This window comes from Rhodoferax sp. P2_H8_2 (assembly GCF_056403235.1).
The window spans coordinates 56,154-164,972 of sequence record NZ_JBFUFW010000004.1; the positions used below are offsets into that span (position 1 = coordinate 56,154).

General features: G+C 59.8%; 118 protein-coding genes and 3 tRNA genes (1 of these 121 cut by a window edge). 81 read left to right on the forward strand and 40 right to left on the reverse strand.

Going from position 1 to position 108,819, the window contains the following annotated elements:
• Positions 1-360: the final stretch of a serine hydrolase gene (locus AC1DV6_RS08650; RefSeq protein ID WP_477977395.1), read on the forward strand. The gene continues 663 nt to the left of window position 1, outside the view; only the last 360 of its 1,023 coding nucleotides appear in the window; its start codon lies beyond the left edge, outside the window; it ends in the stop codon at positions 358-360.
• Positions 361-414: 54 nt separating this feature from the next.
• Here AC1DV6_RS08650 and AC1DV6_RS08655 read toward each other — a convergent pair whose 3' ends face one another.
• The 3 genes from AC1DV6_RS08655 to aat are packed head-to-tail and all read right to left on the reverse strand — an operon-like array spanning position 415 to position 2,728.
• Positions 415-1,203 (reverse strand): IclR family transcriptional regulator, encoded by a 789-nt coding sequence (locus tag AC1DV6_RS08655; RefSeq protein WP_477977048.1) that lies wholly within the window; start codon positions 1,201-1,203, stop codon positions 415-417.
• 19 nt (positions 1,204-1,222) lie between these two features.
• Entirely contained in the window at positions 1,223-1,969 is a 747-nt protein-coding gene (locus AC1DV6_RS08660; protein ID WP_477977049.1) for an arginyltransferase, read from the reverse strand.
• Positions 1,970-1,978: 9 nt separating this feature from the next.
• Positions 1,979-2,728, reverse strand: a complete 750-nt coding sequence (gene aat / locus AC1DV6_RS08665; protein ID WP_477977050.1) for a leucyl/phenylalanyl-tRNA--protein transferase — start codon at positions 2,726-2,728, stop codon at positions 1,979-1,981.
• Between the two features lie 65 nt (positions 2,729-2,793).
• Between aat and AC1DV6_RS08670 the strand changes: the two genes are divergently transcribed.
• From AC1DV6_RS08670 to AC1DV6_RS08695, 6 genes are all read left to right on the forward strand, one after another.
• Positions 2,794-2,870: transfer RNA gene (locus tag AC1DV6_RS08670), tRNA-Pro, on the forward strand.
• Positions 2,871-3,047: 177 nt separating this feature from the next.
• Positions 3,048-3,638: a GbsR/MarR family transcriptional regulator gene (locus AC1DV6_RS08675; RefSeq protein WP_477977051.1), complete on the forward strand. Its 591-nt coding sequence runs from the start codon at positions 3,048-3,050 to the stop codon at positions 3,636-3,638.
• A complete protein-coding gene (locus tag AC1DV6_RS08680) occupies positions 3,625-4,959 on the forward strand; it encodes a cytochrome ubiquinol oxidase subunit I (RefSeq protein ID WP_477977052.1) in 1,335 nt (444 codons plus the stop codon). The genes AC1DV6_RS08675 and AC1DV6_RS08680 overlap by 14 nt, the downstream gene beginning before the upstream one ends.
• A complete protein-coding gene (locus AC1DV6_RS08685) occupies positions 4,952-5,986 on the forward strand; it encodes a cytochrome d ubiquinol oxidase subunit II (protein ID WP_477977053.1) in 1,035 nt (344 codons plus the stop codon). Before AC1DV6_RS08680 ends, AC1DV6_RS08685 begins: the two co-directional genes overlap by 8 nt.
• Positions 5,987-6,023: 37 nt before the next feature.
• Positions 6,024-6,100: transfer RNA gene (locus tag AC1DV6_RS08690), tRNA-Arg, on the forward strand.
• Positions 6,101-6,201: 101 nt separating this feature from the next.
• Entirely contained in the window at positions 6,202-6,870 is a 669-nt protein-coding gene (locus tag AC1DV6_RS08695; RefSeq protein WP_477977054.1) for a DUF6515 family protein, read from the forward strand.
• Here the strand turns inward: AC1DV6_RS08695 and AC1DV6_RS08700 are convergent.
• On the reverse strand, positions 6,867-6,992 hold the full coding sequence (locus AC1DV6_RS08700) for a hypothetical protein (RefSeq protein WP_477977055.1): 126 nt from the start codon (positions 6,990-6,992) through the stop codon (positions 6,867-6,869). The two genes, AC1DV6_RS08695 and AC1DV6_RS08700, sit on opposite strands and share 4 nt — an antisense overlap.
• Positions 6,993-7,127: 135 nt before the next feature.
• Between AC1DV6_RS08700 and AC1DV6_RS08705 the strand changes: the two genes are divergently transcribed.
• Positions 7,128-7,697, forward strand: coding sequence for a bactofilin family protein (locus AC1DV6_RS08705; RefSeq protein ID WP_477977056.1), 570 nt, complete (start codon positions 7,128-7,130; stop codon positions 7,695-7,697).
• 42 nt (positions 7,698-7,739) lie between these two features.
• Here AC1DV6_RS08705 and murI read toward each other — a convergent pair whose 3' ends face one another.
• A complete protein-coding gene (murI, locus tag AC1DV6_RS08710; RefSeq protein ID WP_477977057.1) occupies positions 7,740-8,567 on the reverse strand; it encodes a glutamate racemase in 828 nt (275 codons plus the stop codon).
• A gap of 10 nt (positions 8,568-8,577) precedes the next feature.
• Positions 8,578-10,128, reverse strand: a complete 1,551-nt coding sequence (locus tag AC1DV6_RS08715; protein WP_477977058.1) for a fumarate hydratase — start codon at positions 10,126-10,128, stop codon at positions 8,578-8,580.
• 76 nt (positions 10,129-10,204) lie between these two features.
• On the opposite strand from AC1DV6_RS08715, the gene fumC reads away from it, so the two are divergent.
• Both fumC and acs read left to right on the forward strand, forming a co-directional pair.
• Positions 10,205-11,620: a class II fumarate hydratase gene (gene fumC, locus AC1DV6_RS08720; protein ID WP_477977059.1), complete on the forward strand. Its 1,416-nt coding sequence runs from the start codon at positions 10,205-10,207 to the stop codon at positions 11,618-11,620.
• A 433-nt stretch (positions 11,621-12,053) separates the two neighbouring features.
• Positions 12,054-14,051 carry an acetate--CoA ligase gene (gene acs / locus AC1DV6_RS08725; protein WP_477977060.1) on the forward strand — a complete coding sequence of 666 codons (1,998 nt, stop codon included), beginning with the start codon at positions 12,054-12,056 and terminating at the stop codon, positions 14,049-14,051.
• Positions 14,052-14,112: 61 nt separating this feature from the next.
• On the opposite strand, the gene AC1DV6_RS08730 is transcribed toward acs, so the two are convergent.
• The gene (locus AC1DV6_RS08730) at positions 14,113-14,427 is read right to left on the reverse strand and encodes a c-type cytochrome (RefSeq protein WP_477977061.1); all 315 of its coding nucleotides are present in this window, start codon (positions 14,425-14,427) and stop codon (positions 14,113-14,115) included.
• Positions 14,428-14,529: 102 nt separating this feature from the next.
• Here AC1DV6_RS08730 and AC1DV6_RS08735 point away from each other — a divergent pair, with 102 nt between their 5' ends.
• Positions 14,530-14,781 (forward strand): TIGR04438 family Trp-rich protein, encoded by a 252-nt coding sequence (locus AC1DV6_RS08735; protein ID WP_477977062.1) that lies wholly within the window; start codon positions 14,530-14,532, stop codon positions 14,779-14,781.
• Here AC1DV6_RS08735 and ilvD read toward each other — a convergent pair.
• Entirely contained in the window at positions 14,778-16,475 is a 1,698-nt protein-coding gene (ilvD, locus tag AC1DV6_RS08740) for a dihydroxy-acid dehydratase (RefSeq protein ID WP_477977063.1), read from the reverse strand. The genes AC1DV6_RS08735 and ilvD overlap by 4 nt on opposite strands.
• A gap of 103 nt (positions 16,476-16,578) precedes the next feature.
• Here ilvD and AC1DV6_RS08745 point away from each other — a divergent pair, with 103 nt between their 5' ends.
• The 8 genes from AC1DV6_RS08745 (at position 16,579) to AC1DV6_RS08780 (ending at position 25,078) form a co-directional block, all read left to right on the forward strand.
• Positions 16,579-17,514, forward strand: coding sequence for a LysR family transcriptional regulator (locus tag AC1DV6_RS08745; protein ID WP_477977064.1), 936 nt, complete (start codon positions 16,579-16,581; stop codon positions 17,512-17,514).
• On the forward strand, positions 17,492-18,319 hold the full coding sequence (gene lgt / locus AC1DV6_RS08750) for a prolipoprotein diacylglyceryl transferase (RefSeq protein ID WP_477977065.1): 828 nt from the start codon (positions 17,492-17,494) through the stop codon (positions 18,317-18,319). The genes AC1DV6_RS08745 and lgt overlap by 23 nt, the downstream gene beginning before the upstream one ends.
• 120 nt (positions 18,320-18,439) lie before the next feature.
• Entirely contained in the window at positions 18,440-19,108 is a 669-nt protein-coding gene (locus AC1DV6_RS08755) for a GntR family transcriptional regulator (RefSeq protein WP_477977066.1), read from the forward strand.
• Positions 19,105-20,598 carry a malonyl-CoA decarboxylase domain-containing protein gene (locus AC1DV6_RS08760; RefSeq protein ID WP_477977067.1) on the forward strand — a complete coding sequence of 498 codons (1,494 nt, stop codon included), beginning with the start codon at positions 19,105-19,107 and terminating at the stop codon, positions 20,596-20,598. The genes AC1DV6_RS08755 and AC1DV6_RS08760 overlap by 4 nt, the downstream gene beginning before the upstream one ends.
• Positions 20,599-20,653: 55 nt before the next feature.
• The gene (locus AC1DV6_RS08765; RefSeq protein WP_477977068.1) at positions 20,654-21,676 is read left to right on the forward strand and encodes a Bug family tripartite tricarboxylate transporter substrate binding protein; all 1,023 of its coding nucleotides are present in this window, start codon (positions 20,654-20,656) and stop codon (positions 21,674-21,676) included.
• A gap of 10 nt (positions 21,677-21,686) precedes the next feature.
• On the forward strand, positions 21,687-22,478 hold the full coding sequence (locus AC1DV6_RS08770) for an enoyl-CoA hydratase/isomerase family protein (RefSeq protein WP_477977069.1): 792 nt from the start codon (positions 21,687-21,689) through the stop codon (positions 22,476-22,478).
• A 2-nt stretch (positions 22,479-22,480) separates the two neighbouring features.
• Positions 22,481-24,025 carry a malonate--CoA ligase gene (locus AC1DV6_RS08775; protein WP_477977070.1) on the forward strand — a complete coding sequence of 515 codons (1,545 nt, stop codon included), beginning with the start codon at positions 22,481-22,483 and terminating at the stop codon, positions 24,023-24,025.
• A gap of 3 nt (positions 24,026-24,028) precedes the next feature.
• Positions 24,029-25,078: an HD-GYP domain-containing protein gene (locus AC1DV6_RS08780; RefSeq protein ID WP_477977071.1), complete on the forward strand. Its 1,050-nt coding sequence runs from the start codon at positions 24,029-24,031 to the stop codon at positions 25,076-25,078.
• Between the two features lie 14 nt (positions 25,079-25,092).
• Here the strand turns inward: AC1DV6_RS08780 and AC1DV6_RS08785 are convergent, their stop codons facing one another.
• Positions 25,093-25,536: a universal stress protein gene (locus AC1DV6_RS08785; RefSeq protein ID WP_477977072.1), complete on the reverse strand. Its 444-nt coding sequence runs from the start codon at positions 25,534-25,536 to the stop codon at positions 25,093-25,095.
• A 103-nt stretch (positions 25,537-25,639) separates the two neighbouring features.
• Here AC1DV6_RS08785 and AC1DV6_RS08790 point away from each other — a divergent pair, with 103 nt between their 5' ends.
• The 9 genes from AC1DV6_RS08790 (at position 25,640) to AC1DV6_RS08830 (ending at position 33,416) form a co-directional block, all read left to right on the forward strand.
• Positions 25,640-27,964 carry a heavy metal translocating P-type ATPase gene (locus tag AC1DV6_RS08790; protein WP_477977073.1) on the forward strand — a complete coding sequence of 775 codons (2,325 nt, stop codon included), beginning with the start codon at positions 25,640-25,642 and terminating at the stop codon, positions 27,962-27,964.
• Positions 27,964-28,101 carry a cbb3-type cytochrome oxidase assembly protein CcoS gene (ccoS, locus tag AC1DV6_RS08795; RefSeq protein WP_477977074.1) on the forward strand — a complete coding sequence of 46 codons (138 nt, stop codon included), beginning with the start codon at positions 27,964-27,966 and terminating at the stop codon, positions 28,099-28,101. The genes AC1DV6_RS08790 and ccoS overlap by 1 nt, the downstream gene beginning before the upstream one ends.
• A 100-nt stretch (positions 28,102-28,201) precedes the next feature.
• On the forward strand, positions 28,202-29,638 hold the full coding sequence (gene ccoN, locus AC1DV6_RS08800; protein ID WP_477977075.1) for a cytochrome-c oxidase, cbb3-type subunit I: 1,437 nt from the start codon (positions 28,202-28,204) through the stop codon (positions 29,636-29,638).
• Positions 29,639-29,647: 9 nt separating this feature from the next.
• Positions 29,648-30,268 (forward strand): cytochrome-c oxidase, cbb3-type subunit II, encoded by a 621-nt coding sequence (gene ccoO / locus AC1DV6_RS08805; protein WP_477977076.1) that lies wholly within the window; start codon positions 29,648-29,650, stop codon positions 30,266-30,268.
• Between the two features lie 18 nt (positions 30,269-30,286).
• The gene (locus tag AC1DV6_RS08810) at positions 30,287-30,424 is read left to right on the forward strand and encodes a cbb3-type cytochrome oxidase subunit 3 (RefSeq protein WP_477977077.1); all 138 of its coding nucleotides are present in this window, start codon (positions 30,287-30,289) and stop codon (positions 30,422-30,424) included.
• Between the two features lie 9 nt (positions 30,425-30,433).
• Positions 30,434-31,345: a cytochrome-c oxidase, cbb3-type subunit III gene (gene ccoP / locus AC1DV6_RS08815; RefSeq protein WP_477977078.1), complete on the forward strand. Its 912-nt coding sequence runs from the start codon at positions 30,434-30,436 to the stop codon at positions 31,343-31,345.
• A 14-nt stretch (positions 31,346-31,359) separates the two neighbouring features.
• The gene (gene ccoG / locus AC1DV6_RS08820; RefSeq protein WP_477977079.1) at positions 31,360-32,805 is read left to right on the forward strand and encodes a cytochrome c oxidase accessory protein CcoG; all 1,446 of its coding nucleotides are present in this window, start codon (positions 31,360-31,362) and stop codon (positions 32,803-32,805) included.
• Positions 32,806-32,897: 92 nt separating this feature from the next.
• The gene (locus tag AC1DV6_RS08825; RefSeq protein WP_477977080.1) at positions 32,898-33,170 is read left to right on the forward strand and encodes a FixH family protein; all 273 of its coding nucleotides are present in this window, start codon (positions 32,898-32,900) and stop codon (positions 33,168-33,170) included.
• A gap of 27 nt (positions 33,171-33,197) precedes the next feature.
• A complete protein-coding gene (locus AC1DV6_RS08830; protein ID WP_477977396.1) occupies positions 33,198-33,416 on the forward strand; it encodes a hypothetical protein in 219 nt (72 codons plus the stop codon).
• A gap of 6 nt (positions 33,417-33,422) precedes the next feature.
• On the opposite strand, the gene fnr is transcribed toward AC1DV6_RS08830, so the two are convergent.
• Positions 33,423-34,142 carry a fumarate/nitrate reduction transcriptional regulator Fnr gene (gene fnr, locus AC1DV6_RS08835; protein WP_477977397.1) on the reverse strand — a complete coding sequence of 240 codons (720 nt, stop codon included), beginning with the start codon at positions 34,140-34,142 and terminating at the stop codon, positions 33,423-33,425.
• A gap of 173 nt (positions 34,143-34,315) precedes the next feature.
• Here fnr and hemN point away from each other — a divergent pair, with 173 nt between their 5' ends.
• The 9 genes from hemN to AC1DV6_RS08880 all read left to right on the forward strand — a co-directional run bounded on the left by hemN (position 34,316) and on the right by AC1DV6_RS08880 (position 40,753).
• Entirely contained in the window at positions 34,316-35,734 is a 1,419-nt protein-coding gene (gene hemN, locus AC1DV6_RS08840) for an oxygen-independent coproporphyrinogen III oxidase (RefSeq protein WP_477977081.1), read from the forward strand.
• Between the two features lie 9 nt (positions 35,735-35,743).
• Positions 35,744-36,418 (forward strand): sulfite exporter TauE/SafE family protein, encoded by a 675-nt coding sequence (locus tag AC1DV6_RS08845; protein ID WP_477977082.1) that lies wholly within the window; start codon positions 35,744-35,746, stop codon positions 36,416-36,418.
• 42 nt (positions 36,419-36,460) lie between these two features.
• Positions 36,461-37,444 (forward strand): tRNA dihydrouridine(20/20a) synthase DusA, encoded by a 984-nt coding sequence (gene dusA / locus AC1DV6_RS08850; protein WP_477977083.1) that lies wholly within the window; start codon positions 36,461-36,463, stop codon positions 37,442-37,444.
• A gap of 7 nt (positions 37,445-37,451) precedes the next feature.
• On the forward strand, positions 37,452-37,997 hold the full coding sequence (locus AC1DV6_RS08855; protein WP_477977084.1) for a CcdC protein domain-containing protein: 546 nt from the start codon (positions 37,452-37,454) through the stop codon (positions 37,995-37,997).
• Between the two features lie 83 nt (positions 37,998-38,080).
• Complete coding sequence (locus tag AC1DV6_RS08860) at positions 38,081-38,467, forward strand: DUF488 domain-containing protein (RefSeq protein WP_477977085.1); 387 nt, start codon at positions 38,081-38,083, stop codon at positions 38,465-38,467.
• An 88-nt stretch (positions 38,468-38,555) separates the two neighbouring features.
• Positions 38,556-39,383, forward strand: a complete 828-nt coding sequence (locus tag AC1DV6_RS08865; protein ID WP_477977086.1) for a thioesterase family protein — start codon at positions 38,556-38,558, stop codon at positions 39,381-39,383.
• Positions 39,384-39,559: 176 nt separating this feature from the next.
• Entirely contained in the window at positions 39,560-40,162 is a 603-nt protein-coding gene (locus AC1DV6_RS08870) for a hypothetical protein (RefSeq protein WP_477977087.1), read from the forward strand.
• A gap of 49 nt (positions 40,163-40,211) precedes the next feature.
• Complete coding sequence (locus AC1DV6_RS08875; RefSeq protein ID WP_477977088.1) at positions 40,212-40,451, forward strand: hypothetical protein; 240 nt, start codon at positions 40,212-40,214, stop codon at positions 40,449-40,451.
• A gap of 92 nt (positions 40,452-40,543) precedes the next feature.
• Positions 40,544-40,753 carry a hypothetical protein gene (locus AC1DV6_RS08880; RefSeq protein ID WP_477977089.1) on the forward strand — a complete coding sequence of 70 codons (210 nt, stop codon included), beginning with the start codon at positions 40,544-40,546 and terminating at the stop codon, positions 40,751-40,753.
• 375 nt (positions 40,754-41,128) lie between these two features.
• Here AC1DV6_RS08880 and AC1DV6_RS08885 read toward each other — a convergent pair whose 3' ends face one another.
• Positions 41,129-41,860, reverse strand: a complete 732-nt coding sequence (locus AC1DV6_RS08885) for a Crp/Fnr family transcriptional regulator (protein WP_477977090.1) — start codon at positions 41,858-41,860, stop codon at positions 41,129-41,131.
• 135 nt (positions 41,861-41,995) lie between these two features.
• Here AC1DV6_RS08885 and AC1DV6_RS08890 point away from each other — a divergent pair, with 135 nt between their 5' ends.
• The 4 genes from AC1DV6_RS08890 to AC1DV6_RS08905 all read left to right on the forward strand — a co-directional run bounded on the left by AC1DV6_RS08890 (position 41,996) and on the right by AC1DV6_RS08905 (position 44,029).
• Positions 41,996-42,472 (forward strand): helix-turn-helix transcriptional regulator, encoded by a 477-nt coding sequence (locus tag AC1DV6_RS08890; protein WP_477977091.1) that lies wholly within the window; start codon positions 41,996-41,998, stop codon positions 42,470-42,472.
• Between the two features lie 11 nt (positions 42,473-42,483).
• A complete protein-coding gene (locus AC1DV6_RS08895; RefSeq protein ID WP_477977092.1) occupies positions 42,484-42,894 on the forward strand; it encodes a VOC family protein in 411 nt (136 codons plus the stop codon).
• An 11-nt stretch (positions 42,895-42,905) separates the two neighbouring features.
• Complete coding sequence (locus tag AC1DV6_RS08900; protein ID WP_477977093.1) at positions 42,906-43,121, forward strand: hypothetical protein; 216 nt, start codon at positions 42,906-42,908, stop codon at positions 43,119-43,121.
• 125 nt (positions 43,122-43,246) lie between these two features.
• Positions 43,247-44,029, forward strand: coding sequence for an N-acyl amino acid synthase FeeM domain-containing protein (locus tag AC1DV6_RS08905; protein ID WP_477977094.1), 783 nt, complete (start codon positions 43,247-43,249; stop codon positions 44,027-44,029).
• Positions 44,030-44,063: 34 nt separating this feature from the next.
• Here AC1DV6_RS08905 and AC1DV6_RS08910 read toward each other — a convergent pair whose 3' ends face one another.
• Positions 44,064-47,009, reverse strand: coding sequence for a putative bifunctional diguanylate cyclase/phosphodiesterase (locus AC1DV6_RS08910; RefSeq protein ID WP_477977095.1), 2,946 nt, complete (start codon positions 47,007-47,009; stop codon positions 44,064-44,066).
• Between the two features lie 74 nt (positions 47,010-47,083).
• Here AC1DV6_RS08910 and AC1DV6_RS08915 point away from each other — a divergent pair, with 74 nt between their 5' ends.
• The 5 genes from AC1DV6_RS08915 to AC1DV6_RS08935 are packed head-to-tail and all read left to right on the forward strand — an operon-like array spanning position 47,084 to position 49,877.
• The gene (locus AC1DV6_RS08915) at positions 47,084-47,461 is read left to right on the forward strand and encodes a hypothetical protein (protein WP_477977096.1); all 378 of its coding nucleotides are present in this window, start codon (positions 47,084-47,086) and stop codon (positions 47,459-47,461) included.
• Between the two features lie 11 nt (positions 47,462-47,472).
• The gene (locus AC1DV6_RS08920; RefSeq protein WP_477977097.1) at positions 47,473-48,411 is read left to right on the forward strand and encodes a DMT family transporter; all 939 of its coding nucleotides are present in this window, start codon (positions 47,473-47,475) and stop codon (positions 48,409-48,411) included.
• 52 nt (positions 48,412-48,463) lie between these two features.
• A complete protein-coding gene (locus tag AC1DV6_RS08925; protein WP_477977098.1) occupies positions 48,464-48,802 on the forward strand; it encodes an ArsR/SmtB family transcription factor in 339 nt (112 codons plus the stop codon).
• On the forward strand, positions 48,799-49,239 hold the full coding sequence (locus AC1DV6_RS08930; RefSeq protein WP_477977099.1) for an SRPBCC family protein: 441 nt from the start codon (positions 48,799-48,801) through the stop codon (positions 49,237-49,239). The genes AC1DV6_RS08925 and AC1DV6_RS08930 overlap by 4 nt, the downstream gene beginning before the upstream one ends.
• Positions 49,236-49,877: a glutathione S-transferase family protein gene (locus tag AC1DV6_RS08935; RefSeq protein WP_477977100.1), complete on the forward strand. Its 642-nt coding sequence runs from the start codon at positions 49,236-49,238 to the stop codon at positions 49,875-49,877. Before AC1DV6_RS08930 ends, AC1DV6_RS08935 begins: the two co-directional genes overlap by 4 nt.
• A 25-nt stretch (positions 49,878-49,902) precedes the next feature.
• Here AC1DV6_RS08935 and AC1DV6_RS08940 read toward each other — a convergent pair whose 3' ends face one another.
• From AC1DV6_RS08940 to AC1DV6_RS08960, 5 genes are all read right to left on the reverse strand, one after another.
• Entirely contained in the window at positions 49,903-50,421 is a 519-nt protein-coding gene (locus tag AC1DV6_RS08940) for a hypothetical protein (RefSeq protein WP_477977101.1), read from the reverse strand.
• A gap of 84 nt (positions 50,422-50,505) precedes the next feature.
• Positions 50,506-51,507, reverse strand: a complete 1,002-nt coding sequence (locus tag AC1DV6_RS08945) for an NADP-dependent oxidoreductase (RefSeq protein ID WP_477977102.1) — start codon at positions 51,505-51,507, stop codon at positions 50,506-50,508.
• Positions 51,504-52,361, reverse strand: a complete 858-nt coding sequence (locus AC1DV6_RS08950) for an oxidoreductase (RefSeq protein WP_477977103.1) — start codon at positions 52,359-52,361, stop codon at positions 51,504-51,506. Before AC1DV6_RS08950 ends, AC1DV6_RS08945 begins: the two co-directional genes overlap by 4 nt.
• Positions 52,362-52,456: 95 nt before the next feature.
• Positions 52,457-53,062 carry a TetR/AcrR family transcriptional regulator gene (locus AC1DV6_RS08955; RefSeq protein ID WP_477977104.1) on the reverse strand — a complete coding sequence of 202 codons (606 nt, stop codon included), beginning with the start codon at positions 53,060-53,062 and terminating at the stop codon, positions 52,457-52,459.
• A gap of 22 nt (positions 53,063-53,084) precedes the next feature.
• Positions 53,085-53,879 (reverse strand): sigma-70 family RNA polymerase sigma factor, encoded by a 795-nt coding sequence (locus AC1DV6_RS08960; protein ID WP_477977105.1) that lies wholly within the window; start codon positions 53,877-53,879, stop codon positions 53,085-53,087.
• 92 nt (positions 53,880-53,971) lie between these two features.
• Between AC1DV6_RS08960 and AC1DV6_RS08965 the strand changes: the two genes are divergently transcribed.
• Positions 53,972-54,568 (forward strand): ATP-dependent Clp protease proteolytic subunit, encoded by a 597-nt coding sequence (locus AC1DV6_RS08965; protein WP_477977106.1) that lies wholly within the window; start codon positions 53,972-53,974, stop codon positions 54,566-54,568.
• Between the two features lie 52 nt (positions 54,569-54,620).
• On the opposite strand, the gene AC1DV6_RS08970 is transcribed toward AC1DV6_RS08965, so the two are convergent.
• The 3 genes from AC1DV6_RS08970 to AC1DV6_RS08980 form a co-directional block, all read right to left on the reverse strand.
• Positions 54,621-55,115, reverse strand: a complete 495-nt coding sequence (locus AC1DV6_RS08970; RefSeq protein ID WP_477977107.1) for a hypothetical protein — start codon at positions 55,113-55,115, stop codon at positions 54,621-54,623.
• A 73-nt stretch (positions 55,116-55,188) separates the two neighbouring features.
• On the reverse strand, positions 55,189-55,773 hold the full coding sequence (locus AC1DV6_RS08975; protein ID WP_477977108.1) for a TetR/AcrR family transcriptional regulator: 585 nt from the start codon (positions 55,771-55,773) through the stop codon (positions 55,189-55,191).
• 93 nt (positions 55,774-55,866) lie between these two features.
• Positions 55,867-56,616, reverse strand: coding sequence for an SDR family oxidoreductase (locus AC1DV6_RS08980; protein ID WP_477977109.1), 750 nt, complete (start codon positions 56,614-56,616; stop codon positions 55,867-55,869).
• Between the two features lie 135 nt (positions 56,617-56,751).
• Between AC1DV6_RS08980 and AC1DV6_RS08985 the strand changes: the two genes are divergently transcribed.
• The 5 genes from AC1DV6_RS08985 (at position 56,752) to AC1DV6_RS09005 (ending at position 61,765) form a co-directional block, all read left to right on the forward strand.
• Positions 56,752-57,669: a LysR family transcriptional regulator gene (locus tag AC1DV6_RS08985; RefSeq protein WP_477977110.1), complete on the forward strand. Its 918-nt coding sequence runs from the start codon at positions 56,752-56,754 to the stop codon at positions 57,667-57,669.
• A gap of 15 nt (positions 57,670-57,684) precedes the next feature.
• The gene (locus tag AC1DV6_RS08990; RefSeq protein ID WP_477977111.1) at positions 57,685-59,235 is read left to right on the forward strand and encodes an FAD-dependent monooxygenase; all 1,551 of its coding nucleotides are present in this window, start codon (positions 57,685-57,687) and stop codon (positions 59,233-59,235) included.
• Between the two features lie 110 nt (positions 59,236-59,345).
• Complete coding sequence (locus AC1DV6_RS08995; RefSeq protein WP_477977112.1) at positions 59,346-60,668, forward strand: HD-GYP domain-containing protein; 1,323 nt, start codon at positions 59,346-59,348, stop codon at positions 60,666-60,668.
• A gap of 196 nt (positions 60,669-60,864) precedes the next feature.
• Positions 60,865-61,197: a DMT family transporter gene (locus AC1DV6_RS09000; RefSeq protein ID WP_477977113.1), complete on the forward strand. Its 333-nt coding sequence runs from the start codon at positions 60,865-60,867 to the stop codon at positions 61,195-61,197.
• Between the two features lie 61 nt (positions 61,198-61,258).
• Positions 61,259-61,765, forward strand: coding sequence for a hypothetical protein (locus tag AC1DV6_RS09005; RefSeq protein WP_477977114.1), 507 nt, complete (start codon positions 61,259-61,261; stop codon positions 61,763-61,765).
• A 44-nt stretch (positions 61,766-61,809) separates the two neighbouring features.
• Here the strand turns inward: AC1DV6_RS09005 and AC1DV6_RS09010 are convergent, their stop codons facing one another.
• Positions 61,810-62,391, reverse strand: coding sequence for a TetR/AcrR family transcriptional regulator (locus tag AC1DV6_RS09010; RefSeq protein ID WP_477977115.1), 582 nt, complete (start codon positions 62,389-62,391; stop codon positions 61,810-61,812).
• A gap of 95 nt (positions 62,392-62,486) precedes the next feature.
• Here AC1DV6_RS09010 and AC1DV6_RS09015 point away from each other — a divergent pair, with 95 nt between their 5' ends.
• Positions 62,487-63,497: an alpha/beta fold hydrolase gene (locus AC1DV6_RS09015; RefSeq protein WP_477977116.1), complete on the forward strand. Its 1,011-nt coding sequence runs from the start codon at positions 62,487-62,489 to the stop codon at positions 63,495-63,497.
• Here AC1DV6_RS09015 and AC1DV6_RS09020 read toward each other — a convergent pair.
• From AC1DV6_RS09020 to AC1DV6_RS09030, 3 genes are all read right to left on the reverse strand, one after another.
• A complete protein-coding gene (locus AC1DV6_RS09020; RefSeq protein WP_477977117.1) occupies positions 63,486-63,728 on the reverse strand; it encodes a hypothetical protein in 243 nt (80 codons plus the stop codon). The genes AC1DV6_RS09015 and AC1DV6_RS09020 overlap by 12 nt on opposite strands.
• Positions 63,729-63,879: 151 nt before the next feature.
• Positions 63,880-64,425: a universal stress protein gene (locus AC1DV6_RS09025; RefSeq protein ID WP_477977118.1), complete on the reverse strand. Its 546-nt coding sequence runs from the start codon at positions 64,423-64,425 to the stop codon at positions 63,880-63,882.
• 51 nt (positions 64,426-64,476) lie between these two features.
• On the reverse strand, positions 64,477-65,754 hold the full coding sequence (locus AC1DV6_RS09030; protein ID WP_477977119.1) for a chloride channel protein: 1,278 nt from the start codon (positions 65,752-65,754) through the stop codon (positions 64,477-64,479).
• A gap of 187 nt (positions 65,755-65,941) precedes the next feature.
• Here AC1DV6_RS09030 and AC1DV6_RS09035 point away from each other — a divergent pair, with 187 nt between their 5' ends.
• The gene (locus AC1DV6_RS09035) at positions 65,942-66,472 is read left to right on the forward strand and encodes a MarR family winged helix-turn-helix transcriptional regulator (protein WP_477977120.1); all 531 of its coding nucleotides are present in this window, start codon (positions 65,942-65,944) and stop codon (positions 66,470-66,472) included.
• A gap of 13 nt (positions 66,473-66,485) precedes the next feature.
• Here AC1DV6_RS09035 and AC1DV6_RS09040 read toward each other — a convergent pair whose 3' ends face one another.
• Positions 66,486-67,640: a YbdK family carboxylate-amine ligase gene (locus AC1DV6_RS09040; RefSeq protein ID WP_477977121.1), complete on the reverse strand. Its 1,155-nt coding sequence runs from the start codon at positions 67,638-67,640 to the stop codon at positions 66,486-66,488.
• A 356-nt stretch (positions 67,641-67,996) separates the two neighbouring features.
• On the opposite strand from AC1DV6_RS09040, the gene AC1DV6_RS09045 reads away from it, so the two are divergent.
• Positions 67,997-68,476, forward strand: coding sequence for a hypothetical protein (locus AC1DV6_RS09045; RefSeq protein WP_477977122.1), 480 nt, complete (start codon positions 67,997-67,999; stop codon positions 68,474-68,476).
• A gap of 195 nt (positions 68,477-68,671) precedes the next feature.
• Here AC1DV6_RS09045 and AC1DV6_RS09050 read toward each other — a convergent pair whose 3' ends face one another.
• Together AC1DV6_RS09050 and AC1DV6_RS09055 are read right to left on the reverse strand one after the other, a co-directional pair.
• The gene (locus tag AC1DV6_RS09050) at positions 68,672-69,409 is read right to left on the reverse strand and encodes an ArsR/SmtB family transcription factor (protein ID WP_477977123.1); all 738 of its coding nucleotides are present in this window, start codon (positions 69,407-69,409) and stop codon (positions 68,672-68,674) included.
• The gene (locus AC1DV6_RS09055; RefSeq protein ID WP_477977124.1) at positions 69,406-69,753 is read right to left on the reverse strand and encodes an NIPSNAP family protein; all 348 of its coding nucleotides are present in this window, start codon (positions 69,751-69,753) and stop codon (positions 69,406-69,408) included. Before AC1DV6_RS09055 ends, AC1DV6_RS09050 begins: the two co-directional genes overlap by 4 nt.
• A 366-nt stretch (positions 69,754-70,119) precedes the next feature.
• Here AC1DV6_RS09055 and AC1DV6_RS09060 point away from each other — a divergent pair, with 366 nt between their 5' ends.
• On the forward strand, positions 70,120-71,589 hold the full coding sequence (locus AC1DV6_RS09060; RefSeq protein ID WP_477977125.1) for an ATP-binding protein: 1,470 nt from the start codon (positions 70,120-70,122) through the stop codon (positions 71,587-71,589).
• A 100-nt stretch (positions 71,590-71,689) separates the two neighbouring features.
• On the opposite strand, the gene AC1DV6_RS09065 is transcribed toward AC1DV6_RS09060, so the two are convergent.
• Positions 71,690-72,358 (reverse strand): GntR family transcriptional regulator, encoded by a 669-nt coding sequence (locus AC1DV6_RS09065; protein WP_477977126.1) that lies wholly within the window; start codon positions 72,356-72,358, stop codon positions 71,690-71,692.
• A 110-nt stretch (positions 72,359-72,468) separates the two neighbouring features.
• Here AC1DV6_RS09065 and scpA point away from each other — a divergent pair, with 110 nt between their 5' ends.
• The 10 genes from scpA (at position 72,469) to AC1DV6_RS09115 (ending at position 83,792) form a co-directional block, all read left to right on the forward strand.
• Entirely contained in the window at positions 72,469-74,643 is a 2,175-nt protein-coding gene (gene scpA / locus AC1DV6_RS09070; protein WP_477977127.1) for a methylmalonyl-CoA mutase, read from the forward strand.
• Complete coding sequence (locus AC1DV6_RS09075; RefSeq protein ID WP_477977128.1) at positions 74,643-75,107, forward strand: GNAT family N-acetyltransferase; 465 nt, start codon at positions 74,643-74,645, stop codon at positions 75,105-75,107. The genes scpA and AC1DV6_RS09075 overlap by 1 nt, the downstream gene beginning before the upstream one ends.
• Positions 75,077-76,144 (forward strand): methylmalonyl Co-A mutase-associated GTPase MeaB, encoded by a 1,068-nt coding sequence (gene meaB / locus AC1DV6_RS09080; protein ID WP_477977129.1) that lies wholly within the window; start codon positions 75,077-75,079, stop codon positions 76,142-76,144. Before AC1DV6_RS09075 ends, meaB begins: the two co-directional genes overlap by 31 nt.
• A gap of 45 nt (positions 76,145-76,189) precedes the next feature.
• Positions 76,190-77,722, forward strand: a complete 1,533-nt coding sequence (locus AC1DV6_RS09085; RefSeq protein WP_477977130.1) for an acyl-CoA carboxylase subunit beta — start codon at positions 76,190-76,192, stop codon at positions 77,720-77,722.
• A 26-nt stretch (positions 77,723-77,748) separates the two neighbouring features.
• Entirely contained in the window at positions 77,749-78,219 is a 471-nt protein-coding gene (locus AC1DV6_RS09090; protein ID WP_477977131.1) for a YciI family protein, read from the forward strand.
• The gene (locus tag AC1DV6_RS09095; protein WP_477977132.1) at positions 78,216-78,503 is read left to right on the forward strand and encodes a helix-hairpin-helix domain-containing protein; all 288 of its coding nucleotides are present in this window, start codon (positions 78,216-78,218) and stop codon (positions 78,501-78,503) included. Before AC1DV6_RS09090 ends, AC1DV6_RS09095 begins: the two co-directional genes overlap by 4 nt.
• Positions 78,504-78,513: 10 nt before the next feature.
• The gene (locus AC1DV6_RS09100) at positions 78,514-80,562 is read left to right on the forward strand and encodes an acetyl-CoA carboxylase biotin carboxylase subunit (RefSeq protein ID WP_477977133.1); all 2,049 of its coding nucleotides are present in this window, start codon (positions 78,514-78,516) and stop codon (positions 80,560-80,562) included.
• 128 nt (positions 80,563-80,690) lie between these two features.
• Entirely contained in the window at positions 80,691-81,707 is a 1,017-nt protein-coding gene (gene bioB, locus AC1DV6_RS09105) for a biotin synthase BioB (protein WP_477977134.1), read from the forward strand.
• A complete protein-coding gene (locus AC1DV6_RS09110) occupies positions 81,704-82,174 on the forward strand; it encodes a VOC family protein (protein ID WP_477977135.1) in 471 nt (156 codons plus the stop codon). Before bioB ends, AC1DV6_RS09110 begins: the two co-directional genes overlap by 4 nt.
• A 136-nt stretch (positions 82,175-82,310) precedes the next feature.
• The gene (locus AC1DV6_RS09115) at positions 82,311-83,792 is read left to right on the forward strand and encodes a methyl-accepting chemotaxis protein (RefSeq protein WP_477977136.1); all 1,482 of its coding nucleotides are present in this window, start codon (positions 82,311-82,313) and stop codon (positions 83,790-83,792) included.
• Positions 83,793-83,808: 16 nt separating this feature from the next.
• On the opposite strand, the gene AC1DV6_RS09120 is transcribed toward AC1DV6_RS09115, so the two are convergent.
• The 5 genes from AC1DV6_RS09120 to AC1DV6_RS09140 all read right to left on the reverse strand — a co-directional run bounded on the left by AC1DV6_RS09120 (position 83,809) and on the right by AC1DV6_RS09140 (position 90,232).
• Positions 83,809-85,392, reverse strand: coding sequence for a glycoside hydrolase family 13 protein (locus AC1DV6_RS09120; RefSeq protein ID WP_477977137.1), 1,584 nt, complete (start codon positions 85,390-85,392; stop codon positions 83,809-83,811).
• Between the two features lie 70 nt (positions 85,393-85,462).
• Positions 85,463-86,146, reverse strand: a complete 684-nt coding sequence (gene rsxB / locus AC1DV6_RS09125; protein WP_477977138.1) for an electron transport complex subunit RsxB — start codon at positions 86,144-86,146, stop codon at positions 85,463-85,465.
• A complete protein-coding gene (locus AC1DV6_RS09130; RefSeq protein WP_477977139.1) occupies positions 86,143-87,549 on the reverse strand; it encodes a polyhydroxyalkanoate depolymerase in 1,407 nt (468 codons plus the stop codon). The genes rsxB and AC1DV6_RS09130 overlap by 4 nt, the downstream gene beginning before the upstream one ends.
• A gap of 53 nt (positions 87,550-87,602) precedes the next feature.
• Positions 87,603-88,949: a hypothetical protein gene (locus AC1DV6_RS09135; RefSeq protein ID WP_477977140.1), complete on the reverse strand. Its 1,347-nt coding sequence runs from the start codon at positions 88,947-88,949 to the stop codon at positions 87,603-87,605.
• Between the two features lie 86 nt (positions 88,950-89,035).
• The gene (locus tag AC1DV6_RS09140) at positions 89,036-90,232 is read right to left on the reverse strand and encodes an amino acid aminotransferase (RefSeq protein ID WP_477977141.1); all 1,197 of its coding nucleotides are present in this window, start codon (positions 90,230-90,232) and stop codon (positions 89,036-89,038) included.
• A 126-nt stretch (positions 90,233-90,358) separates the two neighbouring features.
• Here AC1DV6_RS09140 and AC1DV6_RS09145 point away from each other — a divergent pair, with 126 nt between their 5' ends.
• The 11 genes from AC1DV6_RS09145 (at position 90,359) to AC1DV6_RS09195 (ending at position 99,401) form a co-directional block, all read left to right on the forward strand.
• A complete protein-coding gene (locus tag AC1DV6_RS09145; protein WP_477977142.1) occupies positions 90,359-91,024 on the forward strand; it encodes an ion channel in 666 nt (221 codons plus the stop codon).
• A 65-nt stretch (positions 91,025-91,089) separates the two neighbouring features.
• Entirely contained in the window at positions 91,090-93,198 is a 2,109-nt protein-coding gene (gene uvrB / locus AC1DV6_RS09150) for an excinuclease ABC subunit UvrB (protein WP_477977143.1), read from the forward strand.
• A 102-nt stretch (positions 93,199-93,300) separates the two neighbouring features.
• The gene (iscR, locus tag AC1DV6_RS09155) at positions 93,301-93,837 is read left to right on the forward strand and encodes a Fe-S cluster assembly transcriptional regulator IscR (protein WP_477977144.1); all 537 of its coding nucleotides are present in this window, start codon (positions 93,301-93,303) and stop codon (positions 93,835-93,837) included.
• 42 nt (positions 93,838-93,879) lie between these two features.
• Entirely contained in the window at positions 93,880-95,100 is a 1,221-nt protein-coding gene (locus tag AC1DV6_RS09160; RefSeq protein WP_477977145.1) for an IscS subfamily cysteine desulfurase, read from the forward strand.
• A 10-nt stretch (positions 95,101-95,110) separates the two neighbouring features.
• Positions 95,111-95,497, forward strand: a complete 387-nt coding sequence (iscU, locus tag AC1DV6_RS09165; RefSeq protein WP_209396107.1) for a Fe-S cluster assembly scaffold IscU — start codon at positions 95,111-95,113, stop codon at positions 95,495-95,497.
• Between the two features lie 9 nt (positions 95,498-95,506).
• Positions 95,507-95,830 (forward strand): iron-sulfur cluster assembly protein IscA, encoded by a 324-nt coding sequence (iscA, locus tag AC1DV6_RS09170; RefSeq protein WP_477977146.1) that lies wholly within the window; start codon positions 95,507-95,509, stop codon positions 95,828-95,830.
• Entirely contained in the window at positions 95,827-96,342 is a 516-nt protein-coding gene (gene hscB, locus AC1DV6_RS09175; RefSeq protein WP_477977147.1) for a Fe-S protein assembly co-chaperone HscB, read from the forward strand. Before iscA ends, hscB begins: the two co-directional genes overlap by 4 nt.
• Before the next feature lie 5 nt (positions 96,343-96,347).
• Positions 96,348-98,204: a Fe-S protein assembly chaperone HscA gene (gene hscA / locus AC1DV6_RS09180; RefSeq protein WP_477977148.1), complete on the forward strand. Its 1,857-nt coding sequence runs from the start codon at positions 96,348-96,350 to the stop codon at positions 98,202-98,204.
• Positions 98,205-98,229: 25 nt separating this feature from the next.
• Complete coding sequence (fdx, locus tag AC1DV6_RS09185; RefSeq protein ID WP_477977149.1) at positions 98,230-98,568, forward strand: ISC system 2Fe-2S type ferredoxin; 339 nt, start codon at positions 98,230-98,232, stop codon at positions 98,566-98,568.
• A gap of 5 nt (positions 98,569-98,573) precedes the next feature.
• Positions 98,574-99,287 carry a DNA polymerase III subunit epsilon gene (gene dnaQ, locus AC1DV6_RS09190; protein WP_477977150.1) on the forward strand — a complete coding sequence of 238 codons (714 nt, stop codon included), beginning with the start codon at positions 98,574-98,576 and terminating at the stop codon, positions 99,285-99,287.
• 39 nt (positions 99,288-99,326) lie between these two features.
• Positions 99,327-99,401 (forward strand) — tRNA-Val (locus AC1DV6_RS09195).
• A 70-nt stretch (positions 99,402-99,471) separates the two neighbouring features.
• Here AC1DV6_RS09195 and AC1DV6_RS09200 read toward each other — a convergent pair.
• Positions 99,472-100,149, reverse strand: a complete 678-nt coding sequence (locus AC1DV6_RS09200) for a PilZ domain-containing protein (RefSeq protein WP_477977151.1) — start codon at positions 100,147-100,149, stop codon at positions 99,472-99,474.
• Between the two features lie 94 nt (positions 100,150-100,243).
• Between AC1DV6_RS09200 and AC1DV6_RS09205 the strand changes: the two genes are divergently transcribed.
• Positions 100,244-100,711: a hypothetical protein gene (locus AC1DV6_RS09205; protein WP_477977152.1), complete on the forward strand. Its 468-nt coding sequence runs from the start codon at positions 100,244-100,246 to the stop codon at positions 100,709-100,711.
• A 10-nt stretch (positions 100,712-100,721) separates the two neighbouring features.
• Positions 100,722-101,837: an NAD(P)/FAD-dependent oxidoreductase gene (locus AC1DV6_RS09210; protein ID WP_477977153.1), complete on the forward strand. Its 1,116-nt coding sequence runs from the start codon at positions 100,722-100,724 to the stop codon at positions 101,835-101,837.
• Here AC1DV6_RS09210 and AC1DV6_RS09215 read toward each other — a convergent pair.
• Positions 101,834-102,913, reverse strand: a complete 1,080-nt coding sequence (locus tag AC1DV6_RS09215) for a quinone-dependent dihydroorotate dehydrogenase (protein WP_477977154.1) — start codon at positions 102,911-102,913, stop codon at positions 101,834-101,836. The genes AC1DV6_RS09210 and AC1DV6_RS09215 overlap by 4 nt on opposite strands.
• A gap of 45 nt (positions 102,914-102,958) precedes the next feature.
• Between AC1DV6_RS09215 and rpiA the strand changes: the two genes are divergently transcribed.
• Both rpiA and AC1DV6_RS09225 read left to right on the forward strand, forming a co-directional pair.
• The gene (rpiA, locus tag AC1DV6_RS09220) at positions 102,959-103,657 is read left to right on the forward strand and encodes a ribose-5-phosphate isomerase RpiA (RefSeq protein ID WP_477977155.1); all 699 of its coding nucleotides are present in this window, start codon (positions 102,959-102,961) and stop codon (positions 103,655-103,657) included.
• A gap of 24 nt (positions 103,658-103,681) precedes the next feature.
• Positions 103,682-104,347, forward strand: coding sequence for a trimeric intracellular cation channel family protein (locus AC1DV6_RS09225; protein WP_477977156.1), 666 nt, complete (start codon positions 103,682-103,684; stop codon positions 104,345-104,347).
• Between the two features lie 347 nt (positions 104,348-104,694).
• Here AC1DV6_RS09225 and AC1DV6_RS09230 read toward each other — a convergent pair whose 3' ends face one another.
• The 5 genes from AC1DV6_RS09230 to AC1DV6_RS09250 all read right to left on the reverse strand — a co-directional run bounded on the left by AC1DV6_RS09230 (position 104,695) and on the right by AC1DV6_RS09250 (position 108,787).
• On the reverse strand, positions 104,695-104,943 hold the full coding sequence (locus AC1DV6_RS09230; protein ID WP_477977157.1) for a hypothetical protein: 249 nt from the start codon (positions 104,941-104,943) through the stop codon (positions 104,695-104,697).
• Between the two features lie 48 nt (positions 104,944-104,991).
• Positions 104,992-105,123, reverse strand: coding sequence for a hypothetical protein (locus AC1DV6_RS09235; RefSeq protein ID WP_477977158.1), 132 nt, complete (start codon positions 105,121-105,123; stop codon positions 104,992-104,994).
• A 357-nt stretch (positions 105,124-105,480) separates the two neighbouring features.
• The gene (locus AC1DV6_RS09240; protein WP_477977159.1) at positions 105,481-106,044 is read right to left on the reverse strand and encodes a hypothetical protein; all 564 of its coding nucleotides are present in this window, start codon (positions 106,042-106,044) and stop codon (positions 105,481-105,483) included.
• Between the two features lie 54 nt (positions 106,045-106,098).
• Positions 106,099-106,731, reverse strand: a complete 633-nt coding sequence (locus AC1DV6_RS09245; RefSeq protein WP_477977160.1) for a DUF4124 domain-containing protein — start codon at positions 106,729-106,731, stop codon at positions 106,099-106,101.
• Positions 106,732-106,747: 16 nt separating this feature from the next.
• On the reverse strand, positions 106,748-108,787 hold the full coding sequence (locus AC1DV6_RS09250) for a M3 family metallopeptidase (protein ID WP_477977161.1): 2,040 nt from the start codon (positions 108,785-108,787) through the stop codon (positions 106,748-106,750).
• Positions 108,788-108,819: the final 32 nt, after the last annotated feature.

Genomic DNA, 108,819 nt, shown 5'->3' on the forward strand with positions numbered 1-108,819 from the left:
CTGGTCAGCTTTGCCTATAACGACCCGACATTGCGTGAGCTGTCTACTTCCACCGGCTATCAGGTCGCCGTGGGCCGTCGTACCCTGCAATACAACAACACGAACCGACTGGTGAAGAACCCGGAGTGGGAAATCGGTCTACAAAAGACTGGCTATATCTCCGAAGCAGGTCAGTGTCTGGTCATGCAAGCCAAGATTGCTGGTCGCAAGTTGATCATGGTGTTTCTGGATTCAGCCGGTAAGCTCAGCCGGATTGGCGATGCAGAGCGCGTTCGCCGCTGGGTGGAGTCCATTCCTCCTGCTGCCAAGGCCACGCCTTTGGCCATCAAAGATCTGGATTTCCGCGTCGTCACAAACTAATATGTTTGCGGGACAGATCTTTAGCTCTGTCCCCAACTGTTTAGGGTTTGGGGGCTAGCGCTGTGCGCTGGGCTTGTGTCCCAGCGTTTCGGAAATCTGGCGCGCAGTCTCTTTCAATTTAGGCAGCCAGGCGTCCTCCAGACGGCCTGAGGGCGCCGAGATCGACAACCCCGCTACCAGCTTGTTCTGATCGTCATACACGCCTGCCGCCATGCAGCGCACACCCAGTTCCAGTTCCTCGTTGTCGCTGGCCTGACCATACTGCCGCACTTTAGACAATTCCCGCTCCAGCGCATCCAGCTCCGTAATGCTGTTCTTGGTGTGGCCTTGCAGGCCTGTGCGTGTTGCGTAGGCGCGGATGCGGGTTGGATCGTCTGCGGCCAAAAATAGTTTGCCCACCGAGGTCAGGTGCAGTGGCGCACGTCCGCCAATGGCGCGCACCACTTGCATGCCCGAGCGTTCGCTGTAGGCCCGCTCCACATAAATGATTTCGTCGCCCTGGCGCATGCTCAGGTTGACGGGTTGTTGCGTCAGCTTGTGCAACTCGCGCATAGGGAGCAGGGCTGCGTCGCGGACGTTCAATCGGCCTTTGACCAGATTACCCAATTCCAGCAGGCGCATGCCGAGTCGGTAGTTGCCCGCTTGCGGCCGGTCGACAAAACGGCCAGTCGCCAAGTCGTTCAGGATGCGGTGTGCAGTGGATGGGTGCAGCCCGGCTTTTTCACTGATTTCTTTCAGACTCATGGCTTCCTCGCGGGAGGCCAGCACGTCCATCAGCGTAAACATGCGTTCAATCACTTGAACAGTTGGGGTTGCAGGCAGGTCGGGGTCGCGTTTGGTCATAGGAATGTTTGACCTGATCTTAGCGTGTGCCGATGACGGTGCGCCACCGACCTTGCGTCAGCAACTGTAACGGCGCAAAGTTGGCCTTGTAGTTCATCTTGGGGCTGTCCTCGATCCAGTAGCCCAGATAGACGTAGTCCAGCCCTAGGGCCTTGGCTTGCTGGATTTGCCACAGCACATTGAAAGTACCAAAGCTCGCCTGTTCTTCGGGCGCATAAAAAGTGTAGACGGCGGAAATTCCGTCATCCAGCACATCCAGGATGGACACCATCTTCAACTCGCCGGGCTCACCATTCGGGCCTGGCTCGCGGAACTCCACCAGACGTGAATTCACGCGGCTTTGCAGCAGAAACTGCGTGTACTGATCCACGCTGTCTTCGTCCATGCCACCACCTTGATGGCGCGCATTTTGGTAGCGCAGGTACAGGTCGTAATGCTCAGCAACAAAGCCCAGATTCAACACGCGGGTTTGCAAATCCTGATGGCGTGCCAGTGCGCGCTTCTGGCTTCTGTTGGGTTTGAAATCCTGCGCCAGTACGCGTAGCGGTGTGCAGGCAGTGCAGCCGTCGCAGTAGGGTCGGTAAGTGAACATACCGCTGCGTCGAAAGCCCTGTGCGACCAGCTCCGAATAGGTGGAGTTGTTGATCAAGTGGCTGGGGGTTGCCACCTGCGAGCGGGCCTGACGCTGCGGAAGGTAGCTGCACTCATACGGCGCCGTGGCGTAAAACTGCAGCGTCTGAAGGGGAAGATCCTTAAGGTCTGTCATGGGGGTGCATCAGGCAGACAAAATGTGTTTCCAAGTATAGGGTTCAAACCGCCATACGGGGGAAGCTTGCGCTCGGTTGTGGGCCACGTGTTCCAGAAATTCTGCGCGAGGCATTTCTCTGGCCCCCAGAGATGCCAGGTGTTTGGTGTTTTGCTGGCAGTCGATCATGGGGATTTGGTTTTCGCGGCACAACGCAACCAGCGCCGACAATGCGATCTTGGAAGCATCGGTTTGCCGCGCGAACATTGATTCCCCGAACACCGCGCCGCCCAAGGCTACGCAATACAAACCACCGACAAGCTTTCCGTCTATCCAGGTTTCTACGCTGTGTGCAAACCCCGCCACTTGCAAGGCTTCATAGGCGAGCACCATCTGCGGCACGATCCAGGTGCCATCCTGGCCACTACGATATGCGCCCGCGCAAGCACGAATGACCTCGGAAAAAGCGCTGTCGATGCGCACTTCGCAATGCGGATTGCCCCGAAACGCCACCAAGGTTCTGCGCAGCGAGCGGTGCAGTTTGAACTCGGCCGTCCGCAGCACCATGCGCGGGTCTGGGCTCCACCACAGGATGGGCTGTCCGCGGCTGAACCAGGGGAATATGCCGTTGGCATAAGAGCGGGTCAGACTGTCCACATCCAGTGCACCACCGACAGCCAGCAATCCCGGTGCATCCGAGTCTTCTCCCCATGCCATGGACGCGTCAGGAAATGGATCGCCAGGATCGATTACGGTGAGTTCGGCACCAGCTAATGACATATGCTGCAAATATATCCGGGTGTGACCCAGAAGAGGCCCGCGTCTCGGGTTAGAATACTGCTCGTCGGGGCGTAGCGCAGCCTGGTAGCGCATCTGCTTTGGGAGCAGAGGGTCGTGAGTTCGAATCCCACCGCCCCGACCATTTTTTTGCCAATGCACCGTCATTGGCATTTCTTTTTGTGCCTTTGGTCGCCAAAGACACGTCTTCCCCATACCCAAGAATCACCAATAACCCTTGCGTTAGCTCAGGGATAGTTCATCGGTATGCGTGAATTCCTGTAATTTCAGAAAATACTGAAAATTCAGGAAAGGCCAAACTATGAACCTCCCACCGCTTACCCAACGCTTTGTGCTGCATTTCGGTGAAATGGGCAGCCGCTGGGGCATTAACCGCACCGTGGGGCAGATTTACGCGCTGCTCTATGTGTCTGCCAAGCCGCTTAACGCGGATGAAATCGGCGAGGCGCTGGCGTTTTCCCGCTCCAACGTGAGCATGGGCCTTAAAGAATTGCAGTCTTGGAACCTCGTGCGGCTGATTCACCAGCCCAACGACCGGCGCGAGTACTTTCAGGCGCCCGAGGATGTGTGGGCCATCTTCCGCACACTTGCCAACGAGCGCCGCAAGCGCGAGATTGACCCAACGCTCTCGATGTTGCGCGATGCGCTGATGGAGCAGCCCAGTGTGGCCGAAGACATCCATGCGCAGGCGCGCATGAAACAAATGCACGCTTTCATCGAACTGATGACCGATTGGCTGGACGATGTGCAAAAGATGGACTCTGAGACTCTGGCCAGCCTGATGCAGATGGGCGCCAAGGTGCAGAAACTGCTGGAGATGAAGGACCGGGTGAAAAACGTATTTACCCCTGCGAAACCCGCTACGGAGGGCGCTGACCATGGACAACTTTGACCCCGTCGTCCTGGCCCGCATCCAGTTTGCGGCCAACATGACGTTCCACATCCTGTTTCCCACCATCAGCATTGCGATGGGCTGGGTGCTGTTGTTCTTCAAAACACGCTTCGTCGCCACCGCGCAGCAACACTGGATGGACGCCTACCAGTTCTGGGTCAAGGTGTTTGCTCTGACCTTTGCGCTGGGTGTGGTCAGCGGCATCACGATGAGCTTTCAGTTTGGTACCAACTGGCCGGGCTTCATGAACACGGTGGGCAATGTGGCTGGGCCGCTGTTGGCGTATGAAGTGCTGACGGCATTTTTCCTGGAAGCCACGATGCTGGGCATCATGCTGTTTGGCCGCGGGCGCGTCAGTGAAAGGGTACACACCACAGCCACTTTTCTGGTCGCGTTTGGTACCACGATGTCGGCCTTCTGGATTCTGGCGCTTAACTCGTGGATGCACACACCTGTGGGTTTTGTGATGATCGATGGCAAAGCGCATGTGACGAGCTGGCTGGAAGTGATCTTCAACCCGTCGTTTCCGTACCGGCTGACGCATATGCTGATCGCCTCAGGTCTGACGGTAGCCTTTCTCCTGGCGGGCCTGAGCGCCTACCGTTGGCTCAAAGGCGATAAGGGCAAAGCGGTGCAGGCATCGCTGCGCACGGGCCTGTATGTGGCCGCGGCGCTGATCCCGCTGCAGATCGTGGTGGGCGACCAGCATGGCCTGAACACCTTGCACCACCAGCCTGCCAAGATTGCGGCCATGGAAGGCATCTGGGAGACGCAGAAGGGTGCACCCGCCGTACTGTTCGCCCTGCCGGACAAAGCCACGCAAACCAACAAATACGAGATTGCGATCCCCAAGCTCGCGTCGCTGTACCTCACCCACGATTGGGATGGCGAGATCAAAGGCATCAAGGAGTTTGGTGACCAGCATCCGCCTGTGGCGCCCGTGTTCTGGGCTTTTCGCGTCATGGTGGGGGTGGGTATGCTGATGCTCGCGGTGAGTTGGTTGGGCGCCTGGCAGGTGCGCAAGGGCGCGGTCAGTACCTGGCTGCTGCGCGTTCTGGTGGGCATGACCTTTGCCGGTTGGGTCGCACTGATTGCCGGCTGGTATGTGACCGAAATTGGCCGCCAGCCGTGGCTGGTACAGGGCGTGCTGACGGCGGCGCAGGCTGCATCCAAAATTCCCGCCAGCAACGTCGCCTTCACGCTGGTGATGTACCTGAGTCTGTATGCTGTTTTGCTCACCTCCTATGTGAGCGTGCTGTTCTATCTGGCCCGGAAAGCCAGCATTCCAGAGCCCGTTTTGCCGGAGGTGGCCCATGCTTGATCTGATTCCCGACCTGACCCAGCCCGCTGGCTGGTTGCCTCTGGTGTTTGCGCTGGTGATGGCGCTTGCCATGCTGGCCTATGTGATTCTGGATGGCTACGACTTGGGCGTGGGCGTGTTGCTGCGCCGCGCCGATGACGTGGAACAAAAGGACACCATGATCGCCAGCATCGGCCCGTTTTGGGATGCCAACGAAACCTGGCTGGTGTTGGGTGTGGGTGTGCTGCTGGTGGCCTTCCCGATGGCGCATGGCGTCATTCTGGGTACGCTGTATTTGCCCGTGGCGTTGATGCTGGTAGCACTCACGCTGCGCGGTGTGGCGTTTGACTTTCGCGTGAAGGCGCGGGACAAGCACAAGCCGCTTTGGGACCGTGCGTTCTACGCGGGCTCTCTGCTGGCCGGTTGGTCGCAAGGTTTCATGCTCGGTGGTTTGGTCACCGGCTTTGCCAACGACTGGGGCAGCCAGTTGTTCAATGCATTGATCGGTCTGTGTCTGGTGGCGGCCTACTGCCTGCTGGGCGCGGGCTGGCTCATCATGAAGACCGAGGGCGCGCTCCAACTCAAGGCTGTGCACTGGGCGCAAGGCAGTTTGTGGCTCACCGCTGCAGGCGTAGCCGCCATCTCGCTGGCGACGCCATGGGTCAGCCAGCGCATCTTTGACAAATGGTTCAGCTTCCCCAACGTCGTATTGCTGCTGCCGATTCCGGCGATGACCGTGGTGCTGTTTGTAGTGATTGCGCGAAGTCTCAAGCGCCTACCCAAGCGTCTTGCGCAAAACAACCACTACGGCGCGGCCGTGCCATTTGCCAGCACCGTGGGCATCTTTCTGCTGGCGTTTTACGGGCTGGCCTACAGCCTGTTTCCGTGGCTGGTGGTGGACAAGCTGACGATCTGGAGCGCTGCGAGTTCACCCGAAGCCTTGATGGTCATCTTCTATGGCACCGTCGTCGTACTGCCGGTCATCATTGGCTACACGGTGTTTGCCTACCGGGTGTTTTGGGGCAAGAGCACGGCATTGAAGTACTAAGTTCCCCAGCTAGGGCGGTATCATTCGGCCTGTGCCACAGCCAGTAGCTCATCCGGATAGAGCAATGTCCTTCTAAGACATGGGTAGGGGGTTCGAGTCCCTCCTGGCTGGCCATTCAAATATCGCGCGGCAACAAAATTTACCCAACAGAAATACGCCGATAACACGGCAGGTTTGCAATAGGCCCCATGCGCAACTTTGCATGGAGATGCCTTATGCGACTTTCCCACTGGAATTCTTTGGGTGGCCATTGCTTGGCCATGCTGCTATTAGCGGCGTTAGCGATCACCGCCCAAGCCGATGAGCGTGACCACCATCTCGGCCCGCCACATCACAGCGCTGGCCCGAACGTGTTGTTGGACGCCCGCTACCACCATGACCACTACTACCCCCGCCCTGGCACGCCGATGGTGGCCTTGCCTGGCGGTGCTGTGCATGTGATTCATGGCGGCGGGCACTACTACTTTCATGGCGGTGTGTGGTTCCGGCCTGTGGGGTCGCGCTTTGTCGTGGTGGCGCCACCCTTTGGAGTCGTCATTCCGCTTTTGCCCAGCGCCTATATCACCTTGAGCATTGGCGGGCGGCCGTACTTTTATGCCAATGGCACCTACTACGTGACCCAACCCGGCCAAGGCTATGTGGTGGTTGAGCCGCCGCCGGGCGCAGAGCAGGCGTTGCCCACTCTCGCCCCCGTGCCAGTCGAATCCGCTCCGGGGCCGATTACCTATCCCCGCAATGGCCAGAGCGCAGCGCAGAACGCGAAAGACATCGACGAATGCAACCAGTGGGCCAATAGCCAGCCTGGGGTGGCGGGCGGTGTTGCGAGTGTGTTCCAGCGCGCGTTTGCAGCGTGCATGGACGGGCGCGGTTATACGGTGCGTTAGACGCTGGGGAACTGCACACCGTTGCCCACCCGTTTGCGCAGTTCGGTCTCGATAAACGGATACTGCGTGCAGCTCAATGGCCTGGGAGCACGCGATGACATCGCGGTCGCCATACGGTGCATGTCCACTATCTGCGCACCGCCGCACCCGTAACATTTGATGGTATTTGAACCAGGGATGTTGCAATTGACCTAGGGTTTCTACTGAGTTGCGGGACTAACATCGATTCTTCATTTTTTGAAATTGAAAGAATCCGGATGACCATTCAACCTCCCTTTTTTGGTAAACGTCTCGCTGACCCCGTTACTGCCCGTCCAACCCAAAGCCAGCCCGCCGCAATGTCAGACTCCAGTGCAGGCAGTAGAGCAAATATCCAGCTTGCCTCGCCACCAGTCTCCGTGACCCCTCCTGCCGCCGCGACGGCGCCACACCCCTCAGGCGCCCCCGTCAAGGAAGGCGGTAGCAAGCTGACCGTAGGCCCCAACATCAAGCTCAAGGGCGTGGAAATCACCGATTGCGACACCTTGGTGGTCGAGGGGACGGTGGAGGCGACGATGGACTCACGCGTCATACACATCACAGAGCACGGTGCATTCAAAGGTTCGGCCGACATCGACTATGCCGAGATCCACGGTGAATTCAATGGGGATTTGACGGTACGCGAGAAGCTGGTGATCTATTCCACCGGGCGGGTGAGCGGCAATGTCCGCTACGGCAAGGTGGTGATCCAGGAGGGCGGCCAGTTGAGGGGTGACATTCAGTTTGGCGCAGCCAACGAAGCCAAGATACAGCAGCCCGTCAAAGCGAGCTCACTCACCGTTGCGTAAAAAAATGGGGTCGAGTGGGAAAAGCCGGGTTTACACCGTGCTCTAAACGCCAGGCAGCTGTAATGCGGTGGCTTCCCAATGCAGCCAGTTTCGCAAGGCAGACTGCAGGCTCTCTAACCCGCCGGTGCAATGGAAGGCTAGTGCCTGGTCCGGAACTGCGCCCAGAGGATTGGCCGGGGCGAGCTGGTCTGCGTCAGCCAACAACCGCCGGGTTTGTCGGGCCACCGGCGCGCCGCCTTCCAGAAAATGCACGTCGGTGCCCACACATTTGCGCAGTTCGGCCTCGATAAACGGATAGTGCGTGCAGCCCAACACCAGTGTGTCCAACTCTCCAGAATTGGAGCCAAAACGGCCCATAGCGCCCTTGTAACGTGCGCAAGCAGCTACTATTTCTATAGCATCGTTGTGCTCGATGGCGTCGGCCAAGCCGTCGCAGGGTTGCAGGATGAAGGTGGCTTTGCCGTGCAGTGTCTCCAGCAGCTTGCGAAATTTCTCGCTTTGTAATGTGCCGCGCGTCGCCATCACGCCGACCACGCCGGTCTTGCTATGCGCTGCAGCAGGTTTGAGCGCAGGCTCAATGCCAACGATGGGCAACGCAGGATAGGCAGCGCGCAGTTCATGGATCGCCGCGGCGGTTGCCGTGTTGCAAGCAACGACCAACGCCTTGATGTCATGTGATGCGATCAGGTAGTCGGTGATGGCGTGGGAGCGCGCGATGACATGCGTGTCGTCGCGCTCGCCATACGGCGCATGTCCGCTGTCAGCAACGTAAACAAAGCGTTCATACGGCAGCTCAGCGCGCAGCGCGCGCAGCACGCTCAAGCCGCCCACGCCGCTGTCGAAGACCCCGATCGGGCTGGATGACGGCATAGCCAAAGGCTTAACGCGAGGTGACGGGGATCTGTTTGAACTCGCCGGTGGCAATCTTTTTCTGCCACTCAGCGGGGCCGGTGATGTGGGCGCTGGTGCCACCCGAGTCCACAGCCACAGTGACTGGCATGTCCACCACATCGAACTCGTAGATCGCTTCCATACCCAGGTCGGCAAAGCCCACCACCTTGGCGGCCTTGATCGCTTTGGACACGAGGTAGGCGGCGCCACCCACAGCCATCAGGTAAGCGCTCTTGTGTTTCTTGATGGCTTCAATCGCCACCGGTCCGCGCTCGGCCTTGCCGACCATCGAGATCAGGCCGGTTTGCGCGAGCATCATTTCGGTAAAGCCGTCCATACGGGTCGCGGTGGTCGGGCCTGCGGGGCCAACCGCTTCGCCCTTGATCGGATCGACCGGGCCGACGTAATAGATCACGCGGTTGGTGAAGTCCACGGGCAGCTTCTCGCCCTTGGCCAGCATGTCCTTGATGCGCTTGTGGGCAGCGTCGCGGCCGGTCAGCATCTTGCCGTTGAGCAGCAGCGTCTGGCCGGGCTTCCAACTGGCTACTTCGGCCGGGGTCAGCGTATTCAGATCCACTTTTTTACTTTGCTGGTAGTCAGGCGTCCAGTTCACGTTGGGCCACAGGTCCAGCGATGGTGGCGTCAGGTAGACCGGGCCGCTGCCATCCATCACAAAGTGGGCGTGGCGGGTTGCCGCACAGTTCGGGATCATCGCAATCGGTTTGCTGGCCGCGTGGGTGGGGTACATCTTGATCTTGACGTCCAGCACCGTCGTCAGACCACCCAGGCCTTGTGCGCCAATGCCCAGGGCATTCACTTTTTCGAACAGCTCCAGGCGCAGTTTCTCGACGTTGTCGAGTTCTGCGCCGGAGGCCTGCTTGGCCTGCAGCTCGTACATGTCCAGGTCGTCCATCAGGCTTTCCTTGGCCATCAGCACGGCTTTTTCTGCGGTGCCGCCAATGCCAATGCCCAGCATGCCGGGCGGACACCAGCCCGCGCCCATGGTGGGGACGGTTTTCAAGACCCAGTCCACCACGCTGTCGCCGGGGTTGAGCATGTACATCTTGCTCTTGTTCTCGGAGCCGCCGCCCTTTGCCGCGACGGTAATGTCAATCGTGTTGCCCGGCACCAGTTCAGTAAAGATCACCGCAGGCGTGTTGTCCTTGGTGTTCTTGCGCAGGAATTCGGGGTCAGCGACGACTGAGGCGCGCAGCGTGTTGTCCGGGTGGTTGTAGCCTTGGCGCACGCCTTCGTTGATCGCGTCGTCCAGGCTGCCGGTGAAGCCTTCCCAGCGCACATCCATACCCACTTTGAGGAACACGTTGACGATGCCGGTGTCCTGGCAGATCGGGCGGTGGCCTGTGGCGCTCATCTTGCTGTTGGTCAGGATCTGCGCGATCGCGTCTTTGGCAGCAGGGCTTTGCTCACGCTCGTAGGCGCGGGCCAGATGTGCGATGTAGTCGGCGGGGTGGTAGTAACTGATGTACTGCAGCGCGGCAGAGACGGATTCGATCAGATCGGCTTGGCGGATGGTCGTCATGGGGATTTTGGGATTAGCGGCTATGCTGAAAAGCTGGAACCGCTATTTTGACAGGTCAACCCCTGCCCACCCCATCATGAGCCTTACACCTGCAACCCGTACCGAGCGCGATACCTTTGGCCCGATTGAGGTGCCTGCCGACAAGCTATGGGGCGCGCAAACTCAGCGCTCGCTGCAGAACTTCGACATTTCCGGCGAGCGCCAACCCATGGAGATCATCCGTGCGCTGGCCCAGACCAAGCGCAGTGCAGCGTGCGTGAACCATGCGCTGGGTCTGCAGGACGAGAAAAAGACCAATGCAATTGTGGCCGCGGCGGATGAAGTTATTGCGGATAAACATCCGGATGAATTCCCGCTGGTGGTCTGGCAAACCGGCTCCGGAACGCAGACCAATATGAATGTCAACGAGGTAATCGCCAACCGTGCCAGCGAACTGCTGGGCGGCGCGCGCGGGGAAGGGCGGCTGGTGCACCCCAATGACGACGTGAACCGCAGCCAGTCCAGCAACGACGTGTACCCGACGGCGATGCATGTGGCAGCGGTGACGGCGATCCGCGAGCGGCTGTTGCCCGCGCTGGTGGTGCTGAAGACGACGCTGGCGCACAAGTCGCGCGATTTTCACGACATCGTCAAGATAGGCCGCACGCATTTGCAGGACGCGACTCCGCTGACGCTCGGCCAGGAGTTCTCGGGCTACGCCGCGCAGCTGGCGCATGGCGAAAAACACGTCGAGGCTGCACTCGCCCACCTGTATGAGTTGGCGCTGGGCGGCACTGCGGTGGGCACTGGCCTGAACGCACCGCCCGGCTACGCGCACGACGTTGCGGCCGAGCTGGCGCGCCTGACGGGCCACCCCTTTGTAACCGCGCCTAGCAAGTTCGAGGCGATGGCGAGTTGCGATGGCCTGGTGCATGCGCACGGCGCGCTGAAGACGCTGGCAGCCAGCCTGAACAAGATCGCCAACGACGTGCGCTGGTTGGCCAGCGGCCCGCGCAGCGGCATTGGGGAGTTGAGCATCCCCGAGAACGAACCCGGCTCCAGCATCATGCCGGGCAAGGTGAACCCGACGCAGAGCGAGGCGATCACCATGCTCTGCGCGCAGGTGATGGGTAACGATGTCGCGATCAACATCGGCGGTGCGTCCGGCAACTTTGAACTCAACGTCTTCCGGCCGATGGTGGCGCACAACTTCCTGCAGAGCGTGCGCCTGCTGGCCGATGGCATGAAGAGCTTCAACGACCACTGCGCCGTGGGCATTGAGCCCAACCGCGAACGCATTGCCGAGCTGGTGGACCGCTCGCTGATGCTGGTGACGGCGCTGAACCCGCATATCGGTTACGACAAGGCGGCCTTCATCGCTAAGAAGGCGCACAAAGAGGGCACCAGTCTGCGCGATGCGGCCATTGCCAGTGGGCACCTCACTGCCGAGCAGTTTGATTTGTGGGTGGTTCCGGGGGATATGGTGGGGCGCGGGGCGCTATCTAATTCATAGCTGCTTACGCACGTTTAATGCGGGCTACAGACCATTTTTTGCTGTATTTTCCTGCCGATGGATGGGTATACCGGGAGGCCTCATGCTGTTCTCTGCGAGAACAGGAAATCGGCTTCCCGGCATACCCATCCCCCGGCGAGTTGAAGCAATCTGAGCAGGAAAGGTCTTGAGTCAGAACTACTGCCCACTCCCGGGTCAGTGCGCCTTGCCCCCGGTAGCCGATTTCCTGTTCGCGAAGAGAACAGCATGAGGCCACCGGGGGCAAGGCGCACTGACCGGCGAACGCAAAGGCCCGAGGTTATGACGTAGGTAACCCCAGGTAACTCTCTGAGCCGTTTTCGAGCAAAATTCGTAAGGCTGCAGCAAGTCAGTGGCTTGTAAGTGCAAACCACGACAGTCCGGGCAGTTTTGATTTGTTCGAGGAGACAACAACATGAGTACATCGTCGTCGGCCATGGAATCCCTGCTGGTGGAAAACCGCGTGTTCCCCCCAAGCGAAGCTATGGTCAAGGCCGCCCGCGTTTCTGGCATGGAGGGCTACTACGCACTCTGCAAAGAAGCGGAAACTGATTTCGAAGGCTTCTGGGCCCGTTTGGCGCGCGAGAACGTGGTCTGGAACAAACCCTTCACCCGCACGCTGGACGAATCCAACGCGCCGTTCTACCAATGGTTTGACGACGGCGAACTCAATGCTTCGGCCAACTGCCTCGACAAACACATCGGCACGCCCACAGAAAACAAGGTGGCGGTGATCTTTGAAGCCGACGACGGCACGGTTACCAAGACCACCTACAAAGAGCTGCTGGCCCGCGTGAGCCAGTTTGCCAACGCGCTGAAGGCCGATGGCGTGAAGAAGGGCGACCGCGTGTTGGTCTACATGCCCATGACGCTGGAAGGCGTGATCGCCATGCAGGCCTGCGCCCGCATTGGCGCAACCCACAGCGTGGTGTTTGGCGGTTTTTCCGCCAAGGCTCTGCAGGAGCGCATCATTGACGCCGGCGCCGTAGCAGTCATCACGGCCAACTACCAGATGCGCGGCGGCAAAGAGCTGCCGCTGAAGGCGATCGTCGACGAGGGCCTTGGCTTGGGTGGCTGTGAGTCCATCAAAAATGTATACGTCTACCAGCGCACGCAAACCGCCTGCAACATGGTGGCGGGCCGCGATAAAACGTTCACCGAAGCGCTCGCTGGCAAGAGCACTGAGTGCGCGCCGGTGCCGGTAGGCGCTGAGCATCCGCTGTTCATCCTCTATACCTCCGGCTCTACAGGGAAGCCGAAGGGCGTGCAGCACTCCACCGGCGGTTACCTGCTGTGGGCCAAGCTGACGATGGACTGGACGTTCGATTTGAAGCCCAGCGACGTGTTCTGGTGTACTGCCGACATTGGCTGGATCACGGGGCACACCTATGTGGCCTATGGTCCGCTGGCTGCCGGTGCGACGCAGATCATCTTTGAAGGCGTGCCGACTTTCCCGAACGCCGGCCGCTTCTGGCAGATGATCGAGCGCCACAAATGCACGATCTTCTACACCGCGCCCACAGCCATTCGCTCGCTGATCAAGGCTGCGGAAGGCGATGCTGCCGTGCACCCGGACCGCTCCGATTTGTCCAGCCTGCGCATCCTCGGCTCGGTGGGCGAGCCCATCAACCCCGAAGCTTGGATGTGGTACTACAAGAACGTGGGCCACGAGAAGTGTCCTATCGTCGATACCTTCTGGCAGACGGAGACAGGCGGCCACATGATGACGCCGCTGCCCGGCGCGACTCCGCTGGTGCCCGGTAGCTGCACGCTGCCGTTGCCCGGCATCATGGCTGCCATCGTGGACGAGGTGGGCAAGGATATTCCCAACGGCACTGGCGGCATTCTGGTCGTCAAACGCCCCTGGCCGTCGATGATCCGCACGATCTGGAACGATCCCGAGCGCTTTAAGAAAGCCTACTTCCCTGAAGAGATGGGTGGCACGCTGTATCTGGCCGGTGACGGCGCGGTGCGCAGTGCCGACCGTGGCTACTTCCGCATTACCGGTCGTATTGACGATGTGCTCAACGTATCCGGCCACCGCATGGGCACGATGGAAATTGAATCGGCGCTGGTGTCCAAAACTGATCTTGTGGCCGAAGCCGCTGTGGTGGGCCGTCCCGATGACTTGACCGGAGAGGCGATCTGCGCATTCGTAGTCTTGAAACGCCCGATGCCCAAGGGCGACGAGGCCAAGGCGATTGCCAAGGAATTGCGTGACTGGGTTGCCAAGGAGATTGGTCCGATTGCCAAACCCAAGGACATCCGCTTTGGCGAGAACCTGCCCAAGACCCGCTCCGGCAAGATCATGCGCCGCCTGCTGCGCTCGCTGGCCAAGGGTGAGGCCGTTACGCAAGACACGTCTACGTTGGAGAATCCGGCGATTCTTGACCAACTAGGCCAAGCCTACTGATTGGTTTGCACCTGCATTGAAAAAGCCCGCAATAGCGGGCTTTTTTTATGAGGGGAGAAGCTTATTTCTGGCTCAGCACCCATGCCACCAGTTTCTTGGCTTCGGCTTCGCTGACTTGGGGGTTGGCGGGCATTGCTACCGCACCCCATACGCCACCGCCGCCCTTGATGACTTTGGCCGCCAGCATATCCGCGGCTTTTTTGTCACCTTTGTACTTGGCCGCCACATCCTTGTACGACGGACCCAGAATCTTCTTGTCGATCGCATGGCAACCCATGCAGTTCTTTGCGGTGGCCAACGCCTGGTCGGCAAACGCCGGCGCAGTGCTCAACACGGCGGTCACGCCAAACGCGATAGTGATCAGGGTACGTTTCATTGTTTGCCTCTTGGGGTTGGGTTACAGTTCAGCAACGCTATTTTAGGCATGGCGGTTGACATTTGTCTTACCGCGCTTGGGTGCCCTTTGCAGGAGACGATCATGTATTTGCTAGGTTTGGGTTTGATTTTTCTGGCCATGAAATATCTGGAGATCGATCCGGTTTCCCAATGGTCCTGGGTCATAGTGCTCGCGCCCTTTGGCTTGGCGATGGCCTGGTGGGCTTGGGCCGACGCTTCGGGTTACACCAAAAAGAAAGCTATGCAACGCATGGAAGAACGAAAACAGGCCCGCATTGACCGGAGCAAGGATGCCATCGGCACCCTGAGCTCCAAGAACAAGAAGAAGCGTTAACGGTAATCGTCCAGCACCGCGCCCTTGCTGGCGGTGGATGCATTGAACGCAAACTTGGCCTGCACACCTCGCGTGTAGCGTGGCTTGGGCGCTGTCCACGCCGCACGGCGTTTCGCAATCTCGGCCTCGGGCACATTCAATTCGAGAATCAACTGGCGTGAATCGATAGTGATGGAATCGCCTTCCTGCACCAGCGCAATCACACCACCGGCTGCGGCTTCGGGTGCCACGTGGCCCACCACCATGCCCCAGGTACCACCAGAGAAGCGGCCATCGGTGATCAGGCCGACGCTTTCCCCCAGGCCCTGACCAATCAATGCCCCTGTTGGCGCCAGCATCTCGGGCATGCCGGGGCCGCCCTTGGGGCCCAGGTAGCGCAGCACCATCACATCGCCTGGAACGATCTTGTTGTCCAGAATCGCCTTCAATGCGGACTGTTCATCTTCAAACACGCGGGCTGGGCCGGTCATCACCGGGTTCTTCAGGCCGGTGATCTTGGCAACCGCGCCTTCGGGGCTCAGGTTGCCCTTGAGGATGGCGAGGTGGCCCTGCTTGTACATCGGGTTGTCGATAGGGCGGATCACATCCTGATCGGCACGCGGTACATCCGGAATGTCCTTGAGCACTTCGGCAACCGTTTGGCCGGTGATGGTGATGCAGTCGCCATGCAGCAGGCCAGCGGCCAAGAGCGTCTTCATCACTTGCGGAATGCCGCCTGCGCGGTGCAGGTCCACGGCCAGGTATTTGCCGGAAGGCTTCAGGTCGCACAAGACAGGCGTCTTCACGCGCACGCGCTCGAAGTCGTCAATGGTCCATTCGACGCCCGCCGCGTGGGCGATAGCCAGGAAGTGCAGCACCGCGTTGGTGGAGCCGCCCGTGGCCATGATCACGGCCACTGCATTCTCGATCGACTTGCGCGTCACGATGTCGCGTGGCTTCAGGTCTTTCTTGATCGCTTCCACCAGCACCTTGGCGGATTCCTTGGCCGAGTTCATCTTCTCGTCGTGCGGGTTGGCCATCGTGCTCGAATAAATCAACGAGATGCCCAAGGCTTCAAAGGCTGACGACATGGTGTTGGCCGTGTACATGCCCCCGCAGGAGCCAGTGCCGGGGATGGCGCGGCGTTCGATTTGCAACAGGTCTTCGTCGCTCATACGGCCCGCGGCGTTTTCACCCACGGCTTCAAACACGCTGACGATGTTCAGGTCTTTACCCTTGTAGGTGCCCGGCAGAATCGTGCCGCCGTAGACGTAGATGGCGGGCACGTTGGCGCGAAGCATGCCCATCAGGCCGCCGGGCATATTCTTGTCGCAACCTCCGACGACGACGACGCCGTCCATCCACTGGCCTTGCACGCAGGTCTCAATACAGTCGGAGATCACTTCGCGGCTGACCAACGAGTACTTCATGCCCTCGGTGCCCATGGCCATGCCGTCAGAAATCGTCGGCGTGCCAAACACTTGCGCGTTGCCACCGGCTTCTTCAATACCGGCAATCGCAGCATCAGCCAGCTTCTGCAGACCGCTGTTGCAGGGGGTGATGGTGCTGTGGCCATTGGCCACGCCGACCATGGGCTTCTTGAAATCGCCTTCTTCATAGCCCATCGCGTAGTACATGGAGCGGTTCGGCGCGCGGCTCTTGCCTTCGGTGATGTTCTTGCTGCGGGGGTTCAGGACGATGGGTTTGGTGGTCATGGTGTCTCTCAAGGTGTGAGGGCTGTCAAATTCTGGCTGGAGTATGACCCTTGTCATTGATTCTTTCCAATCCATTGTTAAACTGTATTAATATCTTTTACATATGAATACGCCGGCAACCAATGCTCCATGGATTGAACTGCGCCTGTGGCGCCAGTTCATCACCGTGGCCGAAGAACTGCACTTCGGAAGGGCTGCACTGCGCCTGAACATGACGCAGCCGCCGCTGACGCAGGCGATTGCCCAACTGGAGCGAAGCCTGGGCGTGATGCTGTTTGCCCGCACCAAACGCAGCGTGCAGCTCACCTCTGAGGGATTGGCCTTGCTACCGCAAGCGCAGGAGTTGCTGCAGCGGGCACAGAACCTGGTGGCGCAGGGCAGAGCGCTGGCGGTGGGGGAGTCGGGGCGCTTGAAGCTGGCCTTTGTGTCTACGGTTGGCTTCTCATTGCTGCCGCAGTGGGTGATGGCGTTTCGCCAAGAGTTCCCGGGCGTGCAGCTCGACCTGGTGGAAGCTACGGGCGACGTGCAGTTGCAGTTACTCAAGTCCGACGAGGTGGATGCAGGTTTTGTGTTGCACGCCAGTGGATTTGCCACAGAAGGCTTGCAACGCTTGGTGGTAGCGCAGGAGCCCTTGGTGCTGGCGATGCCGGAGCAACATGCGCTGGCGAAACGCAGGGTGCTGCGGCTGCAAGACCTCTGGGCGCAGCCGCTAGTGACCTTTCCGCGGCGCATCGTGCCATCGCTGTTCGACGCGATCTTTGGCATGTACCACGACGCAGGCAAGCTACCAGTGATTGCTCAGGAGGCGATCCAGATGCAGACCATTGTGAATCTCGTCTCAGCAGGGCTGGGCGTGGCCTGGGTGCCTGCCAGCGTGCAGCAGTTTCAGCGATCTGGTGTGGTGTACCGCAAAGTGCAGGGGGCAGTGCCGGGTTGCGAGACCAGCCTGGTCTGGCAGCGCAGCAGCCCGACACTGACCCGGTTCATGTCGTTCGCCAACGGGCACAATGCACGCCATGCTGATTCACCCGCAAATTGATCCCGTCGCCCTGCAAATCGGGCCCATCGCCATTCACTGGTATGGCCTCACCTACCTGGTGGCCTTCGCGCTGTTCATGTGGCTGGGCAGTCGTCGCCTGCGGCATGCGCCGTATGCGTCGATGCAAGGGCCATCCGCATGGTCGTTCAAGGATGTGGAAGACATCCTGTTCCTGGGCGTGATGGGCGTGGTACTGGGCGGGCGCATCGGCTACTGCCTGTTTTACAAACCGGCCTATTACGCGAGCCATCCGCTGGAAGTGTTGTATGTGTGGCAGGGCGGCATGAGTTTTCATGGCGGCATGCTGGGCGTGATCGCCTCCATGGTGTGGTTCTCGCTGTCGCGCAGAAAACCGTTCTGGCAAGTGGCGGATTTTGTGGCGCCTTGCGTGCCTACCGGCTTGGCCAGCGGGCGCGTGGGTAACTTCATCAACGGCGAGTTGTGGGGCCGTGTCAGCGATCCGGATCTGCCCTGGGGCATGGTGTTCCGCGGCGCCGGCAATTTGCCGCGCCATCCGTCTCAGGTTTACCAGTTCCTGATGGAAGGTGTGTTGCTGTTCATCCTGCTGTGGTTGTATGCGCGCACCGCCCCCAAGCAGGGGCGCGTGGCGGCGGCCTTCCTGTTTGGCTATGGCGTGTTCCGTTTCATCGCCGAGTTTTTCCGTGAGCCCGATGCCCATCTTGGCTTGCTGAGCCTCGGCATGAGCATGGGCCAGTGGCTATGCGTGCCAATGATTCTGGCGGGTGCCACGCTGTGGTGGTGGATGGGCCGGCCCGCGGCATTCTCCGCGTCGCCTAAGGGTTAGTCCCCGTCTTGGGGACGGGCTGCGGCTCTTTACTACGGCCAAGTAATTACCCATAATTACAGGAAATTATGGTCATTTAGCCGCCCCACATCGCCATCGCCAGTACTCGAGAACACCTCTATGCGCCTGATCCACAACTCGCTGCACGACGAAGTCGCCGACGGTTTGCGCGCGCGGATCTTTGATGGCGTGTTGGCACCGGGCAGTTTCATTGATGAGGCGGCGCTGTGCGCCGATCTGGCCATCTCTCGCACGCCGCTGCGCGAGGCGCTCAAGGTGCTGGCCGCTGAGGGCCTGGTGCGTCACGAGCCGCGCCGTGGCAGCTTTGTGAGCCAGGTGACCGAGCAGGACCTGGACGAGATCTTTCCGGTGATTGCATTGCTGGAAGGGCGCTGCGCGCTGGAGGCTACGCGCAACGCGACGGACGCCGACATTGCTGCGCTGGAGTCTCTGCACACCAGCCTGAAAAAGCACGCCTCGGCCAAGCGCATCACCGACTACTACGCCGTCAACTTCCAGATCCACGAAGCGATCATCACATTGGCCAACAACCGTTGGCTGGCCCAGGTGATTGCCGATCTGCGAAAGATACTGAAGCTTGCACGTCTGCAGCAGTTGCACGCGCCGGGCCGGCTGGAGCAAAGTCTGAGCGAGCATTTGGCCGTGTTCGCCGCGATCAAGGCGCGTGACGGCGAGGCGGCCGATACCGCGATGCGCACCCATCTGCTGCGCCAGCGCGAAGCCCTGCGTGAGCTGGCCCGCACCCAGAAAAGCAGGTTGCTGGCATGAACCAGGATTCCTGGATCAACCGCAACGTGGCACGGCTGATGCCCGGTGGTTCCAAGCCAAAAGAGGCCGTAGCGCCCGCAGAACGTGCGCAAGCAGCTCCTAAAAAAGTAGCGGACACAGAGGCCACGGTGCCAGTCGCCAAAATTCCTCCGGGCCAGCGCAGCACGCGCGCGCGCCTGCAGGCGACGTTGCGCTACGCCGGCGAGGCGCTGTCTCCGCGCATGCTGCGCCGTACGCTGCAAGAGCTGCAGGCCGTGATTGATGACCGTGTCAGCGAAGTGGAAGGCGGCCGCCGCGCCGCTGCGCTGATGCACTGGTATGCGGGCGCCACGCCGGAACGTCGGCAAGACATGTGGCTCTTGATGAGCGAGATGTTCATGGCCGATCCGCACAAGGTGCACGCGGCACAGGCGCAGTACGCAGCAGCCTTGGGCACGCCCGACGAAGCCGCGGCTGAGGTGCACTACCGCCGCGCCACCGTGTCGCCGCGCAGGCGCATCCTGCAGCGGTTCAGCGCCGACGCCACCGGCATCCGTTTTCTGGTGAACCTGCGCGCTGAGATGCAGCCGCTGCTCAAGGGCGACAAGCGCCTGCAGGCGCTGGATGTGGAGATGGAATACATGTTCTCCACCTGGTTTGATGTCGGCTTTCTGGAGCTGCGTCGCATCAGCTGGGACTCACCGGCTTCGCTGGTGGAAAAGCTGATCAAGTACGAGGCGGTGCACGACATCAAGAGCTGGGCCGATGTCAAAAACCGGCTCGACTCCGACCGCCGCTGCTATGGTTTCTTTCACCCGCGCTTGCCCGACGAACCCTTGATCTTCGTCGAGGTCGCGCTCGTCGATGCGCTGGCGGACAGCATTACGCCGCTGCTCGACGAGTCGGCCGATGCGTCGGACCTGAGCGCAGCCACTACTGCCATTTTTTACTCCATCAGCAATACGCAGGAAGGCCTGCGTGGCGTGAGTTTTGGGGATTCGCTGATCAAGCGCGTGGTCGAAACACTGAAGGGCGAATTTCCCAAGCTCAAGACCTTTGCCACGCTGTCGCCGATCCCCGGCTTTCGGTCCTGGCTGGGCAAAAATGCCGCAACTTTGCTGGAGCGGCTGGATGTCAAAACCCGTGAGGAACTGGGCCGTGCCGTCGGATTCGAACCGGTCACGGCGGCGCATTTTCTGACGGCGGCTGAGTCGCTATCAACCATCAAACCCGCTGTACGCCAAATGCTGTTGCGCAGTGCAGCGCAGTACTTGGGACGGGAGACCATGCAGGACCGCCCGCTCGACGCCGTGGCGCGTTTTCACCTGGGCAATGGTGCCCGCGTCGAGCGCCTCAATTGGGCCAGCGATCCGTCGCCCAAAGGGCTCAAGCAGTCGTATGGCCTGATGGTCAATTATCTTTACGACCTCAAACGGCTGGACAAGCACCGCGAGCTTCTGTCTCAGGGCAAAATTCCGGTAGCGCCGGCCATCAGCGAATTGTTTTTTTGAACTGTTTTTTTTTAAGTGTGTTCAGCGTTTTACATATAACAAGCAGGAGACAAACATGACCCGATTCCCCAACCTGGGCGGCACCCGCCGTCGTCGCCTTCTCGCCGCGGGTGCTGCTGCAGCCGCCGTCTGGGTGCTCACGCCCATGGTCGCCATGGCGCAGGCCCCAAACTCGGCGGCGTGGCCCGCCAAGCCGGTCACTGTGATCGTGCCGTTTCCGGCCGGTGGCGGTACCGATGCCTTTGCGCGTCCGCTGTCAGCACAGTTCTCCAAACAGACCGGCAAACAACTGATCATCGACAACCGTGGCGGCGCCGGTGGCACGCTGGGTGCCAGCATTGCCGCCAAGGCCCAGCCCGATGGCTACACGCTGTTCATGGGCGCAGTGCACCACGCGATTGCGCCCAGCATTTACCCCAAGCTGGATTACGACATTGACAAGGACTTCGTTCCGTTGATGCTGGTAGCCAATGTGCCGCAGGTATTGGTGATCAACCCAGCCAAGATGCCCGTGAAGGACTTCAAGGAATTCCTGGAATACCTGCGCAAGAACCCCGGCAAGCTGAACTACGCATCGGCTGGCAATGGCACCTCGCACCATCTGGCGGGCGAGCTGTTCAAACAACAGAGCAAGACTTTCATCACCCACATTCCCTACCGCGGCGCGGGTCCTGCGCTGTCGGCACTGATTTCGGGCGATGTGGAAATGCTGTTTGATGGCTTGGGCTCGTCGGCCAACCACATCAAGGGCGGGCGCATCAAGGCGCTGATGGTATCGGGCAACAAACGCAACCCGGCCTTCCCGGATGTGCCATGCGCGGCCGAGCTGGGCTTCCCCGACTACACCGTGACCACCTGGTACGGCCTGTGGGCCCCCAAGGGCACGCCGACCGATGTGCAGGCGCAGATCATCGATACGGTGAAGAAGACCATGGACTCGGACGAGCTGAAAACCATCTGGGCCAACAACGGCTCCGAGACCAGCAGCCGCACGCAAGCGCAGTTCGCATCCTTTGTACGCAGCGAGATTTTCCGCTGGGCGGCGGTGGTGAAGTCCTCCGGCGCGAAGTTGGATTAAGGAAGACGGCTTGAGCGGTCACATCCAACTGAGGCAAGACGCGGGCATAGCTTGGGTCACGCTGGAACACGCCGGCAAGTTCAACGCCATGTCGCGCGCGATGTGGCTGCAGTTGAAAGCAGTGTTTCAACAGATTCAGTCGGACACCACGTTGCGCTGTGTCGTGGTGCAGGGCGCTGACGGGCACTTTTGCGCAGGCGGCGACATTGCCGAGTACCCATCCTTCCGCTTTGACAGTGAGGCACTGGAGCGTTTTCACGAACAGGAAGTCTGGGGTGGTCTGCAGGCCATGTTGGACTGTGACGTGCCCATCATTGCCGCGATCAGTGGCAACTGCATGGGCGCGGGACTGGAGATTGCCAGTTGCTGTGACATCCGCCTGGCCGCAAGTACGGCGTGCTTTGGTGCGCCGATTGCTCGCTTGGGCTTTCCGATGGCGCCGCGCGAGGCCGAGCTGGTGGCCGGCGCGGTGGGCGCCGTGGTGGCGAACGCCATGCTACTGGCGGCCGAAGTGTTTGATGCGCCAGACATGCATGTGCGTGGTTTTTTGACCCGGCTGTTTGAAGCCGATGCATTGCAGACCCAAGCGACTGCCTGGGCGGATCGCGTTGCCGCGCTGGCACCGCAGGCCGCGCGCATGAACAAACAGACATTTAGGGGTATAAAAGTGGCTGAAAGGCGCATGGAACGTGCGCAAGCAGCTCCTGAAAATATAGCATCCTCGGCGTACGCCTACGCCGATAGCCCCGAACACCGTGAAGGCATTGACGCCTTTTTGAACAAACGCAAACCCGAATTCTGACCATGGCGACACCTATCTCCCCATCGCACAACGCCAACCTGTACGCCGCACTGCGCGCCGGTTTTCCGAAGCAACTCGATGCTTGCGCGGTCGAGACCGACACCGGCCTGCGTTATTCCTGGCGCGATCTGGAAGAGGCCAGCGCGATGGTGGCCAATCTGCTGGCGTTTCTCGAACTGCCCAAGGGCGCACGCGTGGCCGTGCAGGTGGAGAAATCGGTGGAGGCACTGATCCTGTATCTGGCCTGCCTGCGCGCTGGCGTCATTTATCTGCCGCTGAACACCGCCTACCAGAGCGCCGAGATGGCGTACTTCATTGAAGACGCCAAACCGGCGGTGGTAGTGTGCAGCGGCAAGAACTTCGGATGGATCAGCAAGATGGCGTTTCTGGCGGCCACGCGCAATGTGTTCACGCTGAACGACGACCGCACCGGCAGCCTGCTGGACCGCGCTGCGCAGTTTCCACGTACACACACGGTGGCCGTTAGCGCAGAGAGCGACCTGGCTGCGATCATTTACACCAGCGGCACCACAGGGCGCAGCAAGGGCGCGATGCTGAGTCACGGCAACCTGCTGTCCAACGCCCAGGTGCTGCAGAAGTACTGGCGCTGGCAAAGTGGTGATGTACTGATCCACGCGCTGCCGATCTTCCATGTGCACGGCCTGTTTGTCGCCATTCACGGCGCGCTGCTCAATGGCAGCAAGATGATCTGGTGCGCGAAGTTCGATCCCAAGCTGGTGCTGCACAAGATGCGCGAAGCCACGGTGTTCATGGGCGTGCCCACGCTCTATGTCCGCCTGCTGGGCGAGGCGGGCCTGAATGCTGATGCGGTGCGCCATATGCGTCTGTTTATCTCCGGCTCCGCGCCGATGCTGCTGGAAACCCACCAACAATGGCAGGCCTGCACTGGGCACACCATCCTGGAGCGTTACGGCATGTCGGAGACGGTCATGCTGACCTCCAATCCTTGCGATCCGGCCGACGGCGCGCGCGTGTGCGGCACGGTGGGGCTCCCCTTGCCCGGCGTGTCGTTGCGCGTGCAGGGCGACGATGGCAAAGGGCTGCCGCAAGGCGAGATTGGGGGTATCCAGGTCAAAGGCCCGAATGTGTTTGCCGGCTACTGGAACATGCCCGAGAAGACCGCGGAGGAATTCACCTTTGATGGCTATTTCAAGACTGGCGACGTCGGCAAGATCGACGCCAGGGGTTACGTCACCATCGTCGGGCGCAGCAAGGACCTGATCATCAGCGGCGGTTACAACGTCTACCCGGCCGAGATCGAGGGCTATATCAACAACCTGCCCGGCGTGGCCGAGAGTGCGGTCGTTGGCATACCCGATGCAGACTTTGGCGAGGTGGGCGTGGCGGTGGTCATTGCCAAACCGGGTGCGCAACTGATGCCGCAAGACATCCTTGCCACGCTCAAGTCCACACTGGCCAATTTCAAGGTACCGAAGCGCTGCTATGTGGTGGCAGAACTGCCGCGCAACGCGATGGGTAAAGTCCAGAAGAACCTGTTGCGCCAGCAGTACCAGTTACAGTCCTGATCTATGAGTGAAAAGCACCGCGTATTGATTGTTGATGACACAGAGGAAACGCTGGTTGAATTGAGGGATTTGGTGGTTCTGCTGGAGGACTGCGAAGCCAGGGCGTATGTCGATCCCGTCGACGCGTTGGCCTGGGTCAAGGAAAGCACCCAGGCGCTGGATCTGGTGATTGTGGACTACCTGATGCCTGACATGAACGGCATCGAGTTCATTCAGGCGCTGCGAAAGCTCCCGCTGTGCGCCGAAGTGCCGATTTTGATGGTCGCCGCCAACCAGGAAAAGCATGTGCGCTATCGCGCGCTGGACAGCGGTGCCAACGACATTCTGGGCAAGCCGATTGACCGCGTGGAGTTTCTTGCGCGTGCCAAAAATATGTTGACGCTGAGTGCCGCACGCAAACAGTTGGCAGACCGTGCAACCTGGCTCGCTGCGGAAGTGCAGAAGGCGACGACAGAAATCCTCGCGCGCGAACGCGAAACGGTTTTTCGGCTGTGCAAAGCCGCCGAATACCGCGACCCCGAAACCGGCGCACACATCCTGCGCATGGCGCATTACTCGCAGCTGATTGCCAAAGGGCTGGGGATGTCAAAGGCAGACCAGGAACTGTTGCTGGAAGCTGCGCCCATGCACGATTTGGGCAAAGTCGGCATCACCGACAGCATCTTGCTCAAGCCTGCCCGGCTGGACGCTGCCGAGTTTGAAGTCATGAAGCAGCACGCCGAGTTTGGCTACGAGCTGCTCCAGGGCAGTTCTTCACGGGTGTTGCAGGCGGGCGCCGAGATCGCGCGTGGCCACCATGAAAAGTTCGACGGCACGGGCTATCCGCGCGGTGTCAAGGGTGCCGACATACCGATCTTCAGCCGGATTGTTGCGGTGGCCGACGTGTTCGACGCGCTCACCTCCGAGCGTCCGTACAAAAAGGCCTGGGAACTTGAGGAAGCCGTGGATTTCCTGCTGGCAGGCCGAGGAACCCATTTCGACCCGGACTGCGTGCAAGCTTTTCTGACCTCCTGGGAAGAGGTGCTGGACATCCACACCCGCTACCAGGATTAGGCGGGGTAGCGTCTCTAGCGCAACACGAGAACGGGCACCGTTGCGTGCGTCAGCACATGCTGGGTTTCACTTCCCAGCAGCAGGCGTTTGATGCCTTTGCGCCCGTGCGATGCCATCACTACCAGGTCGCAACCGTGCTTGCCCACTGCGGCAATGATGGCGTCAGCAATCAGATCGGATTTGATAGTCACCGCTTTGGCATTCACGCCCTGAAGGCTGGCTTGTTGTTTGACCGCATCCACTGCGGCTTGGGCTTGGTCGGACCAGGCGGATTCGACCCGTTGGATGTCTTCCGGCTGCATCGCCATGCCGCCCTCAAAATAGCCTTGCGGATAACGTGGCACCACGGTCATCGCAACCAGCTCTCCACCGCACAGGGCGGCCAGACCGATGGCGTGCGTGACGGCCTTCTCAGACAGCTCCGAGCCATCCGTTGCGACAAGAATTCGTTTGTACATGCGTGGCTCCTAGGGTATGGGTGGTTTCAGCCTACGCCATTTGCTTATTGTGTACTTGATCCATATCAAGTAAGGTGACTGCCCATAACGGCAAACTCGCTTTATGCACACCTTACCTCTACCACCAACCTCCTTTCTGGATGTTTCGGTGCGTGGGGGGGCAGTGAAGGAGCCGGATCTGCGCGTACTGGATGATCCGCAGGAGTGGGTTGCGTTTAGCCGCCAGGACGCCATGGACCCCCATATCTGGCATTCCAGCGCGGTGGTTGAAGGCATGCACTGCGCGGCCTGTGCGATCACCGTGGAGGATGCGCTGTCCAAGGTACCCGGCGTGCACAGCGTGCGGGTCAGCGCGGCCAGCCACCGGGCGCAAGTCGTTTGGTCCAGTGCGGCTACCCAACCCTCGCACTGGATGCAGGCCCTGCAACGGCAGGGGTACCACATGCTTCCCGCCAACGATGCGTTGGCCACCGACATGCGCCGCGTGGAAACCCGCAAAGCGTTGTGGCGTTGGCTGGTGGCCGGGCTGTGCATGATGCAGGTGATGATGTACGCCTACCCGGCCTATGTGGCCCAGCCGGGCGACTTGAGCAGCGAGATGGAGCAATTGCTGCGCTGGGCATCGTGGGTGCTGACGCTGCCGGTGATGCTTTTTTCCTGCGGCCCCTTTTTTCGCAATGCATTGCGCGACATATCGCAGCGCCGCATCAGTATGGATCTTCCGGTCGCGTTGGGCATGGCGATCACGTTTGCGGTCAGCACCGCGGGCACGTTCGAGCCGCAAGGGCTGTTTGGCCGTGAGGTGTATTTCGACTCGCTGACCATGTTTGTGTTTTTCCTGTTGACCGGCCGCTGGCTGGAATTGCGCTTGCGCGACCGCACGGCCGGAGCGCTGGAGGCGCTAATGAACCGGTTGCCCGACAGCGTGGAGCGCATGGTTCCGGACGGTAGCTATGAACGGGTGGCAGTGCGTCGCCTGGTCGTGGGAGACCGCATGCGCGTGGGCCCTGGCGAAGCGTTTGCAGCGGACGGAACAATAGAGCAGGGGCAGACGCAGGTGGATGAGGCGCTGTTGACCGGCGAGTCGCAACCTTTGTTGCGCGGACAAGGTGAGCCGGTGGTTGCAGGCAGCCACAACCTGAGTGCCACAGTGGTAGTGCGCGTGGAGCGCGTGGGCAAGGACACGCGGTTCTCTCAGATCGTCGCGCTGATGGAGAGTGCATCCGCTTCCCGCCCCCAGGCTGCGCAGTTGGCAGACCGGTTGGCCCGGCCTTTTCTTTTCGCCGTGTTGTTGGCAGCGGGGCTGGCCTGCGTCTGGTGGTGGCCTCAGGACCCGGAGCACGCGCTGATGGTAGCTGTTGCAGTGTTGGTGGTGACATGCCCGTGCGCGTTGTCGCTGGCCACTCCGGCCGCCATGCTGTCTGCGGCTGGTCAGTTGGCTCGCAGCGCAGTATTGGTGCGCCGCCTGGAGGCTCTGGAGGGGTTGGCCAAAGTGGATACGGTGGTGTTCGACAAAACTGGCACGCTGACGAAGGATGCTTTTGTGTTGACGGGCACCACGGTGCGTCTGGATGAAACCCAAGCCTCCGCTTTGGCGATGGCGGCTGCGCTGGCGCGGCACTCGTTGCATCCGGTATCGCGCGCGCTGAGCGCGCAAGACACCGGTGGGCAGTGGGCTTGCGAGGGCGTTACCGAAACACCGGGGCAGGGCATTGGAGCGATGGTGCGCAATCAGCTAACGGGTGCGCAACGCAACTTACAACTCGGATCCGCTACTTTCTGCAAGATTGACGTACCAAGCCGAGAAGGCTTGCAAGTGCACCTCAGCGATGCCAAGGGCTGGCTGGCAAGTTTCCAGTTTCAGGAGGATTTGCGGCCCCTGGCCGCAGAGACTGTCAAGGCGCTGGGCCAGATGGGCATTGCGGTGCATTTGCTGTCGGGTGACAGCGCCACGCCGGTGGCACAAGTTGCCTCCCAAGCGGGCATCACCAGCGCCCGTGCAGCCTGCACGCCCGATGACAAGCTGCAGTTCTTGCGCGCCCTGCAACAGCAAGGTCACACGGTGGCAATGGTGGGTGACGGGCTCAATGACGGTCCGGTGCTGGCCGGTGCGAACGTTTCGTTTGCGTTTGGCAAAGCGGTTCCCTTGGCACAGTCGCGGTCCGATTTCGTGGTGTTGGGTGACAACATTCACCTCGTGGTGGAGACCGTGGCGCTGGCCCGCAAAACCATGCGTGTGGTACGGCAGAACCTGTGGTGGGCCCTGGCCTACAACGCGGCCTGTGTACCGCTGGCTGTGGCGGGTTATCTGCCGGCCTGGCTGGCCGGGCTGGGCATGGCCAGCAGCTCGTTGTTCGTGGTGCTCAACGCACTGCGTCTGGCGCGCCCCAATGGACTACGGGCCACAACCACGTTGGCGGAGGCCTGATGGATATCCTGTATTTGCTCATTCCATTGTCGGTGGTCCTGGTGTTCTTCATCCTGGGCGGGCTGTGGTGGGCGATTGACCGTGGGCAGTTTGAAGACATAGAGGCAGAGGGTGAGCGGATATTGAAGGATTCATGAGCAAAGGGGGCGGTATTTGGCGGGCAGTTGACATGGGTCAACACCGGCATATATCGTGCAGTTGAAACTCGGACGCAAGCTAAACCAAGAAGAGGTATTTATGGCATTTCCCAATCAGCAGGCAGGCGTTTACAACGATACGGTTGTACGCCAGTTCGCCATCATGACGGTGGTATGGGGGGTGGTGGGCATGTTGGTGGGGGTCATCATTGCCGCCCAACTGGCATGGCCGGAACTCAATTTCGGTATTTCCTGGCTCAGTTACGGCCGCTTGCGGCCGCTGCATACCAACGCGGTGATCTTCGCGTTTGGCGGTTGTGGCCTCTTCGCCTCCAGCTACTACATCGTCCAGCGCACCTGCCAGGTCCGGCTGTTTGGTGACAAGCTGGCCGCGTTCACATTCTGGGGCTGGCAACTGGTGATTCTCGCGGCTGCGATTTCGCTGCCACTGGGTTACACACAGGGCAAAGAGTACGCCGAGCTGGAATGGCCCATTGATGTATTGATCACGCTGGTCTGGGTGTCTTACGCGGTCATTTTCTTTGGCACGGTCGGCACCCGCAAGGTGCGCCATATCTATGTGGCCAACTGGTTCTTTGGCGCCTTCATCATTGCGGTGGCAGTGCTGCATCTGGTCAACAGCGCTGCGGTTCCTGCGGGCATGTTCAAGTCCTACTCCGCTTATGCCGGTGTGCAAGATGCGATGGTGCAGTGGTGGTACGGCCACAACGCCGTGGGCTTCTTCCTGACCGCAGGTTTCCTGGGCATGATGTATTACTTCATCCCCAAGCAGGCCGAGCGTCCGGTTTACAGCTACCGCCTGTCCATCGTTCATTTCTGGGCGCTGATCTTCACCTACATGTGGGCCGGCCCCCACCACCTGCACTACACCGCGCTGCCGGACTGGACGCAGTCGGTCGGCATGGTGTTCTCGCTGATTCTTTTGGCGCCCAGCTGGGGCGGCATGATCAACGGCATCATGACGCTGTCGGGCGCGTGGCACAAACTGCGTGACGACCCCATCCTGCGTTTCCTGATCGTGTCGCTGTCTTTCTACGGCATGAGCACGTTCGAAGGTCCGATGATGTCCATCAAGACCGTCAACGCACTCTCCCATTACACCGATTGGACCGTGGGCCACGTGCATTCCGGTGCGCTGGGCTGGGTCGGTTTGGTGACCATGGGCTCGATGTACTACCTGATTCCGCGTCTGTTTGGCCAGAAGCAGATGTACAGCGTGAAGGCGATTGAAGTGCACTTCTGGGTGGCCACCATCGGCATCGTGATCTACATCGCTGCGATGTGGATTGCCGGTGTGATGCAGGGCCTGATGTGGCGCGCAGTCAACGCCGACGGCACGCTGACCTACACCTTCGTCGAGTCCGTCAAGGCCACTTATCCGTTCTATGTGCTGCGTCTGCTCGGAGGTCTGCTGTACCTGGGCGGCATGCTGGTCATGCTGTGGAACACATTGAAGACAGCGACCAATGGCAGCGCACAGAACATTGCGGTGCCCACGACTGTTGCCCACGCTTAAGGAGCCACCATGGACAACCACAACTCACGCCTGTCTCACGAAAAAATTGAGACCAATAACTTCCTGATGATTGTGCTGATCCTGCTGGCGCTGCTGGCAGGCGGCCTGGTGGAAATCGTTCCGCTGTATTTCCAGAAATCCACCACCGAGCCGATCAAGGGCATCCAGCCCTACACCGCGCTACAACTGGCCGGTCGCGATATCTATGTGCGCGAGGGCTGCTATGGCTGCCATTCGCAAATGATCCGTCCGTTCCGTGCCGAGACACTGCGCTACGGCCATTACTCGGTGGCCGGTGAGTCTGTGTATGACCATCCCTTCCAGTGGGGCAGCAAGCGCACCGGGCCGGATCTGGCACGCGTGGGCGGAAAGTACAGCGACGATTGGCACAAGATCCATCTGATCAACCCGCGCGATCTGGTGCCAGAGTCCAACATGCCAGCCTACCCGTGGCTGGAGAAAACTCCGGTAGATGCAGACGCCATGCCTGCCCATCTGCGTGCACTGCGCGCGGTCGGCGTGCCGTACACCGATGCACAGATCGCCAGCGCGGCTGCGGATGTGAAGGGCAAGACCGAACTGGACGCCACCATCGCCTATCTGCAGGTGCTGGGCCTGGCGCTGAAATAGACCCGAGGAGAAACGTACATGGACATCAATACCATCCGCATCGTCACCACCCTCGTCAGCTTTGCGCTTTTCATAGGCATCGTGCGCTGGGCCTGGTCCAAGCGCCGCGCCAAAGACTTCGAAGAAGCCGCCAACCTGCCGTTTGAGCAGGAATAAGGAGTTGATATGAGTGACTTTACAAGCAGCTTCTGGTCGGCGTTCATCGCCATTACCACCGTCGTTTCCATCCTGGCCTGCGGCCTCTTGCTGTGGTTCAGCGGCAAAGCCCGCGCCATGACCGCGGAGGACAACACCACCGGCCACGTCTGGGACGGTGATTTGCGCGAAATGAACAACCCGCTGCCACGCTGGTGGGCGTGGCTGTTCGTGATCACGCTGATCTTCGCTCTGGCGTACCTTTACATGTACCCTGGCTTGGGTAGCAACCCGGGCAAATACGGCTGGACGCAGATCAATGAATACCAGGCCGAGGTGGACAAGGGCAATGCCGAAGTCGCTCCTCTGTATGCGCGCTTCACCGCCATGAAGGTGGAAGACGTTGCCAGAGAACCGCAAGCGATGGCGATTGGCGAGCGCCTGTTCATGAACAACTGCTCCCAATGCCACGGCTCTGATGCACGCGGTTCCAAGGGCTTCCCCAACCTGACCGATGGCGACTGGCTGCACGGCGGCGCGCCCGACAACATCAAGGAAACCATCACCAAGGGTCGTATCGGGCAAATGCCTCCGATGACTGCGGCGGTTGGCTCGTCGGACGATGTCAAGAACGTTGCCAACTACGTGTTGAGCCTGTCGCGCAACCCGCACGACTCGGTGCGCGCCAACCTGGGTAAATCCAAATTCACGGCCTGTGCCGCCTGCCATGGCATGGATGGCAAGGGCAACCCTGCGCTGGGTGCGCCCAACTTGACCGACGACACCTGGCTGCATGGCTACGGCGAAGCGGCGATTATTGCCATGGTCAACAACGGAAAAGTCAACCAGATGCCGGCCCAGGCTGACAAGCTGACAGAGGCCCAGATCCATGTGTTGACGGCTTATGTCTGGGGCATGTCGAACAAGGCGCCCCCCCTGTAAGCGCATATCACTGCATGCGCAAAGTCATTCCCATCGCACCATCTGCAGACAGGAGCCCTATAGCTCCTCCCGCAGGTGCAGATGCGGAAATGATTTCGCTGTACGAAGCGCACAAGAAGATTTATCCGCGCAGCGTCTCGGGTCTGTTCACCCGCTGGCGCTGGGGCCTGGTGTTTTTGACCCAGCTGGTGTTTTATGGACTGCCATGGCTGGAGTGGGGCCAGCGCCAGGCGGTGTTGTTCGATCTGGGCGCACGGCGCTTCTACATCTTCAATCTGGTCCTGTACCCGCAGGACTTCATCTACCTCACTGGCATTCTGGTGATCTCGGCGCTGTCGCTGTTCCTGTTCACGGCAGTGGCAGGGCGCCTGTGGTGTGGTTACGCCTGTCCGCAAACCGTTTACACCGAAATCTTTCTCTGGCTGGAAAAACTGGCTGAAGGCGACCGCTCGGCGCGCATGCGCCGTGATGCAGGCCCGTGGAACTTCGACAAGGTCTGGCGCAAGGCAGCCAAGCAGTTGATGTGGATTGCCGTGGGCCTGTGGACCGGCTTCACTTTTGTCGCCTACTTCACGCCCATCCGCGAGCTAGCCGCGGAGGTGGTGCAACTGAACATGGGTTCCTGGGAAGTGTTCTGGACGCTGTTCTACGGCTTTGCCACCTACGGCAATGCGGGCTATATGCGGGAGCAGGTCTGCCTGCACATGTGCCCCTATGCGCGCTTCCAGAGCGCCATGTTTGACAAGGACACCCTGACCGTGACCTACGATGAGGCGCGCGGTGAGCCCCGCGGTGCCCGTTCGAGAAAGACCGATCCGGCCACCCTGGATCTGGGTGCCTGCGTCAATTGCAGCCTGTGTGTACAGGTATGTCCTACCGGCATTGATATCCGCAATGGGCTGCAATACGAGTGCATTGGTTGCGGCGCCTGCGCCGATGTCTGCGATACGGTGATGGACAAGATGGGCTACGCCCGCGGCCTGATCAAGTACTCCACCCAGAACGCTGTGAGCCAGCGCTGGGGCCGCTCCGAAATATTGCGCCATGTGTTGCGCCCGCGCGTGCTGGTGTACACCGCCATCCTAGGGGCCATCGTGCTGGCGATGGTTGTCAGTCTGGCATTGCGTTCGCCGTTCAAGGTGGATGTGGTGCGCGATCGCGGCACATTGGCGCGCATTGTGTCCGGCGGCAAGATCGAGAATGTGTACCGCTTGCAGGTCATGAATGCGACGGAGTCCACCCAGCGACTGGAGATCACCGCCACCGGCTTGCCCGGTATGTTGACCGAGGTGGATGGCCCCGTGGTGATCGAGCCCACGCAAGCGCGCTGGATTGTGGTGCGCTTGCAGGCCCCGTATGACGTGGCTGCTGCTGGCTCGCACCCCATCCGTTTCGAAATTGCTTCTCAGGATGGCACTGACAAGGTGCTCGAGAAGTCCGTTTTTATCGTTCCACGCTAAGGAGATGCTATGTACCCCCACGTTCACATTCGTTCACTGCCCCCCAAGGGGGTACATGCCACCCTAGAGGCGGCTCGTCGGGAGGCATGATCATGACCCAACCCCACCCCACTGTCTCCCCACCCTGGTGGAAATATGGCCATGTGTGGTTGGTGATCTCCGGGCCTGCGATTGTGGTGGTCGCCAGTTTCGTCACGATGTATCTCGCTGTCACCCGTGCAGACCCCGTGCTGGACGAAGACTATTACCGCAAGGGCATCAACATCAACAAGACCTTGCCGGATCAGCAGCCCGGAATGGTGCCAGCGGTGCAGGGACGCAACCACTTGGCCAGCGATGCGCCGCCCGCCACCAAGGCGCCTTGAGGGAATCTCGCCATGCAACAACGCCTGATGTGGATTGCCTGGCCTTCGTTTCTGATGGCGGGCGTCATCGAAATGCTGGTGTTTGCATTGGTGGACCCGCAGGACCTGAACTGGTTTGGACATCCGCTGGACATGTCGCGCCAGGGCGTTTACACGCTGTCTTTTTTTATCTTCTGGTTTGTAGTCAGCGTAAGCAGCGCGTTGACAGCCATGCTGGCGATGTCATCCGCAGAGACCAACGACTAGGCTGCGCTAACTGCAGACCTTGGGGTTGACGATGTCCTTGAGCGCCTCGGTCTGGAGGATGCGCACATGGCGCTGCTTGACTTCAACGATGCCGTCCTCCACAAACTTGGAAAACGTGCGGCTGACCGTTTCGAGTTTGAGGCCCAGGTAGCTGCCAATCTCTTCGCGCGTCATGCGCAATACCAGTTCTGACTGCGAGAACCCCCGCGCATGCAGGCGCTGCACGAGATTCAGCAAAAAGGCCGCAAGACGCTCTTCGGCGCGCATGCTGCCTAAAAGCAGCATCACGCCGTTCTCGCGCACGATCTCGCGACTCATGATCTTGTGCACATGGCGCTGCAGCGAACTGATCTCGCGCGACAGCTCTTCAATGCGGTCAAACGGCATCACGCACACCTCGGCATCTTCGAGCGCCACCGCGTCGCAGGTGTGGTGGTCGTTGACGATGCCGTCCAGGCCCATCACTTCCCCCGCCATCTGAAAGCCTGTCACCTGGTCGCGCCCATCTTCAGAGGCCACGCAGGTCTTGAAAAAACCGACGCGAATTGCATACAGGCTGGTGAACTTCTCGCCATTGCGAAACAGCAGTTCACCGCGTTTGACCTTGCGCCGGGTGGAGACGACGTCGTCGATCTTTTCCAGTTCCTGTTCGCTCAAGCCCAGCGGCATGCACAACTCGCGCAGATTGCAGTTGGAGCATGCGACCTTGATGGCTTGCGGGTGCATGGACACCACCGGAATGCTTTCAATGGCAGCGTGCGGATGGGGGGCGTGGTGAAGCATGGGGTTTTCCTGATACAGGTCAATTATCGAACCGACCAATCTTCAGAGTCTTGATCCAGGTCAAGTCATCCGTCAACCGCTTGGCGCACATTGCAGTCTGGAAGACTAAAAAGCGTATGCAAACCATTCAAAACACGATCAATGACACACTCGGAGGCTTGCCTCTGGATGCTCTGGTGCGCCGTTTCGATATCTCGGGGCCTCGCTATACCTCGTATCCTACAGCCGACCGCTTTATTGAGGCTTACACGGAGCAGGACTATGTCCAGTCGCTGACACAGCGTCGCAATGGCCCCAGTGCACTGGCCTTGCCACTGTCGCTGTACGTGCATATTCCGTTTTGTGCATCGCTTTGCTATTACTGCGCCTGCAACAAGATCATCACCAAGCACCACAGCAAATCTGCCGAATATCTGCGTTACCTGAATCGCGAAATTGATCTGCACACTGCGCTGGTCGGCACAGGGCAGGTGGTCAGCCAGTTGCATCTGGGTGGCGGTAGCCCTACGTTCATGAACGACGACGAGCTGCGGCAGCTGATGGGCATGCTGCGGCGCAATTTCAGCTTTGCGCCTGGCGGGGAGTATTCGATTGAAGTCGATCCGCGCACTGTAGATGCTGAGCGGCTGGATACGCTGGCCGAACTGGGCTTTAACCGCCTGAGTTTTGGCGTGCAGGACTTTGACCCTGCGGTACAAAAAGCGGTGCATAGAGTGCAACCCGCCGAGCAGGTGTTCGCGCTGGTGGAAGCTGCGCGCGCCAAGGGCTTTGAGTCCATCAATGTCGATTTGATTTACGGCCTGCCACAGCAAACACCGGAATCTTTCGCCCGCACACTGGCCCAGGTGGTCGAATTGCGGCCCGACCGCATTGCTCTGTACGCATATGCCCATTTGCCAGATCGCTTCAAGCCGCAACGCCGCATCCACACGATAGAACTGCCGGCAGGTTCGGCCAAGCTGTCCATGCTGTCGCAGTCGTTGGAGCGCTTTATGGGCGCGGGCTATGTCTACGTGGGCATGGACCACTTTGCGCTTCCGACAGATTCGCTGGCGGTGGCCAAACGGCAAGGCCGTCTGCATCGCAATTTCCAGGGCTACAGCACTCAACCTGATTGCGACCTGATCGCGCTGGGCGTCTCATCCATTGGCCGCATTGGCGCCAGCTACAGCCAGAACGCTAAAACGCTGGACGAGTATTACGACCTGCTGGACCAGGGGCGTTTTCCGGTGGTGCGCGGCCTCGCGCTGAGCCGTGACGATTTGCTGCGTCGCGCGGTGATCATGGCGCTGATGTGCCAGGGGCAATTGCAATTTGAATCCGTTGAACTGGCGTACTTGATCGAGTTCCGGAATTATTTCGCGGCCGAGATGGACGCGCTGCAGAGTTTGCAGGAGCAGGGCCTGGTGGTTGTCGATGACAGCGGCATCCAGGTCACTGCACAAGGCTGGTTCTTTGTGCGTGCCGTGGCCATGGTGTTTGACCGCTATTTGCAGACCGACCGCACGCGCGCCAAGTTCTCTCGCATCATTTAGCATCGGCGGATGCAATCTTCCCTGGCGCTGACCGCCTTACTGATGGGTTTGGTGGGTGGTCCCCACTGCGTTGCCATGTGTGGCGCGGCGTGTGCAGGCATGGCGCGAGCTGCCGGGCCGCGCCAAAACCAGGCGATTGCCGGGTTTCAATTGGGTCGCATCATCGGCTACTCCGCTCTGGGTGCACTGGCCGCGGCCTCCATGCAAGGGCTGGGCTGGCTCACCGTTCAATCCGCCGCGCTGCGCCCGGTGTGGACGCTTTTCCATATCTGTGCTTTGCTGCTCGGCCTGGTTCTTCTGGCCCGCGCACAACAACCTGTTTGGCTGGAAACTTTCGGCCGCTCTTTGTGGGCACGGGCCAAAAAGGTCGGGGCAGGGCGCGCGCCGTTGCTGATAGGCGTGTTGTGGGCATTCCTGCCCTGCGGCTTGTTGTATTCCGCGCTTTTGGTTGCCGCAATGGCGGCGGACCCGCTCAGTGGCGCAATGGTGATGGCCTTGTTCGCGCTGGGCACCAGCATCACGATGACCGCCGGGCCCTGGCTGTGGCTGCGCCTGCGCGGCGCGAGCCCCGATCAAGGCGCGTGGGGCATCCGTTTGGCAGGGCTGGCGCTGGCGGCCAGTTCGGCTTGGGCGCTTTGGATGGGCTTGGTGCACAACACGGCGCCCTGGTGCGTCGTTTCCTGAGTACCAAGGCGGCATAAAGCTCCGGCTGGGATAATCCAGCCCATGTCGAAGATTTCTGCACCTGCCAACCCGTGGCGCATGTCCGTCGCCCCCATGATGGACTGGACTGACCGCCACTGCCGTTACTTTCACCGTTTGCTGAGTAAACACGCGCTCTTGTACACCGAGATGGTGACCACCGGCGCGTTGATCCATGGCGATGTGCCGCGGCATTTGCGTTTCCATGAAGAAGAACACCCGGTGGCTTTGCAGTTGGGCGGGAGCGAGCCGGCTGACTTGGCCCAATGCGCCAAGTTGGGTGAAGAGTGGGGCTATGACGAGATCAACCTGAATTGCGGCTGCCCGTCTGAGCGCGTGCAGCGCGGTGCGTTCGGCGCCTGTTTGATGGCTGAGCCCAAGCTGGTGGCCGATTGTGTCAAGGCGATGGTCGATGTGGTGGATGTGCCCGTGACCGTCAAGCACCGCATTGGTATCGACAAGGACGAGAGCTACGAATTTGTGCGCGACTTTGTTGGCACCGTAGCCGAGGCCGGCTGCAACACCTTTATCGTCCACGCGCGCAATGCCTGGCTCAAAGGCTTGAGCCCGAAAGAAAACCGCGAAGTGCCACCGCTGCGTTATGCGCTGGTGCACCAGCTCAAGAAAGAGTTTCCGCATCTGACCATTGCCATCAATGGTGGCCTGACCACCAGCGCCCAAGTCCACGAAGAGCTGCAGCATGTCGACGGCGCCATGCTGGGCCGCGAGGCGTACCACAACCCCTGGTGGCTGGCCGAATGGGACGAGGGCTTCTACGGCGCAGCGCCGACCGAGCTTTCGCGCGAACTGGTCGAAGAGCAGATGGTGAAGTACATGGAGCGCGAAGCCGCCGAGAACGGCACGCCCTGGTACGCCATCGCGCGCCACATGCTGGGCCTGCGCCACGGGCAGCCCGGTGCGCGCAAGTGGCGCCAAGTCTGGAGCGACCATACGTTAAAAGGCCATGCAGCGCACGCGGTAGCGGCGCAGGCAGCTATCAAAATGTGAGTGAACCATGCAAATGCCGGCAACCTCCACCTTCGTCACCATCGCGCTGGTCCCGCTCTTGGCCTGGCGCATCCATGCGCGCTATCGCAGGCTGGTAGGGCGCCAGCGCCTGTCGCCGGTGCGCCCATGGATCACGCTGGGCATCTACGGCACGATTGCCTTGCTGCTGTGCTGGGCTGCCGTGCGCGCCGAGGTGATGCCATGGGCTTTGCTCGGCGGGCTGGTTGCCGGTGGCGTTTTGTCCATCTATGGGCTGCGGACCACTACCTTTGAGGTCAGCCCGGAGGGCATTTACTACACACCGCACACGGGCTTGGGCATCGCCCTGTCCCTGCTGTTCGTGGGCCGTATTGCCTACCGTGTGTATGAAGTCTATGGGGTGGGCACGCACCCCTCCATCACCGGAACCGACTTCTTCCACAGTCCGCTGACCTTGCTGGTGTTTGGGTTTCTGGCGGGTTACTACATGGCCTATGCCTTAGGCCTGCTGCGCTATCGTTGGGCGCGCCTGAAGGCCCGGGCAGAGCGGGAAGCGTTGAAGAATTCGCCATGAACCTGGCCATTCGGGCCGAGATCGGGTCCATTCAGCCGCTTGATTCGCTTCTAAACTGTGCATCTCAGCACTAGGAGGTCGCCATGGTGGTTCGGGTCGTACGGTTGGGCACACAGCGCGCGAAGGACGAGGGCACGCGCATAGGCACGGTGCGCCGCCCACCGCGGGGCGTTCCCAAGACAGAATTTGCCTCGCAAAACTGGTACGACGTCTGGTACCCCAACCTTGCGCCGACGGCGGACACGATGAAGATGGGGCAAGAGGCTACTACGCCCGCCCAATGGAACGCGTTCGTCAAAAAGTACCGGTCGGAGATGGCAGCGCCCGAGGCCGACCGCACGCTGGATGTGCTGGCCGCGTTGTCACAGCACAGCAACTTCTCCGTCGGCTGCTATTGCGAAGACGAAGGCCATTGCCACCGCGCCACGCTGCGGGCTTTGCTGCAGGAGAAGGGCGCGAAGCTGGGTTAGGACCCCTTCCGCTCTCATTTATGCATGAAATTGGCCGCTAAGGCGCATGGAACGTGCGTAAGCAGCTATTAAAACAGGAGTATCCCGGATGACCGAAGTGTCTGCCAAAGCCAGTGAAGCCATGCCCGAGGCCGCGTTCACCGCACTGGGCGATAACCGCTTTCGTGCAAGTGCGCTGACGCGTGGCCCCTGGCATGCGCAGCAACAACACGCAGGCCCGCCCATCGCGTTGGTGGCCTACGCGCTGGAGGCGGCAGCACAGCCGCATGGCCTGCTGCACATGGCGCGCCTGACGGCCAACCTGCTGCGTCCCGTGCCGATTGCCGATATCGAGGTGCGTGTGCAGCAAGACTATGTGGGCCGCAACGCCGGGCACTTCTCGGCCGTGGCGCTGGCCGATGGCAAGGAGCTGATTCGCGCCACCGCGCTGTTCCAGCGTGAAGACGATGTGGCCATTCCTGCGGGTCTGCCGGGCCATCCGCTGCCGTTGGCGCCAAAGACGCCAGCAGACGCCCCCGCGCAGCGCATGCAGTTCGCCCACGGACAGATTGGCTATCCGGATCTGGTCGAAACCCGTGTCGCAGCCGGGCGCATGTTCGATGGCCCCAGCGCCGTGTGGTTTCGCTTTCGGCACCCGCTGGTAGCTGGGCAAACGCCAAGCCCTTACCAAAGCGTGGCAGTAGCGGCCGATTCCGGCAATGGCATCAGCGCTGTTCTCGATTTGTCGACCCATCTGTTTGTCAACTCTGACCTCACCATCAACCTGTTGCGCCGTCCAGTCGGCGCGTGGATATGCCTGGATGCCCGCACCCATCTCTCCAACCACGGTGGTGGCCTGGCCGAGTCGGCGTTGTATGACGAAGTCGGGCTGATCGGCCGCTCTACGCAGAGCTTGTTTGTGCGCAAACGGGAGTAGGCCAGGGGTGCGTGGGACAGCGCACAGACCATACCCCGCTGCAGCGCGACCATCGCGCCATGACATACCAAGGCGCAAGGGCTCGTCCCCTCGAGGACGAAACAAAACGGTTCTTTTCGGTTTCAAAAATTCGTTTGGATCCAGCAGGTTGGGCAACCCACGTTCTGTGGAGCGAGGTGAACCCCAAAACCAATGCTGATGTTGGCGATCCGGTCATCGTTCCCGTGTCCGACGTTGTGGACGCCATTCGCGATGGGGCCCATGTCGCGGCCACCTATATGCAACCGGATGTGCACCTGCCTGACATCGGGTTCGAAGTCATCGAACGCGCGGATGGCACGGACACCATTGACCTGGTCAAACGATCTGGCGCAGACAAAGCCAGGTCTGTAGATTTGAATATGCTGGCCACGCTGGAAGACGAGTCCTCGCCTGCGCCAGTCCTTGCGGCAACTTCGCCTCCCCGACGCACCCGTACATTCGCGGTGTCACAAGTGGCATTGGATGGCGATGGGCGCGTAACCGACGTGCTGTGGGGCCAGGTGGATACCGTAAAAAATGCTTGGGCCACACCGGAAGTGCTTGCACCGGTTGACGAAGTGGTGAACGTACTGCAACGTGGCGATCAGGTCTTCGCGCTGTTTCCGTCTGTCCATGGCCACTTGCCCGATCGCGAGTTCACGCAGGCAAACTATGACGGCGGTTTACGAACCATCGTGTTGATCGGACGCACGACCCATGAGCGGGAAATCCATGACATGGATCGCATCCCGAACTGACATCTCTTCTCAGGCACCTAGCTGAGATAAAACCCTACAGAGGTGGCATATGGACGATTTTCCGATTTCCTCTAGCGCGATCGATGAACTGCTGGAGAAAGAAGTTGCTCGCGAGGTTTATGAGCGGCTCCGGCGCAAGCTGGTAGCCTTGAAATCGGCGCCCGAGCAGAATATGGTGGCGATCGATACCGTGGTCCGGGATCTGGAGAAAGCGCAACTCGCATTCAAGGCTGCGCACGGCATGATTGGCAACAACCCCATCGAAGATCCGCAGTCTGACGGTGTCTAGGCCATCTTCACTTTGGGTCTGATGTGGGCGAGCGTACAGACCCCCCAGCCAGCAGATATTCAAATGGAGTCACCCTAAACCGGAGCTTCACCATGGATATCCAGTCGCAACCAACGCAACACCAAACCAGCCCTTCGGCACGTGCGGAACAGCCGCGCGATCTTACGTGGCTGGGATTGGCCGATGAGCGGGAGCTCCTGTGCCTCGCCCGGGAAATTGCGGCCAACAATCAATACGTCAATCGGGTTGGAAAGGTCTTTGACGACCATCCCGTTACAGGCACTTCGTACAAGGTTGAATAGCCATGTCCACCAGACCCTCACGCTCCCTTTGGAAAGCCGTACTCGGCCTCGGTCTGATTCGGGCGCTGACCCGGCTGCTGAGACCAAAGCCGGTTCGCAAAGCCTTGCCCCACCGATCGCATGCCACAGGCAAGAGTGCCAGGGTCATGCCCATGCGACGACCTGCAGCCGTCAGAAAGACAATAGCCTCGCCCATGTCAAAAGCCAAAGTGGCAGTTCACAAATAGGCAAAAAAAGACCCGGTGCAAGCACCGGGTCAACCCTTGCGGGGCCCCGTCCAGGGAGGAAGACGGGGGCTTTCGCCAAAATCAATTTGGCGACGGAGCACGGACAAATCTGTAATGGCTTGCAAATGCCATGTTGCTGGCCAGGTGGTTATGCGGCCAGGGCCACCGGCAGCAAGCGGCGGTATTCCCTCTTGGAGAACGCGTAGCACTCGCAGGTCCGTTGTTCCAGGCGTTCTCGGTCCAGAATCACCACATGACCGCGGCGGTAGCGGATCAGGCCAGCTTCCTGCAATTTGTGCGCAGCGACGGTAATACCTTCCCGGCGAACGCCCAACAGACTGGCTGCTGATTCGTGTGTCATATCCATCTCATCCGATTGCAGACGATCCAGGCCAGTGAGCAGGCGGCGGCACAGCTGCTGGTCAATGGAGTGGTAACGGTTGCACACCGCGGTCTGCGCCATTTGACCCAATACAGACTGGGCATAGCGCATGATTACTTTCATCACGCTACGGGAGTTTTCCATTTCGGCTTTGACGAAAGCGGTGCTGATGCGATAAGCGCGGCCCGGGCTCTGCACCACGGCTTCTGCGGGAGATGTCTCTGCGCCCATTAGCCACGAAATCGCCACCACGCCGTCGTTGCCAACCACCGCGATCTCGGCGGTACCGCCATCGCTGGTGGTGGACATCAGCGACACGATGGCCGTGGTGGGAAAGTACACATATTCCGGCACACGCCCGGTCTCGTGAAGAATCTGGTTGCGCGACAGTTCAACTTGCTCCAGCCGTCCTTGCCAACGGTCCATATCCTCCTTGGGGAGGGCAACCAGAAGCTGGTTCTGTTGCGCAACGCAGATGTGGGTAGGGTTAGCGGTCATGGTGTTCACCTTTAGTGAGTTGATGACTGCATCGTCGCCAATTGCGTCCTACTCCGGTATCAGGACGCGCCGCGATCGGGTGTGGGCGCTGTCCTACACGCATAGTGACTAGATCTTCCTTGCGTAAGATAGTGCATGCGTGGAGATACGGAAAACCAAAGCCCCGAACTATTGCGGCGCCTGCTGCGTGCCAAAGACCGTATGGACGCCGCTTCTCATGAAGACTGGCCGGTAGAGCGGCTGGCAGAAGTCAGCCATGTATCCGAGGCCCACTTTGCGCGCTCGTTCAAGGAAGCCTTTGGCGTCCCGCCGCACCGCTACCTGCTGACCCGCCGTATCGAGCGGGCGACTGCGCTGTTGCGCGACAGCGATATGGCCATTACCGACATCGCTTTCCAGACGGGCTGGCGCAGCCTGGGCACGTTCGGCCGCATATTTCGTGACATTACCGGCGACACGCCCAGCGCGGTACGCCTGCGCGCGCGGGCCGCGGCGAGCGGACTGCAGAACGTGCCCGCCTGCATCGTCAGCGCCGCACACCGCCCCGACCTCAAGACCGCAGTTTTGGAGAAGCGCCGCCGTTTGGCCAGCGATATAAACGGGACTTCTTGAAAGGAAGTTCCATGAGTCAGACAGTGCAGGTGGTGGGGGTGTATGTGCGCGATCAGGATGAGGCGCTCGCGTTTTACGTCGACAAGCTGGGGTTTGCCGTGCAGTCGGATGTGCGCAATGGCGACTACCGGTGGCTGACCGTGCAGTGCCCGGGTCAGGCGTTTCAGCTCGGGCTGTTCAAGCCCGGCCCGCCTATGCATGACGCGGCAACCGCGCAGACACTGCAGGCCATGGTCGCCAAAGGCGCGATGCCGCCGCTGGTGCTGGAGGTAGACGACTGCCGCGCTGCCCATGCGCGCATGAGGGGCGCGGGCGTGGAATTTACGCAGGAGCCTATCGATCGCTACGGCACGGTAGATGCCGGCTTCCGCGACCCATCCGGCAACGGCTGGAAGATGATCCAGGCGCGCCGGGCGGGCTGAAGGAGAACCCCATGAGTACTTCAGTAAACCACTGGATTCGACAGTCGCACCGTTGGCTGTCCATCGTCTTCACGTTGACGGTCATTGCCAACTTTGCTGCGCGGGCGCAAGGCGGTGAGCCGCCAGCCTGGATCACCTATTCACCGTTGCCACCGCTCTTCCTGATGTTGCTGACGGGGCTGTACATGTTCGCGCTGCCGTATGTCGGCAAGGGGCGTAATGGTTGAGGCGAAACCTATGGCAAGGTCCGCCAGCATGGCCTGGAAATAACCGTGTAACCACAGCGCTATTTGGCGCTTAGGTCACATGGGGAAAACCCTAGACTGAATTCAAATTCAATCAGGGGTCCGCCATGTTTCCTTCAGACCGCTCCAATCCAGTTGTCCGGATGGATGAGCTTTTGCCATTCCGCGTAGAAATCGTTTCGCGACGCCAGCTTCAGGAAGTGGCCACTCTGCGGGCTGAGACCTACGGCAAGCATTTACCCGATCTGGCCGCTTCTTTGAGCCAGCCCGAGCCTGCCGATTTTTCGCGCGGGTGTGAGGTGTTTGTTGCCCGATCCAAACTCGACAACAGCCTGCTCGGAACGCTCCGTACCCACGCCAACGTTTACAACCCCTTGCCGCTGCAGGCGTCCATTGAGCTGCCAGAGCGCTTTCGCGGCACACGCATGGTGGAAACCACACGGCTGTGTGTCAAAGGTGGGCTGGGCGCGTCGGTGGTACGTAACGCCTTGTTCAAGGCAATGCACCAGTATTGCCTGGACCAGAACGTGGACTGGATGGTGGTAGCGGCGCGTCGGCATGTGGACCGCATTCATGACAGCTTGCTGTTTGAAGACGTCAAGGAGCCTCGCGCGTACTACCCGATGGCGCATGCTGGCGGCGTACCGCACCGCGTATTGAGCTTTTCGCCCAGCGGCGCAAAGCAACTGTGGAGCAGCCATCGGCACCCGCTATACCGCTTCATATTCGAGACGAACCATCCCGACCTGGACTTGTCTATGGCGCAGGATTTGAACTTTGAATGGGACTGCCCCGATAGCGGAGCCAAGGTGTCCTACTTGCCAGAGCGCAGGCTGATGCCGCGGTCCGCAGCACTGAACCAGTCTGGCCCCATGGCGTTGATGGCATAGTGGATGCAGATGGCAGGGCAAGCCCCGCGCGCCCTCAGTTCAGGGACATGTAGGCGGAAGGACCAAACAGCGACAGGTTGTTGTCATCGCCCTCTCGCTGCAAAGTCAGAACGAACGCCATGATCTCGGGGTCTTCAATAAACTCCGCGCCACTCTTTGCGGCCAGGATGCGTTCGGGCATCACGGGTTTGCTGATCCCGTAACCCTGGGCGTAGTCCACACCTGCGGTAGCCAGTACCTTGATCGTGGCCAGGTCTTCTGCAAACTCGCCAATCGATTTCATACCCAGACTGTTCACCAGGCCGGCAATGGCTTCCACAATGGCCATGCCCGACGGGCTGTGCGCGGCATCGCGGACCAATGAACCATCCAGCTTCAATGCATCCACAGAGAGCTGCTTGAGATAGCCAAAGGACGAATAGCCCGCGCCAAAATCGTCCAACGCCACCTTCGCACCGATGCTGCGCACCCGATCAATAAAGCGTTGCATCTTGCGCATGTCGGTCAGCGCAACGGTCTCTGTGATTTCCAGGCAGATCATGGACGCGGCGACCGGATGTTGTTCGAAAAGCGCAAACAGTTCCGCGGTAAACGTCTCGTCATTGAGCGAGCCGCCTGAGAGGTTGACGCCTACAAACCGCGTGTTGTGCAAAGTGGCGGCATGCGTCTCCAGCCAATCAATGGTGGTGTTGACGACCCAGCGGTCAATGATGGCTGTTTTGCCGTGGGCCTCTGCTGCGTTGATGATGATGCCCGCGGGAAGAATTTGTCCGTCTGCCTTGCGCAGCCGCAAGAGCACTTCAAAGTTCAATGATTCGAAGGGGGCGCTCAACGAGATTTCCGGCTGCATCACCAGGAACAGGCCGGCTGGTGTATCACCACGTTCGAGCGCAGCAATGAGGTCCAGCTCCTCTTTGTGCTGCTGGAAGAACTGGTTGCCCGACTCCATGATGACCAGTCGCTCGCCACTGCGCGTCTTGGCAACGCGGCACAAGGTATCCGCCGCAGAGATCACCTCATTCAACGGCGCCTCGGTAAATCGCTCCGTACCCACCAGACCACCAGACACACCCAGCGTAAAGCTCTGGGCATCAATCTCAAAGCTCGCCGACGAGATGTCATTGACGATGGCCCGGCAAATGCGGGTGGCGTCTTCCATGCTGGCATGGGAAAAAGCCACGACAAACTCATCGGCCCCCATGCGGGCCAGCATATCGGTGGGGCCCAGGTGTTTCTGTATGCGTTCGCATACCTGCTTGAGTACGTTGTCGCCGGCCGTATGCCCGTACAAATCGTTGATCAGCTTGAAGCGATCCAGATCCAGGTACACCAGCGCTTCAGGTTGTCGCTCAAACCTCTCAAAGCTGCGGGTGAGGCCGCGCAGGTTCAGGCAACCGGTCAGGGGGTCGTGGTTGACCATGAACTCCAGCCGCTCATTGGCGCGCACCCGCTCCGTAATGTCCTGCAAGGTGCCCTCGACGATGGTTCCATCCACGGTCGAGGCCTTGATGGAAAACCAATGGTCCAGCTGGGTGTTGGTGTTGGTGACCTTGGTCTGCAACTCGAAGGAATCGCGCCTGCCAATAGCCTGCAACTGCGCGACTGCACTGACAATCTGTGGCTCAAAAATTTGAGCCACAGAACTTGGTGCTTCAGGCCCCACACCTTGGAGCATGGACTGGAAAGCGGGATTGGTCTTGAGCAGCAAGCCGCCTGCGCCCACCGTGAACAGCCCGATGGGCGAGTCCTGATAGGCCGCTTGCAGGGTCTTCTGCGCTTCGATCTTCTCCAGCCGGTCTGTACGCATGTGCTCGGCCATCGCCAGCGACGCCAGCAGGGCAGAGGCTATGGCGGCAGTGACATGGTTCATGCCTGCCGCCACGACCAAATGCCCAGTCGCGGCGACGATCACTTCCGTCAAGCCGGCAAACGTCGCGATGGCGATGGAAGCCGCATACCAGCCGGCAACGCGGGAAGGCGTATTTCTCAGAATCCTGAACAGGTACCAGGCAATGATGGCGGTTCCCACGGCCGTGCAAGGCCAGATCGTGCGCAGTGTTTGTTCAAATGTCAGCACGAGCGGCAGCGCGGCAATCACCACGGCGGATGTCTGCAATACCACCAGCACCCAACCCGCCTTGAGCTGTTTCAATTCCTGTTTGAAGAGCTGACTGAACAACGCAACCGTCATCGAGAAATACAGACAGACCGTCCACTGTCGTATCCCGATCACCATGGACGGGTCTGCCGCGATACCAAACAGATCCCAATCAGTCCCGGCAGAGAGGGAGGCCATGCGCATATTGAGCAATAACCAGCCCACGAATGTCCAATACAGGCGGCTGCGATTGACCCAGGCGGTCAGCAGCATGAACAGCGCCAACACCCCAATACCTACCTCCAGCAAGGCCCCCGAGCTTTTGTGGAAAGCCTGTGCGTTTTCCAGCCCATCCACGGTCCACGCACGGGCCGAAATCTTGGCAGGGCCCCGGAATGATGCCTTGCACAAGACCTGGCCTAACGGGCGCTCCGGGGTTGGCGTGAGTGCGAAGCCGCCGCGGCTGGCCGAAAGTTGTCCGCTGGTTTCGTTGCGAGAGGCCACGCCCAGCAGCGCGTCGCTTGCGGCATCCCAGCAGGACATAGTGACAGCGTGGCGAGAGGGGAAATCCAACACCTGCGTCTTGCTATTGAAAGCAGGGCCGACGTTTAGCGCAAACCAGAAATTCTGGGTGGAGAGTTTGGTTTCAAAGGAGGTGGTGGGTTTGCTGATCTGCAGAGCTTTCAGCAGGGCCTTGTGGTCGGGGGCTGGCACCGCAGATTCCTGCATCCATACCCGAATCGGCAGCGCCTCGGTGGATACCGCGTCTACCTGAGTCAGCTTCAAGAGAAGCGCGCCGCCTGCAATCGCAACCAGAAGGGTCGGGATAAGAAGGGATGCGAGCTTCTCGAGTATTTTTTCGATGTACCTTCGAATGTCCACGGGCTTTGTAACAGTGCGCCACAAAACCTCACGGAGTTTCATGGACGGTCGGAAGTCTGAATGAATGAGACCGGATGGTATCCCAATACAAGGGGGTTCGAAGGCTTGTCTATGCAAGTGAAAAGGGTAAATCGCACCAGAAACAATGTTCTGCGGCTGTGGGTATCGCTTCAGTGCGGGGCTTGCACTTCGGCCAGCTTCGCAAAAGCGCAGAGAATGGCGTTTTAGACAATGAGGTCCTTGTGAATCAATCTGTTGCCCATGCCGAACTCATCGCCGCTTTCAAGAGAGCAGAGGCAGATGCCGCGCACAAGTTCGGAATCATCAAAACGGTTGCAAACAAGGGACCCAAAGCCATTGCGGTGGCAGTCGAAGTTGCGGCAAAGGCCGCCAAGCGCAGGGATTCGTTTGCGAAGAAGCTGGCCGACCTGGGGGTTGACCTCAAGGATTGAGCCGGACGGTAATGAACGCTTCCAACACCCCTCACCACGCCTCTTCACTCCAAGCCCTTGCGCTCGCAGCTGCGTGCTCGGCCGGCTTTCTCTGGGGAACCGGCGCATTGGTTGTGAACATACTGATTGCCAAACACGGCTTCACGCCCGAGAACATCTCGTTCTGGCGGTTCAGTGTTGGCGCTTTGGTGTTGCTCGCGGTGTTTGGCCGAAAGATAAGCTGGCAACAGTTGCGCCCGTTGCTGACCACGGTGGTCGCCGCCGGCGCTGCAATGGCGGGCTATGTCTTGCTGTGGTTCCTCGGCATTGAGCGCATCGGCGCGGCCATCCCCACGCTGATCGCCCTGTGTCTGCCGCCTGTTCTGGTCACCATTGTTGCGGTGGTGCGCGGGCAGGAACAACTGGATACCTACCTTGTTGCCGTCCTCACCGCGGCGCTGGTGGGCACCGTCCTGATCGTGTCGCGCCATGGCGGTGGATCGGGAGCCGAATCCGGCGCGGCAGACCAGCACAACCTGCTGATGGGCGTTGCCTACGCGATCGGATCTGCGCTGCTCTATGCGGGCTTTACGTTGATCAGCGGCCGCCTGTCCAAGAGCCTGGGCGCAGGGCAGGCCACTACCTGCCTCACCGTCGTTGCTGCCCTGGTGATGGGCCTCTCCGCCATCTACAGGCCGCTGCATTGGCCCAACGGCGTTCCGCCGCAGGCCTGGTTTCTGTATCTCGGCGTGGTGACCGCAGCGCTCGCGCTGTTGGCATTCAGCTGGGGCGCTGCGCGGCTGAGCCCTACCGCCTTGACGGTTGCCACGCTGGTGGAGCCACTCACCGCTGTGGTGCTGGCGGCGCTCTTTCTGGGGGAACAGTTGAGCGGTCTGCAGTGGCTCGGTGGTGGGCTTCTGTTACTGAGCATTTGGGGCCTTGGCCGCAGGGCAGGGGTTGCGGCTCACTAGCAAATAGACCGCAGGGTTGACTTCGTCAGCCACATGGTTGATACTTCGCTACATGGTGAAGTATAAATCTATAAACATCAATCGCACGTTCGCAGCGCTTGCCGACCCTACGCGGCGCGAAGTCTTGTTGCGGTTGATGGAAAAGCCCGGGCTGTCGGTGAGCGCGCTTGCTCAGCCTTTTTCGCAAAAGCTTCCCGGCATGATGAAACACCTCGATGTGTTGTCGGATGCGGGATTGATTACGCGGGAAAAGGCCGGTCGCACCGTGTCCGTTTACCCCTCCGTCGCGCCGATGCAGGAGGCCATGGAGTGGCTGCACCGGTATGAAAGCCTGTGGACGGCCAGCCTGGACCGGCTGGTTGCGATGCTGGAAGAGGAAGCCAAACCATGATCAACCAACTCCCAAGCCTGACCATGGTGCGCACGATCAAGACCACGCCCGCCAAGGTGTACGCCGCGCTTACCGACCCCAAACTGATGCTGCGTTGGTGGGGGCCGGATGCCGGGCCAACGCTGCGTGCCGAAGCCGACGTGCGCCCGGGCGGCCGGTTCAGCGTCGTATTCCGTTTGCTGGACGGCAATGAGTACAACCCCACCGGTGTCTACCGCGAAGTGGTGCCTGAGAAAAAGCTGGTGTTCACCTGGGAGTGGACAGGCATGCCCGAGCGCGAATCGCTGGTGACGTTTCTGCTCAAGCCGTTTGACGGCGGCACTGAATTGACATTGATCCACGAACAGCTTCCGGACGAAGGCGCGCGCGCTAGCCATCAGCAGGGCTGGAGCGGCTGGTTCGACAAGCTGCAAATTTTCCTGAGGAGCCCCGAATGAACGAACTGATTCTCACCACCTACGACTGGGTTCCCGCCTCTCCGCGGGGCTTTGTGCGTGACATACGCGTGCGCTGGGCGCTGGAAGAAGCGGGCTTGCCATACCGCGTCGAGAGCACGCCATTTAAGGATCGAGGTAATGCACATTTCTCGCACCAGCCATTTGGCCAGGTGCCCTGGTTGACCGACGGCGACATATCGATCTTTGAGAGCGGCGCGATCCTGCTGCATCTGGGCGAGCTCAGCGAGAAGCTGATGCCTACCGACCCGCGCGGTCGCAACGCTGTAATCGAATGGCTGTTCGGGGCGCTCAACTCGGTCGAGATGGCGAGCCTGCCCTGGTCCCTCATGAACTTCACGGGCCAGGCCCATGACAGTTCGGCGTGGAAGCTATTCGACGATTTCCTTATGGTGTCTCGCCTCAAACATCTGGAGCAGGTGTTGGCAGAACGTGAGTGGTTGTCCGGGGAGTTTTCAGTTGCCGACATCCTGATGGCGGATGTGCTGCGCCTTGTCGATCGGTTCGAGGGGTTGGCAAAGTTTCCCGCTTGCCATGCTTATGTGGTTCGCGCCACGGCCCGCCCGGCCTTTGTAAAGGCACACGCAGACCAGATGGCGCATTTTGCGGCGGCAGACTGAGCTGTTCCGCTTCGATTACGCCAGATCAATAGGGGGTGTAAGAAGCCGTGGGTATCGGCAAGTCATCGTCCATATACAGCTCGTACTCGTTCCAGCCATCCTTGCCGAAATGCGCGTCGCATTGGTCTGCAATGTCTTCAAATGAGGTGAACTCCACACAGAACATCATGGTGCAGAAGACCTGGCGGTAGACGCGCCCCTGGTCATCTTCATGCTCACCCGCCGGGTCGTACACATGCTGGCAGCAATGCACCCACACGTACTGCCCATCGAGCTCATCTTCCGTCTCTTGCAGAAACCGCGTTTCCGCTTCGTTCACGATGGCAGCCCAGTCCCTGTGAAGCCTGAAGGTTTGCCCATGGCGTGGATGGGCGGGGTCCAGCTCCAGATCGACGGTTTGCCACTTGCTCGAGATTTGATCGGCCACCTCCCGAAGTTCCGCCTGGGAGATGTCGCCTTCCCAATAGACATCGGTTATGTGGTTGGACTTACCAAACTCGCCATCCCAAAGGCTGGCTTTGTGCTTCATCGCGTCAGGACGCATAGGTGTTCTCCGTGGTTGCCCGCAAAATGTACAACACAACACTACTTACACATCGCGGGCACTCAGAGGCGATTTGCCGGCGACTCACTTGACCTTGATAACGACCTTGCCCTTTGCGCGGCCTGCTTCGACGTAGGCCAGGGCCTCGTTGGTCGACTCGAACGGGAAGACCTTGTCCACCACGGGGCGTATGGCCCCGGCGTCGATCAGTCGGGTGATCTCGCGAAGTTGGCTGCCGCTGGCTTTCATGAACAGGAACGAATATGCAACGCCCAGGCCGCGCGCCTTGCGTCGCACGCCAGAGCTCAGCAGTCGAATGACCAGTTTCACGAACCCGGGCACCGCGATTGCCTTCGCAAATTCGGGATCGGGTGGCCCGGAGATGGAAATCAGCTTTCCACCGCCCTGGAGTACCCCAAGAGACTTTGCCAGGGTCTTGCCGTCCTGGCTGTTCAGCACCACGTCGTAGCCTTGCAAAACGTCTGCGAAGTCCTGTGTCTTGTAGTCAACGACTACGTCTGCGCCCAGGCTCTTCACAAGCGCGACGTTGGTCGTGCCCGTCGTTGTGGCCACAGAAGCGCCCAGGTGCTTGGCCAATTGAATCGCGAAGCTGCCCACGCCGCCGGAGCCCGCCTGAATGAAGACCTTTTGGCCCCTTTTCAGTTGGGCTTTTTCAACCAGCGCCTGCCAGGCCGTCAGTCCCACCAGCGGGATGGACGCGGCTTCTTCCATCGTCAGGCTTTTGGGTTTGAGCGCAAGCGACGCCTCTTTGACCGGAACGAACTTGGCGAACGTGCCGATCCGAAAGTCATCGACGCGTGCATAGACCTCATCGCCAACTTTGAAGTTGCGTACGCGCGATCCCACCTTGACCACGACGCCCGCGGCGTCGTGTCCCAGAATGATTGGCAGTCGATAGGGCAGGATGAGTTTGAACTCACCGGTCTTGATCTTGCTGTCCAGCAGATTCACGCCAGCCGCGTGTACCTCGACCAGGACTTCGTCATCGCGCAGTTCCGGCGTCGGCATCTCTGCCAACCGCAACGTGCCCTGCTTTGCGTAGCGCTCTAAAACAAATGCTTTCATGATGTTTGCCCCACATGTGCCACGTCCAGTCGCAAATCTTTGCGAATCCCGGCATCCACCATGCCAGCAGGTGCGAATCTGCGCAATAGTCGCAGGCGGTTTGCGAGCCCACCTGCGGTGTAGCGGAGTTTGGGGTGAGTGGCATTGGCAGCTTTCAGCACGACATCCGCCACGACGCCCGGAAGATCCGCAGTAGCCATTACTTCCTTCACGCGCTCTCCCACGGCGTCACGAGCTTCGCGATACGCCTCGAGCTTGGCGTCGGGTTCCAAAAAATTCGCGTCGAATGGTGTCTTGGTATACGCAGGCTCGATGACCGAGACCCGGATACCCCAAGTGCGCAGCTCGTGGTCCAGCGATTCGGAATAGCCTTCGATCGCATGTTTGGTCGCGGCATACAGTGCCCCGTACGGCATTGGCAAAAAGCCCAGCACCGAGCCGATGTTGATGATGCGTCCCGAGCCTTGCCCGCGCATGTGCGGCGCAACGGCGCGGGTCATGCGCAAGATGCCAAAGAAATTCGTGTCAAAAATGGCCTTGGCTTGTTCGATGGAGCTCTCTTCTGCACCTGCGGGCGCGACTCCGAAACCGGCGTTGTTGACGAGCAAATCAATGTGCCCCTCGCGTCGTATGAGCTCCTGAACAGCGGCATCGACGGATGCGTCGCTGGTCACGTCGAGGGACAGTATCTCGAACGCGCGCCCGCCCGCGCCACCTCCACGTCGGCTCGTGCCGTAAACCGTATAGCCGGCCTTCGCCAACAGCTCCGCAGTGGCCTGACCGATGCCCGATGAGGCGCCTGTCACGAGGGCAACTTTGCCCCGTTTTCCGTTGCCTTTGTTGTTTGTATTCATCACGTTTCTCCTTCAGTGTTAGGTGGTGTTAAGGTATTTGGTATGACATACGTCATATTAAAAATCGAACGAATGTGATGGGTTAAAAAATAGATTTAGTGAACGGCGGGGTTCAGGTGCTTGCGCGAAGCGTCAAGCAGGCTATCCGCGAGCTCGGGCTCATCGACCGCGCGGGCCAGCAGCAAGGCGCCGACCATGGTGGAGATGGTGACAAGGGCGCGCTGATGGGCGCCGGGCTGGCCCCAGTCCGGCGACTGGCGGGCGATCAGGTCGACCATGGCCTTGATATGCCGCGTCGCCACCCGGCGCACTTCGGGTGCTTGCCGCGGCGTTTCAGAACCCAGCGCTGCCAATGGGCAACCTACCTCTGCATCCTCCAGGTGGGCTTGGGAAAGGTAGGTGGAAAGCATGTATTCCAGCGCCTTGTCAGGCGGCACTTTTGCAACAGCTTCTGTGGCGGCGGTTGCAGACTCCAAGCATGCCCGTCCCGCAGCTTCGGCCAACATGGCTTCGCGCGACGCAAAGTGGGCATAAAAGGCGCCATGCGTGAGGCCCGCCTCTTTCATGATGTCGGCAACACCCGTGCCACCGTAGCCGCTGCGGCGAATCGCGCGCGCGGCCACCGACACGATGCGCTCATGGGAGGCATCTTTGGCTTCGGCTCTGGCGTTGATCTTTTTTATTGGCATGATGTGTATCATACCATATTCATCTGGCCTGTAGTTACGCCAGCGCAGTCTCGCAGTTGCAATCTGGCCGCACACCCAGCGGCACCACGCAGAGCCTGACGCCGTCCAGCGTCAGCACCAGACCCAGCTGACCGCCTACCTGGATGACGCCACAGGTGGCGCCTTGGTGCGCTGGCCTGGCTTCGACAAGCTCAGCCCGAACGGAACAGGCGTTTGTGGAGATCGCAGTAACAGGCGGCTGGCGCAGCATGGCCCACAGTACTTTCGGGATGCGTAGTTGCAGTGACTGCAGGTACAGGCGGAAAACGGTTTCCTCCATTGGCTCCCGTTCGGTCCCTGGCGCGCCGCCCGCTTGCCGCAACCGAAGCAGTGCGCGTCGTAGCTGCTGTCTGCTGCTGGCTTCGGTCTTGCCACTGGCCTCTGCAATCTCGGCATGGCCCGCCTCGAAAACCTCATGCAACAACAGGGCCGCGCCATCTTCTGGCGTCAGGTGGGCTGCGAGCAGGCGCAAGGCGAGGGTGGCTTCTTGCGCCAAAGCGGCATCCATCTCTGCCGAGGGCGAAGTCCGCTCTTCGTCGTCAGCATTCGTTTCTGCCAACCACTGTTGCATCCAGTGGCGTCGACGCAGCCGGTCAATCGCCAGATTGCGCACCACGGTGAGTAGCCAGGCCTGGGTGGAGTTGAGCTGCAGCGCATCGGCTTCCAGCGCGCGGACATAGGCGTCCTGCACGGCGTCTTCGGCGTCCGCCGTGCCCAGCAGGCGGGAGGCCGCGCGCACCAGGTGGCGGCGGTCAGAGTCGATCAGGTTCAGGCTGCGTTCGTCAAGCATCGGCGCAGCATGCCACAAACTTTTTACACGCGCGGTGTCACGAAAGTAGCGTCTCGTTCGTCATGGCAGTTCAACAACCAGGACTTCATACGATGGAAACCCCCAACGCCTCCCCACCATCCAGCGCCACCGAGCCACGCACCTCCTATCTGGAGGAAAAGGCCTTCAAATCCCGCACCCTGCTGGTCTTCGGCACCGTCAACGATGTGATGGCCGCCGACGTAACGCGTCGCCTGATCGCGCTGGACGCTGAAAGTGCCGAGCCGATTGACATTCTGGTCAGCTCGCCAGGCGGCCATCTGGAGTCTGGTGACGCCATCCACGACATCGTGCGCTTCATTGCCGCGCCGGTAAACATGATCGGCACTGGCTGGGTCGGCAGCGCCGCCACACACCTGTATTTGTCCGTGCCCCGCGAGCGGCGCTACTGCACACCCAACACGCGCTTCCTGATCCACCAGCCCAGCGGCGGCGCAGGTGGCATGGCCAGCGACATCGCCATCCAGGCCCGCGAAATGGTCAAGGCCCGCGAACGCATCGCCCGCACCATCGCGCGCGAGACTGGCAAGCCGCTGGACGTGGTGTTGGTCGATATCGAGCGCGACCATTGGCTGTCGGCCGAGGAGGCGGTCGAATACGGCCTGGTGTCACGCATCATTGAGCACAAGACCGAACTCAGAGGGGCTTGAGACTGCTATAAAAACAGAAGCTGCTTACGCAAGTTCTATGCGGACTGCAGGCCTATTTTGCTTGCGACCGCGTGCGAATCGTCCAGGCCTGGAACGCGAATCCCGCGAGGAAGATGACGACCCACGCCAGCAGCGTGCTCTGCACCAGCGGAGATTCCGGCCCGCTGGCCAAAGGCTGTCCGGCGGGCAGGCGGGTCAGCGTCTCATTGATGCCCGGCACCAGCGTCAGGAAGAAGCTGAACGACAGGCCAAAGGTCGCCAGGTAAGGCCGCGCCCGCCCCAAGAACGACAAGCGGGGTATGAGCAAGCTGCCAGAGACTGCGAGCAACGCCAGGATGCCCAGGGCGTGCCCGGGGTTGAAGCCGCCGGTGCTGGACAGCCCGAACGAAGTCAGCACCGCGACCAGCAATCCGCCCAGGTAGACCTTGCCCGCACGCGTGGCCGGTTGGATCGTGCCGTAGTGCGCAAAGCTGTAGAGACCGGCGACCACCGGAACCAGGCTGATGGCGGTGTGGACGATGCCCAGAATTGAAAGAGGGTGTGGCATGGCAAAGCTTCCTATCTATTAGTTGGTAGATTGATGGATGAAAAAAGGGAATGTGGAACCAGCTGTTGAATGCTTACTGCGTAGCCAGCCGGCGCAGGAGCGGCTGAACGATGCGGGAGAACATCGCTGGATCTCCATAGGCGCGCGCCGACAGCATCGCGCCGTGCACGGTGGCCATGAAGGTTTTGGCCTCGTCTTCGGGCGTTGCTTGCAGGAAGAAGGCCTTTTGCGCAGCCCCGCGGGTCAACACGGAGGTAAGCCAGGTACCCAATTCTGAAAAATGACCGCGCACTTCATCCGCCACCTCAACAGGAATGGCGGGCAGCTCCGCAGCCAGCATGGCGCAGACGCAGAAGGGCAAGCTGCCCTCATGAATACAGGCCGACCAATAGTCCGTGTACGCCTGCAATTGCGCCGTCGGGTCGGACACCTGCTGCTCCAGCGCGGCCACACCGGCCCGCGTTTCCTCGCGGTACCGCACCAGCACCACACGCACCAGCTCCGCCTTGCTGGCAAAGTGGTGGTGAATGCTGGGCTTGCTGATGTTCACTGCCGCAGAAACGTCGGCATAGCTGAACCCGTTGTACCCCCCGGCGGCCAGCAGCGAACGCGCGCAAGCGACTATCTCGGCAGCTTTGGGGGAAAGTTCAGTGTCCATGGCGGGTAGTCTACCAACTAGTAGGTTTGTGTGTCAAGTGTTTCTCGAAAATGACGCAACGCCACGGGGTTGGTCTGCACGGCCCATGCATCCTCACATCTGGCTCATGCCGCCATCGGCAATGATCTCGGTGCCGACGATGAAGCCGGATTCCTTGGACACCAGATGCAGCACCGTGGCGGCGATTTCTTCGGGTGTACCGAAGCGGCCTAGTGGGATCTGCGTCTGAATGCCGGCAGCCATCGCCTGCAATTGGTCAGGTGCCAGGCCCAGCTTGCCATACAACGGCGTGGTCACCGGGCCGGGGCTCACGACATTCACGCGCACGCCCTGGGGCAACAGCTCGGCCGACAAAGTCTTGGCCAGCGAAATCAGCGCGGCCTTGCTGGCGGCGTAGACACTGGAATTGGGCATGCCGATGTGGGCGTTGATCGAACCGTTCAGCACGATAGCTCCGCCGCGCGTCATCAGCGCCGCCAGGCGTTGGATCAGGAAGTAGGGGCCTTTGACATTGGTGTCAAAGCTGCTGTCCCACAGCGCTTCGTCGATCTGCGCCAGCGGGCCGAACTTGGCGACGCCAGCGTTGATGAAGACGCCGTCGATCACGCCCATCTGCGATTGCAGCGTTGCGACCAGCGCAGCCTGTGCCGACACATCGCCAGCCTCGCTGACCAGGGCCAGCGCGTCCGGGCCCAGCTCGGCTTTCACGCGGGCCAGGCCTTCGGCGTCACGGCCGGTGATCGCCACGCGCGCGCCTTCGCGGGCAAAGGCGATGGCGGCTGCGGCGCCGATGCCACTGCTGCCACCGGTGACCAAAATATTCTTTCCTTCAAAGCGGTTCATGGTATTTCCTTCAGTTGTTTCGTTGATGTCTTACGGGGTTTTCAACCCCACTGCAGGGCTGATGAAGCAAGTGTCGGGCGATTGACTCGGCTACAGACGCCATGATTTCGATGAACTCGTGCGAAAATATCGAATATGTTGAGTCTGGAAGATTTACAGCTGCTAGAAGCGGTGCGCGCCACCGGCAGTCTGTCGCGTGCGGCGGAGCGCCTGGGCAAGGCCGCGTCCACCGTGTCTTACGCCGCGCGCCAGCTCGAAGAGCGGCTGGATGCGCTGCTGTTCGACCGCGCCGGTTACCGCATCGCGCTCACGCCCGCCGGTCTGCTGCTGGTCGAGCAGGGCGCGCAGTTGCACGCGCAGGCCCGGCGCCTGACCGAGCGCGTCAAGCAGGTGGCGCGCGGCTGGGAGTCCGAGCTGCGCATCGTGACCGACGAGCTGGCGAACATCGAGGCGCTGCTCCCGCTGGTGGCCGATTTCGATGCGCTGAACAGCGGTGTGCGCCTGCGCTTTGCCCACGAAGTGCTGGGCGGCACCTGGGAGGCACTGCTCGACCAGCGCGCCGACTTGGTGGTCGCCGCCACCAACGAGCCACCGGCGATGGCGCATCTGCAATGGTTTGAGTTGACACAACTGGAATGGGTCTTCGCCGTATCGCCGCGGCACCCGCTGGCGCGCGCAGCGAAGAAGGGGCAGCCATTGTCGACGGAGGCGATTGCCGAGCACCGCTCGGTCGTGGTGGCCGACACCTCGCGCTTGGCTATCGCCCGCAGCTACGGCGTGCAGACGCACCAGGAGCGCCTCGCCATGCCCAGCATGCGCGCGAAGATCGCCGCTCAGGTGGCGGGCCTGGGTGTGGGTTGGTTGCCGCTGGAGAAAGTGCGGCAGCATTTGAAGAAGGGCACACTGGTGGCGCTGGAAACGCAAGACCCGCGTGAGCCCAATCTGCTGTTCGTCGGCTGGCATTCGCACCGCGCCGGGCCCGCGTTGCAGTGGTGGGTGGAAAAGCTGCGCGACCCGCGGCTGGTGCCGCCGCTGCTGCACCAGAACCCTTGAAGAGAAGGAGAGCTGATGACAGGCGAATCCACCCCCACCGACGTATTCATTGTCGGAGCAGGCCCCACCGGCCTCGTCCTGGCTCTGTGGCTGACGCACCAAGGTGTTTCGGTGCGCATCGTCGACAAGACCGCCGCCCCCGGAACCACCTCGCGCGCGATGGCGGTCCAGGCGCGCACGCTGGAGTTCTACACACAGGTCGGTCTGGCGGACACGGTGGTCGCAGCTGGAATGCAGAACCCTGCCTTCAACATCTGGGCGGGCGGCAAAAGGAGGGCGCGGATTGCGTTGGCGGCGGCGGGCGCTCAAATCTCGCCCTATCCCTACGTCCTCGTTCATCCGCAAGACCGCCACGAGCAAACCCTCATCGAAGCGCTGCGCAAGCGCGGGGTGGAGGTTGAGCGTGAGACAGAAGTCGTTGGCTTCGAAGAGAAGGGCGACATCGTCGAAGTCCGCGTCAAACGCGCAAATGTCGGCGAAGGCAGCGAGTCCATCTGCCGCGCGCGCTACTTGGCCGGTTGTGATGGCGCGCGCTCTGTCGTGCGGCACGCGCTTGGCGCCACGTTCGAAGGCGGAACCTATCCGCAAGTCTTCTATGTCGCGGACATCAAGACCGCCAGCCCGACGCCCTTGGGCGAGATCCATATCTCCCTCGAAGTCGCCGACTTCGTCCTCTTGATGAGCTACGACGACCAGGGGCGTGCCCGCCTGATCGGGGCGGTGCGCGGCGAGCGTGCAGAGCGCGCCGACGCCGGGGAGCTGACGTTTGATGATGTGGGCAAAGAGGCGATCCAAGGCATGGGCATCCAGATCGAAGAGGTCAACTGGTTCTCCACTTACCGAGTGCACCACCGTGTCACCAACACCTACCGGCGCGGGCGCGCGTTCCTGCTGGGTGACGCCGCGCATGTGCACAGCCCCGCGGGCGGCCAGGGCATGAACACGGGCATTGGTGACTCCGTCAACCTCGCCTGGAAGCTCGCCGCCGTCATCAAAGGAACGGCGCCAGACTCGCTGCTGGATTCCTACGAGTTCGAGCGCAAAGCCTTTGCCGAATTGCTCGTCGCCACCACCGACCGCGTGTTCACCGCCGTGACTTCCGACAGCAAACTGGCCGGTTTGGTCCGCCACCATATCGCTCCGGTCGTCGCGCCCCTTGCGTTCAAGTTCGACGCGGTGCGCGAGGAAATGTTCGAGATCGTCTCGCAAACCCGCGTCAACTACCGCGGCAGCCCCTTGAGCGCAGGGTCCGTTGGCGAGATCCACGCGGGCGACCGCATGCCCTGGGTGCGCGTCGGTAGCTCCGACAACTTCGAGCCACTCAAGGCGATGAGTTGGCAGGTCCATGTCTATGGCGAAGCCCCCGCGGTCGTGTCTGCCTGGTGCCAGAAGAGTGGCGTGCCGCTGCACGCTTTTGAATGGCACGACGAATTCGAAAAGGCTGGTTTTGAGCGCGGAGCTGTCTATCTGGTCCGCCCAGATATGCACGTCGCTATGGCGGATTCGTCTGGCCAAGCGGCTGGCCTGTCCGCCTACTTTGAGGCGCGCGGCATCTCGGTGGCGTGATCCATTGACATATTAATCGCACAGCCACAATATGTGATTCCGAACCAAATTGGTCTTCCTGGGTTCGGTAGCGTTTCAAAGTCCGGTTAGTCGCGAGCACTTAGGTACCCATGGCCGATTCTGAAGATATTTACACCGAGCCCGACCATTTCACCCGGGCCATTACAGAGCTCGGCAACAAGCGTCCGGTGGTAACGACGTCAGCCATCTTCAACGAAAGCGGCGTGAAGATTGCCGAGAAGGGCGTCGCCATTAATTCTGGGATGTACGAAAGACTGATGCAGCACAAGCTGTCTCAGCCTATCGAAAACTCGGTGTCAAGTGTTCCAACGGTCAACGCAGAAATCCTGAAAGAGACCGCAGAAGATCTGATTCGGCATATTCCGTTCTTTGGGCGGTTGGCCCATGAGCCAGGCATGCGGGCCGCGCTACTGGATGCGGTTACGCATATTCCCTTGCCGCCTCCGATTGCCTTTCAGACGACATTGAGCTACGAGCTGCGGCACGAAGGGTTTGTGCACTCGGTACAGGCGGCGCTGATTGCCGCATGGCTGGCCAAGACGCCCACTTCATTGCGCTTTGATGTAGGCATGGCGGCCACTGCGGCCCTGCTGCATGACCTGGGCATGTTGCACCTGGACCCGATACTCATGCAGCCGGAAAAAAGCTTGAGCAGATCCCAGCGTCGCCAGCTCTATACGCACTCACTGATCTCGACCGTATTGCTCAAACGCCACCATGAATACACCAAGGAAGTGATACGGGCGGTGGAAGAGCACCATGAATATCTCAACGGTTCCGGTTACCCGCGCAATTTGGCCGGCGATGCTATCAGTCCGTTGGGCCGCATTCTGGGGCTGGCTGAGGTGGTTTCCGCCATGTTTGGGTCTGATCGGGTCGCCCCGGAAATGCGCCTTTCGGTGCTGTTGCGCATGAACAAACACCGGTATGACGCCAGACTGGTTGATCGGATCATGCAATTGCTCAGGCCCGAGCAAGATGCCGTGCAAGCGATGGAGCTGGTGCTTGATGACCCCGTGAAGCGCTTGTATGACATCGAAGAGGCCATCGCGCAATGGCCAAGAAAACTCATCGAAATGCCAGGGCTGTCCGCCGAAAGGTTGCATGGGCTCAACGAGCTCTCAAGACAGATTTTGCAACTGCAACGGACGCTAGCGACGGTTGGGATCGCCAGGGAGCAATTGCTCCAGATTGGCGATGTCGATATTGACTACACCCTGAAGGTAGAACTCTCCATGCTTGCGTTGGAAGCTGCATGGCAGTTGCGTGCCATGGCAAGGCAAGCCCGCCGACGGTGGCGAGCGGGTCACGATGGCGTCTATCCCAATGAATTGCAGAAATGGCTGGACAAGGTAGATGCAATGGTCACCGAGAGCGACGCACAACTGGACGTAGACGAACTCGGCGCGTAATTGGACCGAGGCATTTCGGTGACCCGATTCATCGCTTGGCGCTTGCTATAAAAACAGAAGCTGCTTACGCACGTTCTATGCGGTTTTCAGGCCAATTTGACTCCTAAACCCCAGTGAAACTTCTTTGAAGCGGCTGTTCTTTTCACAGCCAAACCCGTAGACTGCGCGGCTCGTTCACACCTGCGTGGGAAACAATATGAAGCATTGGTTGTACTTGGGAATCGCAATTGCTGCAGAGGTGGTTGCCACGTCATCGCTCAAGGCCAGTGACGGCTTTACCAAACTGGTTCCTTCCATCATTGTTATGACGGGCTACGCTGTCGCGTTTTACTTCCTGTCGCTGACACTCAAGACCATGCAAGTGGGTGTCGCCTATGCCGTCTGGTCGGGGCTGGGCGTCGTGCTGGTGGCCGCCATCGCCTGGATCCTCTACGGGCAAGAGCTGGACCTGCCCGCCGTTATTGGCATGGCGCTGATCGTGTCGGGTGTCCTTGTTATGAACGTGTTCTCAAAGACAGTTGCGCACTGATATTCGCGGCTGCACCTGAACTACTGACCCACCGGTCAAGTTGACGCGCAGGCTGCGCGGCTTGCAAACGTATCGCCTGTTTAGTGAGCCAGATCGGCTGAATCTACAGTTCATCGGAACGCGCTGGCGCGCCGCCACCCTAAAAAATACATTGCGTTTGCCCGCAGCCACTGAACCCACGCTGGGGTTCAGTACCGCTCGGGACAACTCAATCTTTCAAAGGGATCTTATGAAACCAATCCTCACTCTGATTTCCGTCTCCATTGCATTGGCCGCGGCCACAGCGGCGCAAGCGCAGCAAGTTGCAGGCGTACATCAGCAGGCCAGCCCTTTCAAGATGGCATATGACGAGGTGCGTGAATTTCAAGGGCAATACGCTTTGGAAAATGGAAAGACGTTAACGGTGTCGCGCAGAGGGCAGCGGTTGTTCGCTGACGTTATTGGCGACGCCGATGTGGAACTCGTCGCAATTTCGCAAGGCGTGTTCGTTACCAAAGATGGCAAGACGCAGGTGAAATTCCAGCAGGCGGCCAATGGCAATGTGTTTGGTGTGCAGGTGCGCCTTTGAACATCTAAGCGCGTTGACCGAAGGCAGCAGCCCGCCCCTGCGGGCTAACCACTTCTGGGACCAAGACCTTTGGCACTCACATCCGCCAGCGCCTTGAACACCGCGGGTGTGCGTTCCAGTCTTGCAACCGTTCGTGCACCTTCAAGGGCAGCAGTCAACGCAGTTGCGGTGGAGGCGGCGCGTTTGGGAGTAAATCCACATCCCCGGAAATGCTCCACTGCGATGCTGGTGGACTCAACAAATCCGCGCGCTATCCGTTCGGTTAACTCGGCGTCCAGCCCGGCCAGCTCATTCGCCAGGTTTTGCATCAGACACCCGTACTGGAAGTCCGAAGCGACCATGTCTGCTGCGGCCGCGCTACAAAGCTGTTTGACAAAGGCCAAGGCGTCGCCTTTCGTCTTCTCGGAGATCTGACGAATCGACGTCGCTCTGTTAGCAACATAGCGATCGATCGTTTCCTCAGCAAGCTGCGTTTTGCCGCGCGGGAAGTGAAAGTAGAAAGATCCTTTCGGGGAGCCGCTCTCTTCCAGAATTTGCGTCAATCCGGTCGCAGCGTAGCCCTGCATCCGAAACAATTTCTCGGCAGCGTCAATCGCGCGAACGCGGGAGTCAGTGATGCGTGGCATATGGGTGTCATTTTACGCTACCGCTTGACTTTACTAGGGTGATCGCCATAATATGGTGATCACCCTAGTAAAACCAGTTTCACCGGAGAGCCACTATGACCATCAATCGGCGCAACGCCATATTTTTAGGAGCCGCCATGTTTGTTCGCACTGCTTACGGGGAAACTTCAAGCGAAGCCATTTGGCACAACAAAATCCCCCCCTTGTTGAGTGAACCTGCCGTTGATATCGACAAGGACCCCAACCTTCTGCACAAGTACGCGGACAACGCGGAAACGAAAATCCACTATGTCACGATGGGGTCCAACACGAACCCGCTGATGGTGTTTGTGCACGGCTTCCCCGATTTTTGGTATTCGTGGCGAAATCAGATTCAGACGTTCTCAAAAGACCACCAGGTGGTCGCAGTTGATCTGCGTGGCTACAACCTGAGTGGTCGGCCAGAAGGTGTCGACAACTACAAGTTTGCGGTTCTGCTGGATGACATCCGGGCAGTGATCGGCGCAGAGAGCAACGGGCGCAAGGTCATCCTGGTTGGACACGACTGGGGCGCCGCCTTGTCGTGGCTCTTTACCGGGCAAAACCCGGACCTTGTCGAGAAACTTGTCGTTCTCAGCGTCCCGCATCCCGGCGCCATCAAGAAGGAATTCCTCCCGTGGAACCATCCACTCGCACAGCTTGATGCCAGCGCCTACGCCACGCGCTTCTTAGCCCAAGGCAAAGGCGACAACTTAACGCCGCAAGACTTGGCCTATTGGGTTTTGGACCCGCGGGCCAAAAGCAGATATGTCGAGGCCTTCACAAAATCCTCCCTCCCATCCCTGATGAACTATTACAAAGCCAACTACGCCTTGTCTCAGGTTGCGCTCAGCTTTTTCGATTCAAGCATGAAGAAGATTTACAGCGCCCCAATCAAATGCCCGGTTTTGCATTTGCATGGAAGCGAGGAGCACCACGCTTTGGTTAGCACCATGGATTTGGAAAAATCATGGATGGAATCTCCCGGCAATCTCACCGTCAAAATAATCCCCGGAGTTGGCCATTTCATTCAACATGAAGTTCCCGACTACTTGGACAAGACGATTACATCTTGGTTAAAGACATAGCTTGCGGTGGGGCGTTGCCAAGGCGGCATTTCTTGCGCTTGCGAGCCGCTGGGAAATATCGGCAGAGATTTCCTCAAGTCCCAATGTCAGGTGGTCAATTACGCATTCGATCAAATTCATGTCGATATCAGTTTCGAAACGCTGCGGATGAAGCGGGCTCTTGACTTGATCTGTCCGATCCACTTCCGAACCCGTCTCGGCGAAAGATGCTATGCGCACTAAAGCAGTCATTGAAAGTTCCAGAGCGCGCTTGGCTCGTCGTCAATTAATAAAGATATTGAAAATTACATTTGAACCAATATAATTACATATGTCAATGCACTGTTACCTTAGTGCTTGGCATTTAAAGTGAGTTGATTTGGAGCCCTTCGGGGCTCCCTTTTTATTCTTTTGCCTGTCGCCCGCGGCGTTCCAAAAGCTCCCGCCGCTTGCGCCTGGCCCGCATTGAAACGCGCGCTCGGCGATCCATATCCGCGCCTGTCCCTGTGTCTCGGCACACCAGTACAGGAATGGTTGCGCGCGAGATCAATCCAGGAACGATGTTTCCGCTCAGCAGCCGGAAAAGGGCATTTGTTCCCTCAGTCCCCACCACAATCAAGTCGCAATGCTGATGTTCCGCTGCATCAACAACGTACCTCGCACTGTCAGAGTCAGAACCCACTGATTTGAAACTATGGACACCCAAGGACTCCGCCAGGTCGCAAGCCGCTTTGAGCATAGTGGCGGCATGATTCTTTGCTTCTTTCTCAAAGACTTCAGGCGATGGGTTGTTAGCCGAGGTGATATCCAGACTCGTGAAAAAGTAGGTTGGCAGAACATATAAGAAATGGATGTCTGCGCGATGCACCTGAGCAAGGCCTATCGCCTGCCGGATCGCGTACTGAGTAACAGTGCGGTCATCAACCACCACAAGTATCTTTCTATACATCTCGCTCTCAAATTTCTAAGGGACGACTATGTCTAATCGGATGAAAGGCGGCTATTCCTTGGGGCTCTGAGCAGGGCTACCACTGCGCAGCAATTGAAGCGAAGCCAAGGACGAATACAAAGGCGCGCTAATGAGCTTGGACACGCCGCTACCCACCATTGCGGTAGCCATCAGACTCAAAACGAGCGCGTGCCCGTCCACCATTTCCATAACAATGATGAATGCGGTGAGTGGCGCTTGCGTTACCGCAGCAAGAAATCCTGCCATGCCCAAGGCGATAAGCGTGGGTGCGTTGGCATAGGAGGTCAATTGCGCTATGTCATTGCCCAATGCGCCACCAATGGCCAGTGAGGGGGCAAAAACACCTGCTGGCACACCGGCCCACGTCGATATCCAGGTTGCCGAAAATTTCAGTAATACATACAGCGACGAGGTGTCGTTGCTGTTTTCCAGCATGGCGCGGTTATGTGCGTAGCCGCTTCCGTAGGTTTGCCCATTGCTTGCGATGCCCAAGATCGCAACCGCCAAACCACAGGCTGCAGCAAAGATGATTGGAAAGTTACGCCGGACCTTGGTAAACCAGTCTGCAGAGTTACCGGATAGCGACACGATAAGCAATCTGGAAAAAAGCCCACCTGCGATTCCAGAGCACAGCGCCACCAGAATCGCGGGAAAAATCAGGCCGCTGCCAAATCCCGCCACGCGAATCACGCCAAAGTAGCTGGCATTGCCGTAGGCCGAGACGCCTATCAGGCCGGCCATCACAATGGCGACGAGCACCAGGCTGTTGCTCCGTTGCTCAGATCGATTGGACAGCTCTTCAATGGCAAACATGACGCCACCCAGCGGAGTGTTGAATGCAGCAGCGATGCCCGCCGCCCCTCCGGCGATGAGCAAGCTGTGGTCGGAAATCCCGGAGCGTTTGGGCATCCACCGTCTGGCATGGTGCATCACGCCTGCTGCAATCTGCACTGATGGCCCTTCGCGCCCAATGGACAGGCCAGCGAGCAGGCCCCACGCCGTAAGCAGGATTTTGGCGATGGACAATTTCAACGAAACATAGAGCTTGCGCGCGCCTCCCGCAACCTGTGGCTCCAGCGCGGCCATGACCTGGGGAATTCCTGAGCCAGAAGCGCCCGGAGCGAATCGCCGTGTCACCCAGACAATGGCTGCGGTTGAGAATGGCATCCAGATCAAAGGACCCCACCAATAGTTCCTTTGAAATGAAAAGAACTGCACCAATGCGAAGTCAGCTAACCAGGTGAAGGCCACTACGGTGAGGCCCGCCAGCGCCGCAAAGCCGATGACCACGCCCCGGCCCGTCCACATATGCCAATCGGAGAGTTCTCTCTTGAACGCAGTTGGGATATGGGGGTGGGGGCGCATTCTTGATGGGAGTTCTGTTGACGACTGCAAACGGCTGCGAGAATTATACATTTATGCAAATGTAATTAGCCTCATCCCTTTGCCACAGATGGGAGGTAAAGCCGGTACGACGCTGAACTCGCCATAGCCGTTGACCGGTATCATCTGGCGCTTGAACGCTACCAGTGCGAAAGTCATGAAATCTGCTATTTCCCCCGAGGAAGTCGTCACTCCGGCGAAAGTCTTGCGCCGTTTTCGGGTGGTATTCAATGCCGTACGAACCCATTTCCGACAGATGGAAAAACAAGTTGGTTTAGGTGGTGCCCAAGTCTGGGCTCTTGGCGTCATCAAGGCCAACCCAGGCATTGGCATGGGCGACATCGCTTCCCAAATGGACATCCACCAGTCCACCGCCAGCAATTTGGTCAAAACGCTTTTGCACAAAGAACTCATCAGTCTGGAGAAGGCGCCTGAAGACCGCCGCAATGTCCGCCTGAAGATATTGCCTGCTGGAAGTCGCTTGCTCAAGAAAGTATCCGGGCCATTTGAAGGCGTACTGCCGATGGCGCTTGCAAGCTTGAACAATGCCACCCTGGTACGGCTGGACGATGATCTGGCAGAACTGATTGCAGTGCTCAATGTCGACGATGAGGCCGAGGAAACTCCGCTGGCAAACCTTTGACGCGCGGCCACCTCTACACCGTCTCTCTTGAGATAGGCGTTAGAAGCAGGCCGCTCAAGGTATTGGAATAGTGGGCCAAAAGAACATCAGGCGCTTGTCGATACGGCGCCTGTGAGTCAAGCCAGGCATCGCGCATGACCTGGCTGTCCTGCTCATGCAGGATCAGTTTTCGCAATGACTGTATGTGGCGTAAGTCAGAGCCCCACCCCTTCGAAGAGGCAATCGCATCACATAGCTGCTCAAACATCTCGGTCGCTGGCAACCACGATTGCGAGAATGGGTCGAACAAGTCCGCATTCATTCCATCGCGACAGGCCAGGAAGCGACTTACCCGATCGGAGGTGCAATCTGGCTGCGCTTCAGGCAAGGCCAGCGTCCCGTTCAAAACCAGTGTGGCGCATGCGCGCGTAAACGCTGCCAGTGCAACCGCCTTGTGGACCGAAAGCGGCGTGTCAAAAACGCGCACCTCGATGGTCCCAAACTCCGGCTTGGGTCGCACGTCCCAGTACACATCCTTCAGGGAATTCGCGAGGCCGGTTGAGAATATCTCGTCAGCGGTCCTCTCAAAATGTGCCCAATCCTTCAGCCGCGGCATCGGCCCTCCGTGGGGATAGATCAGCGGCTCAAGCGGGCGTGAGGCACAAAACCCGGTGTCGGCCATCTGCAAGAAAGGCGATGCAGCAGACAGCGCGATGAAAAGCGGGGTCAAGGCCTGCAATGCGTTTCCCAGGAGCAGGGCATTGGCGGTAGACGAAGCCCCAATGTGCACGTGCATGCCGTAGGTAGAGAATCGCTTCGGCAGGAATCCGAATCGCTCGGTTAGCTCCTGGGCACGGGGAGTCGGTGCGATGACGCGCTCATTCCAGAACTGCGTCAGCTGCGTGCCGCCGCCGCGTATGACCAGATTCCTGGGGCGTGCCAATTCCGTCAACGTCTTTGCAAGTTCCAATGCCTCAAACAGCATTTCGTCGGCATCACTGTGCACAGAAGTGTTCAATTCAATCGTCGATAGCGTCGCTTCAAGGGAGAATCTGTCGGCGTTGCTTAGATGCCTTAGCTCTTCCCATATCTCCGCACTGGAAGGCGAGAGCCGCCCACTCTGGCTGCTCACAATCTGCAGCTCCAGTTCCATCCCGAAAGTGAGATCGTCGGATTTGGCAAAGTTCATACTTTCGTCTCCAAAGTTGATGTGACGTTGAAGTCACGCACACCGGTGCTCGAATGACGAGCCCCCAGACCCAAGGTGTGCAAGTGAGAGACTGCGTCCTTTCATTCCAAGCCAACTCCTTGCACAACAAGAAACATTTTGAAACATTATATTTGCACAAATGTATGTGATCAAAATGCTGGTGATAGGGGACTCTCAAGGACGAATGCGGAGAAAGCTATGGGGTCTGTTCGCTAGCGCGCGCTTAGCTGTTCGTGCTGAGCAAGTTGTGTGTCAACGAGATAGTCGCGCGTTGCGTTGTAGAGCGGATCACCAAACATTTGTTTGATGACACCATGTTTACTCAAAGGACTTTTATGAATAAGTTACTCGCCGCTCTGATCACTACTTTGGTTGCTGGCGCTGCTTTCGCACAAGTCCCAGCCCCAGCCACTCCCGCTGTGGCGAAGGCAGAAGTCAAAGCCGACAAGGCGGTCGCCGCTGCGGTGAAAAGCGAAGCCAAGGTTGACGCCAAGGCCGACGCCAAAGTTGAGAAGGCAGAAGTCAAAGCCACTGAAGAAAAAACCAAGGCTATGACAAAGTCCGCGGACGTCAAAACCAAGGCCAAAGCCAAGGTTGCCAAGGCCGACTCTGAAGACAAAGCCAAGGTCACAGCCAAAGCTGAAAAGACCATTGCCAACGCTGATGCAAAGTCTGACAAGACTGCCATCAAGGCCGACGCCAAGGTGGACACCGTGAAGGCCAACGCCGCTGCCGACAAGGCTGTTGCCAAAGTTGAAACCAACGCAGTCAAGGCAGAAGCCAAGGCCGATGTGAAAGCAGCTGGTAGCAAGTAATCGGCAAAACAGGCTTGCAGGTCAGGCCTGCAAACTCTCAACAAAATGGACAGGTCTTGACCTGTCCATTTTCATTTCCAGAACTACTGACGCATTGCTTGGCGGTTGCTATTAAAAGAGAAGCTGCTTACGCACGTTCTATGCGCCTCGCAGGCCAATTTGACTCCTAAAAATCATTCAAAACGCCTTTGAGCATCAAAGCGCATTGACCGAAGGCAACAGGCCTGCCAAGTGCTTGCGCCCAAGCGGCGTGACCTCCAGCGCGCGTTCGCCGTCATGGCGGCGCAGCCAGCCTTGTTGCAGGCAATGCGCCAGCAGCGCCTTGGGCAGCTTGCCCGCCATGTGGTCACGGCGCTCGGACCAATCGAGGCAGCGGTAGGCCACGCGGGTGGGGGCGGACGGCTTGGCCTGGTCCATGCCGTCCACCGCAAAGCCCAGCGTACTCAGAGAGGCCTTGCCCTGGGCGGTGAGCAGGTAGCCATCGCTGATGGGCGCGAGCCACTCTTTGGACAACAGCTGCGAAAACAGCTCCACGCCCAGTTGCCCCGCCAGGTGCCCGTAGCAGCAGCGGGCAAAGCGCAGCCGCTGGCGCGTGGGGTTGGCCCAGGCGGCGGTGTGGGTGCGGCGCTCGGCGATCAGCGCCACCGCCTCCAGCGCGTGGGCCACCTCGTCGTCGGCAAGCCGGTAGTAGCGGTGCCGCCCGCGTTGCTCGCACACCAGCAGCTCTGCCGCCATCAGCTTGCCCAAATGCCCACTGGCCGTGGCGGGTGTGACAGACGCGGCCCGCGCCAGCTCGCCCGCGCTGGCGTAGTCGCCCGCCAGCAGGTAGCTGAGCATGCGCGCACGCGTGGCGTCGGCAATCACCGCGGCAACGCTGGCCAGCTTGGGCTCGTAAGGTGTAGCTGACGGCGCAGCCGATGGAGCGGATTTCATGCGGCTTCAATATAGCCGGTGGGTGCCTGCAGGTAGCTGGCGGGCACCGGCTGGGGGAAGCTGCGCTCTTCCTTCAGGATGAAACGCTCCTGCTGCGCAAACGCAAAGTTGGCAGCAGCCTCCGCGTCTTCACGCAAGCGCTGGCGGTAGGCCTCATACGCCGCCAGGCTGTAGAAAGAGATCAGCCCCCACGCCTCGTAGTTGCTGCCCTCGTGCGGCACAAAGTAGCCCAGCAAATGCCCGCCCAGGCGGGGGATGATGCGAGCCCAGTTTTCAGCATAAGCCGTGAACTGGTCTTTCTTGAACGGGTCGATTTCGTAGCGGATGAAACAGGTGATGGTCATGAAGGCTCCTCTGGCTGGTGATGGGAGGAGTCTCTAGGACGAATGCGGGGAATGCTTTGGTGGGTGACGAAATGATCGGGAAGCTGTTTATGGAACTACGCTGTAAAAGCCCCAGAAACTTGATGTTCTAGCTACTCGTTTGATGCGACTAGCAGGAATTGAATCAGCGGGGATTGGGCTGTAGCCGGAAAAGTTGAGAAAATTCAATATAAATCAATGGCTTACGGGCGCTCGCATGCTCAGCTTGGTGAACTTTACGGCCAACAGCAGCGTCGCAAACAAGTTGAAACAAGATCAATAAACTAATCTTGAAAAGTGGCCCTACTGGAGCTATATTAAGATCAACTCTTTGATCTTAATTAAAATATGCTTCAAATCGCTAAGAAAGATATTGTTGCTCGGCTCGAATTCGACAATCCGTGGTGGGCGGAGGGTAGAGCAAGCTTTATCTCGTTTCAAGATAAGCCCAGGAGGAAGTACTTTGACCCATTTCAGCGCACGATTACTGACACGAGCGTTCGACGTGCGGTAGTGCTCATGGGACCACGACGAGTCGGAAAGACCGTCATGATTTACCACAGTATTCGAGCGCTTCTCGACATGAATGTTGAGCCAACAAGCCTGCTCTACATTTCGCTAGAAACGCCAATCTTTACTGGCCTCTCTCTCGAACAAATTCTCGGGCTTTTCCAAGAAAAGTTCTCGCATAAACGTGAGACGAGGCTCTTCATCTTCTTCGATGAAGTTCAGTATTTAAAGGACTGGGAAATACACCTAAAGTCACTTGTTGACTCTTATCCAGAATACAGATTTGTGGCGACTGGTTCAGCTGCCGCCGCTTTACGCCTAAAAAGTAACGAGTCGGGCGCCGGTCGATTCAGTGATTACGTTCTCCCACCCTTAACTTTCGCGGAGTACTTGCAATTCATCGGTCGAGAAGAAGAGTTGATAGAAGCAACGCCGATCATCAAGGGGGAATTTCGAACATTCGACTATTCGGCGAAAGACGTTGTGGCTCTCAATGAAGAGTTTGTAAATTATCTGAACTTTGGGGGCTATCCAGAGGCGGTGTTTTCCGAGGCAATTCGAAAGAATCCAAATCAATACATCAAGAGCGACATCATTGACAAGGTGCTGCTTAGAGACCTCCCAAGCCTCTATGGGATCAATGACATTCAAGAGCTGAACAGGTTGTTCACTACCCTCGCATACAACACCGGAAATGAAGTGAATCTCGAGGGGCTATCGCAGTCCTCAGGTGTTGCGAAAAATACAATTCGCCGCTATTTGGAGTACCTTGAAGCGGCGTTTTTGATCAAGCGTGTCGAACGAATAGATCAGAACGCGAAGCGTTTTAAGCGTGCAATGTGCTTTAAGGTTTACTTAACAAACCCATCTATGCGCGCTGCACTATTTGGTCAGATAGACGCGGACTCTGATGCAATGGGTGCGTTGACAGAAACGGCGATCTACAGCCAATGGCAACACAGCCAAGCTGTGCAGCTCTATTACGCACGCTGGAACAGCGGAGAAATTGACATTGTTCATCTTCAAGGCGCAGACCAAAAGCCACTTTGGGCCGTGGAAGTTAAGTGGAGTGACCGCCCATATCAATCGCGAGGCGAATTGGATAACTGTGTTGAATTCGCTGCGCGCAACCCTCAAGTCTCTCAACCTATGTTGATTACAAGTCGAACGATCGCTGATCCCTCTGTCATCTATAAAGGCGTGCGATTTATTTTCCACCCCGCAAGCGTCTATGCATATATGTTGGGCTCAAACTTATTGCGTGGAGTTGAAAGAGAGCTGGGGCAGACTGTCTCTGAGGCAAGCTAGTTGCAACGGTGTAACCCGTCGCGTTTATGTTGCTATCCCCCAATTTCGGGGTAGTGGGGCCACATTCCGCGCGGGTTGCCGATGCACGACTACGAGAAAACTACTCCGCCGCTTCCAATCCATTAGCAAAATGCTCCCGCATACGTTGTTGCGTCAACACCGCATCACGCGAAGTCAGAGCCAGCATGATGGCTTGATGCTCAGCCAGTGACTCGGCGATGCGGCCGGTCTTGAGCAGGGAGTTGTGGCGGTTGAGTTTCATGACCTTGCGCAGGTCGGCCACCATCTGGTCGCGCCAGCGGTTGTTGGCGATGGCGAGCAGGCGCATGTGAAAGCGCTCATTTGTCGCGAAGAACTCGTCGGTGTTGGCTTTGCCGGGCTTGGCTGCCACTTCAAGTTCTTTGTGTATGGCCTTCAACTCCGCCAGTTCGGCGTCGGTGGCTTTGGTGGCAACCACGCCCGCCGCGTCGCTCTCCAGCAGGCTGAGCAGGTGGTACACGTCGCTCAGGTCGGTCTTGGACACCTCGGTCACATAGGCGCCACGGCGCACCTTCATAGTGACCAGGCCTTCGGCAGCCAAGACTTTCAGCGCCTCGCGCAGGGGGGTGCGGCTGATGCCGTATTCCTCGGCGATTTTTAATTCGTCAATCCAGTTGCCAGGTTCCAGCTCGCGCTTGAAAATGCGCTGGCGCAGCAGCTCGGCCACTTCTTCGTAAAGTGGCCTTGGGGCTAGCGATTTGCTGGCTAGGGGAGCGGATGTGGCGTCCATATTGGCGCGAAGTGTAAGCTAAAACACAGATTCTGAATTCATAATTATGAATAATGTAAACTCCACGCACCTTACAAAACCGCCCGGGCTGGCCCCGGCGGATACCGCACATGACCGATAAAACTCCCGAATTCAAGACCGCCACGCTGGACGCCTGGGCCAAAGCGGCCGCCAAGTCCGCGCCCGGCGGCAATGTGGACGCGCTGAACTGGATCACGCCCGACGGCATCGCGGTCAAACCCCTCTACACGGCGGCCGACACGGCCGACCTGAAGCACGCCGACACGCTGCCCGGCTTCGAGCCCTACCTGCGCGGCCCGCAGGCCACGATGTACGCCGTGCGCCCCTGGACGATCCGCCAATACGCAGGTTTCTCTACCGCCGAAGAGTCCAACGCGTTCTACCGCAAGGCGCTGGCCGCGGGCGGGCAGGGCGTGTCGGTGGCGTTCGACTTGGCTACGCACCGCGGCTATGACAGTGACCACCCGCGCGTAACGGGCGACGTGGGCAAGGCCGGTGTGGCGATTGATTCGGTCGAGGACATGAAGATCCTGTTCGACCAGATTCCGCTGGACAAGGTATCGGTGTCGATGACGATGAACGGCGCGGTGTTGCCGGTGTTGGCGGGCTATGTGGTGGCGGCCGAAGAGCAGGGCGTGGCGCAAGACCAGTTGAGCGGGACGATTCAGAACGACATTCTGAAAGAGTTCATGGTGCGCAACACCTACATCTACCCGCCCGCGCCCAGCATGCGCATCATCGGCGACATTATTGGCTACACGGCCAAGAACATGCCCAAGTTCAACTCGATCAGCATCTCGGGTTACCACATGCAGGAGGCGGGCGCCAACCAGGCGCTGGAGCTGGCCTTCACGCTGGCCGACGGTAAGGAATATGTGAAGACGGCGATTGCCACCGGGCTGGACGTGGACGAGTTTGCCGGGCGCCTGTCGTTCTTCTGGGCGATTGGCATGAACTTCTATTTAGAGGTTGCCAAGATGCGCGCGGCACGGCTGCTGTGGTGCCGCATCATGAAGGGCTTTGACGCGAAGGCGCCCAAGAGCCTGATGCTGCGCACGCATTGTCAGACCAGCGGCTGGAGCCTGACCGAGCAAGACCCTTACAACAACGTGGTGCGCACCACCATCGAGGCGATGGCCGCAGTGTTTGGCGGCACGCAGAGCCTGCACACCAACAGCTTTGACGAAGCCATCGCGCTGCCGACCGAGTTCAGCGCGCGCATCGCCCGCAACACGCAGCTCATCATCCAGGAAGAGACCCACATCACGAACGTGATCGACCCCTGGGCGGGCAGCTACATGATGGAGAAGCTGACGCAGGACATGGCCGACGCGGCGTGGACCATCATCGAAGAAGTCGAAGCCATGGGCGGCATGACCAAGGCCGTGGACAGCGGCTGGGCCAAGCTGAAGATCGAGGCCGCCGCCGCCGAAAAGCAGGCGCGCATCGACAGCGGGCAGGACGTGATCGTGGGCGTCAACAAGTACAAGCTCAAGACCGAAGACGCGATCGAAGCGCGCGATATTGACAACGTGGCGGTGCGCGACGGGCAGATTGCGCGGCTGCAAAATATCAAGGCAAATCGTGATGCAGCCCGCGTAGACAGTGCGCTGGCAGCTATCACTTTTGCAGCAGAGAGCGGCAAGGGTAACCTGCTGGACCTGACGATTCAGGCCGTGCGCCTGCGCGCCACGGTGGGCGAAGTGAGCGACGCTTTGGAGAAAGCCTTTGGCCGCCACCGCGCCGATACCAACAAGGTCTCGGGCGTGTACGCTGCGGCGTACGATTCGGCAAACGGAGACACGATGGACTACTGGAACGCCCTGAAGGCCGACATTGCCGCCTTCGCCGAGAAGCAGGGCCGCCGCCCGCGCGTGATGATCAGCAAGTTGGGCCAGGACGGCCACGACCGCGGCGCCAAGGTGGTAGCCACCGCGTTTGCCGACTTGGGCTTTGACGTGGACATGGGCCCGCTGTTCCAGACCCCCGAAGAATGCGCCCGCCAGGCGATTGAAAACGACGTGCACGCTGTTGGCGTATCGACCCTCGCCGCAGGCCACAAGACACTGGTGCCCGCCATCATTGCCGAGCTGAAAAAGCAGGGCGCGGACGACATCATCGTCTTCGTAGGCGGCGTGATCCCGCGGCAAGACTACGACTTTTTGTACGCCGCAGGCGTCAAAGGCATCTACGGCCCGGGCACACCGATCCCGGTGAGTGCACGGGATGTGCTGAGCCAGATTGAGAAAGCGCTGGCCGCCTGATGGCTTTGCTATCCCGTTTGGCGTTTGAGCCTGTGGTCGAGGCGGACTTTGACGCCCTGGCCGCCTTGCGCGAAGCCGCGCTGCGCGAGAGCCTGGAGCGCCTCGGCATCTTCGACCAGGAGCGTTCACGCACTCGCTTACGCGGTCAGTTTGCGCCCGAATATATGCGGCACATCGTGGACAACGGCAAGCGCGTTGGCTTGCTGACGCTCAAGCCCGAAGGCGATGCGCTGAAGCTGCAACACCTGTACCTGACGCCCGAAGCGCAAGGCGATGGCATTGGCGGCTGGGTGATTGAGCAAGTGAAGGCCGAGGCCCGCGCGCAAGGGCGCGATGTGAAGCTGGAGGCGCTGAAGCAAAGCGACGCCAACCGCTTCTACCTGCGTCACGGCTTTGTGGCGGTGGGCGAGTTGGAGTTTGATGTGCTTTACGTATGGTCAGCCAAACAAGGGGCGACCGCGTGATCAAGGCCAACGACATCGTTAATGGCAGCGGCACGGAACAGCGCCGCGCGATTGCCAAGGCCATCACGCTGCTGGAATCCACCCGCACCGACCACCGCGCGCAGGCCGACGAATTGCTGACCGCTTTGCTGCCGCACAGCGGCAAGTCATTGCGCCTGGGCATCAGCGGTGTGCCGGGCGTGGGCAAGAGCACGTTTATTGAAGTGCTGGGCCTGTACCTGATTGACAAGGGCCACCGCGTGGCGGTGCTGACGATTGACCCGTCGAGCACGGTGTCGGGCGGCTCCATCCTGGGCGACAAGACGCGGATGGAAAAACTCTCGATGCACGAGAAGGCCTATATCCGCCCAAGCCCGAGCAGCGGCACGCTGGGCGGCGTGGCCGAGAAGACGCGCGAGGCCATGCTGGTTTGCGAAGCGGCGGGCTACGACATCGTGATCGTCGAAACCGTGGGCGTTGGCCAGAGCGAAACGGCAGTGCAGGGCATGACCGACATGTTTGTGCTGATGCAGTTGCCCAATGCGGGCGACGATTTGCAGGCGATCAAGAAGGGCGTGATGGAGCTGGCCGACTTGGTCGTCATCAACAAGGCCGACATTGACGCCGACGCTGCGACGCGCGCGCAGGCGCTGATCACGTCGAGCTTGCGGCTGCTGGGCATGCACGGCCACGCCTCCGTTCACCCTGAGCCTGTCGAAGGGTCGCAGGCTTCGACAAGCTCAGCCCGAACGGAGTTGTGGCACCCGAAAGTCATTTCACTCAGCGCGTTGATGGGCCAGGGCGTGGACAAGTTCTGGGCCGCCGTGTCCGAATTTCAAGCTTTGCAAACCGCGAATGGCAATTTGGCCAGCCGCCGCCAAAATCAGTCGCTGGCGTGGATGTGGGAGCGCATTGACGCTGGGCTCAAGCAATCGTTCAAGAACAACCCGGCAGTGCGCGAGCAACTGCCGCAATTGACCAAAGCAGTGCAGTCCGGCCAGATGGCCGCCAGCACTGCAGCACGAAATCTGCTCGCAGCGCTTGCAGGACGTGCGTAAGCAGCTACCAAAACAATAGCAATTCCCGGAAGAAGAAGGAACACCATGCAAGACATTCTTGAACAACTGGAAGCCAAGCGCGAACTCGCGCGCCAGGGCGGCGGCGAGAAGCGCATCGCCGCGCAGCACAAAAAGGGCAAGCTGACAGCGCGCGAGCGGCTGGAGATTTTGCTCGACGAAGGCACGTTTGAAGAGTGGGACATGTTTGTCGAACACCGCTGCGTGGACTTCGGTATGCAGGACACCAAGATCCCTGGCGACGGCGTGGTCACCGGCTACGGAATGATCAACGGCCGCCTGGTGTTCGTCTACAGCCAGGACTTCACGGTGTTTGGCGGGGCGCTCTCCGAGGCGCACGCCGAGAAGATTTGCAAGGTGATGGACCAGGCGATGAAGGTGGGCGCGCCGGTGATCGGCCTGAACGATTCGGGCGGTGCGCGCATCCAGGAAGGCGTGGCCTCCTTGGGCGGCTATGCCGATGTGTTCCAGCGCAACGTGATGGCCAGCGGCGTGATTCCGCAGATCAGCATGATCATGGGCCCGAGCGCAGGCGGCGCGGTGTACTCGCCTGCGATGACCGATTTCATCTTCATGGTGAAAGACTCTTCCTACATGTTCGTTACCGGCCCCGAAGTGGTGAAGACCGTGACGCACGAAGAAGTGACCGCCGAAGAATTGGGCGGCGCGATCACGCACACGACCAAGAGCGGCGTGGCCGATCTGGCGTTTGAGAACGACGTGGAAGCGCTGTTGATGCTGCGCCGCCTGTACAACTACCTCCCTTTAAGCAACCGCGAGAAGGCGCCCGTGCGCAAGAGCGGTGATCCGCTGGACCGCATGGACGCGAGCCTGGACACGCTGGTGCCGGACAACCCGAACAAGCCCTACGACATGAAAGAGCTGATCGTCAAGACGGTGGACGATGGCGACTTCTTCGAGATTCAGCCCGAGTACGCGAAGAACATCATCATTGGCTTTGCGCGCATGGACGGCCAGACCGTGGGCATCGTCGCCAACCAGCCGCTCGTCTTGGCCGGTTGCCTGGACATCAAGAGCTCCATCAAGGCCGCGCGCTTTGTGCGCTTCTGCGATGCGTTCAACATCCCGGTGATCACGTTTGTGGACGTGCCCGGCTTCATGCCCGGTACCAGCCAAGAGTACGGCGGCATCATCAAGCACGGCGCGAAGCTGCTCTATGCGTACGCCGAGTGCACCGTGCCCAAGATCACCGTGATCACGCGCAAGGCCTATGGCGGCGCGTATGACGTGATGAGTTCCAAGCACCTGCGCGGCGACGTCAACTTCGCCTGGCCCAACGCCGAGATCGCCGTGATGGGTGCCAAAGGCGCAGTGGAAATCATCTTCCGCGAAGACAAGGGCGACCCCGCCAAGCTGGCCGCGAAGGAAGCCGAATACAAGGCCCGCTTTGCCAACCCGTTTGTGGCGGGCGCACGCGGCTTTATCGACGACGTGATCCTGCCGCACGAAACCCGCAAGCGCATCTGCCGTAGCTTGGTGATGCTCAAAGATAAGAAGCTCGAAAACCCGTGGCGCAAGCACGGGAACATTCCGCTGTGAACCCCGTTGCAAAAGGAGCTACTGCCATGTTGATCCGCACTGTTGTTCTGACCTGTTTACTGGGTGTTGCCGCGTTGTCGCACGCCCAAACTGCTGACAAACCCGCCAACCCGCAATACGAGCCCGAGCGCGCCAAGCGGCTGGGCGCGAGTCCTAACGGCATGCGCAACTACGTGATGGTGGTGCTCAAGACCGGGCCCAACAAGATGGCCGCGGGACCTGAACGCAACGCGATGTTTGCGGCCCACTTTGCCAACATCAAGCGCCTGTCAGACGAAGGCAAGCTGGTGCTGGCGGGACCATCGGACGGCGTGGATGGCTGGCGCGGCATCTTTGTGTTCGCGGTCAGCGACATTGAGGAAGCTAAGTTGTTGACGGCGACCGACCCTGTAATCGCCACTGGCGAAATGGTGCCGGAGTTCCACAAGATGTACATGTCGGCCGCGGTGATGGAAATACCCGAGATCCATAAAAAGCTGAGCGAGAAGTTGCAATGAAAGCCGCGACAGCGTCGGAAGCCCGCGTCTTGACGGACATCCCGAATATCGGCAAGTCCATCGCGGGCGACTTGCGCGGGCTGGGCGTCAACACGCCTGCCGATGTGAAGGCCATGGACCCGATAGCGATGTACGAAGCCCTGCGCACGCCGATGGGCGATCGACACGACCCCTGCGTACTCGACACCTTTCTGGCCGCCAAGGATTTCATGAATGGCGGCCCCGCGCAACCGTGGTGGCACTTCACGCCAATACGCAAAGCGCAAAAACTGATTCCCGAATAGGAGACTGAGAATGTTCACAAAGATATTGATTGCCAACCGTGGGGAGATCGCGTGCCGCGTGATCGCTACCGCGAAAAAAATGGGCATCAAGACCGTTGCCGTCTATTCCGACGCCGACAAGGATGCGCGCCATGTGGAGCTGGCCGATGAGGCCGTCAACATCGGCCCCGCGCCTAGCCGCGAGAGCTACTTGTTGGCCGACAAGATCATTGCCGCATGCAAGCAAACCGGCGCGCAGGCGGTGCACCCGGGCTATGGATTTTTGAGCGAAAACGCCGAGTTCTCCAAGCGCTGCGAAGAAGAGGGCATCACCTTCATCGGTCCCAAGCACTATTCGATTGCCGCTATGGGCGACAAGATCGAATCGAAGAAGCTGGCGGGCAAGGCGGGCGTGAACTGCATCCCCGGCGTCAACGATGCGATTGAAACCGCAGAGAAGGCGGTAGAGATTGCCAAAGGCATTGGCTACCCGGTGATGATCAAAGCGTCGGCAGGCGGCGGCGGCAAGGGCCTGCGCGTGGCGTTCAACGACAAGGAAGCGTTTGAAGGCTTCACGTCCTGTCGCAACGAAGCCCGCAACAGCTTTGGCGACGACCGTGTGTTCATCGAGAAGTTCGTCGAAGAGCCGCGCCACATTGAAATTCAGTTGATCGGCGACAGCCACGGCAATGTGATTTACCTGAACGAGCGCGAATGCTCGATCCAGCGCCGCCACCAGAAGGTCATTGAAGAGGCGCCAAGCCCCTTCATCAGCGACGCGACGCGCAAGGCGATGGGCGAGCAGGCGGTGGCGCTGGCCAAGGCGGTGAAATACCAGAGCGCGGGCACGGTGGAGTTTGTGGTCGGCAAGGACCAGAGCTTTTACTTCCTGGAGATGAACACGCGCCTGCAGGTGGAGCACCCGGTCACCGAGGCCATCACCGGCCTGGACCTGGTGGAGCTGATGATCCGCGTGGCGGCGGGCGAGAAGCTGCCGCTGACGCAGGCTGAGGTGAAGCGCAATGGCTGGGCCATCGAATGCCGCATCAACGCCGAAGACCCGTTTCGCAATTTCCTGCCGTCTACCGGCCGCCTGGTGCGCTTTGTGCCACCGCAGCAGACGATGTGGCAGGGCGATACCGAGCATTTGCTGGGCGTGCGTGTGGATACCGGCGTGCAGGACGGCGGCGAGATCCCGATGTTTTACGACTCGATGATTGCCAAGCTGATCGTGCACGGCACGGACCGCCTGGACGCGATTGCGAAGATGCGCGAGGCCTTGAACGGCTTTGTGATCCGCGGCATCAGCAGCAATATTCCATTCCAGGCGGCGCTGCTGGCGCATCCCAAGTTCGTTGCCGGTGACTTCAACACCGGCTTTATCGCCGAGAACTACGGCAAGGGCTTTGCGGCGGAAGACGTGCCGCACACCGATCCGAACTTCCTGATCGCGCTAGCCGCATTCGTGCGCCGCAAGTCACGCGAACGCGCAACCTCGCTGTCCGGCCAGTTGCCGGGCTATGCGGTCAACGTGGGCAAGGACTACAACGTCGTCACGCTGAGCGCCGACGGCAAGAACACCTACACGCCGGTGCATGTGGATGAATTTGTAGGAGAAACGGGCTCTGCGCGCGTCAGGGTGGGCGCAAGCAGCTATGAAATTCGTAGCAACTCGCGTTTGAACGACATCTGCATCCACGGCTCCGTGAACGGCAAGGCCTTCACCGCGCAGATCGAGCGCGGCACGCCCAAGAACCCGCTGGCGCTGCGCGTGCAACACGACGGCACACGCATCGACGCACTGGTGATATCGCCACGCATGGCCGAGCTGCATGCGCTGATGCCATTCAAGGCGCCGCCCGACATGAGCCGCTACGTGCTCTCGCCCATGCCCGGCCTGCTGGTCGATGTGGCTGTCGTCGTGGGCCAGAAGGTGCAAGCTGGCGAGCGCGTCGCCGTGATTGAAGCCATGAAAATGGAAAACGTACTCTTCGCCGCCGCCGATGGCGTGGTGGGTAAAGTGCTGGCCGCAAAAGGCGAGAGCCTGACGGTGGACCAGCCGATTGTGGAGTTCGCATAAAGAAGCGGGGTCGGATCCCAATTCAGGACAAAGGCACAATCGGAGATAGATAACGGTGAACGAAATTGGGCTCTGACCCCACTTCGGAAGAGCCGGAGAAAATGTATTTCGCCTAAGAGACAAAACAAATGACCATCACGTTGGAAAAACCCCAAACCGTTACTTTGCACCGCCCCGCCAAGCCAACTGCTGCAGTTGGCCCCTGGACCGTGCAAGCCATTCAAGATCTGATAGACCTGCCGTTCATGGAGCTGGTCTACAAAGCACAGACGGTGCACCGCGAACACTTCCCCGAAGGCGATATCGAACTGGCGACGTTGTTGTCGGTGAAGACCGGTGGCTGCCCCGAGAACTGCGGCTACTGCCCACAAGCGGCCGAGTACGACACGGGCGTGGAAGCGAGCAAGCTGATGTCAGTGTTGGAGGTGACCGAAGCCGCGCAAGCCGCCAAGGACGCTGGCGCCACGCGCTTCTGCATGGGCGCTGCCTGGCGCGCGCCCAAGGACCGCGATGTGGAGAAAGTTGCCGAGCTGGTGGAAGCGGTCAAGGGCTTAGGCCTGCAAACCTGCGCCACGCTGGGCATGCTGGAGCCACACCACGCGACGCAACTGAAGGCCGCGGGCCTGGACTACTACAACCACAACCTGGACACCGCCCCCGAGTACTACACAGACGTGGTCAGCACGCGGACTTACCAGGACCGCCTGGACACATTGCAAAGCGTGCGCAACGCAGGCATCAGCGTCTGCTGCGGCGGCATCGTGGGCATGGGCGAAACGCCCGTGCACCGCGCTGGCCTGATCGCGCAACTGGCGAATCTGAATCCGTACCCCGAGTCCGTACCGATCAACAGCCTCGTGCGCGTACCCGGCACGCCGCTGGCCGACTCCGACCCGGTCGATCCGTTCGACTTCGTCCGCATGATCGCGGTCTCGCGCATCACCATGCCCAAAGCCCGCGTGCGCCTCTCCGCAGGCCGCCAACAGTTGGGCGAAGCCGTGCAAGCCCTGTGCTTTATGGCCGGCGCGAATTCGATCTTCTACGGCGACAAGCTGCTGGTGACCGGCAACCCGGATGCGAATGCGGATGTGCAGTTGTTGAGCAAACTCGGTTTGAAATCCACCAAAGTGACGGCACAGGCATGACACGCCCGTTCAAAGTCCTCGGCATCCAGCAAATCGCCATTGGCGGGCTGGATAAGAAACGCCTGCAAACGCTTTGGGTAGACATGCTGGGCTTGGAAGTGACCGGCACGTTTCAAAGCGAGAAGGAAAACGTGGATGAAGACATCTGCGCGATTGGCAGCGGCCCGTTCAAGGTCGAGGTTGATCTGATGCAGCCGCTGGACCCGGACAAGAAGCCCGCGGTACACACCACGCCGCTGAACCATGTGGGTTTGTGGATTGATGATTTGCCCAAAGCGGTGGAATGGCTCACAGCCAAAGGCGTGCGCTTTGCACCGGGCGGCATTCGCAAGGGTGCTGCAGGTTTTGATATCTGTTTTTTGCACCCCAAGAGCAACGATGAATTTCCGATTGCGGGCGAGGGCGTACTGATTGAGCTGGTGCAGGCGCCGGTTGCCGTGATTGAGGCGTTTGCCAAGCTGGATTAACCCCTTTTCACCGCGGTTTTGTCAGCCCATGGCAAGCTGAATCACCCTAGAATGAAGAACAGACAGGTCCCAACTGGTCTGCATTTTTTATAACAATGGGAGACATCCGATGCTGCTAAAGCCTGGCATATGGTGCATGCGCCAATTGCGTTTTGCGGGCAAGCTGTGCCTGCTCGCGTTGGTGGCAGCGCTTCCCGTGCTGGTGGCGCTGTGGCAGGTGATGGCCGGTGGCAATCCCATACAAGGTCTGGAGTGGACCGCAATCGTCGCGGTGATCAGCCTGTTGTTGCTGGTGTATCTGCTGCTTTCGCTACACGCCAGCGTGGTGCCCGATCTGGCGCAAGTTCAGCGCGTGGCTGACAGCATCGTGACCGGCGATTTGCGCACCGCATTGGTCAGCAAGAGCCAGGACGAGTTTGGCCAGTTGACGACCTCCATGTCACGTTTGGGGCAAACCGTATCGGGCATGGTGGCCAACGTGCGCAGCAATGCGGCCTTTGTCGCCCACTCGGGCCAGAGCATGGCATCCGGCAACCGCGAACTGTCAGACCGCACCGAACAGCAGGCAGCCAACCTCGAAGAAACCGCCGCCAGCGTGGAACAGCTCTCCAGCACCGTGCAGGACAACGCGAAAACGGCGAGTCAGGCCAATGCGCGTGCGGCGGAAGTGCGCGATGTGGCCGAGGGCGGCGCAGCCACGATGACGGACGCCATTGCTTCGGTCGAAGCGATTCAGGCCGGTGCCAAGCGCATGGACGAGATCGTAGGTGTAATCGATGGCCTTGCATTTCAGACCAATATCCTCGCGCTCAATGCCGCGGTGGAGGCGGCGCGTGCCGGTGAATCAGGGCGTGGCTTTGCAGTGGTTGCGACCGAGGTTCGCTCGCTGGCGCAGCGCTCTGCCGAGTCGGCCAAGGAAATCCGCCAACTGATCAGCACGTCCAGCGGGCAGGTGGCCACCAGCGTGGCGCAGATTCGCGCTGCGGGCGAGAACATGACGCGCATCGTCGCGGGCATACGCGATGTGGCGACCAATATGTCGCAGATCTCTACGTCCAGCGCCGAGCAGAGCATGGGCCTGTCGGAGATCACATCGGCCGTTCACCAGATCGACGAGATCACACAGCAAAACGCCAAGATGGTGGAGCACGCGGTGACGCAGGCCGTCGCGCTCGAAGGACGCGCTTCGACACTGGTGCAATCGGTGGCGATGTTCAAGCTGCAGCAGGGTTCGGCCGAAGAGGCGCAAGCCTTGGTGGCCAAGGCCATGGCGCACCGCAGGCACACCTCCAAAGACAGCTTCCTGCGCGAGCTGACAGACCCGGCGCGTGGCTTTCACGACCGAGACATGTACGTCTTTGTGCTGGACAGCAATGGCACTTACCAAGCCTTTGCTGGCAACGCAGCCAAGGTGGGCACGCGGGTTCAGGATATTCCCGGCATTGACGGGCAGGGCTTGCTGGATTCCATCGTAGAGCAGGCCAGCCGCGAACCGGGCTGGGTGGAGTACGACATCACCAACCCTTCCACTGGCAAGGTGCAGACCAAGATGTCCTATGTGCAGGAAGTGGACGGCCTGTACGCCGGTTGCGGTGTTTACAAAAACCTGGTCGGCTGACCGACCTCACTGCACGCTATTGCACCCGCTTGTAGGCGGTGTAGCCGCCGGTCACCGACACATCGGGCGCCAGCACTTTGAAACCACCGGCCGGGACTGTCACGGTCGTCATAGAGGCCATGATCCTTTGCGGTTTGGCCTTGGTGTCCAGTAAATCAATCAGTGCAGCGCCGTTCATCAATTTGGAATTGGCGATCAGGACGCGCTCGGTGACCGCTGTCTTGCTCGGGTTGACCAAGACCACGACGGTGTCTTGCACGCGATCCGTATAGCGCTCAAAGGCCAGCAGACTGCTGGCAGTGACCAAGCGGAAATTGCCCACACGCAGCGCGCGGTGCTGCTTGTGCAGCGCGATCAGTTGCTTGGTCCACTGCAGCGTCGCGTTGCTGTCTTTGACCCAATCCCAGCGCATCGGTGAGCGGTTGGTCGGGTCTTCTGCGCCTGTCATGCCCAGCTCGCTGCCGTAATACAGGTTGGGCGAGCCGGGCAGTGTGAATTGGAGCAACTGCGCGATGCGTTGTTGCTTGACTTGGGGCAGTTCAGAAGCCAGGCGCGGGTTATCGTGGTTGTCCAGCATCAGCCAGGACTTCAGCGTGGGCTCGATACCTGCATCGGTAATCGTGCGGTCCATCATCTGGGCTGCAGCGGGCGCAGCAATCTCGCCCTTGAGCATATTCAGCGTGATGTCGCGCAGCGTGAAGTTGATGACACCGTCGACTGACTGGAGCCAATCTTTTGGATAGTTGGGAATCTCGCCAACCACCAGCGAGCCGGGCTTGGCCGCGTGCGCTGCTTGTGTCAGTTCGGCAAGGTACTGATACCCCAGCTCTGGCGCTACATCCAGGCGCCAGCCATCGATTCCTTCGCGCAAATAGGTTTGCACAACCGAGTCGCGGCCTGCGAACAGATACTCGCGTACCGCAGGGTTTTCCAGATTCAACTCAGGCAAATTGGTCGCCTGGTACCAGCCACGCGCGCCGCCTGCATATTGCGGGCCGAAGTAAAACCAGTCGCGGTACGGGCTCTTGGGGTCGGTCTGCGCTTGCTGGAACGCGGGCGAGTTGCGGCCCATGTGGTTGAACACACCATCGAGCACGACCTTCATGCCGCGCGCATGGGCCGCCTCGGTCAGGCGCGTGAGGTCAGTCTTGGTGCCGTATTCCGGCGAGATCTGCATGTAGTCAAGCGCGTCGTACTTGTGGTTGGTGTAGGCCAGATGGATGGGGTTCAGATACAGCACATCTGCGCCCAGGCTTTGCACATAGCCCAGCTTGGCGGTGGTGCTGGCCAAGTCGCCGCCCCAGAAATCAATCTCGTGGCTCCAGACGTGTGCGGACTCCACGTACTTGCCGCGCTTGGCGGGCTCGCTCCAGGGGCGCAGCACTTTGGGGGCAGGATACAGCGCGCGTTTGGCGTCCAGGTTCGCCGAGGGTGCAAAGCGGTCCACCATCACCTGGTAAACGATGGCGCCGTTGCGCCAGTCCGCTTCGCGGGTTTCGAACACGCTGGGTTGCGAGGCGCTCTGGCTCCATGCGAGCGGTGCGCCGAGCAGCAGCGCAATAGCAGTCCAGAGGGCAGGGCGAAGTGGTGTGGCGATCATGCGTGGCAGTGTAGCCAGCCACACCTTGATAAACCACCCGGTAGTTACACGGGTGAAACAGCGTGCGATATCAGGGCTTGTCAGCCGCTTCGCGTTTTTGGCGGGCGCGTTCCAGCGCCGCTTCGATCACGACGCGCTTTTTATCCAGCACCGCGGGGTCGGTGTGCTGCGAATGGGCGGGCAGATCGGCCAGCTTCATGCGGGCTTTTTCTTCCAGCCGCAGCGCGTGTTCTGCCTCTTCGCGTTGGCTGCGGAAGCTGTGGAATTCGTAGCGACTGCGGGCCGTAGCAGCCAGCTCCTGCGACCAAGCGGCCCAGCCTGTGGCGTCGCCCGTGTTCTCCAGCAGGATGCAATCGACCGGACACACCGGCAGGCAAAGTTCGCAACCGGTGCAGAACTCTTCGATGACGGTGTGCATCAACTTGTTGCTGCCGATGATGGCGTCGGTGGGGCAGGCGTCTATGCACAGCGTGCACCCTATGCACCAGTTCTCGTCGATGAAGGCAACGGTGCGCGGGCCTTCGATTCCAAATTCCGGGTTCAGAGGTTTGGCCGCGCGGCCGGTGATGTCGGCCAGCCGCACTACGCCGGCTTCACCACCGGGCGGACACTGGTTGATATCGGCAGAGCCATCGGCAATCGCGTTCGCGTAACCCGAGCAATCCGGATAGCCGCACCGGGTGCATTGGGTTTGCGGCAAGGCGTCCAGGATGCGCCCGACCAGCGCTTCATCGGTGGACGCCGTGGTAGTCACTTCTTGGCAGGAGCGCGCTTGGCGACTGCTTTCTTTGCTACAACCTTCTTCGCCGCTACCTTTTTAGGAGCTGCTTGCGCACGTTTTACGGGCGCTACAGCCGTTTTTGATATTTTTTTAACAGCGACGGCCGGTGTCGCGCGGTTGTGCGAGAGGATGAAGGCTTTGACCTCTGGGTACACCAGCTCGCGCCAGCGGCGGCCCGAGAAGATGCCGTAGTGGCCTGCGCCCTTGGCTTCGAAATGCCGCTGCTGCGACTTGGGCACGCCGGTGCAGATGTCGTGCACCGCCTGCGTCTGGCCCGAGCCGGAGATATCGTCCAGTTCGCCTTCAACCGACATCAGCGCCGTGGTCTTGATGGCGGATGGGCGCACGCGTTCGATCTTGCCGTCCACGCCTTTGRCATCCCAGGTGCCATTGACCAGCGCGAATTCCTGGAACACCACCTTGATGGTTTCCAGGTAGTAGTCGGCGTCCATGTCCAGCACGGCGTTGTACTCGTCGTAGAACTTGCGGTGGGCTTCGGCGCTGGCGTCGTCACCCTTCATCAGGTCCTTGAAGTAGTCGAAGTGGCTCTTGGCGTGGTGGTCCGGGTTCATCGCGACGAAACCGCTGTGTTGCAGGAAGCCCGGGTAAACACGGCGGCCAGCGCCCGCGAAGTTGGTTGGCACGCGGTAGATCACGTTGTTTTCAAACCAGCTGAAGCTCTTGTTCATGGCCAGGTTGTTGACGGCGGTGGGCGATTTGCGCGCGTCGATGGGGCCACCCATCATGGTCATCGTCAGCGGTGTCTTCTCGCCGCGGGCGGCCATCAGCGACACGGCGGCCAGCACGGGCACGGTCGGCTGGCAGACGCTCATCACGTGGCAGTTGCCGTATTTGCCCTGTACGTGGCGGATGAACTCCTGCACGTAGTTGACGTAATCGTCCAGATGGAACTCGCCATCTTCCAGTGGCACCAGGCGCGCGTTCTTCCAGTCGGTGATGTAGACCTTGTGGTCTTTCAACATGGTCTTGACGGTGTCACGCAACAGCGTGGAATAGTGGCCAGACAGCGGGGCGACGATCAGTACCGCGGGCTGGCCCTTGATCTTGGCCAGTGTTTGCGTGTCATCGCTGAAGCGCTTGAAGCGGCGCAGCTCGCAAAACGGTTTGGTGATTTCCACGCGCTCGTGGATCGCGACTTCGACGCCGTCCACATCAATCGTGCGCAGACCGAACTCTGGCTTCTCGTAGTCCTTGCCCAGGCGGTGCATCAGGTCGTAACCCGCGGAAATGCGCTGGGCAAACGGGTTTTGGCCCGCGACCGTCAAAGGATTGCCGAACGCCTTGGCCGCTGCGTGGGCCATGTCGGAAAACGGCTCCATCAGGGAACGCTGTGTTTCGTAGAGCTGGTAAAGCATGGGAACCTCGCTATCTGTGTATGTTGCAGTGCAATATACCAGTGCCCTATGACTCAAGGCTGATTGCTGGCTTTCAGGATGCCGCGCACTGCGTTGCGGCTATGGGCGCCGAAATTGCCCAGCAATTCGGCGATGGCGGCATCCAGCTTCGCGCGGTCCGCCGGGTCGCGGTTGGCCAGCTCCTGCACCATGTTGATGCTGTCTTCCTTGGTTCCGAAGTCAAACGATGGGTCTGACACCAGGCCAGGCGGCATGGCGGCCACAATGATCTGTACCAACTGTCCGCCAAAATTGGCGGACTGCATAGAGACCACATCGCGCAGGTAGCGCTCGTTCCATTCGGGGTAGTTGCGATCTTTGTCCATGTTGCGCAGTGCCTTTTCGATCGCCGTGTCCTGCTTCAGCGTGGCGGCGTTGCGCAGCAGTTCGGCCTGGTATTTTTCCAGCGCCAGGTGGCGATTGGAGAGCAGCACGATCATGTCGTTCTTCATGCCGGGCATGCCCAGCATCGCCAGTGTGTTGGCACCCAACAGCTTGCCCAACGAATCGCCAGGGGCCAGGCTCGCGTGGTAGGGCTGGGTCAGATCCTGCACATAGTGCAGGGCCAAGCCTGCGAAACGCCAACCCCAATAGGGATGACCCGTGCGAAAGGCCAGGGCGGCCAACGTGGAATATTGGTATGACCGCAATTGCGGGAACGTGCGCTTGATGAAAGGCGCAGCTGCGTACAGGATGCGGCTTTCATGCAGGAAGCCCATATGGAAGGGCGCTTGCGTCGAGAAGAACAAAGCCGGATTGCCAAAGGGCTGGGTACCAAAGCCATACTGCTTGCCCCATTCGGAGGGGCTGTCTTGCCAGAGGTTGATATCCAGGCCGTAGTCCGGCTCATCGGATGCACTGGCCAACACGGTCAGCGGTGCCACTGATTCACCCGAACGCAGTGCGATGAAGCGGTAGCCTGCGTTGACGGGCTCTGGCAAGGTGTTGACTGCCGCATAGGGCAGTTGAACGCCACTGGGAAGGTTGCCTGCAGGATCAGGCTGGTAATACAGCGCAAATTTGCTATTGGGCGCAACGCGCAACGCCATTAAAAAAGCCTGGCGGCGCGCTTCATCAGTCCGGTTGGGGTTGGCCATGAAGGCCAACACGGCGGGGCGCTGTGGGTAGTTCTCCAGATTGGCGACAGCCCAAGCTTCCTGGCTGGCCAGCAGCGCCTCAATGGTTTTTTCTTCGGCCTTCAGAAAGGCTTCGAGCGGCTCTGCGGTGACATTGGCTGCCTGCGCAACCTCCGGCATTTTTTCAAATGCGCGGTAGGCTGGCAACGTGTGGTTGCCCCAAGCCCATGCCGCGCCGGAACCCAGTCCCAGCAGGCAAACCAACGCGCTGGCAAATCTTTTCATTGCGGATGCTCCAGTCCTTATCAGGGCGGATTATGCGTTGACCCGCCCACCCCGGCGCGCCTTTACAGGCGCCTGTTGCAGATTGGTCAAACGACCTTGGCAATCGCTGCGCAGACGTAGTCGATGTTCTTGCTGTTCAAGGCCGCTACGCACATGCGACCGGTGTCGGTGCCATAGACGCCAAACTCGGAGCGCAGACGCACCATCTGGTCTTTGGACAGGCCAGAGTAGCTGAACATGCCGATCTGTGTCGTGATGAAAGACATGTCCTGCTTTACACCGGCAGCCTTCAGGCCATCGACCAGCTTCTGGCGCATGGCCTTGATACGCACGCGCATTTCGCCGAGTTCCTTTTCCCACAGGCCGCGCAGCTCGGGGTTGTTCAAAACGGCGGCCACCACAGCGCCGCCATGTGTCGGCGGGTTGGAGTAGTTGGTGCGGATGACGATCTTCAACTGGCTGAGCACGCGGCTGGTTTCTTCCTTGTCTTTACAAAGAACGGACAGGCCGCCAACGCGTTCGCCGTACAGGCTGAAGCTCTTGGAGAACGAAGTGGATACAAAGAAGTTCAGACCAGCAGCAACAAACTTCTGGATCACGGCGCCATCTTCGGCAATGCCGTAGCCAAAGCCTTGGTAGGCCATGTCGAGGAATGGTGTCAGGTTCTTGGCCTTCACCACAGCGATCACTTGGTCCCATTGCTCGGGCGTGATGTCGTAGCCGGTCGGGTTGTGGCAGCAGGCGTGCAGCACGACGATGGTGCCCGCAACGGCGGCGTTCAGGCTGGCCAGCATGCCCTCAAAGTTCACACCACGCTTGGCGGTGTCGTAATAAGCGTAGGAGTCGACTTCAAAGCCGGCGTTGGTGAACAGCGCGCGGTGGTTTTCCCAGCTCGGGTCAGAGATCAGCACCTTGGCATTCGGGCTGACCTTCTTCAGGAAGTCGGCGCCAATCTTCAAACCGCCGGTGCCGCCAATGGCTTGCACGGTGGCCACGCGGCCAGATGTGACGGGTTCGCTTTCTGCGCCAAACACCAGGCCCTTGACGGCGTTGTCGTAAGCGACGATGCCGTCGATAGGCAGGTAGCCGCGCGCGGTGGGCTTGTCCATCATGGTCTTCTCGGCGGCCTGCACGCATTGCAGCAGGGGCAGCTTGCCGTTGTCGTCGAAATACACGCCCACGCCCAGGTTCACTTTGTTGGGGTTGGTGTCAGCGTTGAATTGTTCGTTCAGACCCAGGATCGGGTCGCGGGGGGCCATTTCGACGGCGGAGAACAGAGACATGAAGAATCCTTTGGGGGTTGTCAGTAGCGTGCTGCCCCACACAACGGGGCCATTGCGAATTTTAGCCGCCGCTTGTCCGGGGCAATGGCTGGCGACCCTGGGGACGGAGTGCAGGACAATCTGCCAATGCGATATCTACGGTTTTATGCCCACACCCGACGCCATCCCTCTGCCGTTCTATTGCTCGTGCAACTGCTGGGCTTGGTGCTGTACCCGTTTATTGAAAACACCGACGCAGGTCGCATCGGCTTGGGAGTGTTTGGTATTTTGGTGCTGGCTGTCACTACGCGCATGGTGCGGCGCACGCCGGGGCTGACCTGGGTCAGCATGTGTATCGCGTTGCCCGCCATTGTGTTGCTGGCATTGCAGGCCTGGTATGGAATGCCGCACTTGCTGCCATGGTCGGCTGGGTTGGAGGCAGCGTTCTACTTTTATGCGGCGGGCAGCCTGATTGCGTACATGATGGAAGACCAGCGTGCCACCACGGACGAGTTGTTTGCGGCAGGGGCGACCTTTACGCTGCTGGCTTGGGCGTTCACCTATTTGTTTGTGCTGGCACAAGCGTTGCAGCCTGGCTGTTTTGCGGCGGCCGTCAACGCCGACCAGCCACGCACCTGGACGGAGCTGATGTTTCTGAGTTTTGCGTTGTTGTCCAGCACCGGCATTGGCGATGTGATTCCCATCACGCCACATACGAGGGCACTGGCCAGTCTGGAAATGTTTGCTGGCGTGATTTATCTGGCTGCTGTGGTGTCGCGCCTGATTGGCTTGACCCTGCAATCGCACAAGTAAAGCTGTATTCATATACAGTATCGGGTTCGACCGCCGTCCACTTGCCGATTTGGAGTCTGCGCCCCATGACTGAAGCCGTGTCCCTCGCTCTCACCAGGCCTCCCGAGCCGCTGGCGGGAAAGTTCGTCCGCTACCCGGATTCGCCGTTTGAGCTGTACCAGCCGTACCCGCCTGCGGGTGACCAGCCGGAAGCGATTGACCAACTGGTGGCGGGCGTCACAGACGGCGAGGTCTTTCAGACCCTGCTGGGTGTGACCGGCTCCGGCAAGACTTTCACGATGGCCAATGTGATCGCCCGCCTGGGACGGCCGGCCATTGTGTTCTGCCACAACAAGACACTGGCGGCGCAGCTCTACAGCGAGTTCCGCGAGTTCTTTCCGAACAACGCAGTGGAGTATTTCGTCAGCTACTACGATTACTACCAGCCCGAGGCCTACGTTCCGCAGCGCGATCTGTTCATTGAGAAGGACAGCGCCATCAATGAGCACATCGAGCAGATGCGCCTGTCCTGTACCAAGAGCATCCTTGAGCGGCGCGATGTGGTGATCGTTGCAACAGTGTCCGCCATCTACGGTATCGGCCAGCCCGAGGCGTACCACAAGATGATCATGACGCTGCGCGCGGGCGACAAGCTGAACCAGCGCGATGCCATAGCCCAATTGGTGCGCATGCAGTACCAGCGCAATGACATGGATTTCTCGCGCGGCACTTTCCGCGTGCGCGGCGACACGATAGACATCTTTCCGGCCGAGCATTCCGAGATGGCGTTGCGCCTGGAGATGTTTGACGACGAGATTGAGTCCTTGCAGCTGTTCGATCCGTTGACAGGCCGCATTCGCCAGAAGATCCCACGCTTTACCGTCTACCCTGGTAGCCATTACGTCACCCCGCGCGACCAGGTGCTGATGGCGGTGGAAACCATCAAGGTGGAGCTGGCAGACCGACTCAAGGAATTTGTCGCGGCAGGCAAGCTGGTGGAAGCGCAGCGGCTGGAGCAGCGCACGCGCTTTGACCTGGAAATGCTCAGCGAAGTCGGCCATTGCAAGGGCATCGAAAACTACAGCCGCCACTTGGCCGGCAGCGCCCCGGGCGATCCGCCCTCTACGCTGACGGACTACATGCCCAAGGACGCGGTCATGTTCATCGACGAAAGCCACGTCACCATCGGCCAGTTCGGCGCCATGTATCTGGGCGACCGTTCGCGCAAAACCACGCTGGTGGAATATGGATTCCGCCTGCCCAGCGCGCTGGACAACCGGCCGCTGAAGTTCGCTGAATTTGAGATGCGCATGCGCCAGGCGATTTTTGTGTCTGCCACCCCGTCCACCTACGAGAAAGAGCACGCTGGCCAGGTGGTGGAGCAGGTGGTGCGCCCCACGGGCCTGGTGGACCCAGAGGTCGAAGTGCGGCCTGCCACCCACCAGGTGGACGATGTGTTGCAGGAAATCCGTATCCGCGTCGAGAAGAACGAGCGTGTGTTGATCACCACGCTAACCAAGCGCATGGCTGAGCAGTTGACCGACTACCTGAGCGACAACGGCGTCAAGGTGCGCTACTTGCACAGCGATGTGGACACCGTGGAACGGGTGGAGATCCTGCGGGATCTGCGTTTGGGTGCCTTCGACGTGCTGGTAGGTATCAACCTGCTGCGCGAAGGCCTGGATATTCCCGAGGTATCCCTGGTCGCCATCCTCGATGCGGACAAGGAGGGCTTTTTGCGCTCCGAACGCTCCTTGATCCAGACCATAGGCCGCGCAGCCCGTAACCTGAATGGCCGCGCCATCCTATATGCCGACAAGATCACCGACTCCATGGAGCGGGCCATTGGCGAGACCGAACGGCGCCGCAAAAAGCAGATTGCCCACAATGTGGAGCGGGGTATTACCCCTACGGCCATCGTCAAGAAGGTGCGCGATCTGATCGACGGCGTGTACAGCGAGAAGGCGGGCAAAGAGGCCGATCGACTGGAGCGCGACGCCATGGCTCGCGCCCAGGTGGAAGATATGAGCGAGAAGGATATCTCCCGTGAAATCAAGCGCTTAGAGAAGCTGATGATGGAACACGCGCGCAATCTGGAGTTCGAAAAAGCGGCCCAGGTCCGGGACCAGTTGCACATCCTGAAGGAGCAGGCTTTTGGCGCTCCGGGAGCTGATAACGTGGTCGGAATTCGCTGAAGGGACTGGCCTAGGGTTTCCCCGGTAGTACCCGAGCAAAGTTCGGGGCTTCTTGGTATACTTGAGCGCGTTAGTCAACCAAATCCCGAGAAGGAGTTTGCCATGCGTCTCACTACCAAAGGCCGTTTTGCCGTCACCGCCATGATCGATCTGGGTTTGCGCCAGAGCGGCGGCCCAGTGACCCTGGCTGCCATCAGCCAGCGCCAGCAGATTTCGCTCTCCTACCTCGAACAATTGTTCGGCAAGCTGCGCCGCAATGAGCTGGTGGAATCCACCCGCGGCCCGGGCGGCGGCTACACGCTGGCCCGCAAGGCAGCCGAAATTACCGTTGCCGACATCATTACTTCCGTAGACGAGCCGATTGACGCCACCCAGTGCGGCGGCAAGGAAAACTGCCTGGGCGAAGGCGCCCGTTGCATGACGCACGACCTGTGGGCCTCTCTCAATGTGCGCATGGTTGAGTTTCTGGATTCGGTCACGTTGCAAAAGCTGGTCGATGACCAGTTGGCCAAAGGCCTGCAAGTCGAAGACAAGCCCAGCGTCAAGCGCGCCATTTCAGCGATGCCTGTAGTCAAGCCGATTCGCATTAACGCGCCGAATTCGGTGTTTGCCCTCGGCAACTCGTTTGCCAAGTCCTGATTCTTTGATTTCTTTACGCATTTAGCCAGCACAGAGCCAGCCATGGATACCACCCCCCACTTCCCCATTTATATGGACTACAGCGCCACCAACCCTTGCGACGAGCGGGTGGTGGATGCCATGGTTCCCTGGTTGCGCAATCACTTTGGCAATCCGGCTTCGCGTAGCCACGCCTGGGGCTGGGAAGCGGAAGCGGCTGTGGAGAAGGCACGCGAGCAAGTCGCCGCGCTGATCAACGCTGACCCGCGCGAAATTGTCTGGACCTCCGGTGCTACCGAGTCCAACAACCTGGCCCTGAAGGGCGCAGCCCAGTTTTACAAAAGCAAAGGCAAGCACCTGATCACGGTCAAGACCGAGCACAAGGCCGTGCTGGACACCTGCCGCGAGCTGGAGCGCCAGGGCTTTGAAGTGACCTATCTTGACGTGCAGGACGATGGCTTGGTCAATCTGGAAACGTTCAAGGCGGCAATCCGCCCCGATACGATTCTGGCCAGCGTGATGTTCGTCAACAACGAGATTGGCGTGATCCAGGACATCGCCGCCATCGGCACGATATGCCGCGAGAAAGGCGTGATCCTCCATGTTGACGCTGCGCAAGCTACGGGTCGTGTGGACATCGACATGGCCACGCTGCCAGTCGATCTGATGAGCCTGACCTCGCACAAGACCTATGGCCCCAAGGGCATCGGCGCGCTGTTTGTGCGCCGCAAGCCGCGTATCCGCCTAGAAGCACAGATGCACGGCGGTGGCCACGAGCGCGGTATGCGCAGCGGTACGCTGCCCACGCACCAGATCGTCGGCATGGGCGAGGCCTACCGCATCGCCAAGGAAGAAATGCATGGCGAAAACATCCGCATCAAGGCTTTGCATGACCGCATGCTGGCTGGCCTCGAGGGCATTGAGCAGGTGTTCATCAACGGTCACAAGGACCAACGCGTCCCGCACAACCTGAACATGAGCTTCAACTACGTCGAAGGCGAGTCACTGATCATGGGTATCAAGGGTTTGGCGGTGTCTTCGGGTTCCGCTTGCACATCCGCGTCTCTGGAACCCAGCTATGTGCTGCGCGCTTTGGGCCGCAGCGACGAGCTGGCCCACAGCAGCCTGCGGATGACGATTGGCCGCTGGACCACCGAGGCCGACATCGACTACGCGGTCGACACCATCAAGAAAAACGTTGCCAAACTGCGTGACCTGAGCCCCCTGTGGGACATGTACAAAGAAGGCATAGATATCAGCACCATCCAGTGGGCCGCCCACTAAGGAGAACCAAATGGCATATTCAGAAAAAGTTGTTGACCACTACGAAAACCCCCGCAACGTCGGCTCCTTTGAAAAAGGCGACGACTCGGTAGGTACTGGCATGGTCGGTGCGCCCGCATGCGGTGACGTGATGAAATTGCAGATCAAGGTCAACCCGCAAACCGGCGTGATCGAAGATGCACGTTTCAAGACCTACGGCTGTGGCTCGGCTATCGCCTCGTCGTCTCTCGTGACCGAATGGGTCAAGGGCAAGACGCTGGACGAAGCCGCTGCGCTGAAGAACAGCCAGATCGCCGAAGAACTGGCGCTGCCGCCGGTCAAGATTCACTGCTCCATCCTGGCCGAAGATGCCATCAAGGCGGCCGTGGATGACTACAAGAAGAAACACCTGAACTAAGCTTGCAAGATGGCCGTTACCCTGACTGAAGCTGCCGCACGGCACGTCACCCGCTACCTCACCAAACGGGGCAAGGGCATTGGCGTGCGCCTCGGCGTCAAAACCACCGGATGCTCCGGATTGGCGTACACGCTGGAGTACGTGGACGAGTTGCCGCCCGAAGACACGGTGTTTGAAGGCCACGGCGTCAAGGTACTGGTTGATCCGAAGAGCTTGGCCTACATCGATGGCACACAGCTCGACTTTGTGCGCGAAGGCCTGAACGAAGGTTTCCGCTTCAACAACCCCAACGAGCGCGACAAGTGCGGTTGCGGTGAATCGTTCCGCGTGTGAACCTGCAGGATGATGACTTCACGCTTTTCGGCCTGACGCAACAATTCGCGCAGGACCGCGCGGCCGTTGACGCCCGCTGGAAAGACCTTCAGCGCGAAGCCCACCCTGACAAATTTGCAGCCCAGGGCGCCGCGGCGCAACGCGTGGCCATGCAATGGTCGGTGCGTATCAACGAAGCCTACCAGCGCCTGAAAGACCCGCTCAAGCGCGCCGCTTATCTCTGTGAACTGGCAGGCAATGCGGTCAATGCCCACAGCAACACCGCAATGCCCTCTGCATTCTTGATGCAGCAGATGGAATGGCGCGAAGCGCTGGATGACGCGACGTCATCTGCAGCAGTGGAAGCCCTGCTGGACGAAGTGCAAGCGGCACAGAAGCAACTGCTGCAACAATGCGAAACCCTATTGGATCAACAGCACGACTATCCCGCCGCGGTGGCAACAGTGCGTGCGTTGATGTTTGTCGATAAATTTTCCCAGGATCTGCACCAGCGCCTGGACCAGTTTGAATAATTGCCATGGCGCTCCTGCAAATCTCTGAACCCGGCCAGTCGCCGAATCCGCATGAGCGGCGCATCGCCGTAGGCATTGACCTGGGCACCACGCATTCGCTGGTCGCCGCCGTGCGCAGCGGCATTGCCGAGTGTTTGCCGGATGGCGAGGGCCGGGTGATTCTCCCCAGCGTCGTGCGTTATCTGGACGCCGAGCGCCGCCAGATCGGCTTTGATGCACTCGCGAATCAGACGACTGATCCAGGCAACACCATCGCCTCGGTCAAGCGCCTGATGGGCCGCGGCCTGAAAGACATTGCTGGTGCGGACAAACTGCCCTACGCGTTGCTGGATACGCCGGGCATGGTGCAAGTGCGTACAATTGCTGGAGCGAAAAGCCCGGTAGAAGTGAGTGCGGAAATTCTGGCCACGCTGCGTTTCCGTGCTGAAGACACTTTCAACGACGACATCTTTGGCGCCGTCATCACCGTGCCCGCGTACTTTGACGATGCGCAGCGCCAGGCCACCAAGGATGCGGCCAAGCTGGCCGGCTTGAACGTTCTGCGCTTGATCAACGAGCCCACGGCTGCGGCCATCGCCTATGGACTGGACAACGCTTCCGAAGGCGTTTACGCGGTTTACGACTTGGGCGGCGGCACCTTTGATATTTCCGTCCTGCGCCTGACTGCCGGTGTGTTTGAAGTGCTGGCGACCGGTGGCGACTCGGCGCTGGGCGGCGATGACTATGACCGCGCGTTAGCCGATTGGCTGTTGACCGAGTCTGGCTTGACGGCCGATAGTCCGGAAGACCGTGCCCTGATTCAGGCGGAAGCCCGCCAGGCCAAGGAAGCGCTGTCGTCCGAAGACATCGTGACGGCCGAAGTCGATCTGTCCAGCGGTGCATTGGATTTGTCGCTGAACCGCGAACAGTTTGAAGCCGCGACGGCTGCACTGACTGCGCGCACTTTGCAAGCTGTGCGCAAGACCTTGCGTGATGCGGGCCTGGCCAAAGACGATATCCAGGGCGTGGTGATGGTCGGCGGTTCCACTCGCATGCCGCAAGTGCAGGCTGCAGTCGCCGACTTTTTCGGCAAGGCCCCGCTGACCAACCTGAACCCGGATGAGGTTGTTGCGCTGGGTGCTGCGATCCAGGCGAACCAGTTGGCGGGCAACAACCCATCGGGTGATCTGCTTTTGCTCGATGTGATCCCGCTCTCCTTGGGCATTGAGACCATGGGCGGTTTGGTGGAGCGTATCGTTCCGCGCAACCAGACCATCCCCACCGCAATGGCGCAGGATTTCACGACCTACAAGGATGGCCAGACCGCGCTGGCGCTGCATGTGGTGCAGGGCGAGCGTGACATGGTGGCCGATTGCCGCAGCCTCGCGCGCTTTGAACTGCGCGGCATTCCGCCGATGGCGGCTGGCGCGGCGCGTATCCGCGTGACGTTTACTGTCGATGCAGACGGCTTGCTGAATGTGTCGGCCAAAGAACAGGTTAGCGGTGTGGAAGCGCGTATCGACGTCAAACCTTCGTATGGTCTCTCTGACGACCAGATTGCGCAGATGTTGAAGGATAGTTTTACGACTGCCGCAGCAGACGTGAAGATGCGAGCGCTGGTTGAAGCCCGCGTAGACGCAGATCGCTTGCTGCTGGCGACCCACAGCGCGCTGGATATTGATGGTGATTTGTTGTCGCCTGAAGAGCGCGCTGCGATTGACGCCGCAATGGTGCAATTGGCGCAAGCTACAACCTCCGAAGACGCTGCACACATCGAGGCCCAATCCAAAGCCTTGGCCAATGCCACCGAGGCTTTCGCTGCGATGCGCATGAACAAAGGCATTGCGCAAGCTTTGTCCGGCAAGAACATCGCAACCCTGTAATCCGACCCCGGCGAAAATATTCCCCATGCCTATTATCAAAATCATGCCGCACCCCGAGTACTGCCCGCAGGGGGCCGAGGTCACGGCGCCTACTGGCACCTCGATTTGCGAAGCGCTGCTGGAAAACGGTATCAAGATCGAACATGCCTGCGACATGAGTGCGGCTTGCACTACCTGCCACGTGGTGGTGCGCGAAGGTTTTTCATCGCTGAATGAGCTGGATGAAACCGAGGAAGATCTGCTGGACCGCGCCTGGGGGCTGGAGCCCAATTCGCGCCTGAGCTGCCAGGCGATCCTGGCCCAGAAAGACTTGGTTGTCGATATTCCGAAATACTCGATCAACCACGCCAAAGAAAACCATTGAGGTTTGTGATGCGCCAAATCATTCTGGACACCGAAACCACCGGCTTTTACGCCAACCACGCGGACAACCCGGATCGCATGGTCGAAATCGGCTGCGTGGAGTTGGTGAACCGCAAGCTGACCGGCAACAACCTGCACTTTTACCTGAACCCAGGACGCGATAGCGACGAGGGCGCGTTGCGTGTTCACGGGCTGACGACGGAATTCCTGAGCGACAAACCCAAATTTGGCGAGATCGCGCAGCAACTGGTCGATTACGTGGCCGATGCGGAAATCATCATCCACAACGCGCCATTCGATCTGTCCTTCCTGGACATGGAGCTGGGTCGTACCGGTCGCCCGGTATTCAAGGATTACACCGCCTCCATCATCGATACGCTGGTGATGGCCAAGGAGATGTTTCCAGGCAAGCGCAACAGCCTGGATGCCTTGTGTGACCGACTGGAAGTGGACCGCTCTGGCCGCGTCTTGCACGGAGCTTTGCTGGATGCCGAGTTGCTGGCCGATGTCTATATCAACCTGACGCGCGGGCAAGACGCATTGCTGATTGACGCTGGTTCCAGCGACGAGGGCGGGGCAGTGGCCGTCCGAATCGACTTGCGGGGCTTCGAGTTGCCGGTGATTGCGGCGAATGCGCAAGAGCTGACTGCGCACGAGGAAGTTTTGGTGCAGCTGGACAAATCCAGCGGTGGCAAAACGCTGTGGCGAAAAGAGGCCTGAAGATTATGTATAATCTCAGGCTTTCCTGAAGAAAAATCAGGGCGGTTAGCTCAGGGGTAGAGCACTGCATTCACACTGCAGGGGTCACAAGTTCGAAACTTGTACTGCCCACCAAATTCTGGTGAACATCCAAGGTCTTAGCGGTTTCGCTAAGACCTTTTTTGTTGGGTAAAAATTTCCGCCCTCAGTCCAGCGCCGGCGGCTGCGCCAAGTAGTTCAGCACCAGCTTGTCCTGCTGGGTCAGACTCTTGAATGCCAGCCCGATAAAAAACCCATCGTCCTGTGTTGCCTTGTTGTTGTGGCAAATGCTGGCCTGCAGGCTCAGTTCTGCAGGCGTGTTGTCGATGATCACGGCGATATGCAGTTGAATCACTTCGCCCAACGCTGCCAAGCCTGATGGCGCCTTGATCATGGCGCCCGACGCGCTCATATCGATCAGCGTGACGTCGATTTCTTGCGCGGCTCCTGCCAGTTGGACGCTGGTGGGCCAGGAGGTGCGGATGCGCATGGATTTGCGCACCAGATGGGCATCCACCTGAGGCGGGTAGGCCAGCAAGGCGTATGCAAATGGTTTTTCGAAGGTCTGCAACACCTTGCTGAGAAACGAAAACTCGTATTGCCCAGTAAAGCCCCGCACTACGCAGACTTCACCTTCCTCCAGCCCGGTTTGCACCGCGTCTGAGCCCATGGGCCCGACCATCACACCTTTACCTTCGATGGCGCCGAAGAACTGAGATTCCTTTTTGCTCGCACCTTCTTTCAGGCGGCGGGTCTGCAATGCCATGCCGGTGCGCAGCCCGAGGGCCCTCAGCGGCATGCGTTTGACTTCTGGCGCGGGGGCGGTTGCGGTTTCCTGGCTCATGCATCGTCTCTTGGTATGGGGCAGGGCCTGGGCCCAACGGCGGTTTTGGCTAAGATGGTACACCGGCTAAGCCAGCCGAATGGGAGAAACCTCCATGCGCATGCATCCTCTGCCAAGTGTTGTGATTGTGACGGCGCTGGTCATCCTGACAGGGTGCGCCAGGATCAATGACTACGCGTCGTGGCCACTGACCAGTAGCATGGACGCCTTGGCCATCGTCAACGGCCAGTTGCTGCAGGGCGAAGTCAAACTGCTGACCGACCGCACTGGCAAAGTCACACTTGCTGCGGCAAAAGGGCCTGTGACCAGTTGCGTGGGGGGACTGCGGTTTACCGGGACGACAGCGGGCGCAATTGACTTGCGCTGCAACGATGGCTCCGTCGTGGACATGCAGTTTGCGCTGCTCAGCGAAGCGCGTGGCTATGCCTATGGTCAGACGGCCAGTGGCCCGGTCAGTCTGACTTTCGGGCTGTCCAATGCGCAGGCCCAGGCGTATCTGAAGTTGCCGCCCAATCGCAAACTCGTGGAAGTGGGTAAGGAAAAGACGCTGGAACTGCAATGAGCGGCCTGCCATGAGAGCGGTGCCCGCGGAGCGGGTGGACTTCGTGGTTATTGGCGCCGGAGTCGTTGGCTTGGCGGTCGCCAGGTCACTCGCGCAGGCAGGCCGCGAGGTGCTTATTCTGGATGCCCAGAACGCGATAGGTACCCAGACCAGCGCACGCAACAGCGAGGTCATCCATGCGGGCATGTACTACCCCACGGGGTCATTGAAAGCCAAGCTGTGTGTACAGGGCCGCGCGCTGTTATACGACTACTGCGCCGAACGCGGCATTGCACACCAACGCTGCGGCAAGCTGATCGTTGCCACGCACGCGGATCAACTCCCCAAACTTCAGGCCATCGCACAGCAAGGGCAGGCCAACGGCGTGACCGACCTGGTCTGGCTGGATGCAGGGGCAGCGCAGGCGCTGGAGCCCGCACTGCGCTGTGTCGCCGCGCTGCATTCCCCATCCACCGGTATTGTGGACAGCCACGCGCTGATGCTGTCGCTGCTGGGCGATGTTGAGCACTCCGGAGGAGTTTTGGCATTGAATTCGGCTCTGGAGCGCGCAGAATGTGCGCAAGCAGCTATTGAATTGATAGCGACTGACGGGACCCGTTTACTGGCAACGACAGTCGTCAACGCCGCTGGCCTAGCCGCGCCCGATCTGGCAAATCGCTTTGCCGGACTGCCCGCGCACACGATTCCGCAGGCTTGGTATGCCAAAGGCAATTACTTCTCCCTTGCCGGTAGAGCGCCGTTCTCACGGCTGATATATCCGGTGCCTGAAGCAGCGGGGCTGGGCGTTCACCTGACTCTCGACCAGGGTGGGCAGGCACGCTTTGGTCCCGACGTGGAATGGGTGAATGATCCGTCAGAGTTGACCGTGCACCCCGAACGTGCCGATGGCTTTTACGCGGAGATCCGCAGGTACTGGCCCGACTTGCAGGATGGTGCTTTGCTACCCGCCTATGCCGGCATACGACCCAAGATCAACGGTCCAAAAGATGCCGCCGCCGATTTCTGTATCCAGGGCCCCAAAGACCATGGAGTAGCGGGCTTGGTCAACCTGTTTGGCATTGAGTCGCCCGGACTCACCAGCGCGTTGGCGATTGGCGAAATGGTGGTGGAGTTGTTGCGGGATTAGGCTCGCAAAGCCTTGATAGCCAGGGCCGCATCCCGTACCAGATCCGGCCCGCGGTAAATCAGGCCGGTGTAAATCTGCACCACATCCGCACCCGCCTTGATCTTGCTGACTGCATCTTCCGCGCTCAAGATACCGCCCACGCCAACGATGGGGAACTGCGGCCCCAACGCTGCCCGCAATTGCGCAATCACGGCATTGCTCTTGGCCAGTACGGGTGAGCCGGACAAGCCACCGGTTTCCTCTGCATGCGCCATGCCTTGGACGGCATCGCGCGCCAACGTAGTGTTGGTACCAATGACGCCCCAGGCGTTGGTGACCGTGCCACTGCTGTCACAGCCATAACGTTGCAGCGTCGCGGCGATGACCGCAATCTGCGACTCATCCAGATCGGGCGCAATTTTCAGGAAGATGGGTTTGCGCTGACCATGCTTTTGCGCCAGCAGCTCGCGTCGCTCGGCCAATGCGCCTAACAGCGCGTCCAGCGCTTCATCGCTTTGCAGGCTGCGCAAATTCTTGGTGTTGGGGCTGGAAATATTGACGGTGATGTAGTCGGCATGGGCGTAGACACCGTCTAGGCAGGTCAGATAGTCCTGCGTTGCATTCTCGATGGGCGTGGCCGCGTTCTTGCCAATGTTGAGACCCAACAGAATGGATGGATTCTTCTGGCGACGCAGTGCCGAGCGCTGCACGTTGGCGATGAAGGCGTCCAGGCCCTCATTGTTGAAACCCAGCCGGTTGATCAGTGCGTTGGCATCCGGCAAACGGAACATGCGGGGCTTGGGGTTGCCGCTCTGGGCCAGTGGCGTGACCGTGCCCACTTCGACAAAACCGAATCCCATGGCGCCCAGGCCGTCGATGCAGCGCGCGTTCTTGTCCAGGCCAGCGGCCATTCCCACCCGATTGGGGAACTTCAGCCCAGCGACTTCAATCGGGTCATCCACGCCCGCTGCGCAATAGGCCAGTTTGAGCGGATTTCCCTGGGTGGCGGCAAGCCCCGCCATGGTGATTTCATGGGCCACCTCGGCGTCCAGACTGAACAAAACGCGGCGCGCCAGGGCGTAGGGAACCAGAGACATCGGATAATTCCTGCAATTGATCTTCAACTCCCTCTATTGTCCCCGATGACCACCACCCGAACTCCCGCCGCGCTGTCGCAAGACGAACTCAAAACCCTGGTCGGCCAGGCCGCCCTGAAATACGTCGTGCCGGGCGAAATCGTGGGCGTGGGCACCGGCTCCACGGTCAACAAGTTCATCGACGCGCTGGCCAGTATCAAGGACCAGATCAAGGGTGCCGTTTCCAGTTCGGTGGCCAGTACCGAGCGGCTGCAGGCGCTAGGCATCAAAGTGTTTGATGCCAATGAAGTGGATGCGCTGTCGGTCTACATCGACGGTGCCGACGAAATTGACGGCCAAGGCAACATGGTCAAGGGCGGTGGCGCGGCGCTGACGCGTGAAAAGATTGTTGCTGCGCTGTCCAAGCAGTTCGTCTGCATTGCCGATGAGTCCAAACTGGTTCAGACGCTAGGAAAGTTTCCGCTGCCCGTGGAAGTGATCCCGATGGCAACCCAGCGCGTGATGGCGCAATTCGCGGCCCAAGGCGGCGTAGCGAAAGTCCGCCTGAAAGACGGCAAACCCCTGGTAACTGACAACGGCCAGCACATCGTGGATGTGACGGGGCTGCAAATTTCCGATCCATTGGCCTTTGAGGCCGAAGTCAGCCAATGGCCCGGCGTGGTGACGGTTGGCGTGTTTGCCTACCAGCGCGCTCAAGTCTGCCTGCTGGGCACGGCCAGCGGCGTCAAAACGCTGACGTTTTAATCCCAGCCAGCATAAGAGCAGCGCATGGCCGTTCCCCATCTCACCGAAGTTCTTACGCTGTCGAACACGCAGATCGCCATTGAGGCGGCGGCGACTGTGGCGTTTGCACTGTCCGGCCTGATCGCGGCAGCGCGCAAAAGACTGGATGCAGTGGGCGTCTGCGTCGTAGCTTGGTTGGCGGCCTTTGGCGGAGGCACCTTGCGCGACATCCTGCTGGACCGGCGCCCCTTCTTCTGGGTGCAGCATGCGGCTTGGCTGTGGGTGTTGCTCGCCCTATGTATTGCCGCGATGGTGTTCATGCGCACCCGCCATTTCGAACCTACCGAGCGTGCCATGCAGTGGCCTGACGCATTGGGCTTGGGCCTGTTCACTGCAGGCGGCACACAGATTGCGCTGGACGCCTCGATGCCCGCCATTGTTGCGGTGCTGATGGGCATGGTGACGGCGGTGTTTGGCGGTGTGATGCGCGATATCGTCTGCAATGAGATTCCACGCGCCTTTCGAGACCACCAACCGTATGCTGTGTGTTCGTTTGCGGGTGGCTGGGTGATGGTTGGGGCGCAGGCCTTTGGCGTTCCGCAGTGGGGCAGTCTTGTGGCTGCTGCGGCTACGGCCAGTGTGTTGCGGTTGTTGGCTGTGCACCGGGACTGGCGCTTGCCGCAGTGGCAGTCTGGTGTGTCGGACAGATAGCCCTTTTAAGGCTGCCGCTTTTGCGGGATCAGGCGTGTTGGGAACTCCCCTCAGCGGATGTCCCCCGGCCTTCGGCCTCCTCCTTGATTCCGCCCAGGGGAGCACCCAACCCACCTGATCTAAAACGATGCTGGCGCACCAACGTCTTTTCGGGGCAGCTTAGGCGACGCCTTTCCAGCTGCAGGTGTGGGGTGTGCGTTTTGCGCAGGTCAAGGAGGAGCCCGCGAAGCGGGCGGGGGACACGGAGCAAAACGTATACCCCGCGACTGATGCGGGCGAGTGAACCAACGCCCGGGTGCTGACTGCATAGAAAAAACCTCTGAGCCTTCAAAGCCCAGAGGTTTTTCTTAGCGACCAATGTACAGACTGCTGGTGCCTGGCAGGTAATCCGACGGACGACCGGGCACGTAGAGCGCACCTTCAGGGGCACTGGCCTCTGCGTACAGTTCTAGTTCCGGTGCCACCGACCGGGGGCGGCTGATACCGGGGGTCGGGCTGCGCAGCAAATACATCCAGGCGCGGCTCAGGAAATCCACGACTGGCGACGTGGGGCTGGTGTCATGGGTTGTGACGGGCAAACTTTTCAACTTCAACATGTTGTTCTCCAGGGTCGGCCCGCCGTTTTTGGGACGGACCGTTTTGATTCAGGGCGAGGGCGGTTCATGCAGCACATAGACAGGGCTTTGTGCGGACAGGCAAACGGGCGCGAGGATTCCGCGGCGCAGGCCGGTGTTGGGGGCTTTGGAAGTGGCGTGGTGCATGGCGATGGTGTTCATGGCTATCTCCTAGGGTGGGTGGCAAAAAAACTGACAAACAAAAAGGCCCGGAACCTTGCGGTGTCCGGGCCATCGTGGGATGTTCCTGATCAGGAATACAGCGTCACGACGCCCCGGGCGGGCGGTTAAAGGTCTTCATGGCGGATCGTTTGAGAAACGCCGACGGCACTGCCGCGCTGATGTGCGCAGACAAAGGTGTCGGGGTTAGAACAAACAGGGTCATGAAGAACAGGTAAGAGGTTGATCGGAACTGTTATGTGGGGCTGTGGATCACTGCCACCGGATAACAAACTTGCTCAAATGATAAAGAATAGATTATCAATGAGCAAGAAGTTTTTTGAGGCCGTGGCGTCGCGTCTACTTTTTTTGTCGCAAAGGTGCGACACCGGCCTGGCTGCGTTTCCACAAGTCATCACCTGTGGAGGCTGGGGCAGGGGTGGTCTTCGCGGGGTTCGCTGGCTTGGCAGCCGGTGTGACTGGTGCTGGTGCAGACGCCGTGGGCGTCAGCACTTCACCCAACAGGTCCAGCAGCCGGGTGCGTGCTTTCTGGGGGTGGCGCCGGTAGTAGCTCAACACCAAGCCGACGATAAAGCGCTCATCGTCGTCACGTGGGACGTTGCTTTCACTGGGCGTAGGTGCCGCCGACGGGGTGGCTGTACTGCCGTGAGGCTGGTCCATCCAGCCATGCGGCTTGTGGTTCAGCATCTCGAACTGGCGTGCCAGGCGTTCGCCAATCTGGCGCGATCGACTCTTGATCTGGCTCCAGTAGCTGGGCTGGATACCAAGCCGCTCCGCAAAGCGGCTTTCCAGACCGCGCAAGGTCGCGGCATCCGGGTGTTTGATGGTGTTGTGGACAAACTCGTCGAACAGCGCAAGCGCGTTGTCCAGACGTATTTGCGCCAGGTCAATTGCGGCTGTCATTGCGCTCGATGATAAACCTGTCTTGCCCAGATGCAGGTCTGGGCCACGAGGTACTTAGAAAGTGATGCCGGCCGGATTGGAAGGTGTTGGACCTGGTGTTGGCGCGACAGGTGCCGGCTCTGCAGGAGCCTCCGCTTTCGGCTTGGCCGTCGGGGCTTGTACTGTTACCAGGGGGCTCGCAGGTACGTTGCGGAAGCCTGCAGGCAATACGGACGTCTTGGGATAACCGGCAGCATCCAGATACTGGGTCCACTCGCTGTCCGAGAAACCGCGAATCTTTTGTCCGCCCACCATCAACAGAGGCAAGGACAGGTCACCGCTAATGCGTTGCAGCGAAGCGGAATCCTCAGGCGTGATGACCGTACGCTCACTGAAAGGTACGCCGCGGCCGGTCAACAGGCTGCGGCCAGAACCGCAAGGCCCGCAATCAGGTGCGGTGTACAGCGTGACCGGGAACTTGTTGGCAATCTGGCGCAACTCGTAGGGCAGGGCGCTGCCGGAAACGCCACCTGTGGCTCCAACACCCGTACCGGCGATCTTGCCCTGCTCGGCGGTGACCGGGGGCTTGTCGGAGAACGTCACTTTGCCGTCTGCTCCGACGATGCGGTAGATGGTTTGGGCCTGTGCGCCACAGGCTGCGCCCAGTGCGGCGGTGGCAATCAACAGGCGGGTAAAAAAAAGTTTCATCGAGGGCTCCCGGGCATTACGCAACTTCAGCTGTCATTCCCTGGTGGCGCAATAGCGCATCCAGGGTCGGTTCGCGGCCCCTAAAGGCCTTGAAGGATTCCATCGCAGGTCGGCTACCGCCTGCCTCCAGTATGGTCTCACGGTATTTTCTACCGGTTTCCAGGTTTGGCAAGCCGTCTGGCGACATGGTTTCTTCAAACGCAGCATACGCGTCTGCGGAAAGCACCTCGGCCCATTTGTAGCTGTAGTAGCCCGCGGCATAGCCGCCGGCAAAGATATGGCTGAAGGTATGGGCCGTACGGCTCCAGGCGGGCGGCTGAATCACCGCAAACTCTTCACGTACTTTGGCCAGCAAAGGTATGAAGTCATGTGCCGGGTTGTGTTCGGTATGCAACAGCATGTCGAACAGCGAAAACTCGATCTGTCGCAGTGTCTGCAATCCGCTCTGGTAGTTCTTTGCGGCCAGCATCTTGTCAAACAGCGCGCGCGGCAACGGTGCGCCGGTATCCACATGCGCCGTCATGTGCTGCAGCACGCTCCACTCCCAGCAGAAGTTCTCCATGAACTGGCTGGGCAACTCCACGGCATCCCATTCGACGCCGCTGATTCCGGACACGTCGCGTTCGTTCACCTGTGTGAGCATGTGGTGCAGACCGTGGCCAAACTCGTGGAACAGCGTTGTGACGTCGTCGTGCGTCAGCAGCGCCGGTTTGCCGTCCACCGCATCGGCGAAATTGCACACCAGATGCGCTACAGGCGTTTGCAACTTGCCATTGTCGGGGCGCAACCAGCGGGCGCGTACATCGTCCATCCATGCACCGCCGCGCTTGCCCTTGCGCGCTATCGGGTCCAGATAAAACTGACCCACCAATTGGCCTTGGCGCTCAATCCGGTAGAACTGGACGGATGGGTGCCAGACCGGGGCGCTGTCGGGCGCGATGCGCACATCGAACAGGTTTTCAACAATCCGAAACAGGCCGGCCAACACACGCGGTGCGGTGAAATACTGCTTCACCTCTTGGTCGCTGAAGGCGTAGCGCGCTTCCTTGAGCTTTTCCCCGATGTATGGCCAGTCCCAGGGCTGCGGGTCCACCAGGTTCAGGTGATCCCGCGCGAACGCGCGCATGTCGGCCAGGTCCTTGAGCCCATAGGGGCGGGCACGGCTGCCGAGGTCGCGCAAGAAGGCGATGACGTTGTCCGCGCTGTCGGCCATCTTGGGCACGACAGACAATGCGCCGAAATGGGGGTAGCCCAGCAACTGCGCTTCTTCTTTGCGCAATGCCAAAATTTCCTGAATGGTGGACTGGTTGTCGAACTTTTGCGCCTCAGCAGCAGCCTGGTCCGAGCAGCGGGTGACGTAAGCGCGGTACAGCACCGCGCGCAGCGCACTGCTGTGCGCAAACTGCATCACTGGCAGATAGCAAGGCATCTTCAGCGTGAGTTTGTAGCCGTCCTTGCCCTCGGCCTTGGCCGCTTCCAATGCAGCCTGTCGGACATCTGAAGGTACGCCATCCAACTCTTCGACGGTCGCGTAGTAGCCGTAGGCGTCGGTGGCATCCAGCGCGTTCTCGCTGAACTGCTGGCTTAAGCTCGCCTGGCGTTCCTGAATCTCGGCAAAGCGCTCGCGTGCTGCGCCCGTCAGCTCGGCGCCACCGAGTACGAAGTTGCGTATCGCGTTCTTGTGGGCTTGGCGCTGCGCGGTATCCAAAGTCGAAACGTCGATCGCCTTGTACTTGGCATACAGCCGCTCGTCGGCGCCCAGGCGCGTCCAGAACTCGGTGACTTTGGGCAGGGCCTCGTTATATGCCGCGCGCAGCTCCGGGCTGTCGACGACCGATTTGAGGTGGCTCACCGCACCCCAGGAAGTGCTCAGCTTCTCTACCGCCACTTCCAGCACCACGGCAATGGCATTCCACTCCGCTGGAAAATCTGCTTGGGTCACTTTTTCAAGCGCTGCGTCCGACTCCTGCAGCAGAGCATCCATCGCAGGCACTACGTGCTCAGGGCGGATTTTGTCGAACAGGGGCAGGGCGTCAAATTGCAGAAGGGGATTCATGGGCGCTAGTTAAAAAAACAAAGATGTTCTGG

What these genes read in the sequence shown, in the direction of transcription:
- AC1DV6_RS09135 (WP_477977140.1), bottom strand. Translation starts at nt 88,949, where the DNA reads ATGAAAAGATTTGCCAGCGCGTTGGTTTGCCTGCTGGGACTGGGTTCC.
- AC1DV6_RS08895 (WP_477977092.1), top strand. Translation starts at nt 42,484, where the DNA reads ATGAGTCAGACAGTGCAGGTGGTGGGGGTGTATGTGCGCGATCAGGAT.
- AC1DV6_RS08745 (WP_477977064.1), top strand. Translation starts at nt 16,579, where the DNA reads ATGAATACGCCGGCAACCAATGCTCCATGGATTGAACTGCGCCTGTGG.
- rpiA (WP_477977155.1), top strand. Translation starts at nt 102,959, where the DNA reads ATGACCACCACCCGAACTCCCGCCGCGCTGTCGCAAGACGAACTCAAA.
- iscA (WP_477977146.1), top strand. Translation starts at nt 95,507, where the DNA reads ATGGCCGTTACCCTGACTGAAGCTGCCGCACGGCACGTCACCCGCTAC.
- AC1DV6_RS08875 (WP_477977088.1), top strand. Translation starts at nt 40,212, where the DNA reads ATGGACGATTTTCCGATTTCCTCTAGCGCGATCGATGAACTGCTGGAG.
- AC1DV6_RS09225 (WP_477977156.1), top strand. Translation starts at nt 103,682, where the DNA reads ATGGCCGTTCCCCATCTCACCGAAGTTCTTACGCTGTCGAACACGCAG.
- acs (WP_477977060.1), top strand. Translation starts at nt 12,054, where the DNA reads ATGAGTACATCGTCGTCGGCCATGGAATCCCTGCTGGTGGAAAACCGC.
- AC1DV6_RS08965 (WP_477977106.1), top strand. Translation starts at nt 53,972, where the DNA reads ATGGAAACCCCCAACGCCTCCCCACCATCCAGCGCCACCGAGCCACGC.
- AC1DV6_RS08925 (WP_477977098.1), top strand. Translation starts at nt 48,464, where the DNA reads ATGGTGAAGTATAAATCTATAAACATCAATCGCACGTTCGCAGCGCTT.
- AC1DV6_RS08685 (WP_477977053.1), top strand. Translation starts at nt 4,952, where the DNA reads ATGCTTGATCTGATTCCCGACCTGACCCAGCCCGCTGGCTGGTTGCCT.
- AC1DV6_RS08935 (WP_477977100.1), top strand. Translation starts at nt 49,236, where the DNA reads ATGAACGAACTGATTCTCACCACCTACGACTGGGTTCCCGCCTCTCCG.
- AC1DV6_RS08825 (WP_477977080.1), top strand. Translation starts at nt 32,898, where the DNA reads ATGACCCAACCCCACCCCACTGTCTCCCCACCCTGGTGGAAATATGGC.
- uvrB (WP_477977143.1), top strand. Translation starts at nt 91,090, where the DNA reads ATGACTGAAGCCGTGTCCCTCGCTCTCACCAGGCCTCCCGAGCCGCTG.
- AC1DV6_RS09025 (WP_477977118.1), bottom strand. Translation starts at nt 64,425, where the DNA reads ATGTATAGAAAGATACTTGTGGTGGTTGATGACCGCACTGTTACTCAG.
- AC1DV6_RS08765 (WP_477977068.1), top strand. Translation starts at nt 20,654, where the DNA reads ATGACCCGATTCCCCAACCTGGGCGGCACCCGCCGTCGTCGCCTTCTC.
- AC1DV6_RS09140 (WP_477977141.1), bottom strand. Translation starts at nt 90,232, where the DNA reads ATGTCTCTGTTCTCCGCCGTCGAAATGGCCCCCCGCGACCCGATCCTG.
- AC1DV6_RS09205 (WP_477977152.1), top strand. Translation starts at nt 100,244, where the DNA reads ATGCGCATGCATCCTCTGCCAAGTGTTGTGATTGTGACGGCGCTGGTC.
- AC1DV6_RS08940 (WP_477977101.1), bottom strand. Translation starts at nt 50,421, where the DNA reads ATGCGTCCTGACGCGATGAAGCACAAAGCCAGCCTTTGGGATGGCGAG.
- AC1DV6_RS08675 (WP_477977051.1), top strand. Translation starts at nt 3,048, where the DNA reads ATGAACCTCCCACCGCTTACCCAACGCTTTGTGCTGCATTTCGGTGAA.
- AC1DV6_RS09030 (WP_477977119.1), bottom strand. Translation starts at nt 65,754, where the DNA reads ATGTGGACGGGCCGGGGCGTGGTCATCGGCTTTGCGGCGCTGGCGGGC.
- AC1DV6_RS09075 (WP_477977128.1), top strand. Translation starts at nt 74,643, where the DNA reads ATGGCTTTGCTATCCCGTTTGGCGTTTGAGCCTGTGGTCGAGGCGGAC.
- AC1DV6_RS08865 (WP_477977086.1), top strand. Translation starts at nt 38,556, where the DNA reads ATGACCGAAGTGTCTGCCAAAGCCAGTGAAGCCATGCCCGAGGCCGCG.
- AC1DV6_RS09045 (WP_477977122.1), top strand. Translation starts at nt 67,997, where the DNA reads ATGAATAAGTTACTCGCCGCTCTGATCACTACTTTGGTTGCTGGCGCT.
- AC1DV6_RS09095 (WP_477977132.1), top strand. Translation starts at nt 78,216, where the DNA reads ATGAAAGCCGCGACAGCGTCGGAAGCCCGCGTCTTGACGGACATCCCG.
- AC1DV6_RS08780 (WP_477977071.1), top strand. Translation starts at nt 24,029, where the DNA reads ATGAGTGAAAAGCACCGCGTATTGATTGTTGATGACACAGAGGAAACG.
- AC1DV6_RS08860 (WP_477977085.1), top strand. Translation starts at nt 38,081, where the DNA reads ATGGTGGTTCGGGTCGTACGGTTGGGCACACAGCGCGCGAAGGACGAG.
- AC1DV6_RS09210 (WP_477977153.1), top strand. Translation starts at nt 100,722, where the DNA reads ATGAGAGCGGTGCCCGCGGAGCGGGTGGACTTCGTGGTTATTGGCGCC.
- AC1DV6_RS08975 (WP_477977108.1), bottom strand. Translation starts at nt 55,773, where the DNA reads ATGGACACTGAACTTTCCCCCAAAGCTGCCGAGATAGTCGCTTGCGCG.
- ccoP (WP_477977078.1), top strand. Translation starts at nt 30,434, where the DNA reads ATGAGTGACTTTACAAGCAGCTTCTGGTCGGCGTTCATCGCCATTACC.
- hemN (WP_477977081.1), top strand. Translation starts at nt 34,316, where the DNA reads ATGCAAACCATTCAAAACACGATCAATGACACACTCGGAGGCTTGCCT.
- AC1DV6_RS08995 (WP_477977112.1), top strand. Translation starts at nt 59,346, where the DNA reads ATGGCCGATTCTGAAGATATTTACACCGAGCCCGACCATTTCACCCGG.
- AC1DV6_RS08810 (WP_477977077.1), top strand. Translation starts at nt 30,287, where the DNA reads ATGGACATCAATACCATCCGCATCGTCACCACCCTCGTCAGCTTTGCG.
- AC1DV6_RS09100 (WP_477977133.1), top strand. Translation starts at nt 78,514, where the DNA reads ATGTTCACAAAGATATTGATTGCCAACCGTGGGGAGATCGCGTGCCGC.
- AC1DV6_RS08930 (WP_477977099.1), top strand. Translation starts at nt 48,799, where the DNA reads ATGATCAACCAACTCCCAAGCCTGACCATGGTGCGCACGATCAAGACC.
- AC1DV6_RS08915 (WP_477977096.1), top strand. Translation starts at nt 47,084, where the DNA reads ATGGTATCCCAATACAAGGGGGTTCGAAGGCTTGTCTATGCAAGTGAA.
- ccoG (WP_477977079.1), top strand. Translation starts at nt 31,360, where the DNA reads ATGCGCAAAGTCATTCCCATCGCACCATCTGCAGACAGGAGCCCTATA.
- AC1DV6_RS09230 (WP_477977157.1), bottom strand. Translation starts at nt 104,943, where the DNA reads ATGTTGAAGTTGAAAAGTTTGCCCGTCACAACCCATGACACCAGCCCC.
- AC1DV6_RS09060 (WP_477977125.1), top strand. Translation starts at nt 70,120, where the DNA reads ATGCTTCAAATCGCTAAGAAAGATATTGTTGCTCGGCTCGAATTCGAC.
- bioB (WP_477977134.1), top strand. Translation starts at nt 80,691, where the DNA reads ATGACCATCACGTTGGAAAAACCCCAAACCGTTACTTTGCACCGCCCC.
- AC1DV6_RS08955 (WP_477977104.1), bottom strand. Translation starts at nt 53,062, where the DNA reads ATGATACACATCATGCCAATAAAAAAGATCAACGCCAGAGCCGAAGCC.
- AC1DV6_RS08790 (WP_477977073.1), top strand. Translation starts at nt 25,640, where the DNA reads ATGCACACCTTACCTCTACCACCAACCTCCTTTCTGGATGTTTCGGTG.
- AC1DV6_RS08830 (WP_477977396.1), top strand. Translation starts at nt 33,198, where the DNA reads ATGTGGATTGCCTGGCCTTCGTTTCTGATGGCGGGCGTCATCGAAATG.
- AC1DV6_RS08655 (WP_477977048.1), bottom strand. Translation starts at nt 1,203, where the DNA reads ATGACCAAACGCGACCCCGACCTGCCTGCAACCCCAACTGTTCAAGTG.
- AC1DV6_RS09160 (WP_477977145.1), top strand. Translation starts at nt 93,880, where the DNA reads ATGGATACCACCCCCCACTTCCCCATTTATATGGACTACAGCGCCACC.
- AC1DV6_RS08715 (WP_477977058.1), bottom strand. Translation starts at nt 10,128, where the DNA reads ATGACGACCATCCGCCAAGCCGATCTGATCGAATCCGTCTCTGCCGCG.
- AC1DV6_RS08920 (WP_477977097.1), top strand. Translation starts at nt 47,473, where the DNA reads ATGAACGCTTCCAACACCCCTCACCACGCCTCTTCACTCCAAGCCCTT.
- AC1DV6_RS09120 (WP_477977137.1), bottom strand. Translation starts at nt 85,392, where the DNA reads ATGATCGCCACACCACTTCGCCCTGCCCTCTGGACTGCTATTGCGCTG.
- scpA (WP_477977127.1), top strand. Translation starts at nt 72,469, where the DNA reads ATGACCGATAAAACTCCCGAATTCAAGACCGCCACGCTGGACGCCTGG.
- AC1DV6_RS09020 (WP_477977117.1), bottom strand. Translation starts at nt 63,728, where the DNA reads ATGACTGCTTTAGTGCGCATAGCATCTTTCGCCGAGACGGGTTCGGAA.
- AC1DV6_RS09240 (WP_477977159.1), bottom strand. Translation starts at nt 106,044, where the DNA reads ATGACAGCCGCAATTGACCTGGCGCAAATACGTCTGGACAACGCGCTT.
- lgt (WP_477977065.1), top strand. Translation starts at nt 17,492, where the DNA reads ATGCTGATTCACCCGCAAATTGATCCCGTCGCCCTGCAAATCGGGCCC.
- AC1DV6_RS08980 (WP_477977109.1), bottom strand. Translation starts at nt 56,616, where the DNA reads ATGAACCGCTTTGAAGGAAAGAATATTTTGGTCACCGGTGGCAGCAGT.
- ccoN (WP_477977075.1), top strand. Translation starts at nt 28,202, where the DNA reads ATGGCATTTCCCAATCAGCAGGCAGGCGTTTACAACGATACGGTTGTA.
- AC1DV6_RS08960 (WP_477977105.1), bottom strand. Translation starts at nt 53,879, where the DNA reads ATGCTTGACGAACGCAGCCTGAACCTGATCGACTCTGACCGCCGCCAC.
- AC1DV6_RS08735 (WP_477977062.1), top strand. Translation starts at nt 14,530, where the DNA reads ATGTATTTGCTAGGTTTGGGTTTGATTTTTCTGGCCATGAAATATCTG.
- AC1DV6_RS09145 (WP_477977142.1), top strand. Translation starts at nt 90,359, where the DNA reads ATGCGATATCTACGGTTTTATGCCCACACCCGACGCCATCCCTCTGCC.
- AC1DV6_RS08845 (WP_477977082.1), top strand. Translation starts at nt 35,744, where the DNA reads ATGCAATCTTCCCTGGCGCTGACCGCCTTACTGATGGGTTTGGTGGGT.
- ccoO (WP_477977076.1), top strand. Translation starts at nt 29,648, where the DNA reads ATGGACAACCACAACTCACGCCTGTCTCACGAAAAAATTGAGACCAAT.
- AC1DV6_RS08885 (WP_477977090.1), bottom strand. Translation starts at nt 41,860, where the DNA reads ATGACCGCTAACCCTACCCACATCTGCGTTGCGCAACAGAACCAGCTT.
- ccoS (WP_477977074.1), top strand. Translation starts at nt 27,964, where the DNA reads ATGGATATCCTGTATTTGCTCATTCCATTGTCGGTGGTCCTGGTGTTC.
- AC1DV6_RS08890 (WP_477977091.1), top strand. Translation starts at nt 41,996, where the DNA reads ATGCGTGGAGATACGGAAAACCAAAGCCCCGAACTATTGCGGCGCCTG.
- AC1DV6_RS08705 (WP_477977056.1), top strand. Translation starts at nt 7,128, where the DNA reads ATGACCATTCAACCTCCCTTTTTTGGTAAACGTCTCGCTGACCCCGTT.
- murI (WP_477977057.1), bottom strand. Translation starts at nt 8,567, where the DNA reads ATGCCGTCATCCAGCCCGATCGGGGTCTTCGACAGCGGCGTGGGCGGC.
- aat (WP_477977050.1), bottom strand. Translation starts at nt 2,728, where the DNA reads ATGTCATTAGCTGGTGCCGAACTCACCGTAATCGATCCTGGCGATCCA.
- AC1DV6_RS09200 (WP_477977151.1), bottom strand. Translation starts at nt 100,149, where the DNA reads ATGAGCCAGGAAACCGCAACCGCCCCCGCGCCAGAAGTCAAACGCATG.
- AC1DV6_RS08880 (WP_477977089.1), top strand. Translation starts at nt 40,544, where the DNA reads ATGGATATCCAGTCGCAACCAACGCAACACCAAACCAGCCCTTCGGCA.
- AC1DV6_RS08855 (WP_477977084.1), top strand. Translation starts at nt 37,452, where the DNA reads ATGCAAATGCCGGCAACCTCCACCTTCGTCACCATCGCGCTGGTCCCG.
- AC1DV6_RS08660 (WP_477977049.1), bottom strand. Translation starts at nt 1,969, where the DNA reads ATGACAGACCTTAAGGATCTTCCCCTTCAGACGCTGCAGTTTTACGCC.
- AC1DV6_RS09250 (WP_477977161.1), bottom strand. Translation starts at nt 108,787, where the DNA reads ATGAATCCCCTTCTGCAATTTGACGCCCTGCCCCTGTTCGACAAAATC.
- hscA (WP_477977148.1), top strand. Translation starts at nt 96,348, where the DNA reads ATGGCGCTCCTGCAAATCTCTGAACCCGGCCAGTCGCCGAATCCGCAT.
- AC1DV6_RS09235 (WP_477977158.1), bottom strand. Translation starts at nt 105,123, where the DNA reads ATGAACACCATCGCCATGCACCACGCCACTTCCAAAGCCCCCAACACC.
- AC1DV6_RS08730 (WP_477977061.1), bottom strand. Translation starts at nt 14,427, where the DNA reads ATGAAACGTACCCTGATCACTATCGCGTTTGGCGTGACCGCCGTGTTG.
- AC1DV6_RS08700 (WP_477977055.1), bottom strand. Translation starts at nt 6,992, where the DNA reads ATGCACCGTATGGCGACCGCGATGTCATCGCGTGCTCCCAGGCCATTG.
- AC1DV6_RS09110 (WP_477977135.1), top strand. Translation starts at nt 81,704, where the DNA reads ATGACACGCCCGTTCAAAGTCCTCGGCATCCAGCAAATCGCCATTGGC.
- AC1DV6_RS09050 (WP_477977123.1), bottom strand. Translation starts at nt 69,409, where the DNA reads ATGAAATCCGCTCCATCGGCTGCGCCGTCAGCTACACCTTACGAGCCC.
- AC1DV6_RS09215 (WP_477977154.1), bottom strand. Translation starts at nt 102,913, where the DNA reads ATGTCTCTGGTTCCCTACGCCCTGGCGCGCCGCGTTTTGTTCAGTCTG.
- AC1DV6_RS09015 (WP_477977116.1), top strand. Translation starts at nt 62,487, where the DNA reads ATGACCATCAATCGGCGCAACGCCATATTTTTAGGAGCCGCCATGTTT.
- AC1DV6_RS08785 (WP_477977072.1), bottom strand. Translation starts at nt 25,536, where the DNA reads ATGTACAAACGAATTCTTGTCGCAACGGATGGCTCGGAGCTGTCTGAG.
- AC1DV6_RS09065 (WP_477977126.1), bottom strand. Translation starts at nt 72,358, where the DNA reads ATGGACGCCACATCCGCTCCCCTAGCCAGCAAATCGCTAGCCCCAAGG.
- meaB (WP_477977129.1), top strand. Translation starts at nt 75,077, where the DNA reads ATGGTCAGCCAAACAAGGGGCGACCGCGTGATCAAGGCCAACGACATC.
- AC1DV6_RS09245 (WP_477977160.1), bottom strand. Translation starts at nt 106,731, where the DNA reads ATGAAACTTTTTTTTACCCGCCTGTTGATTGCCACCGCCGCACTGGGC.
- AC1DV6_RS09000 (WP_477977113.1), top strand. Translation starts at nt 60,865, where the DNA reads ATGAAGCATTGGTTGTACTTGGGAATCGCAATTGCTGCAGAGGTGGTT.
- AC1DV6_RS09090 (WP_477977131.1), top strand. Translation starts at nt 77,749, where the DNA reads ATGTTGATCCGCACTGTTGTTCTGACCTGTTTACTGGGTGTTGCCGCG.
- AC1DV6_RS08985 (WP_477977110.1), top strand. Translation starts at nt 56,752, where the DNA reads ATGTTGAGTCTGGAAGATTTACAGCTGCTAGAAGCGGTGCGCGCCACC.
- ilvD (WP_477977063.1), bottom strand. Translation starts at nt 16,475, where the DNA reads ATGACCACCAAACCCATCGTCCTGAACCCCCGCAGCAAGAACATCACC.
- AC1DV6_RS08990 (WP_477977111.1), top strand. Translation starts at nt 57,685, where the DNA reads ATGACAGGCGAATCCACCCCCACCGACGTATTCATTGTCGGAGCAGGC.
- fdx (WP_477977149.1), top strand. Translation starts at nt 98,230, where the DNA reads ATGCCTATTATCAAAATCATGCCGCACCCCGAGTACTGCCCGCAGGGG.
- AC1DV6_RS09040 (WP_477977121.1), bottom strand. Translation starts at nt 67,640, where the DNA reads ATGAACTTTGCCAAATCCGACGATCTCACTTTCGGGATGGAACTGGAG.
- AC1DV6_RS09055 (WP_477977124.1), bottom strand. Translation starts at nt 69,753, where the DNA reads ATGACCATCACCTGTTTCATCCGCTACGAAATCGACCCGTTCAAGAAA.
- iscU (WP_209396107.1), top strand. Translation starts at nt 95,111, where the DNA reads ATGGCATATTCAGAAAAAGTTGTTGACCACTACGAAAACCCCCGCAAC.
- AC1DV6_RS09115 (WP_477977136.1), top strand. Translation starts at nt 82,311, where the DNA reads ATGCGCCAATTGCGTTTTGCGGGCAAGCTGTGCCTGCTCGCGTTGGTG.
- AC1DV6_RS08905 (WP_477977094.1), top strand. Translation starts at nt 43,247, where the DNA reads ATGTTTCCTTCAGACCGCTCCAATCCAGTTGTCCGGATGGATGAGCTT.
- fumC (WP_477977059.1), top strand. Translation starts at nt 10,205, where the DNA reads ATGAGCCTTACACCTGCAACCCGTACCGAGCGCGATACCTTTGGCCCG.
- AC1DV6_RS08755 (WP_477977066.1), top strand. Translation starts at nt 18,440, where the DNA reads ATGCGCCTGATCCACAACTCGCTGCACGACGAAGTCGCCGACGGTTTG.
- AC1DV6_RS08680 (WP_477977052.1), top strand. Translation starts at nt 3,625, where the DNA reads ATGGACAACTTTGACCCCGTCGTCCTGGCCCGCATCCAGTTTGCGGCC.
- dusA (WP_477977083.1), top strand. Translation starts at nt 36,461, where the DNA reads ATGTCGAAGATTTCTGCACCTGCCAACCCGTGGCGCATGTCCGTCGCC.
- AC1DV6_RS09010 (WP_477977115.1), bottom strand. Translation starts at nt 62,391, where the DNA reads ATGCCACGCATCACTGACTCCCGCGTTCGCGCGATTGACGCTGCCGAG.
- AC1DV6_RS08950 (WP_477977103.1), bottom strand. Translation starts at nt 52,361, where the DNA reads ATGAATACAAACAACAAAGGCAACGGAAAACGGGGCAAAGTTGCCCTC.
- AC1DV6_RS08760 (WP_477977067.1), top strand. Translation starts at nt 19,105, where the DNA reads ATGAACCAGGATTCCTGGATCAACCGCAACGTGGCACGGCTGATGCCC.
- AC1DV6_RS08970 (WP_477977107.1), bottom strand. Translation starts at nt 55,115, where the DNA reads ATGCCACACCCTCTTTCAATTCTGGGCATCGTCCACACCGCCATCAGC.
- AC1DV6_RS08695 (WP_477977054.1), top strand. Translation starts at nt 6,202, where the DNA reads ATGCGACTTTCCCACTGGAATTCTTTGGGTGGCCATTGCTTGGCCATG.
- iscR (WP_477977144.1), top strand. Translation starts at nt 93,301, where the DNA reads ATGCGTCTCACTACCAAAGGCCGTTTTGCCGTCACCGCCATGATCGAT.
- fnr (WP_477977397.1), bottom strand. Translation starts at nt 34,142, where the DNA reads ATGCACCCGCAAGCCATCAAGGTCGCATGCTCCAACTGCAATCTGCGC.
- AC1DV6_RS09085 (WP_477977130.1), top strand. Translation starts at nt 76,190, where the DNA reads ATGCAAGACATTCTTGAACAACTGGAAGCCAAGCGCGAACTCGCGCGC.
- AC1DV6_RS08900 (WP_477977093.1), top strand. Translation starts at nt 42,906, where the DNA reads ATGAGTACTTCAGTAAACCACTGGATTCGACAGTCGCACCGTTGGCTG.
- AC1DV6_RS08945 (WP_477977102.1), bottom strand. Translation starts at nt 51,507, where the DNA reads ATGAAAGCATTTGTTTTAGAGCGCTACGCAAAGCAGGGCACGTTGCGG.
- AC1DV6_RS08775 (WP_477977070.1), top strand. Translation starts at nt 22,481, where the DNA reads ATGGCGACACCTATCTCCCCATCGCACAACGCCAACCTGTACGCCGCA.